Source organism: Solibacillus sp. FSL K6-4121, assembly GCF_038002585.1.
Lineage (GTDB): Bacteria > Bacillota > Bacilli > Bacillales_A > Planococcaceae > Solibacillus > Solibacillus faecavium.
In genome coordinates this window covers 170,918-286,260 of the sequence record NZ_JBBOCS010000001.1, presented here as the reverse complement: position 1 = coordinate 286,260, position 115,343 = coordinate 170,918, and the positions used below count along the sequence as shown (strand labels likewise).

The window sequence follows — 115,343 nt, the reverse complement described above, 5'->3', positions numbered from 1 at the left end:
GAGCAAAATTTAAGTATGCGCTTGCAGCCTCCATCCGCTGAATTTTGGTTTGGGACAGATGATTTGGGTCGTGACATTTTTTCGCGAATTTTACATGGTGCTCGAATCTCTTTAACAGTTGGTTTGTCCGCAGTATTAATTTCCGCAGTTGCTGGTAGCTTTTTGGGAATTATTGCGGGTTATTATGGTCGTTGGGTTGATACAATTATTTCACGGATATTTGATATTCTGCTCGCATTCCCAAGTATTTTATTAGCGATTGCGATTGTTTCAATTTTAGGTCCTTCATTGCAAAATGCTTTAATTGCAATTGCGGTCATTAATATACCGAACTTTGGTCGACTCATTCGTTCGCGGGTGCTTAGTATTAAGGAAGAGGAATATATTCATGCTGCAAAAGCAATTGGGATGAGGAATACGAGGATATTATGGAAACATATCTTACCGAATTCTATGACACCTGTAATTGTCCAAGGAACATTGGCGATTGCAACGGCTATTATTGAAGCTGCAGCACTTGGTTTTTTAGGGCTTGGAGCGGAAGCACCTCAGCCAGAGTGGGGTAAAATGCTGGCAGATGCGCGGATGTTTTTATTAAATGCACCGTGGGCTATGATATTCCCGGGACTTGCAATTATGTTGACGGTAATCGGATTTAACTTAATGGGCGATGGGCTACGTGATGCACTCGACCCAAAAATGAAAAATTAAAAAGAGGAGGTGTGCAAAAAGCACATCTTCTCTTTTTAAGTAGTTCGTCTAATAAAAGTCTGATTCTAAATTAAGATTTTTTTCCTCACTATGATAGCTACGGTAGGAAACGATTAATGTATCCAGATGCTCTAAGTTTTCCTCGTAATCTAAAATTCGGGATAAAATGTAAAGTAAATGGTAGCTTGAAAACTGTTCATCTTCAGATGCCTCTTCCTGGGCGAGAGCAATTTGTTTGATGAATTGCTCCATAAGCTCACTACCTTGTAAATATTCCTCATTCCGCGTCCATTTTGAATGTTCAGGTCTTAGTTTTCCTGTATATTTCAATAATAGTTGTTCGTGATAGGTTAGTAAAAAGTCCAACCGCTCCTGAATAATAATTTGAAATTTGTTCGGCAGCTTACCAAGTTCGTTTTCATGCTTATGCAATCGGACTAGTAATTCATAGCTTTTTTTCGAAGTTAATAGCATTTGACGATATATAACAAGCTTCCGTGCTTTTACATACTTTTGCTTGTTGGAATAACCGCGTTCTTCTTTAAAAAAGCCATACATTGTATCCAATTCATTTAGACGGGATTCCAATTTATTGACGGCCATCTTAGTAGATGTATGTTCACTTGCTTGGCGTACAGCTAGACGCGTCCAACGAATAATATCGTCTTGTATGGAGTTGATTTTTTTAAACAGCTTTACTTCATATTTCGGTGGCAAAAATACTAAATTTACAACAAAGGCAGCAAAAACACCGAGCATAATTGTTCCAAAGCGAATTAAGCCAAACATTAAAAAGTCATCACCAGGCACTTCCATAATGGCTATAACAGTAACAAGTGCAAGTGAAATAGATTTTTCAAGCTTCAGTTTCATCATAAGACCGAGTACGATAATTGCAGCAATGCCGACTGCAACGATATGATGTCCGAACAGTAAACCAAATATTACAGCAACAGTAGCTCCAATTAAATTCCCTTGCATTTGCTCTAAAATAGTAAGATAAGACCGGTAAATAGAAGGCTGAATAGCAAAAACAGCAGCAATGGCAGCAAATACAGGTGAGGGAACATTTAATATTTGAGCTAAAAATAGGGCAAAGACGATTGCAACGCCAGTTTTTAATACACGTGCACCAAGTTTCATGTACACTTCCTCCTTTCTTGCGGAGTTATGATATAGAAGCCACTATAAACTAAATTTATAGTGGCTTTCATGTTTGTCTCGTATTATAGAATATTGCACTAAAGGACACTTTCAAGTAATGTTTTGTGCGCCGGATACTTCAATAACTTGGAGGGCGCCTTTTCGCTTTAGTTCCTATAATTGAGAAAATGCGTAATCTACCGCTCTTAATGTTTCTTCTATATCAGCTACGGTATGTTCTGTCGTTAAGAACCATGCTTCATATTTTGAAGGTGCTAAGTTGATGCCTTGTGATAACATTAATTTAAAGAAGCGACCGAACTTTTCACCGTCCGTATTTTCCGCTTGCTCATAGTTTTCCACTTTTACATCAGTAAAGTAAATTGCGAACGCGCCTTTTAAACGGTTTAATGTTATCGTCACATTATGTTTTTTGGCAGCTGCTAAAATACCTTCCTCAAGAAGAGCACCTAAGCGATCCATTTCTTCATAAATACCCGGTTGCTGCAACACTTCAAGACATGCAATACCTGCTTGCATACTTGCAGGGTTTCCTGCCATAGTACCAGCCTGATATGCAGGGCCAAGTGGAGCGACTGTTTCCATAACTTCTTTACGACCACCGTATGCACCGATTGGCAGACCGCCGCCGATTACTTTCCCCATTGCGACTAAGTCCGGAGTTAAGCCAAGCATTGTATGTGCTGCACCGTAGTGGAAACGGAAAGCTGTAATGACTTCATCGTGAATTGTTAATGCACCATATTCTTTTGCCAATGCATGTACATGTTCCAAAAATCCTTTATGCGGTTCTACAATTCCGAAGTTACCGACGATTGGTTCGATTAAAATCCCTGCAACATCATTGCCCCATTTTTCCATTGCTAATGTGAATTCTTCCTCGTTGTTAAATGGTACGGTAATTACTTCTGTAGCGACAGCATGAGGAACTCCTGCAGAGTCAGGTGAACCTAATGTTGCTGGACCTGATCCCGCAGCAACAAGTACTTGGTCGAAGTGACCGTGATAGCACCCAGCAAATTTAATGATTTTTGTACGACCGGTGAAGGCACGAGCGACACGTACACATGTCATCACTGCTTCAGTACCGGAGTTGTTAAAACGGACTTTATCTAATGTAGGAATTGCTTCTTTTAACATTTTTGCAAACTTAATTTCATGCTCTGTCGGTGTACCGAATAATACACCTGTTTCTGCGGCATGGGTGATAGCTTTTGCGATATGCGGATGTCCGTGCCCCGTAACGATTGGACCATAGGCTGCTAAATAATCGATGTAACGATTACCGTCTACATCCCAAAAGTATGCTCCTTTACCGCGGACCATGACAACAGGTGCGCCGCCGCCTACTGCTTTATAAGAACGGGATGGACTATTTACCCCGCCAACGATATGTTCGAGCGCTTCTGCATGAAGTTGCTCAGATTTAGTATGATTCATAATTTATTCCTCCAAAATAGGTTACATGAAATGATTTCATATCTATTGTAGTATGTAATGAAAGGGAACGCCAAAGAAATTGAAGCAACGGGCATTGTTTTGTATCATAGAAGAAAAATTTGGAGGGAAAGTTATGACATTAGAAAATTTACAGGCACCAGCATTTACATTGCAAAACGAAGAAGGAAAAACAATTTCGCTGGAAGACTATAAAGGTAAAAACGTTATTCTCTATTTTTACCCGAAAGATTTAACACCTGGCTGTACAACACAGGCTTGCGACTTCCGCGATAAATATGAAGATTTTTCAGATTTGAATGCCGTAATTTTAGGGGTAAGTTTAGATGATGCCGCGAAACATACCAAATTTATCGAAAAGCACGGATTACCGTTTTCGTTATTAGTGGATGAGAATCATGAAGTGGCGGAGAAATATGGTGTTTGGACATTGAAGAAAAATTTTGGTAAGGAATATATGGGCATCGAGCGTACGACATTTTTAATTAATGAAGAGGGCATAGTTGAAAAAGAGTGGAGAAAAGTACGTGTAAAAAATCATATTGAAGATGTGTTAAACTATTTAAAAAATCGCACAAATTAATGAGTGCTCAAAGGGGAGTTATAATGGCAACGATTTATTTTACATTTGAACCACGTGAAGATTTAAAACAGCCGCTTTTGTCGGAATTTCCACAAGAAGATTTTTTATTTGATACAAAATTGGATGTTGAGAAACTTGCACAGGCAGAAATATTAGTAACGTACGGGGAAGATCTAAAAGAACAGCATTTGCAGTATGCAGATAAATTACAGTGGATCTTCGTTGCGTCAGCGGGAGTCGAAAAAATGCCCGCAGAAGCAATCGCAAAACGTAATATTATCGTTTCAAATGTACGTGGGATACATAAAAAGCCGATGACTGAATCGATCCTGGCGCATATTTTAGCTTTAAAACGTGTATTGCCATTTATTTATGAGCAGCAACAGAAGAAAGAATGGAATAAAAAGGCTCGACCTACTGAGTTAAACGGCAGCACAGCACTTATAATTGGACCAGGTGCAATTGGGGGAGAAATCGGACGTATATTACAGGCATTTGATGTTCATACAATTGGCTGCAACCGTTCAGGTACTGAAGCACCCTATATGAATGAAACATATAGGCTGGATGACTTGAAGATACATTTACCAAAGGCTGACATTGTAATTTCGATACTCCCATCTACGAAGGAAACAAAGCATCTGCTAACTCGTGAGCATTTTGAGGAAATGAAAAACTCTGCAATCTTCATGAACTTTGGACGAGGAGATGTAGTGGAAACAGAAACACTCATTAAAGTACTCCAAGACAAATTGATTGAGCATGCAGTTTTAGATGTATATGAAGTTGAACCTTTACCATCAGATAGTCCGTTATGGGATTTAGACAATGTAACTCTTTCTCCTCATTTTTCAAGTCATTCATCTCGTTATGTAGAGCGAAGTTTAGATATTTTTAAACCAAGTTTGCAAAAATGGTTGAATGGAGAGCGTGACTTAGAAAATAAGATGGATATTCTTAGAGGTTACTAACTGAGAAAATTTGCTAGTGAAGTTAAGCTTTGCTTGGATGGATTTTCAATTAGCAATTATATCTAATGACTTTTACCTCTATTAGAATAAGCAATTGTTGACAACTTGAGGATAAATTCGATACACTATTTATAACGATTATAAATTAATAATATGTATGAAAAGGGGTGTATGACGATGTCTGAAATGCATTTAAAGGATGCGCTGGACACGTTAAAGACTACTGGTGTACGAATTACTCCTCAGCGTCATGCGATTTTGGAATATCTAATTCAAAGTATGATTCACCCAACAGCGGATGATATATACAAAGCACTTTGCGGCAAGTTTCCTAATATGAGTGTCGCAACAGTATATAATAATTTACGAGTATTTCGTGAGGTTGGCTTAGTTAAAGAGCTTACTTACGGAGACGCAGCAAGTCGTTTCGATTTTGTAACGGGCGATCACTATCATATGATTTGTGAATGTTGCGGCAAAATTGTAGATTTTCATTATCCTGGATTAAATGAAGTGGAGCAATTCGCTTCTCAAGTTACAGGCTTTGAAGTTAATTCGCACCGTTTGGAAGTATACGGTACTTGCCCAGAGTGTGTTGCAGTCGGTGGAAAGAAAGTTCAATAAAAAGTTTAACCTAGTAACGATTGTTGCTAGGTTTTTTGTATGAAAAAACTGCATTAACTCCAAGCGAGTATCAATGCAGCTTATTTATACTTTATTTTTTGTTGTATTCTTGATTAAATTCTTTTCCTTCTAATGAAGGATCTAATGTAAGTGGCTCGTTGCAATACATGCAAATATCTACACGGCCTAATACTTTTGTCCATTTTCCGCATTCCGGACATACCACCTGTACTGCTTTAGTTGATAAAAGTCCAATCCATCCATAAACAGCAGTACTACCGATAATGCACAGAAGTCCAATAGACATGAAGATTAATACAAGAATTTGATTGTCTTTAAAAAAGATTGCACCATACATAATCACAAAACCGATGAAAATAAGGGATAATGCAAATGATCGTATTTTATTAATTTTACTATTATACTTTTTCATTACAATTGCCTCCTAATCTAAAATATACTATAACATAAATTGGATTTAGATTAGTAGATTTGAAAGATTTTGGTGATATCCTAATTATATGAATTTAAAGGTATTTCCAAACTTATTGTCGAAACAATTCTATTATTCTAGTTATAATTAATAACGGATTTCTATTAGAATAAATGTTCAATGAGATAACACTAGTGAATTTGACTTATAGCGATTACAATAACTTAGAAACAAATATAATAGTAGCAAAATTTTATAGGGGGATAACAATGGAACATATTTTAAGACCAATTTATCAGGAACGCGCAAGTCAGCCAGAGACGTTAGGGGTTATTTTAATTAATAAGCGTGAAGGCGCTGAGAATATGACCGATACATTTGATTCGGTACTTTTAATTATTGTAAAAGATAGTGACACGCCTATTTATTCAAAACACTATATGTATGGAGATGCGAAAATGGTGATGCATATTTTAACGGAAGAGCGTCTGCGTAAATGGATCTTTATTGGTTCGAATAAGCGTTTAGTCGATTGGCTATTCCACGGTAAAATTATGTTCGATCGAAATGAATTTTTATTTAAGCTGCGTTCAGAACTACAAGAGTTTCCTTTTGTCGGTCGTAAGTTGAAAACAGGAATTCAGTTTGCTAAGTTAATCCGCCGTTATCAAGAAGGAAAAGAATTATTTGAGGATGGTCACTATTTAGATGCTTATAATCATGTAGTTGCTTCGCTACATCATTTAGGGAGATTATCAATTATTGATAGTGGTCACTATCCGGAAGTCACTGTATGGGCTCAAGTAAAGCGAAATGACCCGGCGATTTATAAGTTATATGAAGAATTGATTATGAGTAATGAAAGTTTGGAAAAGCGTCTAGAGCTTTTATTTTTAGCTGGAGAGTTTTTAATTAATTCAAGAACGACTGATGGGGCGCAGCATATTTTAGAAACAATGCTTGCTCAACCCTATTGGACAATACAGGAATTACATGATCACGCTGAATTAAGTTACTACTCTGTAGATTTAGAAGTCTTTGTTGAATATTTAATCGAGAAAGAGTTAGTTCAAGTAGAACCAGTAGTTGCAAAAAACGAAGCGATATTCCACCGCAATTATTATGTAGACCGACATTTTATTGAAAGTGAGTACGGTTTATAGTATATTAATCAGGGCGTTAAATAACGCTCTGAAACTTTTTTTGAAAAAAGTATTGACGTATGTGTAACTAGTATTGTAATATATTAAATGTCGCTAAGACGTACTCGAAAAACTAAATAACTCTTGAAATGCTCAAACAACTTTTTAAAAAAGTTGTTGACAAAGAAAAGAAGAAATGTTAAATTAGAGAAGTCGCTAAAACGACATAGCAACAAAATGAACCTTGAAAACTGAACAAGCAACGTTAATGAAACAAGCTTCTTAAATGAAGCAAACAATAGATTTCAACTTTTAATTAAGTTGAATCGCTAGCAAAGCAAATGAGCTTTCAAACTACTTTTATGGAGAGTTTGATCCTGGCTCAGGACGAACGCTGGCGGCGTGCCTAATACATGCAAGTCGAGCGGATGATGAGAGAAGCTTGCTTCTCTCTGATTTAGCGGCGGACGGGTGAGTAACACGTGGGTAACCTACCTTATAGATTGGGATAACTCCGGGAAACCGGGGCTAATACCGAATAATACTTTTAAACACATGTTTGGAAGTTGAAAGACGGTTTCGGCTGTCACTATAAGATGGACCCGCGGCGCATTAGCTAGTTGGTGAGGTAACGGCTCACCAAGGCAACGATGCGTAGCCGACCTGAGAGGGTGATCGGCCACACTGGGACTGAGACACGGCCCAGACTCCTACGGGAGGCAGCAGTAGGGAATCTTCCACAATGGACGAAAGTCTGATGGAGCAACGCCGCGTGAGTGAAGAAGGATTTCGGTTCGTAAAACTCTGTTGCAAGGGAAGAACAAGTAGCGTAGTAACTGGCGCTACCTTGACGGTACCTTGTTAGAAAGCCACGGCTAACTACGTGCCAGCAGCCGCGGTAATACGTAGGTGGCAAGCGTTGTCCGGAATTATTGGGCGTAAAGCGCGCGCAGGTGGTTCCTTAAGTCTGATGTGAAAGCCCCCGGCTCAACCGGGGAGGGTCATTGGAAACTGGGGAACTTGAGTGCAGAAGAGGATAGTGGAATTCCAAGTGTAGCGGTGAAATGCGTAGAGATTTGGAGGAACACCAGTGGCGAAGGCGACTGTCTGGTCTGTAACTGACACTGAGGCGCGAAAGCGTGGGGAGCAAACAGGATTAGATACCCTGGTAGTCCACGCCGTAAACGATGAGTGCTAAGTGTTGGGGGGTTTCCGCCCCTCAGTGCTGCAGCTAACGCATTAAGCACTCCGCCTGGGGAGTACGGTCGCAAGACTGAAACTCAAAGGAATTGACGGGGGCCCGCACAAGCGGTGGAGCATGTGGTTTAATTCGAAGCAACGCGAAGAACCTTACCAGGTCTTGACATCCCGGTGACCACTATGGAGACATAGTTTCCCCTTCGGGGGCAACGGTGACAGGTGGTGCATGGTTGTCGTCAGCTCGTGTCGTGAGATGTTGGGTTAAGTCCCGCAACGAGCGCAACCCTTATTCTTAGTTGCCATCATTCAGTTGGGCACTCTAAGGAGACTGCCGGTGATAAACCGGAGGAAGGTGGGGATGACGTCAAATCATCATGCCCCTTATGACCTGGGCTACACACGTGCTACAATGGACGATACAAACGGTTGCCAACCCGCGAGGGGGAGCTAATCCGATAAAATCGTTCTCAGTTCGGATTGTAGGCTGCAACTCGCCTACATGAAGCCGGAATCGCTAGTAATCGCGGATCAGCATGCCGCGGTGAATACGTTCCCGGGCCTTGTACACACCGCCCGTCACACCACGAGAGTTTGTAACACCCGAAGTCGGTGAGGTAACCTTTATGGAGCCAGCCGCCGAAGGTGGGATAGATGATTGGGGTGAAGTCGTAACAAGGTAGCCGTATCGGAAGGTGCGGCTGGATCACCTCCTTTCTAAGGATTATTTCGGAATCATTCCCTCGGGGAATGAAACATTAACGTTTGCTGTTCAGTTTTGAAGGTTCATTCTTAATTGAATGAGATACTTCAAAACTTCGTTCTTTGAAAACTGGATAAAACGACATTGAAAGCAATAAAACAAATTTCTATTTTATAGAAATGTAACAAGTCAAGCAATTGACGTGTAAACTTAAATCTTGGATTTTATCCAAGTGTTAACTTTTGGTTAAGTTAATAAGGGCGCACGGTGGATGCCTTGGCACTAGGAGTCGATGAAGGACGGCACTAACACCGATATGCCTCGGGGAGCTGTAAGTAAGCTTTGATCCGGGGATTTCCGAATGGGGGAACCCACTATCTTTAATCGGATAGTATCTACACGTGAATACATAGCGTGATGAGGACAGACGCAGGGAACTGAAACATCTAAGTACCTGCAGGAACAGAAAGAAAATTCGATTCCCTGAGTAGCGGCGAGCGAAACGGGAAGAGCCCAAACCAAAGAGCTTGCTCTTTGGGGTTGTAGGACACTCTATACGGAGTTACAAAAGAATGAGTTAGACGAAGCGACTTGGAAAGGTCCGCGAAACAAGGTAAAAGCCCTGTAGTCAAAAGTTCATTCCCTCCAGAGTGTATCCTGAGTACGGCGGAACACGTGAAATTCCGTCGGAATCCGGGAGGACCATCTCCCAAGGCTAAATACTACCTAGTGACCGATAGTGAACCAGTACCGTGAGGGAAAGGTGAAAAGCACCCCGGAAGGGGAGTGAAATAGATCCTGAAACCGTGTGCCTACAAGTAGTTAGAGCCCGTTAATGGGTGATAGCGTGCCTTTTGTAGAATGAACCGGCGAGTTACGATTACGTGCGAGGTTAAGTTGAGAAGACGGAGCCGCAGCGAAAGCGAGTCTGAATAGGGCGAATTAGTACGTGGTCGTAGACCCGAAACCAGGTGATCTACCCATGTCCAGGGTGAAGGTGAGGTAACACTCACTGGAGGCCCGAACCCACGCACGTTGAAAAGTGCGGGGATGAGGTGTGGGTAGCGGAGAAATTCCAATCGAACCTGGAGATAGCTGGTTCTCTCCGAAATAGCTTTAGGGCTAGCCTCGTGATTGAGAATACCGGAGGTAGAGCACTGTTTGGACTAGGGGGGCATCTCGCTTTACCGAATTCAGACAAACTCCGAATGCCGGATATTTATACACGGGAGTCAGACTGCGAGTGATAAGATCCGTAGTCAAGAGGGAAACAGCCCAGACCACCAGCTAAGGTCCCCAAGTAATCGTTAAGTGGAAAAGGATGTGGCGTTGCTTAGACAACCAGGATGTTGGCTTAGAAGCAGCCATCATTTAAAGAGTGCGTAATAGCTCACTGGTCGAGTGACGCTGCGCCGAAAATGTATCGGGGCTAAACGATTCACCGAAGCTGTGGATGCATACTTTGAGTATGCGTGGTAGGAGAGCGTTCTAATAGCGTTGAAGTCAGACCGGAAGGACTGGTGGAGCGATTAGAAGTGAGAATGCCGGTATGAGTAGCGAAACATGGGTGAGAATCCCATGCACCGTATGACTAAGGTTTCCTGAGGAAGGCTCGTCCGCTCAGGGTTAGTCGGGACCTAAGCCGAGGCCGATAGGCGTAGGCGATGGACAACAGGTTGATATTCCTGTACCACCTCCTCACCGTTTGAGAAATGGGGGGACGCAGTAGGATAGGGTAAGCACGCCGTTGGTTGCGCGTGTTCAAGCAGTAAGGCGTGTATGTAGGCAAATCCGCATACTTTAACGTTGAGCTGTGATGACGAGCTCTTTAGAGCGAAGTTCCTGATTTCACACTGCCAAGAAAAGCCTCTATCGAGGTGAGAGGTGCCCGTACCGCAAACCGACACAGGTAGTCGAGGAGAGAATCCTAAGGTGTGCGAGAGAACTCTCGTTAAGGAACTCGGCAAAATGACCCCGTAACTTCGGGAGAAGGGGTGCTTCTTTGGGTGCATAGCCTAGAGAAGCCGCAGTGAATAGGCCCAGGCGACTGTTTAGCAAAAACACAGGTCTCTGCAAAACCGTAAGGTGACGTATAGGGGCTGACGCCTGCCCGGTGCTGGAAGGTTAAGAGGAGCGGTTAGCGCAAGCGAAGCTGTGAATTGAAGCCCCAGTAAACGGCGGCCGTAACTATAACGGTCCTAAGGTAGCGAAATTCCTTGTCGGGTAAGTTCCGACCCGCACGAAAGGCGTAACGATCTGGGCACTGTCTCAACGAGAGACTCGGTGAAATTATAGTACCTGTGAAGATGCAGGTTACCCGCGACAGGACGGAAAGACCCCGTGGAGCTTTACTGTAGCCTGATATTGAATTTTGGTACAACTTGTACAGGATAGGTAGGAGCCAGAGATCCCGGAGCGCCAGCTTCGGAGGAGGCGTCGGTGGGATACTACCCTGGTTGTATTGAACTTCTAACCCATGCCCCTTAGCGGGGTAGGAGACAGTGTCAGGCGGACAGTTTGACTGGGGCGGTCGCCTCCTAAAGAGTAACGGAGGCGCCCAAAGGTTCCCTCAGAATGGTTGGAAATCATTCGAAGAGTGTAAAGGCATAAGGGAGCTTGACTGCGAGACCTACAAGTCGAGCAGGGTCGAAAGACGGGCTTAGTGATCCGGTGGTTCCGCATGGAAGGGCCATCGCTCAACGGATAAAAGCTACCCCGGGGATAACAGGCTTATCTCCCCCAAGAGTCCACATCGACGGGGAGGTTTGGCACCTCGATGTCGGCTCATCGCATCCTGGGGCTGTAGTCGGTCCCAAGGGTTGGGCTGTTCGCCCATTAAAGCGGTACGCGAGCTGGGTTCAGAACGTCGTGAGACAGTTCGGTCCCTATCCGTCGTGGGCGTAGGAAATTTGAGAGGAGCTGTCCTTAGTACGAGAGGACCGGGATGGACACACCGCTGGTGTACCAGTTGTCTTGCCAAAGGCATCGCTGGGTAGCTATGTGTGGACGGGATAAGTGCTGAAAGCATCTAAGCATGAAGCCCCCCTCAAGATGAGATTTCCCATTACGCAAGTAAGTAAGACCCCTGAAAGACGATCAGGTAGATAGGTTCGAGGTGGAAGTGCGGTGACGCATGCAGCTGACGAATACTAATCGGTCGAGGACTTAACCACATTTTATTGCACAACTCAATGAAACGTTTATCCAGTTTTGAAAGAATGAATTTATTATAAAAAACACTTGCCAAATAAGGAAAGTGTGGTATAATAAATAAGGTCTTTCTGGAAAAATAGTCTAGTGATGATGGCAAAGAGGTCACACCCGTTCCCATACCGAACACGGAAGTTAAGCTCTTTAGCGCCGATGGTAGTTGGGGGCTTCCCCCTGTGAGAGTAGGACGTCGCTAGGCTGTATAGAAATATTCCGAAGTAGCTCAGTTGGTAGAGCATCCGGCTGTTAACCGGCAGGTCGCAGGTTCGAGTCCTGCCTTCGGAGCCATTAACTCTTGGAGAGTTGTCCGAGTGGCCGAAGGAGCACGATTGGAAATCGTGTATGCGGGTAACCCTGCATCAAGGGTTCAAATCCCTTACTCTCCGCCAGCCATTTATTAAAATGGCCCGTTGGTCAAGTGGTTAAGACACCGCCCTTTCACGGCGGTAACACGGGTTCGAATCCCGTACGGGTCACCATTCATTTCATCAATATCCAGCATGGAGGATTAGCTCAGCTGGGAGAGCACCTGCCTTACAAGCAGGGGGTCGGCGGTTCGAGCCCGTCATCCTCCACCATTCAAATTAAATCATATAGTATTGTCGCGGGGTGGAGCAGTGGTAGCTCGTCGGGCTCATAACCCGAAGGTCACAGGTTCAAGTCCTGTCCCCGCAACCAAATGGTCCCGTGGTGTAGCGGTTAACATGCCTGCCTGTCACGCAGGAGATCGCCGGTTCGATCCCGGTCGGGACCGCCATTTTTAAAATACTACATATAATATGGGTTTGTAGCTCAGTTGGTAGAGCATTAGATTGAAGCTCTAAGTGTCGGCGGTTCGATTCCGTCCAAACCCACCATATTTTTGCCGGTGTAGCTCAGTTGGTAGAGCAACTGACTTGTAATCAGTAGGTCGAGGGTTCGACTCCTTTCGCCGGCACCATTACCTGGAGGGGTAGCGAAGTGGCTAAACGCGGCGGACTGTAAATCCGCTCCTTAGGGTTCGGCGGTTCGAATCCGTCCCCCTCCACCATCCTTTTAATAGGGGCATAGTTTAAAGGTAGAACTACGGTCTCCAAAACCGTCAGTGTGGGTTCGATTCCTACTGCCCCTGCCAATTAATTCAAAAACTTAAAAATAACATAGTGGCGGTTGTGGCGAAGTGGTTAACGCACCTGATTGTGGTTCAGGCATTCGTGGGTTCGATTCCCATCAGTCGCCCCATTTTTATTTAGGTTTAAGAGTTAAAATTATAATATAGTGGCGGTTGTGGCGAAGTGGTTAACGCACCTGATTGTGGTTCAGGCATTCGTGGGTTCGATTCCCATCAGTCGCCCCATTATATTAAAAGCTTTGGGGTATAGCCAAGCGGTAAGGCAACGGATTTTGATTCCGTCATGCCCTGGTTCGAATCCAGGTTCCCCAGCCATTTTTTTTTTGCGGAAGTAGTTCAGTGGTAGAACACCACCTTGCCAAGGTGGGGGTCGCGAGTTCGAACCTCGTCTTCCGCTCCAATATGGCGGCATAGCCAAGTGGTAAGGCACAGGTCTGCAACACCTTTATCACCGGTTCAAATCCGGTTGCCGCCTCCATATTTAATTAATCGGTAATTCCGGTTTTTTTTTACCCTTTTTTATTTTGCCGATATGGCGGAATTGGCAGACGCGCCGGACTCAAAATCCGGTTCCTTCTGGAGTGCCGGTTCGACCCCGGCTATCGGTATCATTTTGTTCAAGTTAGAACAACTATTAAAACACCCTCAAATCCTTGAAACAGGATTTGAGGGTGTTTTCGTTCGTTATAGCTCTAAAATATTTAAGGGTTATATTAATTTATAATTTATTTAGAACTAACAATAAAAATTAGAAGAATTGGTTCTTGTGCTTACAATTATTCACTTTTACTGTATACTAGATGTAAAGTTAGCTTTACGTAAAATATACTTTACGTTAGGTAGGTAAAAATGAAAAATAATATTAAGGATTTACGTACACGGTACGGTTTATCACAGGATGGTTTAGCTGAAAATTTAAAAGTTTCTAGGCAAACCATTATTTCTTTGGAAAAGGGACGTTATAACCCTTCCATTACATTGGCATTTAAGTTAGCCCGTCAGTTTAATTGTCACATTGAGGATATATTTATTTATGAGGAGGACAATCAATAATGGTCACTGGAAACAGGTCATTCTATTTGTTTATCGGTATCTTTATGCTTTTAATAGGTATTTTGATTAATGGATCTCATATGTTTTCAGGCAAGTTTCCTGATGCATTAATGGTAGTTGCCCTTTCAATTATGGCGTTTAGTTTAGCTTATTTAGAACCTCACTTTGCAGCAAAGGATGAACGTGCTCAAAAGATTCGAGAACGTGCAACATACATTAGTTATTTTTGGGGAGTGATATTTGCCATTATATTAATGTTGATATTTAACCCATTGTCTCCTCTAAATGTTTCAGCCTTTCAAGTGTTATCACTATTCATTGCATTATATATTTCAGTCGTATTTTTAAATATGGTTTATTATGCAAAAAAGTACTAGTTTATAATGTCCTACCCTTTTTCCGGCTTGAAATTCATTCCTAACATATTAATAAATTATATGGGTACAATTAAAGGTAAATCGTATTTTTTAAAAGAAAATGTGAACTGTTTTATATAGCATATTAAAATTTTATGCTATAAAATTAACGTATTGATGTAAGGAACTTAAAATGAAATTTACTTTATTTGAATTATATAAGCATAGGGAGTAGGGAAATGAATGAATGCTGTAACAAATTTAAAATGGGTTGAAGCGACAGATTATGATGAAATGAGCAAAATTGCTGCTAGTATTTTTGTAGAGCAGTTAAAGGAAAATAGTAAAACTGTTTTTGGGATGGCAACTGGAAGTACACCTGAAGGGTTTTATAAAGAACTAGTATCAATATATAAGGAAGGGAATATTTCCTTTGCTCATGCTAAGTCCTTTAACTTGGACGAATATATTGGTATTAATCCATCAAATGAGGCAAGTTACCATTACTATATGGACCACAACTTATTTAATCATATTGATATGAAGCAGGAAAATATTTACTTACCAACAGGTAATGCAGCAAATATTGAAAAAGCAGCAATGGATTATGATGCAATGATTGAAGAAGCAGGGAATATTGATATTCAGCTTTTAGGTATTGGTGTTAATGGACATATTGGTTTTAATGAGCCAGGAACACCATTTGAATTAGGGACAAACGTTATAGAATTAGCTGAGTCTACACGTGAAGCGAATAAAATTTACTTTGACTCGATCAATGATGTACCGACACATGCAATTACTATGGGTATTAAAACAATTATGAAATCAAAAAAGATTGTCTTACTAATTGCAGGTGCAGCGAAGCAAGAAGCATTTGATCGTCTTCGTAGTGGTGAAGTGACAGAAGACTTCCCAGCAAGTGTATTAAACTATCATCCAGACGTAACTGTTATTTATACAGGAGTAAAATAATTAAAAGGAGTGCTGATGATGCACTCCTTTTAATTTACTTTTTTATAGATGAGATAAATACCCCGACAATTATGGCAACCCCGCCGATTAATTGTGCAAGTAGTAGCTGTTCATTTAAAAAGATTACTGCAAAGAAGCTAGCAAATAGAGGGATAAAGTTTAAGTAAATTCCTGCCTTGTTCGCACCTAATGCTACAACGCCTGTATTCCAACTTAAAAATGCCACAATCGATGCAATCACCCCCACATAAAAAATAGCTCCAATAGTAGTAGCGCTCCATACAATAGTTTGTGATGTAGTAAGTAGTTCAAATAAGGTAAATGGGAGCAGCATCAATGCACCTATAGCAATTGTTACTAAAAATGTAGAATAGCCAGGGAGCCTGCCAGCGTACTTCTTAATAAGCAATGAATAAACACTCCAACAACACACTGCAACTAGTACAATCAAATCTCCTTTATTAAATGAAAAGGCAAGTAAGCTTTGTAATGAGCCCCCGGAAATAACAAAAAGCACACCACCTAGAGAGATCATTGTACCTACTAATTGATACTTAGTTAAACGTTCTTTTAAGAAGAGAAAGCTTAATATGTATATAATTATCGGTGTGGAAGAATTCATTAAAGATGCATTGATGGATGTAGTATAATACAAACCGATATAAACGAGCGTATTGAATGCAGCGACCCCTGTCAAAGCTAACATAATGACGGCAATCCAATTTTGCTTCAGTGCAGCCCATTCCTTTTTTGTCCGTTTGTAAGCAATGGGAAAAAATACGGCAAAGGCAACAATCCAGCGTAAAAATGCCAGGGTTATAGGCGGGATTTCCCCTGCAACCGCACGACCAATTACAAAGTTACCACCCCATAATAAAGTAGCTAATATGAGAAGTAGCTGTGGTGGGTATTTCATTAAATAGCATCCCCTTAATATTGGAAAAATAATTTTATTTATTATAGGGACAACCTGTGGGAAATTGCAATGCGCTTTACATAAAACGCTATGATACAATAGCGACAGAAGCAAAAGGAGGTCATTTACATGAAAATACGACCAGCAAGATTACAGCATGGCGATACAGTAGGATTAGTAAATTTAAGCAGCCCGCTTAATATAGAATCGTTAGGGGACAAATTAGCAATATTGGACGAGCTTGGTTTGAAGTATAAGCTAGGAAATACGATCCAAGCGTATGACGGCTATTTAGCAGGTACAGACGAGGAACGATTAGAAGATTTTCATCAAATGATTCGTGATCCGGAAGTGAAAGCAGTCTTTTTAGTAAAGGGTGGCTACGGTATTTCTCGAATTATTGATAAAATTAGCTATCCGTTAATCGAGGACAACCCGAAAATCATTTGGGGCTTTTCGGACGTTACTGCATTACATACACAAGTGAATGAGTTTTCGAATGTCGTAACATTCCACGGTCCTATGTTAACTAGTCCAAAAGGGGAGCTTGATCCATTATCGAAAAAGATGTTTCAGCAATTATTCCAACCGATTGAAATCCAGTATACAGAAAGTATTTCACCACTTCGTACACTCGTATCCGGTGTTGTACGTGGTGAATTAACTGGTGGTAATCTGAATCGTATTGTTAGTACACTTGGAACAAAATTTGAAATTGATGTTCGGAATAAAATTGTTTTAATCGAGGATATCAGTGAATCGATTGAGCAAATTGATTTATCATTAAATCAATTACGTCTCTCTAGAAAGCTTGAGCTTGCTGCAGGCTTCGTAATAGGCGATTTTAATATGCTTAGCAGTAAATATAGCTATGATGATGTATTACATGTTATAGAAGGGTATTTAAAGCCTTTGAACAAACCAGCAGTAGCAGGATTTAAATTTGGTCATTGCGAACCGAATATTGCGATACCACTAGGAGTAGAAGCTATTCTAGATGCGGATGAAAAAACATTACGGATATTACCGGGTGTAGAATAATAGTAGGAAATAAATAACAAAGACACCTTTTCACGAAATAAGTGAGCAGGTGTCTTTTAATAACGAGCGACGGAAATACACAATTTAGTTTGTAGTTATCTTTTACAATAGTTGGTCATTAGTGAAAGGTAACGTTGTAACAGGTAAAAGTTGATTGGTTTCTCTAAGTTTTGCCTAAGCAAAAATCGCTCGTTATTACCTAGATTGGAGTCTCACCGCTCTAGGATTAGAAGTAGTTGCTATCATCAAATTCGATTTCGACTTGATAGTTTTTAGCATTAATTAAATTGGAAAGGCGATGTGCTTCCTTTTCCAGCTCGTTCGCGCGAGTGCGGTATGTCATCGGATCATACAGTGCTACACGGTACAGGATGGCTTCACCAGAATTGTGGTAGAATGCTTCCTTTTCTTCAGAACCTAAGCTTTTACATAAGGCAGCTTCTGCCCGTAACTGGCTAGCAAGTTCGATCGCTTCTACAATGGGCATTTCCTCGTCTTTAAATACAATTACATTATCAATATTTGCACGGTAAATGAGTGAATCCAACTTACGAGAGTCATACCGTAATTGTTTTAATTCAGCTTCAAGCATTTCAAGTGTGTAATCGGGCCTTTTTGGTTGTTCACCTTTTTCAATGATCACATGTGTTAGTTGATTTACAGCAAATGTACGTTCTTGAATTTTCTTCGTAATAACGCTCTTAAGTTTTACAGCCTCTGCTAGATTAATACTCACACTATCAGCTCCTTAAAAATGAATTTTTTTATTCTCAGTTGAAAGAACATGCGCCTCAAATTCGCCACCGCTTACTTGTGTAAACATTTTTCCGGCACTGTTTAATAGCTTTTGTGCTTCCTGTTCACTGATCGATGGACGTAAATAAAAGATTTGCAATGCATTAGTAGTTACTTCAGTTACAGCAGTTCGCTTTGAATCAACATAGGGGCTACCGAATGGACCGAACGTATCTTTTAAATAAATGATATTTTCCAATGTGTTGTAACGACCATTTATTCCTTCATAGCCTGTTGATGCATTGCCAACTTGTATATCAACATTTCCTTGAATACCATCCAAATCATAGATACCGACCGGAATCTCAAATTGCAATGAAAAGAAATTATTCAAATCTACCGCTGTATGAAACGGTGTTAAATATTGCTGTTTAGCGATACGTCGCATTAAGCTTTCGGCAGAGTGTCGATAACGATTTGGATCGGCACCATAAGATTTCCAAAGTTGGCGCCATTCTCTAATTCCAGTTCGCTCAGTCACAGGTTTTTCCTGTAATTCTAAATATAAATTTTCCTGATATAGTTGCGTGCGACCTTTAATCATTTGAGGAGATTCCTCTACGATAATTTTGCTATAATGGATAAGGCCAATTTTAAATTGTTCATTCACTGTAAAGAGTGAATCATTAATAGAGATATTCAATTAAAGCACCTACTTGAATTATAATATTGGATAATTATGTAATATAAAATAACTTGTATTCATTGTATCATTTGAAAGGAGCAAGGGAAATGAAAGTATCTCAACTTCAAGAAGAATTAATTCAATACGCAATTTCTATTGGGGTAGATAAAATTGGATTTACGACCGCTGCTCCGTTTCATGAATTAAAAAACCGTTTACGACGACAGCAACAATTAGGCTATCAGTCGGGATTTGAAGAATCGGATATTGAGCTTCGTACAGAGCCGTTAAAATTATTGGATGATGCAGAAAGTATTATTGCTATTGCAATAGCTTACCCTTCCCGAATGCAGGATGCTCCACAGGGGAAAAAGGGAGAACGTCGTGGAATCTTTTGTCGTGCTTCGTGGGGAGTCGATTATCATACAGCAGTGCGGGAACGTCTGCAGCTTATTGAAGCATGGCTACAAGAAAGAGTACCGAATGTAAAAGTGAAATCGATGGTCGATACAGGGGAGCTCGTTGATCGTGCTGTAGCAGAGCGTGCTGGAATCGGGTGGAGTGGGAAAAACTGTTCCATTATTACACCTGAATTTGGTTCTTACGTATATTTAGGTGAAATTATGACAAATATACCTTTTGCTCCTGATACACCGATAGAGGATGAATGTGGAGACTGTAATTTATGCATTGACGTCTGTCCAACGGGTGCAATTGTGGCACCGGGTCAGCTGAATTCACAGCGATGTATTGCCTTTTTAACACAAACAAAAGGGTTTTTGCCTGATGAATTTCGTAGTAAAATAGGGAATCGTTTGTACGGCTGTGATACATGCCAAACAGTATGTCCGAAGAATAAAGGAAAACTAAATTGGATTCATGAAGAATTCAAACCAGATCCTGAAATTGCAAAACCTTTACTTCAGCCTCTTTTATCAATCCCCAATAAAGAATTTAAATCTAAATTTGGTCATGTTTCGGGTTCATGGCGCGGTAAAAAGCCAATTCAGCGCAATGCCATATTAGCATTGGCTCACTTTAAAGAAGAATCGGCAATGCCTGATTTAGTTCAGGTGCTGCAAAAAGACGAACGCCCGGTATTAAGAGGGACGGCAGCATGGGCAATTGGAAAAATAGGAACAAATGAAGCCGAGGGAATTTTATTGGCTGCAAAAAAAATAGAGCAAGATGAAGAAGTGCTGGCTGAAATAGAAAAAGGACTAGCATTGTTAAATCAATAAGAGAGAAGGATTTTGAAGTGCCAAACCATATTGTGTTATATCAACCGGAAATACCGGCAAATACAGGAAATATTGCACGTACATGTGCTGGAACGAATACATCTTTGCATTTAATTCGACCACTGGGATTTTCGACAGACGATAAAATGTTAAAGCGTGCAGGATTGGATTATTGGGAGCATGTGAATGTTGTGTATCATGATTCTTTAGAAGAATTTATTGAGTACAGTAAGAATGGAGATTTATATTTAATTGAGACTTATAGTGATGAGCCTTTTACAACACATGATTTTAGTGATACGTCACGGGACATCTACTTTATGTTCGGAAGAGAAACGACCGGTTTACCGAAAGAGTTTGCAAAGGAACGCGCCGATATGTGCCTGCGCATTCCGCAAAGTGACCATATACGCTCACTGAATTTATCAAACACAGCGGCAATCGTTATTTATGAAGCTTTAAGACAACAAAACTATCCAGGGTTAAAATAAAAATGGCAAGAAGCAGATCAATTTGCTTCTTGCCTTTTATTATTTCATTTTAGCTTCTATCGCATTTGAAAGTTTTGCCGACAAATTATCATTTTCAAATAACGTAAGGCGAATGAAGCTTTCATCCATATCGAAAGCTTCTGATAAAAATCCACCAAGCCCGCGCGCACGTCGGTCAACCTGCAGTAGGATTTCGACTGAGTTTTGTGAATGCCCTAAAAAGACCAATTCCAGCTCATCTAGATACCGGCGATACGTTTGATTAGTAGGGGTAAATTCAAATTCCTGCACAATTGGTGTTTGGCGACGTAAATAAGATGGCGCTTGCTCATTGTCTACTTTACGTAATCGAAAGCCCATGTTTTGTATTGCTGATAATACACTATTTGCCAGAGGTGACGGCTGAATATCAATAAAGTCTTTATCTTTAGGATCTACCGCATTTTTAATATCTAACCCAGTTTGAATCCACACTCGGGAATTACCTATAGTAATCGGGACTACAGAAGGTAAAGCGAATGAGAAGGGAATTTCACGCTTTTCATTTGCCTGGATTATAAACGGTTCATTTAGTTTGAATTGGTGTAGCATTGCCTGATCATTAATTTTTTTGTCATCGATTTCGCGTATGAAATTTGTATAAAGTGATAAATAGATAGCATCAATTTGTTGCTCAGTGCTACCTCCAGTAATTTCCACTATACCTGTTACATTTTCATTTAATGTATAAGAAGATTTGTGCAATTTTGTATCCACTTTAGCAGAACCGATTCCTACACTCGCTAAAACTTTATTAAATAGTGACAATAAAACTCCTCCATTGTATGTTATTTAATAACTTATACGCTGGAGTGAAAAGAAAGTTTCAAAAATATTTTATTCTCCGTCTACTGTAAACACGATACGTAGACCATTAGGATCGATTGTAGAGAATAGTTGTTTACCGCCATATACTGGTGCTTCAGTAAAGGTCTCAACGACGAAATCATGGTCTATTAAACTTTGCTTAACTTTATCTGCATATTGCACGTCTTTTAATACGATCGTAAATGATTTTAGACCGACCATATTCTCTGTTGGTACATGGCCATTATTGCTGTTCCACGTATTCATACCGAAATGGTGATGATACTTTCCTGTAGATACGAACAGAGCCTGTGCACCATAACGCGTTACGACATTATAATCTAATACATTTGTATAAAATTGTTCTGATTTGTCTAGATTTACTACTGATAAGTGAACATGACCCATTACCGTATTAGCAGGTAAGCCATCCCATTTTCCATCCGCAGCTTCTAAAATAGGTTGGAAATTAAGTTGTTCTGTTACCATATTCACCTGATCCTTGTTATCCCATGTCCATGTAGTTTCGTCACGGTCTATGTAGATTTCAATCCCATTCCCGTCTGGATCATTTAAATAGAGTGCTTCCGATACGTCGTGATCTGCTGCTCCAAGGCGAACATTTAAATCAACAAAGTGTTGTACAATGTTTCCTAAGTCCTTGCGAGAGGGTAATAGTAATGCTAAGTGGTATAAACCTGCAAACCCTTGTTTAAGAGGCAGAGCATTTTGTACTTCGACTAGAGAAACTAAGCTCGTTTGGCCATCTGTTGTTAAATATGCTTCCGACTCTGTTTGCTGTAGGACTTTAAATCCGATTATCGTTGTGTAGTATTCAATCGAACGTTTTAAGTTTGAAACTTTTAATTGAACATGAGCTGGATATAAGTTTGGTTTTTTATGAAAATGAGTAGGCATTTAACATTCTCCCTAATTAGTTATTTTTTATAATCAACTTACTTTATGTAACTAATATATTTTATAAAAGAAAAAAAGTCAAATTAAAAAGACAATCGCATAAATTACGATTGCCTTTTAATGAAAAGCTAATAGGATTAGTTTTCTTTTGAGAATGGTTTGCTATCATAACCAGCAGTGAAAATTGCTGTTAAGAATGCGATGCAAACACCAAGAATTAAAATTAATTTCATGGAAGTATCCTCCTCATGTTTCTAATTATTCTTTTTTAAGTATAGCATAAATTACCTGTATGAAAACTTTAATTATGTCAGAAATAGTTCAAAATTGGAAAAATATAAAATAAAATATGGAGGGATTTATATGAAGAAAGATGAGATTGTAAATGGGAATATGGCCAATTCAATGGAAGAATTAAAAAACCTTGGTAAGCAGATGGAAAATATGCGTGACGGTGGGCAATTGGAGGAATCAGACCGTATTGCAGATCCGCAGCAATTTGATGATGAAGATGAAGAGAAATAAATGAATAAAAGGTGTGGCCAGGGAAATATTCGGCCACACCTTTTATGTTTGATTTTCTAACTTGTTTGAACTTCGTAGTCTTTTAATTCTTCTCTTAATTTAGCTTTTAAAAACTTACCAACAGATGTTTTTGGTATTTCCTTTAAGAATACAATATCGTCCGGGAGCCACCACTTTGCAAAATCCTGTTCAATAAATTGAAGAAGCTCTTCTTTTGTTGCAAGAGCATCTTCTTTTAAAACAACACAAGCTAACGGTCTTTCCTGCCATTTTGGGTGGGGAACAGCAATGACTGCTGCTTCAAAAACATCTGGATGAGACATGAGCGCATTTTCTAAATCAACAGAAGAAATCCACTCACCTCCTGATTTTATAAGGTCTTTTGTCCGGTCTGTAATTTTGATATAACCTTCCTTCGTTAATACTGCAATATCACCCGTATATAGCCAGCCATCACGGAATGCTTCATTTGTCCGGTCATCTTTAAAATATTCGGAAGCAATCCAAGGTCCGCGCACACGCAATTCACCCATAGTTTCTCCGTCCCAAGGCACCGGACCTTTTTCATTTACGACTTCTGTTTCAATTAAAGATACGGTTAGTCCTTGCGTTACGCGAATGTTTAACATTTCATCATCCGTATAACTGTTCATTTCGGTAGTAGGATGCGACATACTTACAAGCGGTGATGTTTCAGTCATACCGTAAGCGTTTACATAAGGGACTCCTAACTTTTCGTTATAGGCTTGAATTAATCCTTTCGGTGAAGCTGAACCCCCAGAGATAATTAAACGGATGGATGATAAATCGCGCGGTTGCTTTTCTAATTCTGCAAGAGCACCAAGCCAAATTGTCGGAACACCTGCTGTAATCGTAACTTTCTCTTGTTCTATTAAATCCAAGATTAAACTTGGAGTCATCATTGGACCTGGTAATACAATATTTGCGCCAAAATTAAGGGCAGCAAATGGGAAGCCCCATGCATTGACATGAAACATTGGTACAACCGGTAATGCAATATCACTTTCTTTTAGGGCAAAGGACTCCGCAAGACCGAGTGCTAAGCTATGCAAGACAATACTCCGATGTGTATAAACGACACCTTTAGGCATACCTGTAGTTGCGGATGTATAGCACATCCCTGCCTGCATATTTTCATCTAAATCTGCAGGGAATTCGAAATTTTCATCGGCTTCCTGAAGAAGTTGTTCATAACTGTAAACATTCGGAAAGCTGGATGGTGGAGCGACCGGATCATCACTCATGACGATAATATGCTTAACTGTTTTTAAATGGCCTAAAGCAGGCTCTACTAGTGGGAATAAGTCACCATCGATTAATAAAATTTCATCTTCTGCATGATTAATAATATAAATAATATGCTCGGGTGCTAGTCGGATGTTAATTGTGTGCAGAATGGCACCACTACATGGAATTGCAAAGTAGGCTTCTAAATGGCGATGATGATTCCATGCAAAAGTACCAACTTTTGTACCTCGCGTCATACCTAGCTGCGTTAATGCATCAGCTAATCGATGAGTTCGTTTTACATAATCTTTGAATGGAATGCGATGTGTCATAGTAGGGCTAGTACGAGAAATGATTTGTTTGTTTGGGAAATACCGTTGTGCGCGCTTTAAAAATCCTGTTAAAACTAATTGCGTGTCCATCATAGTTTTTCAGCTCCTAAACAAATTTATTAAAATTCTATTGAAAGAATTTTCTGTTAATTAAATCATACTAAATAACATCGAGACGATCTACCATTTTTTCCTTATTATTGAAACTGTTTCGTAACATTTACGTAAGTAGTGCTATAATAAAAACATTCTAATACCGAGGTGATGAATATGAATTTACAAACAACAAAAGAATTAACGAATGGAGTTAAAATGCCTATGCTTGGTTTAGGCGTTTATAAAATGACTGACCGGGATGAAACGCTTCAAGCAATTACTACGGCGCTGGACTTAGGTTATCGGGCAGTTGATACAGCAGCACTTTACTACAATGAAGAAGAAGTAGGAGAAGCAATCAAACATTCTTCAGTACCACGCGAGGATATTTTCGTGACATCAAAAGTTTGGAATAGTGACCAAGGTTATGACAACACGTTGCGTGCTTTTGAAACATCGCTAAAAAAGCTTGATATGGATTACATAGATCTTTATTTGACTCACTGGCCAGTCAAGGAGAAGTATGTGGAAACATACCGGGCAATTGAACGCCTATATGAAGAAAAGCTGATCCGTGTACCGGGTGTTTCCAATCACCATGAGCATCATTTAAAAGACATCCTGGCAAGCTGTAATATTGCCCCAATGGTCAACCAAATTGAAGTACATCCATATTTAAGCCAAGAGTCCTTAAGAAACTATTGTGCACAGGAGCAAATTGCGGTAACAGCCTGGTCACCGCTTGGACGGGGAAATGTATTAAATGACGATATAATTGTACGTATTGCACATGAATACAATGTCACACCAGCACAAATAATTTTACGCTGGCATCTACAAAATGATGTCATTATCATTCCAAAATCAGTTACACCTTCACGTATTAAAGAGAATAGTGAACTTTATCACTTTGAATTAACAAAAGAAACAATGCAGCAACTGAATGCGGTAAATCGCAATGAGCGCTTTGGACAAAATCCGGATAATTTCAAATTTGATTTTTAACATATAATTACTTAGGGGAGTGAGACAATGTTTAAAAATTTTTCGCCCGGTTTATTTTTTTCAATGGCAGCAGTAACAGTTGTTATTTTTGCACCATGGATAATGATATTTCATCCAATTTTTCATCTGGAGTATTTATCTTATAATAATCGGGTATCGACATTCATCCCTAATCCTGTAAACCTGAGACTCGTGCTTTTATCTTGTCTAGCATTAATCATAGCGTTCGGCATTATTGGCTACAGACAAGAAAGAAAAATGTATCTTTTTAGTATTTTGTTTTTTGGATTAAGTATTGGGATTGCTTATTTATCTACAACAAATTATTTACTGATCAGCCAGGAAGCAATAGAAAGACACCATTTTTTTGATAAACAGCAATATCGATGGGAACAATTAGATGAGATTGTTTTTGAATATGTTGTAGGGAGTAAAAAGGGCGACATTACATTTACAGCAAAATCGGGGGAACAATTTGTTATTAATCATAAGGAAATTCATTCAGCAGGTGTAAGCCAAATTTATCACTTAGCATATCAGAATGGAATAACTTATACCGAGCGTGAAAAGAGATTAAAGTAAAAATAAAAATACGTCCGTAGCAAGTAAGCTTACGGACGTATTTTTTCAATTATCTTTTACAATAATCTGCTCATTTAAAAATGGGTGCATAAATGAAAGTTGAATTGCGTGCAGGGCATAATCGCCAGAAGCAGTTTCACGTGCACCGTACATTGTATCCCCAACAATCGGGTGACCTAAGTGAGCCATGTGCACGCGGATTTGATGGGTACGTCCTGTTTCTAGAACGACATGGACAACACATGTCCCTTTAAAACGATTTACTACCTCATAATGTGTAACGGCAGATTGTCCATTCGGGGCTACAACTCTACGTGTATTGTGATGACGGTCTTTACCAATTGCGGCTTTAATCGTACCACTATCTGTACGTAAGTTTCCTTGAACTTCAGCAGCATACGTACGGACGATTGTTTTTTCTTCAATCATACGATCAAAAATAGACTTCGCTATCGGATGTTTGGCAACAAGTAATAAGCCGTTCGTTCCTTGATCCAAACGATGTACATGCTCAGCGTAATGTCCCCCATTATCGACAATATGGCGCATTACATGATTCATACAAGTATCACTGTCCATTGGCTCATTTGGATGAGTAGCCATCCCTTTAGGCTTTGATACGATTAAGCAATGCTCGTCTTCATAGCGTACAGTCACTTCACATTTATCTGTTGGGATATAATTAGACGCGGGGATATCGAAAGCAAAATGAATTGTCGTCCCTTTCTCTAAAGGCTCTTTCCATAGTACTGGTTCATCATTTAATGTTACTGCTTTTGCCATGCGTAATTCATGGACAATCTTTTTTCCTAAACGCCATTTCGTACGTAAGAGCTCTTCTACAGTTAAGCCGTTTTCATTGATTGTATATGTGAACATTGTAAATTCCTCCAAATGAAAAATCGTGCTCATGAAGAACACGATTTTATTAATACTTCTTATTTTAACACAACATCATTAAAGAATTGGCGCGTTGTTTCATTAGGAGCGTCACCTTCTAAACGGGCAACTTCTTCACCGTTTTCGAAGTAAATAAGTGTTGGTGTTGCTGTAATATTATAAGTATCCCATTCATTAGTATACTCAAGAATATTTAATTGATCCACTTGAATATCCATCTCGTCAGCAATAGGCATAAGCTTCGGTGTATAATTTTTACAATGCGAGCATTCAGGACTGAAGAAATAGCCGACAACCCCTTCACCTGATTCAATTTTCTTTGCTAATGCATCTGGTAAAATGATATTTTGATAATTCTCATCATCCAAAAGATCAATTGTAGATTGTTTTAGATTTTTCGTGCCGTAAGGGTTATCCTCTAATTTCTCACTATTTTTCATATTTGTCAGTATAATAATTCCAGCGAATAATAAAACTATTACTGCACCGACAATTGCTAATTTCTTCATCCTAATTTTCCTCCTTTAAAACTTTTAACATATAAAAACTAATAATTGCAATAATAGTAAAAGCCGTAAGTGCTAAAAATGGAATCGTGATAAAGCCAAGCCAGTTAATGTATTGACCTGTACATGGCACACGTCCACATGCAGGGGCTGTATCCTGCAAAAAATCCAGTTTTTGTAACCCATAATGGTATAATGATGTTAAAGCACCAATCGTTGAGAACACGGCTGTAGTCATGGCGATTCTAGCATTTTTTTGTATGTATGCTATTGTAGCAATAATAACAATGGGATACATGAGGATACGCTGATACCAACATAATGCACATGGTTCGTAACCCCGTATTTCTGAAAAATATAAAGATCCAAGGGTCGCTGTTAATGATACTACCCAAATGACGAGCAAGGCATTTTCGAGTTTTTTAGACATACTGTTACCTCTATATTCATAATTTAATCTCAATTGATTATAGTTTGAATTCGAGAAAAAGTAAATTACTACGTTTATGGAGTGCTATGAAAAGGAAAGTCTATATATGTATGGAGGGGGAGTTATTATGACAGATGCATTAGATATGTCCAAATTTGAAAAACCAATGATTATACGAAATATGACAGTAGAGGATATAGATGCGATATTAGAAATTCAGCGCATATCTTTTCCAGGTATGGAGCCGTGGGAGCGGGCACATTTATATAGTCATTTAACAATTTTCCCGGAAGGACAAATTGTTGCAGAGTTAGATGGAAAGGTGATCGGTTCATGCTCGAGCCTACGTATAAACTTTGATGAATACGATGATCGCCATACGTGGAATGATATTACAGATAACGGCTTTATCACAAACCATGATCCAAATGGCTATAATTTATATGGAATCGAAGTAATGGTGCATCCAGAATATCGCCGTATGAAGGTAGGGCAAAGGCTTTATGAGGCACGTAAGGACTTGGCTCGTACACTCAATTTAAAGTCTATTATTATTGGAGGACGTATTCCGAATTATCATGTACATTCGAATGAGATGAGTCCACGTGAATATGTAGACGCGGTAAGCCGCCATAAAATATATGACCCGGTGCTGACATTCCAAATGATGAATGGCTTTATTTTAATGCGTATAAATCCGAATTATTTAACAGATGATGTTGCATCAGGAAAGTACGCAACGTTATTGGAATGGCATAACGTAGATTATCGTCCGCTCTCGAAGCGTCACTTTAAAACAAGTTATCCAGTACGTATTTGTGTTGTCCAATATATGATGCGTGCAATTGATTCCTTTGAGGATTTTGCAAAACAGTGTGAGTACTTTGTTGATGTAGGCTCTGATGCGGGTTCAGACTTTGTCGTATTCCCGGAAATTTTCACAACACAATTAATGAGCTTTTTAAATGAAAAATCACCTTCGCAGGCAGTCCGTAAACTGACAAAGTATACACCTGAATACATTGAATTATTTACAAGCTTAGCGGTTCGCTACAATGTGAATATCATTGGCGGTTCTCATTTTGTTGAGGAAGAGGATGAGGAGATTTACAATATCGCTTATTTATTCAGACGTGACGGGACGATTGAAAAACAATATAAAATTCACATTACACCAAATGAACGTAAATGGTGGGGAATCAGTAATGGCGATAAGGTCCGTGTGTTTGATACCGACTGCGGCAAGATTGCAATTCAAATTTGCTATGATATTGAGTTTCCGGAACTTGCTCGAATTGCAACAGATATGGGCGCGAATATTATTTTCACACCGTTCTGTACAGAAGACCGCCAAGGCTATTTACGAGTGCGCTACTGTGCTCAGGCGCGTGCAGTTGAAAACCAAATTTATACAGTTATTTCTGGAACCGTGGGGAACTTGCCTGAAACGGAAAATATGGATATTCAATATGCACAATCAGGCATTTTTGCGCCGAGCGATTTTGAATTTGCCCGAGACGGCATTGTAGGCGAAACAAGCCCGAACTTAGAAATGGTTCTCATTGGAGACGTCGACTTGGAAATTTTACGTCGCCAGCGTCAAGATGGGACAGTAAAGCATTTAAAAGACAGACGTCATGACGTATATCGTGTTGAATATTTAAAGTAAATTTAATGGGAATTCTGCTATTGTAAAAGATAGCAGAATTTTTTTATGTGGACTGAACGAAACATATGTTACAAATGTCTAATAAGTAGGGAGGTGTCTTTCATGGATGAGCAGGAACTTATAAAAAGTGCGATTGCTGGTAACGAACGAGCAATTGTTGAAATGTTAGAGAGCTATGAAGACGGATTGTATAAAATAGCTTTTGCATATTTGAAAAATGAATATGATGCAGTCGATGCGATTCAGGAAATGACGTACCGTTGCCTAAAAAAAATACATACAGTCAAACAACCCGAATATTTGCAGACATGGCTTATTCGTATTTTGATTAATATTTGTCTTGATATGAAAAAGAAACAAGCTCGTTATGATTTGAAGGAAGATATAGAAATACCGAATGAAGAGGTCCATCCTTTAGAGCTTGCAGATGTTATAGCGGAGCTGCCGATTGAACAGCAAGAACTTATATATTTACGATTTTTTAAAGATTTAAAAATGAAAGACATCGCTCAAATTCAACAAGTATCAGAAGGAACAATTAAATCTCGTTTGCACCATACGCTTAGAAAACTTCGAGGGATTTTAATAGAAAGAGGTGAACGATAATGGATGATAAGCTAAAGGAATATTTAAATAAGCTTAACACCCCAAATGAAGCATTAGCAGCAGCGAGAGCCCAAGCAATCATGAAAAAAAGAGCGGACCAAAAAAGGCGAAATTATTGGACAGCTACCATTATCTCAGCTGCAGTCATCTGTCTTTTTATTTTGTCCATACGTTTTTCACCGACAATCGCATATGCCGTATCAAAGGTACCGGGATTAGAAACGATTGTCGAGCTCATTTCTCATAATAAGGGAATTGAGGATGTGTTGGAGCAAGGGTATAATGAGAAAGTTTATGCATCAGCTGAACAATATGGGGTCAAGGCAGTAATTGAAGAGGTTATAGCAGATGAAACAGGAATGTTCATTATGTATCGGTTAAGCAGTGAACAGGATTTGAGTAAATATAAAAAAATTAGTTTAAGCGTACTTCAAAACGGAGAACCCGTAAAAGCAGGTGTGGGATTTAGTACATTTATGGATGAGGAAACATATGAATTTGCGAATTCGATTGAAGTTGTTTCAAGCGAAGGCATGGATTATAGTGAACGGAATTTCGAAGTGCAATTCATGTTAAATGATGAAACGCTCCGTGTTCCTTTTGAATTGAAAAATAAAATTAAGCAAACGAAAGTTTATGCAGTTAATGAACAGTTGGAAATAGAAGGGCAGCGTTTTACTGTAAAAGAAGTCCAGATTTCACCACTGCGTGTAGGGATTCAAATAGCGGTTGATCCTATAAACGACAAACGTATATTAAGCTTTAATTCAATTGAACTGATGGACGAAAATAATGAGATTTGGAGTGAAGTTTCGAATGGCGTTACGGGTCATGGCACAACGGATGAAAATGTAATGACTCATTTTTTACAAAGCAATTATTTTAGAGAGCCTAAGTCACTGACATTAAAAATTTCTGAAGTGGAAGCTTTACCTAAAGGGCAGGATTATATGGAAGTTAATTTTGAGAAGCAAGAAGTAATTTTTGCTCCTGACTTTATTGATTTATCAAAGGTTGAAGTATATCCAAAAAAGTTAAGAGTACAATATAAGCCAGCAAACATGACACATTACCGTCAACTATTAGGTACTGCAATTGATGCGACAGGGAAAGAATTAGGTGAAATGAATTCATCCGTGTCGGGAATGGATGGAAATTATCACGAAGTCACTGTTAGCTATGATATTGAAAAATACGTTAGTCCAGTTAAAATTTATTTTAATAGTTATCCTTCTTATTTAGAAGGGGCAGCAGAAATTATCATTCCAATGCAAGAGTAACTTGTGAGTAAAGGGTGTCCCGTTAAGTTTTGGGACACTCTTTTCATTCAAAAGTATGAGGTGTGTAGCGGTGCGAACTGATTAAATGAAATGGTATGATAGAGAAAAGTGAATGATGCAAAGGAAGAGTCAGAATGCCAAAAGACCATTCGAATATTGCAATATTGAAAGAGATTGCAGAGTTATTAAATGAAGAGACCGAAATGATTCCAATGTTAAATGGGGCACTTTCAAAATTTTTAAGTGGAACAAAATTTGAAACGGGTTGGATTTTCTTTATTGATGAAAGAGGAAAATCGGAGCTTGTAGTGAAGCAAAACTTACCGGATGCGCTTAGCTACAATGATTGTCAGCATTTAAAGCGCGGTGGATGCTGGTGTGTTTCACGCTTCCGCAATGAGGAACTGGAAAAAGCTTCGAATATTATTGAGTGCCAACGAATTGAAAGCGCGATAGAAGCGAATGTTGGCGAGCATAGCGACATTACACATCATGCGACAGTACCATTGCAATCCGGTCAGGAACGTTTTGGATTACTAAATGTTGCATCGAGAAATACAGTACGCTTTAGCGATGAGGATCTGGACTTACTGGAATCAGTCGCATTTCAAATGGGCTCTGCGATAAAGCGCATATATTTAACAAATGAACAGCAGGAAATTGCCCTTGTGCAGGAGCGAAACCGCTTGGCTCGTGATTTACATGATTCTGTTAATCAGTTGCTCTTTTCGGTAACTTTAACTGCAAGAGCAGGGATTGAAATGAGCGAGCAGCCGGATATTAAGGAAACGTTTAAAGATATCCAACAGCTTACACAAGAAGCCCTGACGGAAATGCGTGCACTTATATGGCAATTGCGTCCAAAAGGATTGGAAAGTGGACTCATTGAAGCGATAAAAGTATATGCTGAAATGCTGAATTTGAAATTGGCGGTCAATGTTTCAGGTGTTATCCAATTTCCTTCAAGAATAGAAGAAACGCTATTTAGAATTGCGCAGGAGGCCTTAAATAACGTGCGTAAACATGCTGGCGTTACACAAGCAGAAATTTATATTAGCGTAACAGCTACGGATGTATTACTGGTTGTTAAAGATGAAGGGCAGGGCTTTAATATTGAGGCTCATCGCCATATACCTTCAATTGGATTGCAGTCAATCATTGACCGGGTTCATGCAGTAGGTGGGACCGCTGATTGGGTAAGTGAGATCGGAAAAGGGACAGAGTTATTAATTCGTTTACCATACTAGGGGGAGTTCGATGATACGAGTATTAATTGCAGATGATCATCATGTTGTACGCAGAGGACTATTATTCTTTTTAAAAACACAAAAAGATATTGAAGTTGTAGGGGAAGCCAAAAACGGGCTAGAAGCAATTGAGCTGGTAGAGAAATTTGCACCGCATATTGTACTTATGGATTTGGTCATGCCAGAGATGGACGGTATTCAGGCGACAAAAAAAATAAAAAGTAAGTGGCCAGATACGAAAGTACTTATGCTCACAAGTTTTTCGGATAAGGACCATGTGCTGCCGGCGATGGAAGCTGGTGCATCAGGCTATCAATTAAAGGATATTGAGCCAGATGATTTAGTAGAGTCGATTCGGCAAATTATGCGCGGCGAAAATACAATTCATCCGGAAGCTACATCACAGTTAGAAGAAGGGCTTCGAGAAGACGAAAATAAGCCTCATATTTTAAATCCGCTTACACCAAGGGAAAAGGATGTACTGGCTGAATTGACAAAAGGGAAAAGCAATAGAGAGATTGCATCATCACTTTATGTAACAGAAAAAACTGTGAAAACACATATTTCTAACATTTTTACAAAGCTTCAAGTTCAGGATCGTACCCAGGCAGCTCTTTACGCTGTGAAGCATAATTTAACGGAAACGAACGATGGATAAGTTCATAAATTAAAAAGAACGCAACCTTACTAAAAGGTGCGTTCTTTTTGAATTATACTTCTTCGTCTATTGTTTCAGAATTGGGAAGCTTAGTTACTTCTAAGTATAAGATGTGGTGGCCGTCCAATTCGGTAACTTTGAATTGGTAGCCTTGTTCATCGATTGTATCGCCTACTTGCATATCAAAACGCTGTGTCATAAACCAGCCGCCGATTGTATCGATATCTTCATCTTCAATTGTTGTCCCTAAAATATCATTCATATCTTGCAATAACATTTTAGCATCAAAGATGTAGTGGTTTTCTGAAATCTCCTGAATTTCAGGAATTTCATCTTCATCAAACTCATCTTGAATATCACCGATAATTTCTTCGATAATATCTTCAATTGTAACTAAACCGGATGTCCCACCGTATTCGTCCATTAAAATGGCAAGGTGAATACGTTCATTTTGAATTTTTAATAATAAATCACTAATTGGAATCGTTTCAATTACACGAATAACGGGTTGCATATATTCTTCGACAAGCTTATCACCATTTGTTGGATCTTTAATATAGGCTGTCAATAAATGCTTCATATTGACAAGACCAATGACGTGGTCTTTGTCACCGTCTGTAATTGGGTAACGCGTATATTGTTCAATACCCATTACTTCAAATACTTCGCGAATTGTTTGACCTTTTTCAATACTGATTATTTCAGTTCGAGGTACCATTATCTCTTTCGCAATACGATCAGAAAACTCAAAAATACTATTTACGTATTCATATTCAGAATGGTTAATTTCCCCACCCTTGAAGCTGTCTGATAAAATCATGCGAAGCTCTTCTTCAGAGTGCGCTTCTTCAGATTCAGAAATCATTTTTAAGCCAAAAAGTCCAGTTAATGCACGTGCTGATCCGTTTAGAGCACGAATAAAAGGGTACATAATATTATGGAATAAAATTAATACTCCAGATAGCTTTAATGTTACGGCTTCTGCTTTTTGAATAGCGAGAGTTTTTGGTGCTAATTCCCCTACGACAACATGTAAAAACGTTACGAGTGAGAAGGCAACAATAAATGAAAGAACAGATGTGATACTACCGCTTAAGCCGAAGAACTCGAATACTGGATGAAGAAGAATTTCAAAAGTCGGTTCTCCTAACCATCCTAGTCCTAATGCAGTAATCGTAATTCCTAACTGACAAGCAGATAAATACTCATCTAAGTTTGAAATTACCTTTTTTGCTCTAATTGCAGATTTGTTACCCTCTGCAACGAGCTGGTCAATTCTTGTTGTCCTTACTTTAACTATTGCAAACTCAGTTGCAACGAAAAATGCCGTAGCGGCAATTAAGATAGCAAATGCTATCAACCTAATGGTTAGTTCGATTCCTATGTCTACGTCCAACTATATTCCCTATTTGCGGCGCAAATGAGCGTGGCAAATAAAGAGTACACCTCCTAAAAAAAATTTAATAATATAATCATAAAATATTTACGTAAAAAAAACAATTTTTCAATTTGAAATTTGAGGAAATAATTTGTTTTTAATTAATGGGGAAATTATAGCGTTATTTATAATTTTAATAATATACAATCGAATTAATAGAAAATTGAAATTTTAGTAAATCTATGCTAATGTGAAGAGGTAGATAGTGATAATTTAGTAGACGGGAAATATAAAAAATAGCCAGCAAATACATATACCCGTAGCCAGCTACTAAATTATGATTAGCTCGAAACGCGCATAAAGGAGGGAGCATCCGAGTAGTAATAATCGGATGCTCCCTCTTTAATTTTTTATTCATATACATGAAAAAGCATTAATTCATGAATCACTTTTTCAATATTTTCCCTTTGGTCTTCTGAAGGACCTTCACCAATAAATTGAATACTACCATCTTTATAATACTCTGCTGCATAACGATTCTGCTCATAGAAGAAACTAATTGACCAGCCCGGTATTTGACTATTTTCAAATAGGGGTTTATAGCTAAAATGTTGAATCATGAAACTTCCCTCCCAATTTAATCGTACAGAAAGTAGTACATTGTTGCAATTTATCTTTTAAAAAATTAATAATAGAACATACACATGTTGAAGAAAGAGTGAGCAAAATGGGAGAATTTATTTCGTTATTATTCCTGCTTGGTGTTGTAGGCGCTGCTGTTGGTGCAGCGACAAACTATATGGCGATTAAGATGTTATTTAGACCATATAAGCCAATATACTTTAAAAAGTGGAAGTTGCCATTGACGCCGGGCTTGATTCCAAAGCGTCGAGAAGATTTGGCGATTCAGCTCGGAAAAACAGTTTCGGAGTACCTACTGACACCTGAAACGATTAAAAAGAAATTTTTATCTGAGGAAATACGCACAAATGTTTTAACCTTCGCACAGAATAAAGTAGCGCAAGAAGTATTTACAAACGAAAAAACAATTAATGATTGGATTCACTTAGCAGGTTTTACACAATTACCACAATCGGTTGAGGGAAAAGTCAATGACATTATCCATACTCAATTTATTTCCGTGAAAAATACATTATCTACGAAATCAATTAGAGAGTTATTACCTGATGATTTGGAGCCGGTATTGGATCGGAAAATTGATGAAGCGGTCATACAAATTTTGAAAAAGGGCGAAGATTATTTCTCGTCACCAGAAGGTACGATGACAATCAAAAATATGCTGGATGACTTTTTATCGACGAAAGGCTCTTTTGGTGGAATGATTCAGATGTTTTTAGGGGATTCTTCATCACTTGTGGATAAAGTGCAACGGGAACTCATAAAGTTTCTACAGGCGCCAGGGACCGCTTCACTTTTACACCGTATTTTCATAGCAGAATGGGAAAAAATTAAAAATCGTCCTGCAATGGACTTTATGAATGATGTGAATTTTGATACGATTGAAGCTAATGTCCAAAGCTATGCAAAAAATGCATTAGCATTGGAAACACGCCTGGATAAAACAATTAATGACTATTGGCCAAAAGGGAAAGCGTGGGCTACTAATGATTTACTACCGAAAATAATGGATAAAGCATTTTTAGCTGCTGAAGGAAAACTTGAAGACGTATTAAAACGTCTGAATTTAGCTGGAGTTGTCCGTGAGCAAGTAGATTCCTTCCCGATTGCCAAATTAGAAGAGCTCGTGCTAGGTATTATTAGTAAAGAGTTAAAATTAATTACGTGGCTAGGTGGTATTATAGGTGGTCTTGTCGGGATCATTCAAGCGTTAATCGTCTTTATGACGAACTAAAATTAGAAAGTAGGACTATTACATGATCAATATTTATGAAGATATTAATAAATTGGAAGCAACATTCCGCAAGACTGATGAGTTTCAAAATTTACAAAAGGCAGTAGAGACAGTACGTGAAGATGAAGAGGCAAAAGTATTGTTTACAAACTTCCGTGATGTTCAATTGAAGATGCAAGATAAACAAAATGCTGGTGAAGAGATTACTGAAGAAGAATATGTATTTTTACAGAAAACAGCACAACTAGCTCAACAAAATGTGAAAATTTTAGAAATGCTTGAAGCTGAAATGGCGTTAAGTGCAGTGATTCAAGAAATTAATCGTATTATTACACAGCCAATCCAATCTTTATATGATGGACTATAAAAAGGAAGAGGAGCACAGTTAAACTGTGTTCTCAGACTGTAGACAAACTCGAAGAAATTCGGGATTGCCTACAGTCTTTTTTATTAAAATAAAGTTAACTAATGAAAACCGTTGATTTCCATTGCGGGACCGATGCTTTCCCCGGGCACGGCTCCAGCTAACTAAATTGTGCCTACAACGGCAGGCACAATTCAGTGGATCTTCCGCGCGCGCTATTCCCGGTGGAGTCACGGTCCCTCCACTCCAATCAACTTATTCATCGCTTTAAATAAAGTGAGATACGATATCTACGATGACTAGTAATCAATCAAATCAATGAACATGAACAACTTATTCCTGCTAAGCATCTAGTAAAAATTTATAAAAAGACAAAAGGCCTTTTTTTGTTTTGCAATTAAAAAGTGAAAGTTTGTTTAATAAGAAGTGTCAAATAATATATGTAATAATTCATTTTTCTCTTATAGAGGTTTTTTTGTTACAATGAGATAGATTTTTATTATTTAAAATTAAGAAAGTAGAGAAATGTTATGAAAACAATTCATATAAATGAGCAGTTTAAAGAAGATTGGACGCGTGTTCTTAATCATATAGCAAATTTATTTTACGAAGACTCCGTTATTCAAATTGAGCAGGATGGTTCGGATATGTCGATTGAATTTAACAAAGCAATCGATGAAAATTTTACGATTTCCACTTATGCCAAACTTTTAGTGGATGGTCAAGAATATACGAGTGATTATTCCATTCAGTATACGACTGAAGGAACTGAGAAAGAGCAAAGTATCCGAATGAAACGTGCATTGTCACATGTCATGCTTGATGTACTTGAACAATATTCAGGTATGGTACAGCAATGGGGGATACTGACAGGAGTACGTCCAACAAAGCTTTATCATAAATATCGTAAAGCCGGTATGAATGATGAGCAGATTGCCGCGGTACTAAAAGAGGATTACCGAATTTCAGATCAAAAGATCGCATTGATGAAAGCGATTGTTGAGCGTCAACTTACGATTATTCCTGATTTGGATGAGCTTGGAAAGGAAATTTCAATTTATATTGGGGTACCGTTTTGTCCGACAATGTGTGCTTATTGTACATTCCCGGCCTATGCGATCCAATCAAATCGTAAGGCAGGACGCGTAGAGAAATTTATCGATGGCCTTCACATTGAACTACGTGAAATGGGTAAATGGCTGACAGAAAAAAATATGCGCATTACTTCGATTTACTGGGGTGGGGGCACACCGACTTCTATTGAGGCGCATGAAATGGATGCATTATATAAAACAATGTTTGATGCATTCCCGAATCCCGAGTCCATTCGTGAAATTACGGTAGAAGCAGGACGCCCGGATACAATTACACCGGAAAAAATCGAAGTGCTGAAAAAATGGGGCATTGACCGTATTTCCGTTAACCCACAAAGCTATACGCAAGAAACATTAAAAGCGATTGGCCGTCATCATACTGTTGAAGAAACAGTAGAGAAGTTTTGGCTGTCACGGAATTCCGGTATGAACAATATTAATATGGATTTGATTATCGGCTTACCGAACGAAGGCATTAAAGAATTTAAACATTCTTTGGAAGAATCGGCTAAAATGCAACCGGAAAGCTTAACTGTTCATACACTGAGCTTTAAACGTGCTTCCGAAATGACTCGAAATAAGGATAAGTATAAAGTTGCCGACCGTGAGACAGTTGGGGAAATGATGCAGATGGCAACAGAATGGACAGCTGAAAACGGCTATGTACCGTATTATTTATACCGCCAGAAAAATATTCTAGGTAACTTAGAAAATGTTGGCTATTGTAAACCGAAAGAAGAGTCGATCTACAATATAGTCATTATGGAAGAAGTGCAAACAATTTTAGGTATTGGCTGTGGGGCATCCTCTAAGTTTGTGCATCCTGAAACAGGCAAGATTACACAATTCCATAATCCGAAAGATCCTGCCGCATACATTTTGACATTTGAAGAATCAATTGCAAAGAAAATAGCTATTTTAGAGGAGCTATATTCTTGATTAGTTAGGTCCTATACAAATAGCACAGCCACTTTCTGAGGTATGTGCTATTTGTTGTTTTTACCGAGTGGAGAAACAGGAAACGATTGTCATCACACCAGATTGGGTATCATATGAAATAGATACACAGCAGTGTATTGAGGGGGGCAACGAGGTGAATCCCATTGCCAAATGCACGAAGCAGTATCCAAGTTAGCTTGTTAGTAATGGTGCGTGTGAAGAGACTTTTGTAATTTTAAACAGTCAAAGTATATAAAGCGAAGGGGGAGATTGTAGTGAATGAAAATAAATATACGCTGGATCGATTTGAAGGAGATTATGCAATTTTTTTAAAACGTCCTCAAGAAACGGACCAACTTTTAATCCACCGTGATGAAATGTCAGTAGAGGTGAAAGAAGGGGACATTGTAGAAATTCAAGATGATGGCTTTGCGTATACGATTAAATTATTACCGGAAGAAACAGCTGATCAAAAACAGCGTGTTAACAATTTATTAGAGCAATTAAGGAATAAGAATCAGTAAGCACAGTACGGTAACAGTTGTTTTAAAAAGTTAGAAAAATCAAAAAGTATCGGAAACTATACGCTTCTATATGGTAGAATATATGAGTACATATATTAATTTTAGGAGCATAACAATGGCAATTAAAACAATTATATTCGATTTAGATGATACTTTATTATTTGATCAAAAATCTGTAAAAACGGCATTTGAAAAAACGTGTGACTATGCAGCAACTATAAAAAATGTAGACTCCCGAGAATTGGAAGAGGCGGTCAAAATAGCGGCTCGTGGATTGTATGAAAGCTATCCTACATACGACTACACAGTCTTAATCGGAATAAACCCTTTTGAGGGGCTTTGGGGGACATTTGATGACCCTACACAACAATTTCAACAGATGAAGGAAATTGTGCCTGCATATCGTGCCCTAGCTTGGACAAACGGTTTAGCGACAGTTGGGATTGAAGATGCTGAGCTAGGCGCGGAACTTGGAGAGCGTTTTGTTGAAGAACGTAAAAAAGCCCCGTTTTTCTATGAAGATACTTTTGAGGTGTTAGATCAATTAAAAGGGAAATACGAGTTAATTTTACTTACAAATGGAGCACCAAGCCTACAAAATTTAAAGTTGGAGATTACACCTGAAATTGTCCCTTATTTTGACCATATCATTATTTCAGGAGACTTTGGTAAAGGTAAGCCAGATGCTTCTATATTCGAATTTGTTATGGATAAAGCAGGTTTAACAAAAGATGAAGCCATTATGGTGGGTGATAACTTAATGACGGACATTTTAGGTTCATCTCGTGTCGGTATGCGCAACGTTTGGATTAACCGTGAAAACAAACCTAAAAACCCCGATGTAGTGCCAACTTTTGAAGTTACATCATTAACTGAGTTTTTACAGTTATTAAAGTCGATATAAAATTGAAGAGCTTGTGACAAAACGAAAACTATCTATTTTTTCAAAAAAGAAATAGATAGTTTTCTGCTTCTGGCAAAATTGATTTCCGTTACGGGGACGCTTTCCGGGGGCACGGCCTGAGCCTGTAGTCTCAGGCGTCGTGCGGTTCCCCCCAGGAGTCGCCCCTTCACTCCAATCAATTCATAGAGTATCAAATTCTTAATAAGATTATTTTCCTTATAAAAAGAAAATTCTACTTATGTCTCAGCCTCTTTATTTCGTACATAAGAATGAATTTTCTGATTATTTATGTTATCATAATTAATAAGAAACTAATGAAAGAGGTTCTTCCTATGGGAAATGCTAATACATATCGCTGTGAAAACTGTAACCGAACAAATGAATCTATCCAAGTGAATAGAGTGATATTAGCTCATCATACGGCAAACCTTTGTTTAACTTGCGAACATGTACTTACTTTACCTAAAAATGAAGACCGCTTTTTCCAACTCATACGTAATAAAAAGAGACAGCACTCCAATATTGAGATGCAAAAGGCGCACCGGACTTTAACGGCTTTTATTGCAGTTGGTGTTTTGTTTTTAGTTGTAATTGCAGCATTGGCTGTAACACAAAACAATGGCTTCTCTACTCAAGCATTTCAGGAAATACAGTTAGATCCGATGAATCAGCAATTGACGTTCTTACATTTAAAGTCATTCAATTAAAATATACAGGAATCACAATAAAGAGCATCGCAAATTTTTCCATAGTTTGCGATGCTTTTTATTTAGTTTTTTAAACAACTCAAATCATTACTTTTTTAGTAATTCTGAAACTGTCACAAATGTATAGCCTTGGATTTGTAAATCTATAAGTATTGTTTCTAATGCATCTGCAGTTGCTTGGTGAATATCATGCATTAATATAATGCTACCGTTGTTTACCTGTTCCTCTATAGCAAGCGCCGTTTTTTCCGGATCGCGGTGTTTCCAATCTAGTGTATCAATTGTCCACATTACGCTTGGCACTTTTAACTGCTTTATAACGGTTTCATCATAGCTCCCATAAGGCGGACGGAAAACCGTTGCATTTTTACCTATAACAGATTTAATTAACTCATCAGTTGATTGAATTTGATGATTCACTTCTTTTTGAGACAATGTTGTCAACTTTTCATGATTGTATGTATGATTGCCAATTTCATGGCCTGCTTCATATACTTCCTTTAAAACTTCAGGGTACTTCACCACTTCTTGGCCAATAACAAAAAATGTAGCTTTTGCATTATATTTATCAAGTGTTTGTAATATTTGCCTCGTCACTTTCGGGTGGGGACCATCATCAAAGGTTAAGGCGATTTTTTTTCCCTTCACAGGTTGTGCCGATTTAGGTTTGGATGGCTTCGGAGGTACAGCTTTTTGTACAGGAGTTGTTAAGCCACTCATAGGCACATAGCCAGATAGACTCTCAGATGTGACAAACGCCCAGCCCTTTAAGTTTGTTAACATTGTGACATTACTGTTTTTACGTAAAGTCCCTATATCATCACTCGATGAGCTAGCAATAGATCGGACTACTAAATCTTTAGAGGCTTTTACCTTCATCTTTTTTCCGGTAGGCTTTATGAGAGCATGCTTATTTACATACCCTGCCAGACCCCCGTATTTTATGAATACAAAATCGGTAGAATTAGATCCGTACAGTTCAACAATACTATTTAAATAAAGTTTTCCGATAGAGCCGCTGTGTTGTTTATTCGTTACTCGGACAAGAGGCTCATTTTGGGATTTAACGAGCATGTACTGGGGAGAAACCGATTTTAAATACTCACTCTTTATAAAGCCGATTACCGTTTTATACTGAATTTTAGTCCAACCTTCAGTTTCAGATAATACGATAATAGGGGTTGCCTTTGATAGAGAAATAATTTTTTCCTGCCGATTTTCTTTTAATACTTCGGTTTCTATCGTTGTTAGTTTAATTGTGGCTGAAGGAGCAGCGGAAGTACTTTCGACATTTACTGTAAAAAAGCCAATTAAACAAAAAATCATAAAATAAAAATTGAATACTTTTTTCAACTTAATTCCCCTTTAGTAATATAAAAATGCGAGAGTAAAGTGAAAGTAGAAAGGAGGAATAGTGTAGATTAATTCACTTTCTCTAAAACCTTTAAATTAATTTATACTGACTTAAAACAAAGAGATACCATTACATTTAAACATATGTACTGTAAATGAAATTATGAAAACAAAAAAGGGGTTATCCCTGAAAGTTAGTTAGTACGAAGAAAGGCTTTGTTAAAGGTAATGTTTACCTTAACAAAGCCCCGTAGTTAAGTTTAAAGAGAAATAGCTTTTACTTCATCAATGTTTTCCAGTTGTGCTACGAACAGTAAATCTTCTGTAGTCACTTCATTATCCACAACTAGCATCATAACAGCAGATCCGCCAATTTGGTCGCGTCCTACTTGCATTGTGGCAATGTTGATATTCTTTTCAGCTAATTTAGTAGCGACACGTCCGATAGAACCTGGTTTATCCTGGTTTTTAATATAAAGAAGATTTCCGTTTGGAATAACGTCTACTACAAATCCTTCAACTTTTACAATGCGGGCACCTAGACCATTTAATAAAGTCCCTGCTACTGTATGTGTTTCAGTTTCTGTAACGATTTCAACTGTAATTAAGTTTGTAAAACCTTTTGCTGTTGTTGTTTTATGTTCATTTATTTGAATACCGATACGTTCAGCTAAATAACGTGCATTAACATCATTTACGTGAGAGCCGTGGTTTGTAGAAAGTAGTCCTTTAATGGAATTTGCCGTTAATGGGCGAACATCAAAGTTTGCGACTTCACCAGCGTATGAAATATTTAACTGTTGAATGCTTTCTTCAGTAACTTGAATTAAAAACTTTCCAAGCTTTTCTGCTAATGCGAAGAATGGCTCAACTTCTGCAAGCTTTTCTTTTGGAATAGACGGCATATTTACAGGGTTTGTTACTGTACCTGTTTTAAAGAACTTAATAATGTCGTTAGATACGTCAACTGCAACTGACTCTTGCGCTTCTACTGTAGATGCGCCTAGGTGAGGTGTAGCAATGACTTGTGGCAATGTTAATAGCTTATGATCTGTTGCCGGTTCCTGAACAAATACGTCCAGTGCAGCACCAGCTACTTTACCTTCGACAATAGCATCGTATAAATCATCTTCGTTAATAATACCGCCGCGCGCACAGTTGATAATGCGAACACCGTCTTTCATAATTGCAAAACGTTCCTTGTTAATGATATTACGTGTTTCTGGTAATAACGGCGTATGAACTGTTACAAAGTCAGCTGCCGCACATACTTCGTCCACAGTACCCTTTGTAATACCTAATTCTTTAGCACGGTCTTCCGTTAAGAATGGATCATATGCGATAACATTCATGCGTTGGCCTTTAGCGCGATAGGCTACTTCTGCCCCGATACGTCCCATACCGATAACACCAAGTGTCTTATTCTTAAGCTCTACACCTACATAAGATTTACGATCCCATTTTCCATTTTTTAATGTGTTGAACGCTTGTGGAATAAAACGTGCAAGTGACGTCATCATGGCGATTGTATGTTCAGCCGCAGAGTTTGTATTACCATCTGGAGCATTTACAACGATAATTCCATGTTCAGTTGCTGCATTTAAATCAATGTTGTCAACACCTACACCAGCACGACCAATAAGCTTTAAGTTTTTCGCTTTTTCAATTACTTCGCGTGTAACAGTAGTTTGAGAACGAACAAGCAATACGTCAACATCTACAATTTTTTTCATTAAATCTTCAGGTGCTAAACCTGTATCAACAATAATATTCAAATTTAGTTCTGTTTCTTGACGTAATGGGAAAATACCGTCATCACTAAGCGGATCTGCAATAAATACATTAATTGTTTTTGTGCCTTGTTCGATTAATTCTGTTGTCATAATAAAATCTCTCCTCTAATTTCTTTATTAATTTACTGAAATGATTCAACAAAAAAAGCCTTCCGTCCCTTACGTGTAACGTAAGGGGCGAAAGGCATTCATTAAACAAATCGCGGTACCACCCTTATTCGTTGCCATAATATTTAAAAAAATATATGTACAACCTTATCCATATGCGTAACGTGCATGGGACGGAATAACCTACTGATAAATTTCAGCTATTCTATTCAAGAGTGGAGCGAATTCGAAGCATACACTGATTTACACCAACCATCAGCTCTCTTTGGTAATACATTCGAAAAGCATGTCTCTATCGTTATATTTTGCTGTGTTTAAGTTGATAACATCATAAACCCGATTGTTCACCTTTGTCAACGGAGTTTTTAGAATAATTTGAGTAATTTTCTTTATGTTTAATAAATAACACCTTTAAAGCGAACTATTTAGATTAATTATCAATAAAATGTTCGGGTTTATAATTTCCCTATGTAAGCGCTAACGATGTTGATATAATAAGATTTAATTGAATTTACAGAAAATTTATAGCATTTAAAAATTATCATTAAAATTTATTTTTTATTTTGTGACATAATTTTGTCACGTTTAAAATTAAGCGTATTTTTTAATTGGAAAATAAATAGAAGGTGAAATGTAAAATAACTCGAAATGGTAATACATATGTACATATAAAGGGGGAGTAAAATATGCATTATGATGTAATCGTTATTGGAGCAGGGTTGGCTGGATTGACGGCAGCTTGTCAGCTAATTGACGCGAAGAAAAAGGTACTGCTTGTGGATCAGGAGCCGGCTAATTCAATTGGTGGGCAAGCATTTTGGTCATTTGGTGGATTATTCTTAGTTGATTCCCCTGAGCAAAGAAGGTTAGGGATTAAAGACAATAAAGAGCTTGCATGGCAGGATTGGCGTGGTTCGGCAGGCTTTGACCGTTTAGAGGACGAGGATCATTGGGCGTATGAATGGGCAAAAGCATATATCGATTTTGCTGCTGGAGAGAAATACAACTGGTTAAAATCCCAAGGCATCAATTTTTTCCCGGTCGTTGGTTGGGCAGAACGAGGCGGCTCTTTAGCAGGGGGGCATGGCAATTCTGTTCCGCGCTTTCACATCGTATGGGGGACAGGTCCTGCATTGGTAGAACCGTTTGCAAATAAAGTGTTGAATGCTTCTGAAAAAGGGGATATTACCTATTTGCCGCGGCATCAAGTCACAGAGCTGATTACTGAAGATGGGACTATTACAGGTATTCGGGGAAATGTTTTGGAAAATAGCATTATTCGAAGAGGTGAAGAAAGTTCTAGAGTAATAGTAGATTCATTTGAGTATATGGCAGATGCAGTAGTAGTGGCAAGTGGCGGAATTGGAGCAAATATCGAGTTAGTGAAACAAAATTGGCCATCAAGACTCGGGTCACCACCAAACAGCATGGTGTCGGGAGTACCTGCCTATGTAGACGGAAAAATGTTGGAAATTACTGAACAAGCTGGTGGTCGCATCGTCAATCGAGATCGTATGTGGCATTATACGGAAGGTTTAAAAAACTGGGATCCTATTTGGAATAATCATGGTATTCGCATATTACCTGGCCCTTCATCAATGTGGTTTGATGCATTAGGAAACCGTTTTACTGCTCCGAACTTTCCAGGATTTGATACATTAAGTACCCTTGAAGCGATACAGAAGACTGGATATGATTATTCGTGGTTTATTTTAACTGAAAAAATAATCGAAAAAGAATTCGCTTTATCGGGTTCAGAGCAAAATCTGGATTTAACAAAAAAGAGTATTAAAGATGTGTTGAAACGTGTTTTACCAGGACCGCCAAAAGCAATTCAGGATTTTAAGGATCATGGAGAAGATTTTGTAATTGCCGATAGTTTAAAAGATTTAGTGGCAGGTATGAATAAACTTGTAGGGAATGATTTACTCGATTTCCTGCATATTAAAGACCAGATTTTGGCACGAGATCGGGAAATTGAAAATCCCTTTACAAAAGATGCACAAATTACAGCATTACATGGTGCAAGAAATTATATAGGGGATAAATTAATTCGTGCTGCAAAACCTCATAAAATCTTGGATCCATCAGCAGGGCCATTAATTGCGGTACGCTTAAATATTTTGACACGAAAAACATTAGGAGGATTACAAACAAAATTAAACGGGCAAGTACTTAATGAGGAAGGAAATCCTATACCAGGACTTTTCGCTGCTGGTGAAGTGAGTGGATTTGGTGGTGGAGGCGTCCATGGCTATCGCTCATTAGAAGGGACATTTTTAGGGGGATGCTTGTTTACAGGCTTGCAAGTAGGAAAATATTTAGCTGTTTCCCATAAGTATTCGAGTATGACCTAAATGTAATAAGATCAGGCGCTAAAACATACAGTGTGATGGAGCTTGAGCCAAACGCATAAACTTTTATTAATATTGGTTTTGGAAAATTAAAGGGATATCACTAAGTTATGTCGAAATGAATGATTATTCATTTATAAGGGGTGTATGGAAATGAACTTTGAAACGATTAAATTGGAAATAGCAGAACGAAAAGCAACTTTAACATTAAATCGTCCGAATGCGATGAATGCAATGGATTTTACAATGATGCGGGAATTGGCCGACTGCTTCGAAGCATTACATAATGAAAAGGACGTCCAAATTCTGATAATTAAAGGAGAAGGGAAAGTCTTTTCAGCAGGAGGCGATGTGAAGAGGATGGTTGCCTCGAATGATTTTTCTGATTTTGGTACGATAATGGATGATATTGCACGTTTAGTCAGAGCATATTACACGCTTCCGATGATTACAATTGCACAAATTCATGGTGCTTCTGCTGGGCTAGGCTTTAGTTTGGCATTAGGAAGTGACATTATTGTTGCAGAACAATCAAGTAAACTGGCGATGAACTTTATCGGTATTGGTTTAATACCGGATGGTGCCGGCCACTTCTTTATGAAGGAACGTCTTGGTACAGTAAAAGCTAAGCAAATGATTTGGGAAGGGAAAGTAATGAATGGGGATGAGGCACTAGCGTTAGGTCTGATTGATTATAGTTGTCCAGATGGGACGGCATTAGAAACAGTTGATCAGCTCGTTGGGAAAGTACTGGCATCTCCAATTCTAGCAATGATTGAAACAAAATGTATTTTGCATGCTTCTAATCTTGACCAATTGGATGAAATTCTGAAGGGCGAATCAGAGGGACAAGTGAAGATGCGACAAACTACAGATCATTTAGAAGGCATTAAGGCATTTGTAGAAAAGCGTATGCCACAGTTTATAGGAAAATAATTAGCAATGAAAAATCCACCACTTTGTTGAACAGCAAAATGGTGGTTTTTTTAAGCATAAATTTCTAAAGAAAAATTAAAATGCCCTAAATTATAGGGCACCTCCGATTTATGTACGGTAGTTTACACGTGGAATAAAATTAATTTGCCAGATGAGTTTACTAATCGGTGAGTTTTTTCAGCAATACCTTTTTCTTCGATTTGCTTCTGGCCATCGATTTTTGCAGCGTCATCGTTTGCAAAAGTCCATACTTCATCGAATAAAGTTTCCCCTGTTTTCTCAAATGCAGTAAAACGATAATTCTCCATTTAAACCACCCTTTATAAGCAAGATAATATAATTATACTAGAAATTTTCGGATAATTCACGAAATAAAGCTTGTTTTGTAGAAAAAAGACGAAAGTAATGTCATTTAGATGAACAGGAATATAGTCTTTTAATCGATAAGTATTGCATATACATGTTACAATAAATTGTAATAGAGTTATAAAGGGGAGATTGCTTGTGAATGGAATTACAAAACTCCAACCGGGTGACCAAGTAGATCAATATTTACTTATTAAAGAAGCAAAAAAAGGTGTAACGACAGTTGGTAAACCATTCATGTCACTCATTTTACAAGACCGAAGTGGAGATATTGAAGCAAAGCTTTGGGATACAAATGAAGAACATGAAAATTTATATCGGGCTCAGGTAATTGTTAAAGTCGGTGGAGAAATTCACGATTATCGTGGAAAGAACCAGTTACGAGTAAAACAAATTCGCCCGACACGTGAAGAAGAGGGTGTTCAGATCAGCGACTTACTGCCGACATCCGCTATTCCGAAAGAGCAATTATTTGAAGAATTAAATCAATATTTCTTCCAAATTCAAAATCCCAATATTTCACGTCTCACACGCTATATCGTGAAAAAGTTCCAAGATCAATTAATCATATTCCCAGCAGCTACAAAGAACCATCATGATTATGCATCGGGTTTAATTGATCATGTCGTTTCAATGTTGAAATTAAGTGAAGCGATCTGTGATTTATATCCAACATTGAATCGGGACTTGCTATATGCGGGTGTGATTTTACATGATGTTGGTAAAGTGATTGAATTAAGTGGTCCTGTCGGTACAATGTATACGGTGGAAGGGAACTTGCTTGGCCATATCTCGATCATGGTCAATGAAATCGGTCAAGCTGCACATGAGCTAAAAATAGAAGGTGAAGAAGTGATGTTACTACAGCACTTAGTGTTGAGCCATCACGGAAAAGAAGAATGGGGCAGCCCTAAAAAACCAATGATTCAGGAAGCGGAAATTTTGCATTATATTGATAATATTGATGCGAAAATGAATATGCTTACACGTGCCTTGGATAAAACAAAACCAGGTGAATTTACAGAGCGCTTATTCCCATTGGACAATCGTTCATTTTACAAACCAACGATATAAGAAAAAGCATGAGCCAAACCTTGGCTCATGCTTCTTTTAATTGCGGTTGTTTTTTTATAAGAATAACGAATAGGCTTGCGAGGAAACAAAATCCTCCTGCCAGCAAAAAGGCCATTTTGTATGAGCCAAATGCGCTGTAGAATACTCCACCGTAGTAGGCAGCTACTGCAGCCCCTACTTGGTGAAATGCCACCATCCAGCCGTACATCATAGCGCTTTTTTCTATACCGAAACGTTGGCGTGTTAAACCAATTGTCGGTGGGACAGTTGCAATCCAATCAAGCCCATAAAAAATGGCGAAAATCATTAGCCATGCATAGGAACCTGTGTCAAGTGCAAAGGGAAGTGCAAGTAATGAAAGCCCTCTTAAAGAATAATACCAAAATAAAAGCCAGCGATTATCAAAACGATCCGATAACCAGCCTGATAATGTAGTACCGATTAAATCAAATATGCCCATAAAGGACAACATTGCGGCTGCTGTAACGACAGGGATACCAAAGCTAATGCAATATGAAATGAAATGAGTTCCTATTAACCCGCTTGTCGATAAACCACAAATAAAAAAACTACCAGCCAATAGCCAAAATTCCTTTGCCTTCAATCCTTCAATAAGTGAAGCTATTGCCATAGCAAAAGGGTTTCCTGTCGAGCGTACCGGCTCTACTAGACCATCATGACCATAAGGAGCGATTTGTCTTTCAATCGGATAGCTGTACATAAATATGGAGATGACGATGATCATCAAGAGACTTAATACAAAAATTAAAGCAATTGCTGCTTGCCACGAATAGCGGTCAACTAATGCAGCAAGTACCGGCAATAATATCAGCTGTCCTGTAGCAGTTGCAGCAGTTAAAATCCCTACAGCAAGCCCTCTACGTTTAACGAACCACCGATTTGCAACTTGTGTACTTAATACTGTTAAGAATAAACTGGAGCCGATGCCCATCATAATGCCCCATATAAGTATAAGTTGCCATTCTTTTTGCATGATGAAGGTACTGGCTAATGCGAGGGAAAGCAATGTCATTGATCCAAGCATCATACGCTTTAAGCCGTACTTTTCAACGAATGCAGCCATAAAAGGTCCTGAAAATCCGTATAAAAATAAAGATACAGCAAAAGCCATCGAAATAGAGGGGCGACTCCAGCCAAACTCCTGCTCAAAAGGATTAATGAATACCCCAGCGGATGAGCGGATAATACCAGCGACAATAATAGATATAAACGTGACAGCTAATATAATCCAACTATAATGCCATTTTTTCAACATTCTACCCCCCTATAGACAAAAATGCCCCCATGATATTAGGGAGCATTTTCACTTTAGTAAATTTTATTGGTTGTCTTGCTGGAATTTAACCATGAATTCTGAAAGAGCCAAGCAAGTTTCTACCGGTACAGCATTGTATGCAGAAGCGCGGCAGCCACCTACAGAACGGTGACCATTTAAACCAACGAATCCGGCTTCTTTTGCTTCAGCTAAAAATTTCTTTTCTAGCTCTTCGTCAGCAACGCGGAAAGTAATATTCATAAGTGAACGGGATTCTTTTGTTGCATGCCCAAAGTAGAAGCCATTTGAGTTGTCGATTGCATCATAAATATATTTTGCTTTTTCCTCGTTACGTTGCTCTATAACTTCTATACCACCTTGTTCTTCCATCCATTTTAAAACTTCACCTAACATGTAAATTCCGAAAGTAGGGGGTGTATTGTATAAAGAATTATTTTTAGAATGCGTCGTGTATTTTAACATTGTAGGAATGTTAGAATTTGCACTTTCTAATAGGTCCTTACGAATGATTACTACTGTTACACCAGATGGACCAAGGTTTTTTTGTGCCCCTGCATAAATCATTGCAAAGTTTGAAACATCTACTTTTTTCGATAAAATATCAGAAGACATATCTGCAATTAATGGAATATTACCTGTGTTAGGGAATGTTTTCCACTGAGTACCGAAAATTGTATTGTTTGATGTTAAGTGAACATATGCAGATTCTTGATCAATTTGGATGTCTGAAAGAGCAGGGATATTTTTATAGTTATTCTCTTTTGAACTTGCCGCTAAAACTGGTGTACCAAATAATGCCACTTCTTTAAAAGCTTTTTCTGACCAAGCACCAGTTTGAATATAGCTTGCTTTTTTACCTTCTTTTAAGAAGTTCATTGGAATCATGGAAAACTGTAGGCTTGCTCCACCTTGTAGAAATAATACTTCATAGTTTTCAGGTATTTCATATAGCTTACGCAGACGTGCAATTGCTTCATTATGTACTTCTTCAAATGCTGCACTTCGGTGACTTAATTCCATTACTGACATGCCAGTACCTTTAAAATCAACCAGTTCTGCTTGTGCTTTTTGTAAAACTTCAAGTGGTAATGCTGATGGACCTGCATTAAAGTTATATGCGCGTTTTGTTGTTATCGTCAATGGAAACACTCCTTATGTTAGTTAATTCATATAAGTAGATAATATACTCTTTTTATATTAATGTGTGAAAATTCATTAAATTATTTTTCCAAAAGGCATAAATGAGAATAACTAACTACATATATAAGCATTTTTGTACAATGTGAAATACTAATGTTCGGGTTTAGAAGAATTAGCTCTAAGAAATAGTAGTAAAAGGTTCATTGTTTTGAATACAGTAACTGTAATAAGTTGGTATAATTTATGATGAATTTAATAGGGAAGAGGTGTTCCAATGTATGAAACATTTCAGGTCATCGCAGCAGTAGCAGAAAAGAAAACAAAAATCTTACATAAAAGTGTATTTAATTATTTAATGCTTGCCTTTTTTGGAGGCTTATTTATAGGTTTTGGTATGCTTACTTTCATCGTGATAGGGGGCTTATTATCTCCTTCTGAAATGCCTATGCTAAGGATTATCCAAGCAGCTGTTTTTGGGGTCGCTCTATGTATGGTAACGATAGGTGGAGTTGACTTATTTACAGGTAATAATTTGATCTTAACAATTGGAGCACTTGAAAGAAAAAACACTTGGTTTGATTTGATAAAAATTTGGACTGTTAGTTATAGCGGAAATTTTATCGGTGCATACTTTTGTGCATGGCTACTTTTTATGACGGGATATGTTGTCGGTGATTTAGCAGTATATGTAGAAAAAGTGACGATAATAAAAATGACTGCATCGACGACAGAGTTGCTGTTTCGTGGCATTATTTGCAATGTCCTAGTTTGTTTAGGCGTGTGGTGCTCCTATCGAGTTAAAAGTGAGGTTGCCAAAGTGTTGCTTATCTTTTGTTGTGTTTTTCCCTTCATACTAGGAGGGTTTGAACATTCAATTGCGAATATGATGCTCTTTTCGTTAGCTTTGATGATGCCGCATAGTGAGATGATTACATTTCAAGGTGCGTTACATAATATAATCCCTGTCACGATCGGTAATATAATTGGAGGCGCTGTTGTTCTAGGGGTTGGTTTTTGGTTATGTAAAGGGAGTCAAAACATAATGGAGGAATAGTAGAGCATTGATAACCTTGTTTAAAGGTTTGATTTATGCCAGTATAGAGAAGATGAATGACTGGAGGTTATATGAAATGGAACAATTACCAAAGTGTCCTGAATGTGGCTCGGAGTATACGTATGAAGATGGACAAAATTACGTGTGCCCTGAATGTGCGCATGAGTGGTCCCAATCGGTGGAAGTAGAAGAAGGGTTAGTTGTCCGAGATGCTAACGGGAACCTTTTAACAGATGGTGATACCGTTACAGTTATTAAAGATTTAAAAGTAAAAGGGAGCTCATCGACGCTAAAAATCGGTACTCGAGTTAAAAACATTCGTCTTGTGGAAGGCGATCATAATATTGACTGTAAAATTGATGGCTTTGGTGCGATGAAACTAAAATCTGAATTCGTAAAGAAAAACTAAAAAATGCGAGACCCGTCTGGAAATGGGTCTCGCATTTTTCATGTAGAAATTATTCAGCAGTAAAGCTAGAAAATGCGTCTTTTAGATCTTCATCTTTTACATCTATTTTAGCGCCTTTAATTAACTCCGCCATTTTTGCGTTCCAATCACCTTTTGTTGCAACGATTGACTCACGGATTTCTTCTTTTTTCTCTTCAAGTGTACCGTAATCTTTTACAGCACGTTTTTCTTGTACTTGAATGATGTGGAAACCGTGTTGAGTTTGAACTGGTTTACTAATTTCATCAACTTTTAATGCATAAGCAGCATCATTGAATTCAGGCACCATTGTACCAACAGTGAACCAACCTAAATCTCCGCCTTGTTGACCAGAACCTGGATCAGTTGAGAATTCTTTAGCTAATTCCGCAAAATCTTCACCAGCATTTAGCTTTTCGATAATTTCATTTGCAGTTGCTTCATCTTCAACTAAAATATGGCGAGCATTTAATTCTTGAGAAGCTTGGTCATAATATTTTTGGATTTCTTCGTCTGTTACTTCAACATCTTCTGTAGCTTTTTGTTGTAACAAAGTGAAGCGGATATTTGTTTTTAGCATTTCTTCCGTTAAATTGCTCTGTGCTAATGCAGCATCATAGCCTTCGCCATACTGCTCTTTTACAGTAGCTAATTCTTCTTCAATTTCTTCATCTGTTACTTTATATTTATCGTTTAAAATTCTTTCAACTACTACTTGTTGTAATAATTGGTCTCCTGCAATGTCTTTCATTGAATTATAAAATTCCTCTTGAGTAATGTCGCCTACATTTGTGGATACGACTACTTCATCTCCAGGATTACTACACGCAGCTAAACCAATTGAAGCTGCAACTGTTAATGCGAAAAGAGTTTTTTTCATGTTAATACGCCCCTAACTTAACTTTTATGCAATTGTAACTATAACATAAACGAAATAAAAACAAAAATGGTTCCATGGAAAAAAGAGCCTAAGTTTTATGAACGTTAGTGCATACGATAATTAGGAAAGCAAGGGAAGGAGGTGGCAAGTATGGGCGGTGGAGGTTATAACGGCGGCGGCTATGGCTCTGGATTTGCGCTTTTAGTTGTTTTATTTATCTTGTTAATTATCGTAGGCGCAGCATTCATCTACTAAAAAAAAGGTGGTAAAAATCGTATTTTACGATTTTTACCATTTTTCAATTGAATGTGGAACGACTTAGACAGCCAGCAGCACTTCAACATACAAACTGACGAGTAAAATTGTAATTAAAACATTTATCGTACGGAAAATTTTTGGTTGTTTTTCTTCTGGAATTTCACGGCGACTGCATAAGGCAGCAGTCATTCGATTTATTTGGAATAAGTATATTACTGAAAATAAGATGACAACAAGTAGTAACAAATTTATTCCTCCCCTCTAAAGCATCAATAAAAACTATAAATCAAGTGGTACTAAAATTTCATAGCCTCTAGGCGTCTCTTCAATTATAGCATTGTTTGGTGCAGACATTAAATTTTTCACATATAAAAAATCCATAAGACAAATACTACAATGTAAAGCAAGCAGTCCGCTAAAGTAATGTGCGTATTGGGGAATTGAAAAACCCCCAAATATTAAGCTTGCATTTATTATGATAAAAGGCGTGACAAGTGCAAAAAGATAAGATCTTTTTGGGATGCCATTTTCTAAGCGCATCTGAATAACTGGAATAAAATAGTATTTAATCTTCAAACGAAGTATAAGTGACTTTTTATATTGAAATAAAGCAAGATAATGCAAAAATTTGTGTAAAGGATAAAGAAACGGAATTACTAAAAAAACTAACCATAAATAATGATCAATATGCTTACCATTAAAATTAAAACTAAATGCAATGTAAGAAAAGCAAAAAACCAGTACAAAAATGGTAATACCCAATAAAAGTAAGCGTGTTGTACCGTATTCACGTTCAATATTAATCGTTTTCCAACAATGCATGTTACCCCCCCTAAAACAAAATGGATAACGATTTACTTTATTTTCCCATTAAATATTAAGATTTAAACATTAAACTAACTATAATGAAAGAAAAAAGAAATGTCACCAATTTAAATTGACGGCATTTCTTTCTAATTGATTTATTTAAGTAGTCGGTATACTCGGTTTTCCTGAATCGTCCAATGTCTCTTTGAAATTGTAGAAAGAGCGTTCGAAAATTTCAATGAAGTCATCGCCGTAAATATTGCGAATAACAGCCATTACATCTAAAAACTCAGGGAATCTCCCGTATAATTCTTTTAATGGCAATGCACCCAATAAAATAGAATGCTCTGTATCGTGATAGTGGTCATACATACGTAAAATCAGTTCAGAGCCCTTTTCAGTCAACTCGACATATGTATTACGTTTATCTTCATCACGTTTTGAGAAAGTGAGTAATCCACGCTCTTCCAATTTTTTTGAAAAGTTGAAAGCAGTAGATACATGCATGACGCCGAATTTAGCTACATCCGAAATTGAAGCGCCTTTCAAATGATATGAAATCCATAAAATGTGATGTTCATTAATGTTTAAATCGAAAGGTTTAATCCATGTTTGCCAATCTTTTTCAATAGCTTTCCAAAGAGCTTTTGATAGCTGTGCGACTCTTTGGCTGAACAGCATAGCCTCTCTTTGTGAGTATAAATCTTCTGTCAAAGCAATCACCTTCTTCTTTCATTATCATTTTAAAAATATTATAGCAATAAAAGAAAAGACTTTAAAGTTAGAAAAATGGAATAATTGAACATTGCTTGAAATATACTACAAAAAGATAATTTTAGGATTTAATTAACTATTTCTGTAAAAGATAGCAGGGCTAAATAACTATGGGTGAATAGCTGTTCATTGTACATTATTTTTGTTTGAAGGGATATTTTTCTCGATTTCACTTATAGAATTCTGTAAATTTTCAATTTCTTGTTTTAATAATGCTGTTTCTGGTTCGATTTCTGTTTTGAAAGTTGTGAAATTATCTTTTAATTCATTTATTATACTAGGCATATTATTCTGGGCTTCTGCCTTTAATGTTGTAATGGATTGTTTTACATTATTCAGTTCGCCTTGTACTTCCTGAAGCTTAGATTTAACATTTTGTGTATTAGCAATAAGATTCTTTCTTAATTCAGTACCTGATTGTGGTGTAGAAAATAAGATAACTGCAGCACCGCTGACAATTCCTGTTGTGACCCCTAATAGAAATGATTTAACTTTCATAATGATTCCCTCACTTTTCCTAATATTTCTTTATCCAAATCTTTTTCCAAAACCATCTACCAATAAACATTTAAATCAGGAATTAGGATGGAGAGGAAAAATAGTTCATACAAAAACCAGCATTTAGTATGGAGAAGATGCTGGTATCGTTAGATGAAACTATAACTGTGCTTTAATCTGCTCTGAAAGGTTTGTTAGTACATCCGCTTGGAAATCCTGTTGACGACTGTTCCATTCAACTACTAAGCCATCTGTCTCGTCATAGCGCGGTACGAGATGAAGATGATAATGGAATACGGTCTGGCCTGCAGCAGCACCATTATTGTTGATCGTGTTCATACCTACTGGATTAAAGGCAGCCTTAATCGCATTCGCCACTTTTGGAGCAGCTGCATATAAATTGCGTGCAACTTCCTCTGGCATTTCAAATAAATCTTTGCAATGCGTTTTAGGAATTAGTAATGTATGACCCTTTGTTAATGGGGCAATATCCATAAAGGCAAATACATGATCGTCTTCATAAACTTTCAAACTTGGTATGTCACCAGCAATAATTTTACAAAATAAGCAATCGTTCATCGGATTTTTTCTCTCCTTTTTCTATTATTTTTCTTTATTTTATCATAGATTATTTTGAAAACTACTTTATGTAAAGGATTTGTATGAAACGTATAAAGAATTGGCTGATTCATTCAGTGTTCAACTTCATGAGCATTTGATAAACTGAATTTAGAAAAGAGGAGTGACGACTGTGACAATTTTACAATTAGAAAATGTAACAGGTGGTTATACGAAAAAACCTGTAATTAAAGACTTATCATTTGAAATTAAAAAAGGTGAGCTTGTTGGATTAATCGGATTAAATGGTGCCGGGAAAAGTACGACAATTAAACATATAATCGGTACACTCTTACCACGTTCTGGGGAAATACGCTTGAATGGCGTGACACTAAAGGAGAATTTGGATAAATATCGTTCTAGTTTTTCTTATATTCCGGAAACGCCTGTCCTTTACGAGGAACTAACATTGAAAGAACACTTACAATTAACAGCAATGGCTTATGGAATAGATGAAAAGACATTAAATGACCGTTCTGAAAGCCTATTGAAGGAATTCCGCATGGAAAAGCGTTTAAATTGGTTTCCATCGCATTTCTCAAAAGGGATGCGTCAAAAGGTTATGATTATGTGTGCATTTTTAGTTAATCCAAGCCTTTATATTATCGATGAGCCCTTTGTCGGTTTGGACCCACTAGGGATTCAATCATTACTAGATCAAATGGATGAAAAGAAGCGTGCAGGAGCATCGATTTTAATGTCGACACATATTTTGTCTACTGCCGAAAAGCATTGTGACCGCATCATCCTCCTGCACGAAGGACGAGTACGGGCACAGGGGACGATGGATGACTTACGGAAAGCTTTCAACATGCCGACTGCAACATTGGATGACTTGTACATTGCGATGACAAAGGAGCAGGACAATGAACAACATGCATAATGTATGGGCTAAGCGCTTTGAGCATTACATAGGCGAAGTAATGAAATATATGCGCTTCGTCTTTACGGGGCATATAGCCATTGTCCTCGTTTTTATTGCTGGCGCAGGAGGCTATCAATACAGTGAATGGCTAAAAGTAGTATCAACAGATTTCCCGGCTGAGTGGATTATTGCCATAATGATTGGGGCACTGATTGCATTGAGCCGACCAGTAACATTAATAAAAGAGCCGGATCAAGTATATTTATTGCCACTAGAAAGTCAGATGCCCGGCTACTTTAAAAAAGCGATGAACTGGACATTTTGGTCGCAAGTTTTGATTCCGGTTGTATTATGTATTATAGCGATTCCATTATTAAAGGCAGTAACTGAACTTTCTGCTGCAGAAATTTGGATGAATGTATTATTTATAGCAATCTTGAAGTGGTTTAATGTGCGAGGTGAATTCCATTATAGATATGTGAACCGTGGTCACTCAATTGGGTTGGACCGGGTTGTCCGGATGGTCGTATCAATTTTGGCAATTCAAATGATGCTAACAAACGGTTTTATCGGTATCGTATTCCTGATTATGCTCGTATTTTATAACATCACGCTTCAGAAAAAAATGCAGAATAATCCAGTACCATATGAACATTTTATTAAACTGGAACAAAATCGCATGATGCGTTTCTATCGTTTTGCGAATTACTTCACAGATGTCCCGCATTTAAAGGGATCGGTTAAACGCCGTGCTTGGTTGGATTTTGCTTATAAGGCGATTAGTTTTAAAAAGGAAAATACACAGGCTTTCTTAATTTACCGTACATTTATTCGAACAGATGACCATTTCTATCTATGGGTACGTCTAACGGTTATTTCGGCGATTATTGCTATGTTTATAACAATTCCGTTTGTAACATGGATTGTAGTCGGGGCATTGGCATTTGCAACGACTTTACAACTTAAATATGCATTAATGTCGGCAGGGGATTTCCGAATGGACATGCTTTATCCGATTCCACGAGATACGAGAAAGCAGGCAGTCGCAAAGTTACTCCGTCAATTAAGTATTGTACAAGCAATTATTGTGACAGCATGTGCGATAATGCAGCCTCAATTTTACATTCTTCCGTTTGTGATTATTGGAGTAAGTGAATTAACGATGAGAATGTCTAAATAGATTTAATAGCACAACAAAGAGCATCACTCCGAGTGATGCTCTCAGGTTGTCTACAAAAGGTTACTAGAGTTCTTCTAGATGCGTTAACAGGAACAAGTTGTTCAAACGTTCTTACCCTATTTCTTGTTCATTAATTTGACTGCTAGTCATATTAGATCTTACCTCACTTAATGTAAAGGAATTAATAAGTTGATTGGAGTGGAGGGACCGTGACTCCACCGGGAACCGAACGTGCGGAAGATCCACTAACTTGGGCCTGCCGTCGTAGGCACAAGTTAGTTAGCTGGAGCCGTGCCCGGGGAAAGCATCGGTCCCGAAACGGAAATCAACGATGTCTAGATTCAATTAATTTTAAAATAAAAAACTGTAAACAAACACTATTTAAGAGTTTGTCTACAGTCTGAGAGCATCATTCCGAGTGATGCTCTTTTGTTTGCGCTATCATCCTATAAAAACAATCCCCCAATTAATAGACCAGCTAAAATGACAAAGGCAGGGTGAATTTTAAATTTCTCCAAAGCGAAATAACTTGCAGCAAGTAATAGAATTGTTGGAATAAGGTTATTTAATTCATAAGAAGTTTTTGCAAAATCAAATGTTAGAGAAAGCATTAATATTGCGATAGCCGGCAATACATAGCTGGACAAACGCTTTACTCGTAATGAATGACGATGCTTATATAATAAGTTTAACAATAACAGCATAAGTGCGAGGGAGGGCGCTACTGTTGCAAATAGTGCAACCATACTTCCTAAAACGCCGGCCACTTCAAAACCGATATAACCAGCCATTTTGGTTGCAATAGGTCCAGGTAAAGAGTTGGCAAGGGCGAATAACTCGCTGAATTCTGTTTTCGTCATCCAGCCATATTTTTGTACAACTTCATGCTCGATTAATGGAATTGCAGCCGGACCGCCACCGTAAGCAAGAATATTCGGAAAGAAAAATGCTAAAAATAAATGAAAGTAGGTCATGAGATATTACCTCCTTTCACAGGAAGAGCAAGTGCGATTATTAATAATGTAGCAATAACAAAACCGGGATGAATATTTAATACAATAATAGCAATGAAACTTACAATAAAAATAATCGAAGCCAATTTAATACCAAGGGATGCTTTTGACTTTTTTATAAAATCCCATGTTAAAACACCCATCATCACGGCAACAATGGGAATAACCCCATTTGTCATACCGTTAACGAAATTAGATTCGCTAAATTGCTTTAGTGAACCAAGTAATAATACCAAAAGGATGACAGTTGGAAGAACCGTTGCAAGTAATGCGGTTATGAGTCCTAGCCATCCACCTACCCGAAAACCAATATAACCAGCCATCTTTGTAGCAATCGGACCAGGTAAGGTATTTCCAATTGATATCACATCAGAAAATTCCTCATCTGTCATCCACTCATAAGTTTTAACAACCTCTTTATGTACTAGCGGGATTGTCGTGGGGCCACCACCAAAGCCAAGTATTCCCGATCTAAAAAATGCAATAAAAATATGTAACTGCTTATTCAATGTGTTTCCTCCTTTAAATAAGAAAGGAGTTACCTTCATAGGAGAGATAACTCCAAAAAACATTATTCTTTTGATGGGGCACTGTATGTCGTAATATATGCTGATGCGTTAAACATTGACTGCAAAGCCTGAGTAGTTCCCTCGAATACTGGAGAAAAAGAGGTTTTATACTCATTGCTGTTTTTCCATACTTCATAGGTAGCAGGTCCACCCCATTGGATAATAAATAAATATGTGTCTGCTTTGATCGGACGGAGTAGGCGATATGCAATGATACCGTCGTTTGTATTTAATGAAGAAATGGCGTCGAGAGCTTTTTTCTCGAAAACAGGACGTTCATCTGACATAATGGGCATATTGTAAAAAGTAAAATAGCCCTTCTGCTCAAACTGTCCTTTCTCTGCAATGACTTCGAAATTACGAGGTACAGCAAAGATAGACTTTTTATCGGTTTCATGTAATACAACAGAGTTACCATTTCCGTGTAATAAGATGAGCGGGTGCTTAGCATTTTTTTCGACTAACTTTTCCATATAGTCGGGTGTACCTGAAGTTACATAAAAATTCATGGATATGACCACCTTTTCTTTATTTAGGGGTTTGATTACGTAAACGTAATTGGTTCTATTATTTCCATTTATAAAGATGTTCAAGCTATTTGTCAAAAAGTTCTATAGCAGAAAGGACAATTTTATGACATTTAAAGAAGAAATCTATACAATTATTCTTGAAAAGCTTATAGTCGATAATGGATATCAATGACGTTTTTTAAAAGTACAGAATAAAAATGAATTTATTTTAAGGGGTAGAAATCAAACATGATGAAATTTAATGATACATTATTACGTGCTGCTCGCGGTGAACAAGTAGAACATACGCCAGTTTGGTTTATGCGCCAGGCAGGTCGTTCACAGCCAGAATATCGTGAAATTAAACAAAAATATTCATTAGAAGAGATTACAATGCAACCTGAACTATGTGCATATGTTACACGTTTACCCGTTGAACAATACAACGTAGATGCTGCCATTCTTTATAAAGATATTGTAACCCCTTTACCTGGTATGGGAGTAGATGTAAAAATTAAGGCGGGTATTGGACCGGTCATTTCTAACCCGATTCGTTCTGTAGCCGATGTAGAAAATTTGCGCGAGTTTAATGCAAAAGAGCATACACCATATGTTTTAGAAACGATTAAAATGTTAACGAAAGATCAGTTAAATGTTCCGTTAATCGGCTTTGGCGGTGCTCCGTTTACACTGGCGAGTTATATGATTGAAGGTGGTCCAAGCCGTAATTATGCAAAAACAAAATCCTTTATGGTTTCACAGCCAAAAGCTTGGATTGCGCTAATGGATAAATTAGCTGACATGATTATCGCGGATATTACAGCACAGGTAGAAGCTGGTGCAAAAGCAATCCAAATTTTCGATTCATGGGTAGGCGCATTAAATGTGGAAGACTACCGAATTTTTATTAAGCCAACAATGACACGCATCTTTGCTGAATTACGTGCTTTAAATGTACCTTTAATTCAGTTTGGTGTTGGGGCAACACATTTAGTAAACGAATGGCATGACCTGCCAATCGATGTCGTAGGGTTAGACTGGCGTTTACCAATCCGTGAAGCAGAAGCACGTGGTGTAACGAAGGCCGTTCAAGGGAACTTAGATCCTACATTATTATTGGCAGACTGGAACGTAATTGAAGCACGTGCAAAAGATATTGTTGACCAAGGATTAGCACATACAGGTGGTCATATTTTCAACTTAGGCCATGGTGTCTTCCCAGAAGTAGATCCAGCCGTATTAAAACGATTAACCGCATTTGTACACGACTACAGCCGCGAACAAATTGCAAAGCGATAATAATCATTAAATAATTAATTCTAATTTGATTCATTGCTATTTGAGAAGGAGAAGGTGAGTGTCCTACTGATGTTTTCACCGTTTGCACAGTGAAAACATTAACTCCTTTCTTGTCAGCAATAAAATGAAAGCGAAAATTATTCGAAAAAGAAGACGTGTTTAAAAACATTCAGAGGTGATCTTACATGAAAGAAGTACGTGGATTATTAGTAATGGCGTATGGTACGCCATATAAAGAAGAAGATATTGAACGTTATTATACACACATTCGTCATGGCCGTAAGCCGAGCCAAGAACATATTGACGATTTAACAGAGCGTTACCGTGCAATTGGCGGGATTTCACCTCTTGCGAAAATGACGGAGGCACAAGCACACGCATTATGTACACGTTTGAATGAGGTTCAGGATAAAATAGAATATAAAGTATTTATCGGTTTAAAGCATATTGAGCCATTTGTAGAGGATGCCGTAGAAGCAATGGTAAAAGAAGGTATTACTGAAGCTGTTTCCATCGTTTTAGCGCCACACTTCTCTACTTTCTCCATTAAATCTTACAACGGACGTGCTAAAGAAGCTGCCGAAAAATTAGGCGGTACATTAAATATTACTTCTGTTGAAGCATGGTATGACGAGCCGAAATTTATAGAATTTTGGAAGCAAGCGGTAAATGGTGAGTTGGCGAAGATGTCTGAAGAGGAACGTGCGAATGCTTGTTTAATTGTTTCTAACCACTCATTACCGGAAAAAATTAAATTAGCTGGTGATCCATACGAAGAGCAATTAGTTGAAACTGCCCGTTTAATTGAGGAAGCTTCTGATATTGTGAATGTTGAAGTAGGCTGGCAATCAGCTGGACAAACGCCGGAGCCATGGTTAGGGCCGGATGTGCAGGATTTAACAAAGGAATTATTTGAGCAAAAAGGTTATAAAGCATTCATCTATACGCCAGTAGGCTTTGTTACAGAGCATTTGGAAGTTCTTTATGATAATGATATTGAATGTAAAGTTGTATGCGATGAAATTGGCGCAAGCTATTATCGACCAACAATGCCAAATACGCACCCTTTATTTATAGACGCAATGGTAGATGCGATAAATAAGAAAATAGCGAATTAATATAGAGAGTGATGATGAAGGTGACTTTAAAAAAGAGGAAGGTTGTTATCGTTGGCGGTGGAATCACTGGTTTAACGACGGCATACTATTTACAACAAAAAACGAAGGCGCACAATTTACCAATAGATATTGTGTTAATCGAAGCGTCCCTGCGTTTAGGTGGTAAAATCCATACAGAGCGTAAAGATGGATATATCATTGAACGTGGACCTGAATCGTTTTTTGATACAGGTAGCAGTGTCCGTAAGTTGGCACGTGATTTAAATATCGAACATGAAATAGTTCAAAATAATAACGGTCGAACATTCATCGCTGTTGGTAGCAAGCTACATCAAATTCCGAGTAATATTTTACTCGGAGGGTCACCTAAAATATTCACGTTTATGACATCGAATGTCCTTTCTTTAATGGGGAAATTTCGAGCTGCAGGGGATTTATTTTTACCTAAATTACCTCATGAAGCCGACGAGGCGATCAGTGAGTTTTTCAGTAGACGCTTCGGGAAAGAGCTCGTAGAAAATTTGGTGGAACCGGTATTGGCGGGAACATTTGCCGGCGATGTCGATCATGTTAGTATGCAATCGATGTTCCCACAATTTTATCAGCTTGAAAATGATTATCGTAGTTTATTGGTTGGCATGAAAAAGACAGGTAAAGGAATTTACGCGCTTGTAGATACACCGGGTGAAATTCATTATGAGTCATTTGTAAATGGATTGGAGTCGTTAATTGAGACATTGGAAAACTCGTTGACCGACGTGACCATTCTTAAAGGACTGAAAGTAAATTGCATTGAAAATAATAGCGATTTTTCACAATCGATTGCATTAAATGATGGTACTACTATAGATGCCGATAAAGTTGTGATGACAACACCATTTAATGTGACTAAAAAAATCTTCCCGGATTCTGATATTATGCAGCAAGTGCCGGAGATGAACTATGCAACCATTGCAACTGTAACGATGGCTTTTAAACCTGGAACAACCAAAAAGTATGAAGGTGCGCTTAACTTCTTCGTTTCGCGTAACAGTCATTTTGCGATAACAAGCTGTACGTGGAGTCATCAGAAGTGGGATAATATTACCCCGGATGGTCATGAGCTAATACGTGTGTATATTGGTCGTGTCGGTGATGAGTCTATCGTAGAGCTATCAGATAATGAAATTGAGAAAATCGTTTTGCAGGATTTGAATCGGGCAGTTGGACTCGATGCACAACCGCTGTTTACGACAGTTGCCCGCTGGAAAGAAGCTATGCCCCAATATACAATCGGTCATCAACTGCGCATGTCTTCAATGAAGGAGCAGTTTTACAAGGAATTCCCGAATGTCTATTTGGCAGGAAGTTCGTATGAGGGCATTAGTATCCCTGATTGTATCCTACAAGGGAGAGAAACCGCGGAGCTACTGCTTGGGCAATTGTTAGAACAAAAGTTGGCAATTTAATCACTCAATATGTAAATTGAACGAAAACGCTGTATTAAAAGTATAATTACTTTTAATGCAGCTTTTTTGGTGTGAATTTCCTTTATTCGTTCACAAAATTATCCTATAGGCTTCATGCAAATTTCACATATTTTTAGTACGCTTATTGATGAGGTGCAATGACAATGAAAAAAAGTATAATAAATTTTTTTAGTTGCATAGTTCTTTTACTTTTAGCTAGTTGTGATAGCGAAAGAATGGATGAAATTAATCCACATCAGCCTTTTGTTGCATCCCTTAATATTTTGCAGCCGTCCTTAACGTTTTACGAACAGTCAGGTGAATTACTCGCGACATGGGTTTTCGAGAAAGGATATACAGGAGCAGTATTAATTGGATTTGACCACGTAGTGTTATATGGTTATCAATTGCAGCATGCAGATATTTTACAGCTTTCATCTGGGGAAAAGGTAAAGTCCATTGATGTAGGATTAGGCATTACAAACGGTTATTATGATGAAGATACGAGCCAACTATTTTTAACAAATGGCAAAACAAATGAACTAATAAGCTATACCGAAAAAGGGGAGCTTAAGAAAAAAGTTAGGCTACGCAATTATCCAATGTCAATGGCAGCGTCGAAAGATTATTTATATGTGATAAATTATAAAGATACCGTGTTATCTGTCGTACATAAAGAAAATTTAGAGGTAATCAATGAATGGCCTGTTTCAACTTCTTCCCAAGGGTTGTATGTATCATATGAGCACCAGGAATTATGGGTTGGGGGACATGGTATAGGTAATAAACCAAACAAATTCGTCCGGGTTTATAATTTAAGTACAGGTCAGTTAAATAGAGAGTTCACACTGCCTCTAATGCCGATTGCCTTTTCGAAGGCTGATGAAGATATCATCGTTTCGAGTCATGGTTCCAATACAATATACCGTGTTGCAGCGGATGGTGATATATTATGGCAACAGGAGATTGGGGCCAATCCATTTGCAGTTGCCCAAATTCAGGATAAGTTGGTTGTTGCGGGTTATGATGATCATACGCTTTACTTTATAGATGATGGCGAAGTTCAAAAGCAGGTTAAAACAAGAGAAGGACCTTTTCAATTGCTCGTAAGGGGGGATAGTCATTGACAACTATTTTAATAGTAGATGATGAAGAAAATATGCGCCAATTAATCGATGTTATTTTAACGAAATCTGGATTTGAAACGGTACAGGCATCAAATGGCGCTGAAGCATATTTTATATTGTCCCAGCAGCAGGTAGATTTAGTTTTGCTTGATGTAATGATGCCAGGGGAAGATGGATTTGCTGTTTGTGAAGCAATGCAGGCTATGGCGAAAGTGCCTATTATTTTTTTGACAGCCCGTGATGCAAATGAAGATAAGGTAAAGGGCCTAATGATCGGGGGCGATGATTATATTGTCAAACCTTTCACTGCCGATGAACTAGTCGCACGTATATTTGCGGTGTTAAGAAGGGTCGGAACATTAAGTGAACAGTCTTCAATTCAATACTTGCACAGGGGTATTTTAAAAATGGATGAAATTTCCCGTAAAGTATACATCGAGCAGGAAGCTGTATTATTAACTTTAAAGGAATTTGAGCTTTTGCATTTATTTATGCTAAAACCAGGGATCGTCTATACGCGCGAGCAACTTTTGGAACGGATTTGGGATATTGATTATGCGGGTGGAGCTCGTACAGTGGATACTCATATTAAAACATTGAGGCTAAAACTGAGCAAAAAATCGAAAGAAGCGAGTGAATACATCCAAACAGTATGGGGTGTGGGCTACCGCTTTGAGCATATGACATGAAAAAAATATCTTCAAAGCTCTGGCTATTAATGGTGTTCTTTTTAAGTGCAACCATCATTTTTATGTACATATTTACTAACTTTTTATATGAACAGCTTTACGTGGAAGATACGAAAAGTACAATGATTGAAACAGGCGAGAAGCTTCAGACGAAATATAGCGGAGGAAAAGTATCGGATCAGTTAATTGACGATATTGAAAAGTTCGCTGCAATGTCCAATTTTGAGATATTTGCTTTACGGAACCCGAGGGAATTAAGTGCATGTGTACCGTTTGATATTGACTATGATGCATTAATTGGTCCTGATGAGCGGAAACAATTACTTTTAGGGAATGCTGTAACAAAAATTGGCTATGAAGAGCGGTTTGATCGGCAAATTATATCAGTCATCCTCCCGTTTACTGATCAAAATCGGCTGGAAGGCATTCTTTACATATATTTTCCGTTAGCTAAAATTTCGGAGTTGGCAAAAGAAGAAGTAATTTTACTCATTACAGGTGCCATTATGTTTTTACTTGTAGCTGGCTTTTTCGTCTACCAAGGAATGCGTAAAATTTTACAGCCGTTAGAAACATTGCAGCATGCCGTAAAACAAATGACAGCTGGGGATTACAATGTACGGGTCAATGTTTCAGTAAATGATGAAATTGGGCATTTATCTTCCGCCTTCAACCAAATGGCAGATGCAATTCAGCAAGATGACGAAGCACAAAAATCCTTTTTAGCAACAGTTTCACATGAGCTGCGTACACCAATCAGCTATGTAAAAGGGTATAGTGAAGCTATACAAAAAGGAATAATTGATGAAGCTAAGCGGGATGAAGCAATCCGATTAATTGAGAAAGAAGCAACAAGAATGGAGCGCCTGACGAATGAGCTTATGCAACTGGCACGTAAAGAAGATAGCCAGGCAGAATCGTATTTTGATATGCTAGTCTTTGCGGAAACTATCCGTGATGCCATTCGTTTAGTACAACAAAAAGCAAGTGAAAGAAATATTCAAATCGATCAACAATTAAATGAAGAGATAATTGTCATTGGTGATGAAGAAAAACTAAAGCAAGTTTTTATTAACATCCTGGAAAACGCGATACACTATTCAACTGATCATTCTAGCATTCGTGTAGAATCTTCTATAGTAGATTCATATGCAGTTTTAACAATTACCGATTATGGGATAGGTATTCCACCCGAAGATCTGCCTCATGTAACGGAGCGATTTTACCGTGTGAACAAAGCGCGGAGCCGATCAGACGGCGGAAGTGGTCTCGGTTTATCGATAGTGGAGCAAATTGTTAAACATCATAAAGGAAAATTGGAAATTAAAAGTATAGTAGATGAAGGAACAGTTGTAAGTGTCATGTTCCCATTAATGGAGGAAGAATGATGAAAAAATGGTTATATAGCTTAGTTGCAGTACCTTTCGTATTATTCGGTTGTGGAGATGACGAAGTGGAAACACTAGAAACCGCTGAAGTACCTGCATTTGTCGAGGTACAAATTCAAACTGAAGAGCAATTAAATGTAGGGGAAGTTCAGCTTGCTGCACGTGTCACGCAGGATGAAGAAGTCGTGAATGATGCACAGGAAGTAAAGTTTGAAGTGTGGGAGTCCGGATTTCGAGATGAGGGTGACATGTTGGACGGGCAACTAACGGAGGATGGTATATACGTTGCGGAATATACATTCGATCATGATGGCGTATATTATATGTTTGCCCATACAACGGCTCGCGGAATGCATGTCATGCCAAAGCAAAAGCTCATTGTCGGGAAACCCGATATGAGTAAAGTTGTTGAAGATACAAGTTCGGATTCAATGGAACATGGGTCTAACGATGAAGAAGATGAAGAAAAAGAAAAAGAAAAAGAAAAAGATGAACACGGACATTAATTGATTGGCAAATTGAATTAAAAGGCGTATAATGATGACCAGATGACCGAAAATGTTTTCTGGTCATTTTTGATTCCTATGAATTACAAGGGAGGAACGCTAAGTGGATCGTCGAAAGGAAATTGTCCAAGCTGCAACGAAATCATTTACGCTTTTTGGTTATAAGGCGACTACCATTGAGCAAGTTGCAAAATTAGCAAACGTAGGGAAAGGTACGATCTACACATTTTTTCAAAATAAAGATGAACTTTTTCAGGAAGTTGTATTGAATTTAATTTATGAAATGAAGGAAACAACAGATCAAACGATAAATGTTAATGCAAGTTTTAAAGAAAATGCGCACATATCACTGATGAAGATTCTTGAATTTCGGGAGCGACACTTACTGTTTGCAAAGTTGATTGAAGAAGAAAAGTCACTTCGAACACCAGCAGTCCATGAAATGCTGTTAATTATTGAAAAGGAAATTGTGTCCTATGTCTCGAGGAGAATTCAAAATGGTATTGAAAAAGGTGAGATTCGAAACTGTAACCCAGAGCATGTTGCCTATTTAATGCTGAAATCATATATGGCCTTAGTTGTAGACTGGCAACAAACACATATTGAACCGATTAAAGAAAATGAAATTTTAGCACTGTTTAACGCTACGATTTTTTCAGGTTTAGAGAAAAAGTAAATTTCACACTATAAATAGAGTGGGATTTATTTTATACAAAAAAATGACCGGTTGACTGATTTAGTCATAACGTTTTAAAAGGAGAGTAAAAATGTTAAAAAGAGAGTGGCAATCGATTTGGAAGGATAAAAAATTAACTTTATCGATTATTGTTATGTTTTTTATGCCCCTGCTTTATGCCGGAATGCTGCTTTATGCATTTTGGGATCCGTACAATCGTCTAGATGAATTGCCTGTAGCAATCGTCAATGAAGATAAAGGTGCACAGCTAGAAGGGGAGCCGTTGCAATTAGGGGATGAACTGGTAAGTGAACTGCTCGATAATAAAGAGTTGAATTTTATAGAAATTGATGCTGAAAAAGCCAATGAAGGTTTGTTGAATGAAGACTATTATTTACTAATTCGAGTACCGGAAAACTTTTCAGAGCATGCAACAACCCTTCTAGAAGAGAATCCGAAAAAGCTGGAGCTTGAATACTATGCCAATGAAGGATCGAACTTTTTAAGTGCCCAAATTGGCGGCAATGCAATAGAAAAAATCCGAACTAAAGTGAATGAACAAGTAGCGAAGACATATGCTACAGAACTTTATGACGCCATTGCAAAACTGGGTGAAGGCTATATCGATGCATCTGATGCAGCAACAAAGATTCAGGAAGGTTTGGATGAGGTTGCGTCAGGCTCGGTAGAATTGAAAGAGTATTTATACCAACTTGCTTCTAGTACAGTAACGTTATCCAATGGTACAAATACACTGAATAAAGGAATTCAGGATGCTTCAAGCGGAGCGAAGCAATTAGCAGGTGGTATTCAAGATTTAAATAATGGCGCAACACAACTTCAAGAAGGTATGAACAGTGCTGCAACTGGTGCTGAGAATGTAGCAAAAGGTGTTACAGATTATACAAATGGAGTTGCTGAATTATCACAAGGGCAAGAGAAAGTGGCGCAAGGACAAGAGCAATTCCAGCAAGGCGTTTCATCCATCGCTGCAAATAGTACAAAAATTAATGAAGGTGCAGCAAGCCTACAAGCCGGTTCAAATGAAGTAGCTCAAGGGTTGGCAGCATTGCAACAACAGCTCCAAGCGATTACGGCTACATTACCGGAAGAGCAAGCTGCACAACTAAATGCGTCTGTAGAAGCACTTGTAGTGGGTAGCAAATCTGTATCAGATGGGGCGAGTACACTAGCAAGCAGTACGAACCAGTTCCAGCAAGGTGTTGCATCGTTACAGCAAAATGGCGTGGAGCTATTATCTGGTCAACAGCAAGTGGTACAAGGTTTACAGCAATTACAGCAAAACTCAGCGCAACTTGTCGAAGGGGCTAAAAGCTTGCAGGCAGGTAATGAAACTTTAGCTGCGAAAATGGGGGAATTAACAACTGGTTCGGAAAAATTGGTAGCAGGTGTTTCCACATTAAATAGTGGTCTGGATCAAATTAGTAATGGCTCGAAAGATTTGACAGCGGGAACAAATGAACTTGCTTCCAAGTCCGGTGAATTGGCTGAAGGATCCCAAGCATTAGTTGATGGTTCAGCCAAATTAAAAGATGGTAGCGGAGAACTTGCATCAAGCTTAAAAGATGCAGGGAAAGAAGCTGAAATGAATACAACAGATGAGCAAATCGATATGACGGTCAGCCCTGTAGAATTAAAAGAAACCGTTTATAATGAGGTTGATAATTACGGTGTCGGTTTTGCACCTTACTTTATTTCATTAGGATTATTTGTAGGATCTTTATTATTAACAAATGTTTATCCATACGTACAGCCAGCTGGTCATCCAACAGGTTTATGGAGCTGGTTCTCAAGTAAATCATCTGTTATTGTCATCGTTGGTTTCTTCCAAATGGTGATGACCTATGTATTAATGAAGTTTGGGTTAGGGATACAGGTGGAGCATGAGTGGTGGCTCATTGCGACTATTGTAATTACGAGTTTCGCATTTTTAGCTTTAGTGCAAATGTTTACAGTTGTGCTTGGTGATGTAGGACGATTCTTTGCTTTAATTTTCCTAGTCATTCAATTAGCAGGTAGTGCAGGTACATTCCCTGTGGAGCTATTGCCGATACCACTGCAAAACATCCATAGTTATTTACCGATGTCTTACTCAGTCCATGCATTCAGAGCAGCCATTTCGACAAATGATGGAGCTGTACTAACACACAGCTTAACTATTCTGGGGATAATTGGTGTGGTAAGTGTTGCGATTTCGTTTGCATTTTTTGCATTACTATATAAACGTCGTTATTCTAAAGTTCAAGAAGCATAATATCAACATGCTAAAGTGCCGTTCAGGCTTGAGGGGGCGGCACTTTAGCGTAATAAAAAAGACGATCCGCATTGACACGGATCGTCTTTTTTATTGTAAACATTGAGCAAAGTCTACAATAAAATCGTAAGCTATTATAGGTTCATCTTTTATCTAAGATGAAGGTTTGAAATAATGCGAATTAAACAGTGTAAAAATTAAAGAGAGTTACATTTATCACAATTGTTGCTGTAGCACTCGCTTTGTTCTTCGATTTTATCACCGCATTGAACGCAAATTTTATCAGGTAAATTCTTGAAAAATTCCACTACATTTTCTAACATTGTGCATGCCTCCTTTAAAGTTCTGTTATATTACTTCTGTTTATATTATGTATTGTATTATAACAGTTTGAATTCGTCAACACAAATAGCCTATTTTAAGTTAAAATAAATATGGACATATTGTGAAGGAGAGAAGCCCCATGTATTTTATCGATAACAAAGGGATTACAGATCCACGCATTAACTTGGCGATTGAAGAGTATGTATTAAAGAATATGGATATTGAAAAAGACGATTATTTACTTTTTTATATTAATCAGCCTTCAATCATTATCGGGAAAAACCAAAACACAATCGAAGAAATAAATACGGACTATGTAGAAGAAAACGGAATCATTGTCGTACGTCGCCTTTCTGGTGGTGGCGCGGTTTATCATGATTTAAACAACTTAAACTTCAGCTTTTTAACGAAGGATGATGGGAACAGTTTCAGCAACTACAAAAAGTTTACTCAACCAGTTGTGGATGCACTAGCAAAATTAGGAGTTAATTCAGAGCTGTCAGGCCGTAACGATATTTTAGCTGAAGGCAAGAAAGTATCGGGCAATGCACAATATTCGACTCGCGGCCGGATGTTTAGTCATGGTACGTTAATGTTTGATCTGGATATAGATGCTGTTGTCAATTCACTTAAAGTTAAACAAGACAAAATTGAATCTAAAGGGATTAAATCTGTGCGCTCGCGTGTGGCAAATATCGTTGATTTCCTGCCTGAAAAGATTACAGTTGAAGAATTCCGTATGGAAATTTTAAAATCAATTTTCGGTGGCGAGGAAAATATTAAATATTATGAGCTAACTGAAGATGATTGGGAAAAAATCCACGAAATTTCTAAAAGCCGTTATCAGTTATGGGAATGGAATTATGGCAAATCGCCACGCTTCAATATTCAAAAAACAAAGCGTTTTCCATCAGGCAGTTTAGATATTCGTTTAGATGTAAACAAAGGGGTTATTGAAGAAGCGACTATCTTTGGAGATTTCTTCGGTATAGGTGATGTGGAGGAAGTCGCACAATTACTGATCGGCACTAAATACGAACGTAATGCAATAGCGGAAAAGCTGAAAAATATAGAGATTCCTACTTACTTTGGTGGGGTTTCTGAAGAGGACTTCCTTCAATTAATATATTAGCATTCAGTGTATCGCATCATGAAAGTAATAGAGATTGTTTAAAGAGGGGCTCCAGATTTCGAGAGCTCCCTTTTTTTGATACAATAAGAGAGAAATTAGAAAGTTTTTTCAGCCATCTTTTTGCGCGGAGAGAAGTCGCGAATATGCCACTACTGTGGAAACGATGGACTAATAAAAAGATTAGGTATTATTATTGGATAACCTATTGAAAAGGAGGTCATTCAGATGGAAAAGCATCGAATTTTCATCGTCGAGGATGATCCAAAAATAGCTTCACTATTAGCAGATACATTAAGGAAATATCAATATGATGTGGAAACGATTGCTGACTTTGATTTATTAGTCGAGCAATGCCTGGCATTTTCACCACACTTGATTTTATTGGATATAAATTTACCTTCTTATGATGGATATTATTGGTGCCGAAAGTTAAGACAATTTACGAAGTGTCCAATACTATTCATTTCAGCCCGCTCCGGAGAAATGGATCAAATATTTGCGTTGGAAAATGGCGGGGATGATTTTATTACGAAGCCGTTCAACTATGAAATCGTACTTGCTAAAATTCGCAGCCATTTACGTCGTACATATGGAGAATATTCCGTAAGACAGGAGGAGCGAACAGTTGTACAAGGTCAGCTCACTTTATATTTGGAACGGATGGAACTTCAGTTAAGAGATTTGGTCATTCCTTTGCAAAAGAAGGAATGTATTATTTTGGGGTTATTAATGGGACAAGCACCAAAAGTGGTGTCTCGCGATCATTTGCTAGAGGAATTATGGGATGATCAAGCATTCGTCGATGAAAATACATTGAATGTAAATATGACACGTGTCCGGAAAAAGCTAGCAGACTATGGCATCAAATCAGTGATTGAAACCGTACGCGGGGCAGGCTACCGCTTTTTATTGAGTGCGGAGGAAATGTAATGGCGATCAAAATGTTTATTAAGGAGCATCTTTCCTATATTATTTTTCAAATTGTGCTGACATTATTTTTACTATCTTTATTTTGGCTGGATGGCTTTCGTAATATCAACACCGCCATTTATGCCATTGCTATTAGCACTCTTCTTATTTTTTCTTTTCTAGTTGTGAGGTATATGTTAAGACGCCGATATTTAGCAAAGATTTCGGTGCTTCCAAATACTATGGAAGATGCGCTTCAAAAAAACGCGAAAACTACCGAATATGCAGTAACAGAACAGTATTTACATGAGCTTTACCGGCTGTATCAGCATGAAGTACAGGTATTGTATGCGACCCAATCGCGGCAGTATCAATTTATGAACCAATGGGTACATCAGATGAAAACACCCGTATCAGTTTTAGAGTTGTTGTTACAGCAGGATGAGGAGCTTGATAAAAAAAGTGTCCAAGAGGAAGTGGAGCGTTTAAAGCGAGGCCTTGAAATGGTGCTAATGCATGCGCGATTGGAAAATTTTGCGGACGATATGCAAATTATGAAAGTACCGCTTAAATCCGTTATTATGGATACCATTAACGAGAATAAGCGTTTATTTATTACGAACCGTGTTTTTCCGGAAGTGAATATCGATGAGGATATAGTTGTAATGAGTGATGAAAAGTGGCTGCACTTTTTAATTGAACAATTTATTACTAACGCGGTGAAATATACATTTGAACCAAATAAGAAAATTTATATTACTGTCGTGCAGAACGAAAATCAGGTGCAATTATGCATACGTGATGAAGGAATTGGTATACCGAAAGCTGATTTATCCCGAATTACGAAAGCCTTTTATACAGGAGAAAATGGCCGGAAAACGGGTGAATCTACCGGTATGGGACTTTATATTGCAAAGGAAATATGCGATAAGCTCGGGCATCAACTCGTGATTACTTCTGAAACAGGTCAAGGTACACAGGTAGAAGTGATCTTTCAATCATAGGGGGCGTACGATGATACACATTGGAGACTGGAAATTAGCGGTAGATGTAGAAAAAACAAAAATGGTATTTGAATTTAACAGCTACCGTTGTATGAGTGAGGAATGCCACAATTTTGTAGAAGCGTGTGAAAAATATTTAGAACATAAAGTACTTGATTTTGCTAAGAAGCTTGGCATAGATCTTTCAAAGCCAAGCCAACTAGAAAGTCATCAAGTAAACGATAATACAACCATTATGTATTCGGGGAAATACCATATTATCGGCGAAATTGTGGAAGGTGAAGTCGATGGATGGGATATCATACTTGGAGAGCACTGTTTTTCGCTAACTGATGAAATGGATCAAGTTCCAATAATGATGGATGGTCCTATTATCGAAATTAGCTTTGAAGTTGTCCTGCCTTGGGTGCTAGAAAGTAATATACTCATTTAAAAGGAGTTACTATGCCAATTTTACAAATACAGGAAGCGACGAAAGTGTATGAGGGAAAAGTGACGAAGCGTGCACTAAACCAACTTAGTTTTGAGGTGGAAAAGGGTGAGTTTATAGCAATTATGGGTCCGTCGGGCAGTGGTAAAACAACACTGTTAAATATGGTTTCCATGATTGATACACTTACTTCCGGAGAGATTATTTTCAATGGAATGAAACCGCAAAAACTTAATAGTGAGGAGCTCGCATTTTTCCGTCGACGTCAGCTCGGATTTATATTTCAAGACTTCAATTTGCTTCCGACTTTAACGGTAGAAGAAAACATTATATTGCCGTTAACGCTTGATGAACAGCCAATAGCTGTTATGGAAGAGCGCCTTCATCATTTAAGTGAACTGCTCGAATTGACTTCTATTTTAGAAAAGCGTCCAAATGAAATTTCCGGTGGACAAGCACAACGTACTGCGATTGCTCGGGCATTAATTCATAGACCGATGCTTGTTTTAGCGGATGAGCCGACAGGGAATTTAGACTCGAATGCGTCACGAGAAGTTTTGGAGCTGTTGGGAAAAATGAATCAAGAAAATAACACTACTATTTTAATGGTGACACATGATCCGATCGCAGCAAGCTATTGCGACCGTGTAATTTTTATTAAAGATGGTGAGTTTTTCAATGAAATCTATAAAGATGACCGACGCCAAACATTTTTCCAACGAATTTTAAATGTATTAAGTTTATTAGGGGGACATGTCGGTGACTTTTCTTCAATTCGCCTACCGTAACGTTTTCCGGAATTTTCGAAACTACGCTGCCTTTTTTATGGCTAGTTTTTTTAGTGTTTTTGTTTTTTTTATCTATTCAATGTTGATGTTTCATCCTGAAATAGAAAGAGGGTTTTTAGGAGAAGTATCCATTGCAGGAATGGTTATTGCTGAAATTATACTGGTTCTCTTTTCGTGGTTTTTTATTTTTTATTCGATGCGGGCCTTTTTAGAGGCGCGTTCGAAGGAATTTGCGATATTGCTTCAGCTTGGCATGGACCGCAACCAACTCGGAAAACTGATTATCATTGAAACGATGACAATTGGTCTATTCTCCTGCATTTCAGGAATTGTTTTTGGTTATGCATTTTCTAAGTTTTTCTTTATGATTGTGCGTGAAATTTTAAACTTAACTGCACTGCCGCTCTATTTATCATGGGAGCCTTTTGTGCTTACGTTATTTGTTTACTTGAGTGCTTTTATAGTGATTTCAACAATCAGCATTATGTTTACTCCTGACATTAAAATTCGGAATTTGATTCGGGGTCCAAAATTTGTTGATGTTGTTACGAACTATTCAAAACGTAATGCGATTTTAGGAATTGTACTTATTTTATGTGGCTACAGTTTAGCGCTTATTACAACAAAGTCGTCCATTTTTACGTATACGCTGCTTATCCCGATCTTTGTAACTTTCGGGACGTATTATTTCTTTACAGATACAACGCTTTTTATTATAGATCGTTTGAAGAATCGTAAGCTGTTTTATTGGAAGCGAGCACGTATGTTGGCGATAGCCGAGCAAGTGCATATTTTACGTGTTAATTCTCGGATGTTCTTCATCGTTACCCTTGTTTCCACCCTTGCTTTTTTAACAGTGGGTGTATTATCTGCAATGTCGTCTTATACTTCTCAATACGATAAGCTCAACCCGATTGGTCTTATTTATAAAGGAGTAACCGATAACCCATATGAAACTGAGCATATTCTCTCCATTATTGATGAGCTGGAAGAGAGCGGAATTAGTTATCATATGACGCGTTTTACTGTAGTACGTCAAACATCTACCTATACTTCGAATCCGGTAGAGGTGTTTCGGGAAACCGATATTAACCATTTACTGTTTTCCTATAAATATCCGCTTGTTAGTTTAACGAGTGGGGAAGCGATGTTCATCCCGTACTCGGAAGATTCGATTGAAACATTAGAAGAAACGGTTGTAGAAACGGTTTTAAAGGAAAACGATATTCATCTGACGATTGATAGTGTGTATCCGAAAGTGTTTTTCCCATCTGCGATTATTAGCAGTAATGCGATTATAATTAGCGACGAAGACTTTACGCGTCTCGTAAATGATTTTGAGATGACACCTTATGTCGAGCCAGGTTATCACTTATTTACTTTTGATATTCCTAACTGGACTGAAACTGACCAAATTGGTCTAGGAATTCAGCAAATGGTTGCTAGAGATTATATTTTAAATAGTGACTACACACTGCCATTTTATTTTGAAAATGCTGGTTTAAATTATTCTTATATATTAGCTACGTATTCTTTGTTAACGCTCGTTGGTATATTAGTAGTAGCTGTATTTTTATTGGCATCAGGTAGCTTTGTTTATTTCAAAATTTACGCAAACTTGGACCGGGAGAAAAAGCAGTTTGATATGCTCAAAAAAATTGGTTTAAGTGATAAGGAACTAAAGCGGCTTATTACAAGAAATTTAGTCATTCAATTTTTCCTGCCATGGGGCTTAGCCTTTATTCATAGTGCTTTCGCGTTCTTTGTCGTCCAAACTGTTTTAAATGATGTCATGAATTTATCGATCGTAAAGGAAGTTGTATTCTCATTTACGTTGTTTGGAATTATACAAGTTGTCTATTTTTATTTAATAAGATGGCGGTATTTATCTCACGTCCGAGGATGATGTGGATAGAAAAAATATGATTTTAGTACAATATTTCGGTATAAACGAGAGTTTGGTATTGTTTTATTAATATACTTATCTTATAATGCTAATAAAGTGAATATTGTTTCATTTTACGCATAAAGGGGATGGGTGTATTGAATTTAGTTGAAAAGGTAAGACAACAGGCTTTCGAACAACCAGAAAAAACAGCGTACTACTTTTTAGGCAAAGGCACGTCATACGGGGAATTGGAGCAAACCGTTGCGCGATTTGCTGCTGCCTTGGAAGATTTAGGTGTACAAAAGGGCGATCATGTCGCATTTTTACTTGGGAATACACCGCATTTCATCATCAGTCTTTACGCTTCTATGCGTATTGGTGCTGTGGCAATTCCGATTAATCCAATTTATACAGCAGATGAAATTTCCTATATTATTAAAAATGGTGACGTTAAGGTTGTTATCGCACTTGATTTACTTTTACCGCTTGTGGAAGCAGGGGTGCATAGATTACCACAAGTTGAACAGTATATTATTTGCGAAACGACACCGGAAATCGGTGAGAAATATGCGGCACTTTCGGATGCTGCTAAAGAAAAAACAAAGCTGTTTTCACAAGTACTGGCTACAACGGCTCGTACAACTGATCCGGTAGATTTAGCTCCGGACGATACAGCTATTATTTTATATACTTCCGGTACAACAGGTCATCCAAAAGGCGCAATGCTGACACATAATAACCTGTTTTCTAATGCACGTGATATTGGAGATTATTTGCAAATGACGACGGATGACCGTGTTATTGCAACATTACCAGTATTCCATGTATTTGCATTAACGGTTGTGGTGAACTCTCCATTAACGCGGGGAGCGACAATTTTATTGGCACCACGCTTTAGTCCAGGAGAAATTTTTGAACTAGCTTCGACATATAAGGCAACTGTATTTGCAGGAGTGCCGACAATGTTTAATTTCCTGTATCAGTATGAACAAGGTGATGTTTCGGCATTTTCAAGTGTTCGTTTAACAATTTCAGGGGGAGCATCATTACCAGTATCATTACTACATAACTTTGAGCAAAAGTTTAATGTACGAATCTCTGAAGGCTACGGTTTATCAGAAGCTTCACCGGTAACATGCTTTAATCCTATTGATCGCGAACGTAAACCGGGTTCAATCGGGCAGTCGATTGTGAATGTTGAAAATAAAATTGTTGATGAAAACGGCGAGGAAGTAGGAGTCGGTGAAGTCGGCGAATTGATCGTTCGTGGACCAAACGTAATGAAGGGCTACTACAAAATGCCGGAAGAAACGGCTGTTGCGATTCGTGATGGCTGGTTATATACAGGAGATTTAGCGAGCAGAGACGAGGAAGGGTACTTCTATATCGTTGATCGCAAAAAGGACTTAATAATTGTAGGCGGTTACAATGTGTATCCTCGTGAAGTAGAGGAAGTATTGTTCTCGCATGAAGGAATAGTAGAGGCAGCAGTTGTAGGCTTCCCTGACCGTGATTTTGGTGAGGCGGTACATGCATATGTTGTATTAAAAGATCCTTCTCTTACAGTTGAGGACATTCGAGCTTACTGTGCTAAGCATATCGTGAAATACAAAGTGCCGTCTGTTATTGAAATTTTGGACGAGCTTCCTAAGAATACAACAGGTAAAATTCTGCGACGCTCTTTAAAAGAAATCGCAAAAGCATAGCATACAAACACCTACTGCACTTGTGGTAGGTGTTTTGCTATTTGAAAAATACAAGGATTGCATTATGAGTGTAGAGACGGTGCCTACTACTGTAAGCACCGCCTATAAGCGTAACGCTATAAAGGCAGACACAATAGGTTTAGCGGGAGTCTCAAGCCGCAATAATAGCAGCAGTTTAGGTGGACGTTTACGGTGTGCCTTTACTGCTGCTATGTGGTTCCCACCAAAGATACAATGGCACTTAATAAAACCAATTCCTGAGGTTATTAGTCTTAAATATGAAAGTTATACTAATAATATTTTGAACTTTCAAATAAAAAATGTTAAAGTATTATTACGGAAATCGAAATAAATTTTAAGAGGTGTTATAATGGCAAACTATGTAACGAAAGAAAGTCTTTTTGAAATACAATCCATTACGAATCCAATACTTGCACCAAACGAGAAAGAAGCATTATTTATACGCACTCAATTGAATGAGAAGGAAAATAACTATAATGCTCATCTGTTTCATATTGATTTGGAAACAGGGGAATCAGCGCAGTGGACTTACGGCAATGAAAGAGTTTCAAGTCCACAATGGTCACCGGACGGCAAGCAAGTGGCGTTTTTGGTTAAGCGCAATGAAAAACAGCAGCTGTATATTTTAAATAGCCGTGGAGGAGAAGCCCAGGAAGTAACAACACTTCCGAATGGCGTCAATTCATACTTATGGAGTCCATGCGGTGAGAAGCTTTGGATTACGAGTACTGTAAAAAAAGGCTTGGGCATTACAGAGCAGGAAGAAAAAGAAGAGAAGAAAGTTCCAAAAGCATATGTAGTCGACAAAATGAAATACAAAGCAGATAGTGTTGGGTTATTACCTCAGGAACGTTATTCACAAATTGCGAAGGTCGATTTAGCAACAAAAGAAGTGAGTGCTTTTACAGAAGGTGATTATTCTCATAGTTTACAAGGGATTTCACATGATGGAAAAACATTGGTCATTGCAGTAAATCGTGCTGAAAATACGGATGATGTATTCCGTACACCACTATTTTTAGTTGATGTTGAGACGAAAGAAGAAGCAGTATTAATTGATGAAGATGGCTATTATGGTGGCGCGGAGTTTTCATTTGATGATCGTTATATAGCATTTGGCGGCTCAGACCATACATATAAAAACGCGACACATGGCCATGTTTATATTTATGATACAGAAACAAAAACAACGCAAAAGCTGACTGAGATGCTGGACGTACCAGTAGGGGATTACGCTGTTGCTGATATCCAGCAAGGTGTTGATGCTCCAACGGTCATTTGGACAGAAAATAATGATTTATATTTCCAAGTGTCTACTGAGGGAGATATCCGATTATATTATGCTACATTAGAGGGCGCAATTTATCCTGCATCACCTGAAAATGAACATGTATATGGATATGCCGTTTTCAAAAATGGTAACCGTGCCTTGATGACGGTTTCGAATCCGACATTCCCTGGTGAATTATTTGATTTTGATATTACAACGGGTGAGCGCAAACAGCTGACAACATTTAATGCAGAGTTTTTAGAATCAACAACACTTTCAACGCCGGAAGCTATCTCGTATACAGCGAAAGATGGTATCACTGTACACGGATGGATGATGAAGCCTGCTCAATATACTGAAGGCGAGAAATATCCTTTCATTGTGGAAGTACATGGTGGACCTCATACATTGTATGCGAATACATTTTTCCATGAAATGCAGTTATTAGCGGCAAAAGGGTACGGCGTATTATATGTGAATCCTCGTGGCAGTCATGGTTATAGCCAGGAATTTGTAGATGGTGTACGCGGTAAATATGGTGAAGGTGACTACGAGGATATTATGGCTGGTGTTGACTATGTATTGCACCATTATGCATGGATTGACGAGTCACGTTTAGGTATTACTGGTGGTAGCTACGGTGGATTTATGACGAACTGGGTTGTAGGACATACGAATCGCTTTAAAGCAGCTGTTACACAGCGTTCGATTTCAAACTGGATTAGCTTCTACGGGGTATCGGATATCGGCTATTACTTCTCTGAATGGCAAATGCTGGCGGATATGAATGATGTTGAAAAGCTATGGCATCATTCGCCGTTAAAGTATGCGGCAAATGTTGAGACACCGTTACTTATTTTACACAGTGAACGCGATTTCCGCTGTCCAATTGAGCAAGCAGAACAGTTGTATATTACATTAAAGCGTATGGGTAAAGAGGTTGGATTCGTCCGCTTCCCGGAATGTGATCATAACTTATCACGAACAGGGATTCCAAATTTACGACTAGAACGATTGGAGCAAATCACAGGTTGGTTTGAGAAATATTTATAAAAAGTAAGGGACTGGGACATAACCAAAAAAGCCATTTTTCTCCTTGAGAAAAATGGCTTTTTTTCTATGTGTAAAATTGATTTCCATTCCGGGACGCTTTCCGCGGGCACGGCCTGAGCCTGTAGTCTCAGGCGTCGTGCTGTTCCCGCAGGAGTCGCCCTCCATTCCAATCAATTTATAAAATATCCGTTTCTTACTATGTTTTTTAACCTTTTACAATCAAATTTCCACTTCTGTCCCAGTCTCTTTTTCAAGATTGTTATTTCCCTTTAAACTGTGGGGGTCTTTTTTCTGCAAAGGCGTTTAGTGCTTCAATGCGGTCCTCTGTAGGAATTGTCAGTTCATATGCTTTGCGTTCAATTTGCAAACCATTTTGAATGTCGGTTTTCATTCCTTGCTTCACGGAATTTAGCTTGCTGTAGAGCAATCGGTGCATTTTTTAAAATTAATGCCGCAAAATCAGCAGTTACTTCACGTAGATTTTCAAAAGGTGCTATTTTTGTGACCACGCCATATTGAAGCGCCTCTGCTGCAGTCATCCGTTTAGCAGTTAAAATAAGTTCGAGCGCTTTTGCTTCGCCGATTAAACGTGGCAGTCGCTGTGTACCGCCTGCACCTGGAATAATCCCTAAGCTTGTTTCCGTTAAGCCGAGTGAAATCTGGTCAGCAGCGATGCGGAAGTCACAAGCAAGTGCTAACTCAAGTCCTCCACCAAAAGCATATCCGTTTAAAACGCAAATTGTTGGCTGCGGTAATTGTTCAATCAGTGTAAACACTTCACCAAAGCGATTTAAATTTCGCTTTACAAGTGTGTCAGGCAATGTTTTACGTTCTTTTAAATCAGCACCAACAGAAAATGCTTTATCACCTGCTCCTGTAATCACGACAAGGCGAATATCAGGATGAATTTGAATAGATTCGATGACACTTCGTAATTGTTCAAGCATTTCAAAGTTAAAGGCATTTAACATATCCGGACGATTAAGGGTTACATATGCGATAAAATCTTTTTGGTCGTATTTTACAGTGTTCACATTTACTACCTCCTGATATTTTGTTACTCTAGTTTTATAGTACATTGTAAATGGTTTTAATTACAACAAATTACATTATAGTGAAAATATACTAGAATTAGGGAGGATTAAATTGGAAGTTTTCATCGGTAGACAACCAATATTTAATAAATACGAAGAAATCATTGCATATGAGTTGTTGTACCGAAATAATTACGTGAACAAGTTTCCGGATATTGATTCGGATACAGCGACAATCGAATTATTAATTAATTCATTTCTTTCCATAGGTATTAATGAAGTAGCAAATGGCAAACCGTCTTTTATTAATTTCACTGAAAATTTAATTATGCAAGATTCGGTAGACTTTTTAGAGCCTGAACAAGTAGTGATCGAAATACTGGAAAACATTTCAATTACTCCTGAACTAATTCAACAGCTAAAACACTTAAAAAGTGCAGGTTACAAGCTTGCTCTTGATGATTTTGTAATTGATGAGAAAGTTCTTGTATATGATGAACTTTTCCCACAGATTGATTATGTTAAAATTGACTTTTTGCATACAGCAGAACATGAGCGGATTGGGACAGAGAAGATTATTAAATCCAATTTCCCACACATTCAGCTTTTAGCAGAGAAGGTAGAAACGCGCGAGCAATTCGAAATTGCAAAACAATCGGGGTATTCTTTATTTCAAGGATACTTTTTTGAACAGCCCCAAATATTAACTGCAACCGATATACCAGCAAATATCTTTCAATATTTTCAAATTATATCTTTATTGCGTAATGATGAAGCGAATTTTGATTTATTGGCAGAAAATATCGAACGTGAGATTTCACTTTCATATCGGTTATTGAAGTTAATTAACGGATCCTCTAGGCGAACGAAAAAGAAGGTGCGTTCGATAAAGCAGGCAATATTAATGTTGGGACTGTTGGAACTGCGTCAATGGGTATACTTGCTAGCGATGCGTGAGTCGAATGTAAACCCTAATAACGATGTGTTTAAAGAGTTAATGTATGCATCGTTATTTAGAGCAAAAGCATGTGAAATAAGTGCTCGTTTAAATTATAAAAAAAATTACTCAGAGTACTTTTTAGTTGGGCTCTTTTCATTAATCGATTCTTTATTAAAACGTCCTATAAACGTTATTGTTACACAATTACCGTTGTCAGAAGATATTATAGAAACAATTTCTGGATCACAGACAGTTATGACGCCTTACCTTCAATTTAGCACAGCTTTAAGTAAGCTAGATTGGGAAAATATAATGCCGTTAGCCAATCGCTTAAATATTCCGAGCGATGAGATTTTACCAATGTATGAGGAAATAAAAGGATGGGTAAATGATACGCTTAATATGAAATAATCGGTACAGCTCTACGTCCTCTTTACTTTAATGAAGTTCTCATTTTATGTTGGATTTGCTATAATTCAAAGGAATTTGCAAAAGAAGCGAGGATTAATATGACGTATAGTTCACAACATTCAGTGAAAGATAGTATAAAAGAGTATTTATTTGTCATTATAGGAGCGGCAGTCATTGCCTTTGGTTTTAATGTATTTTTATTTCCAAACCAAGTTGCTTCTGGCGGGGTTAGTGGGATAAGTACTATTTTGCATGGTATGTTCGGCTGGAATGCCGGCATAGTACAATATGCATTTAATATTCCTTTATTTATCGCAGGAGTACTTGTACTTGGGAAGAAATTCGGCATTAAATCATTTATCGGTACGATTGCGTTACCTTTTTTCGTTATTTTAACGGCAGACTGGGATGCATGGACGTTAAATCCGTTATTAGGGTCGATTTTTGGTGGGATTGTTGTCGGCTTAGGTATTGGACTTGTATTTAAAGGAAATGCTTCAACAGGTGGTACAGATTTACTTGCACAAATTATAACAAAATTTACAGGCCTGACTTTAGGGACGAGCGTATTGTTCATTGATGGCGTTATCGCTGTTAGTGCGGCAATTGTTTTTGATTTGGAAAAAGGACTTTATGCTTTAATCGGTCTTTATGTCACAACAAAAACGATTGATATTGTGCAGCTTGGTTTTAGCCAATCGAAAATGGTTTATATCATTACTCGAAAGGAAACAGAAGTGCGCGATGCGATTTATAAAGAAGTTAATCGTGGGATTACGAGGCTTCCAGCATATGGTGGCTATACGGGTGAGGAACGGCCAGTATTGATGGTTGTCGTCTATCAAACAGAGTTCACAAAGCTGAAACAAGTGTTGAAAGCCATTGATCCAGAAGCGTTTGTTATCGTTTCAGATGCTTATGAAGTGCTAGGAGAAGGTTTCAAAAAAGTATAAGTTTGTTATAATTAGCAGTGGATTAGTAAAACGTTTTTGGAGGGGTTTAGAGTGAAAAAAGGTTTACTTACATTAGTATTTGGATCAGCGCTATTTTTAGCAGCATGTGGTGGGGATGATTCGGCAACAAACGGCGAAACTGCAGAAGTTGATGGAGAAAAAATCGTTAAACAATCCTGTGCAACATGTCATGGTGGTCAATTACAGGGTGGCAGTGCTCCGGCATTGGATAAATTAGGAGCAAAATATTCTGAAGAAGAAATTTTAGATATTATTTTAAACGGTAAAGACCGTATGCCTCCTGGGATTGTAAAAGGTGAAAAGGCTGAAGCGGCTGCAGAGTATTTAGCAACTTTAAAATAACAAACGAAACGATGGGCAAATGAGCTTCATCGTTTTTTTATTGGGCTATTTTTAGCGGTTCCGTGAAGAAAAGTAAGTTCGTTTTATATTGGAAATTTATAAGTCATGTTAAAATACTATATAGATGTCTGGAGATAGGAGCGTACCAAATTCATGATTCAAGTAATTGCGAAAGATGTTATGGAAAAATTCAATTTAAAGCTGATTAGTGGTGAAGAAGGAATTGGACGTTATATAACGACTAGTGATATTTCAAGGCCAGGTTTGGAAATGGCGGGGTACTTTACCCATTATCCGGCTGATCGTGTCCAGCTATTAGGGAAAACAGAGCTATCATTTTTTGAAATGCTGCCTGAAGAAGATAAAATCAGCCGAATGAAGCGCCTCTGTTCCGATGAAACACCAGCTATTATTATTTCGCGTGATTTACAGGTGCCGAAAGAGCTTATCGATGCATCCAACGAAAATCATGTACCTGTATTTGTAACAAATCAAACTACAACGTGGTTTTCAAGCCGGTTAACCAACTTTTTAGAAAGTAAGCTTGCCCCGACAACGGCAGTGCATGGTGTTCTTGTCGATGTATATGGGATTGGTGTATTAATAATGGGGAAAAGCGGTGTCGGTAAAAGTGAAACAGCACTTGAGCTAGTAAAAAAAGGGCATCGTTTAGTAGCGGATGATAGCGTTGAAATCCGCCAAGAAGGGGAAAATATGCTTGTCGGGAGCCCCCCGCCATTATTGGAGCATTTGCTTGAAATACGCGGAATCGGTATCATTGATATTATGACACTATTTGGCGCAAGTGCTATTCGTCCATATAAGCGGATTACGTTAATTATCGAGCTGGAAACGTGGGATCCTGAAAAGTTTTATGATCGTCTAGGTCTTGATGAAGAGAAGATGAAAATTATTGATACAGACGTAACGAAACTTACTGTTCCTGTTCAGCCTGGTCGAAATGTATCGGTAATTATTGAAGTGGCTGCTATGAATTATCGTCTGAAAAAAATGGGTGTTAATGCAGCAGAGGAATTTTCACGTCGTTTAGATGATATGCTTGTCGTAAATGATGAAATGGATGATTATTAATGGAGTAGGTAGTAGAAGGGAGAATTTTATGGGTACAAATTTATTAGCGATTAATCCGGTCGCATTTCACCTTGGATCATTTCCGGTGAACTGGTATGGCATTATAATTGGATTAGGTATTGTTATTGCTTACTTTTTAGCACAAAAGGAGTCGGTACGCCGTGGATTCGACCAAGAATTTATAGCTGATTTACTCATTTGGGCAATACCGATTTCGATTTTATCAGCACGTGCGTATTATGTTGTGATGAAGTGGGACTATTATAGTCAAAATCCAGGACGCATTATTGAAATTTGGAATGGTGGTATTGCGATCCACGGTGCCTTAATTGGGGCATTTATTACGGCTTATATATTCACTAGAAAGCGTAAAGTGAGCTTTTTGAAATTAGCCGATATTGCTGCACCGAGTATTTTAGTCGGGCAAATTATTGGTCGCTGGGGAAATTTCGTCAACCAGGAAGCTTACGGTGGACCAGTGTCGCGTGAATTTTTGGAAGGTTTATTTATTCCGAACTGGATTATCGAACAAATGTATATTAGAGAAGAAGGTACATATGTCCACCCGACATTTTTATATGAATCATTATGGAATGTTGTCGGATTAGTAATTTTACTGTTTGCTCGTAAATTGAATTGGCGACGCGGGGAAATGTTTTTCTTCTATTTAATATGGTATTCAGTAGGCCGATTCTTTATCGAAGGATTGCGTACGGATAGTTTATATATAGGGGACGAGTTACTGCGTTCTGCACAGGTTGTATCTATTATTGGAATAGCTGTTGGTATTATCGGTATTATTTACCGCCGAGTGTATGTTAAACCAGCTGTGCATTATTTAGATGAGGAAAAAAACCCAGCAAAACCAGCAGCAAATAAAAGTAAAAAGAAAAATAACAATAAAAAGAAATAATAGTACTGAGGCTGGGACATAAATCTTTGTATAAGGGAAATACTCTTATGAAGAAATTGATATTATATGAATTGATTGGAGTGAAGGGGCGACTCCTGGGGGAAAAGCACGACGCCTGAGACTACAGGCTCAGGCCGTGCCCCCGGAAAGCGTCCCCGGAACGGAAATCAATTCTGGCAGAAGTAGAAAAATATCTATTTTTTCTTTGGGAAAATAGATATTTTTCGTTTTGTCCCAGGCTCTTTTTAAAAGAAAGAGGCCATGGTTATGAAAACAAAAGCGTTGTTATTTGATTTTGATGGTACGTTACTGAATACAAATGATTTGATTATCCAAACGTTTATGTATATTTTTGACGAAAGATTTCCCGGGCAATATTCGACAGTAGATTGCCTGAAATTCATCGGTCCGTCATTAAAACAGACTTTTGACGAATTAACACCTGGTGAAACAGAAATAATGATTGCGAAATATAGAGAGTGGAGTGCGGCAAACCATGATTCGTTAGTTACCGGCTATGAAGCGGTAGTTGAAACTTTGGAAGAGCTGCATGCATTAGGAATTAAAATGGCCATTGTTTCTACAAAAAGCAGAGAAGGGTTAGCTCGCGGAATGAAAATTTTACAAGCAGAGCACTTATTTGATGCGATTGTCGGATTAGATGATGTCGAACATGTAAAACCACATCCTGAGCCGGTTCTTTTAGCATTACAAAAGCTTGGCGTTGATCGAAGTGAAGCAATTATGATTGGTGATAACTCGCATGATATTGAAGGCGGGAAGAATGCCGGTGTTCGAACAGCTGGTGTTGCCTGGTCTGCAAAGGGTGTCGACTACTTAATGTCTTATGAACCGACATATATGCTGCACCATATGCGTGATTTACTTGAAATTGTGAAAGGGGAGTCTTCATGAGGAGAACCGAACGCTATCGTGTACAAAATGCTAATTCATTGTGGAATGTATATGAAACGGTTTCGTTTTGGAAAGTAATGAAGTGCTTTATCGTAATCCAAATTGGACGTATTACACCTGTTATGGCTTGGAAAAATTGGCTGTACCGAACGTTTTTGAAAATGAAAATCGGCAAACAAGCCTCACTGGCGCTAATGGTTATGCCGGATTCGATGTTTCCGGAGCGTATTTCGGTAGGAGATAATTCCATCATCGGCTTTAATACGACAATTTTAGCTCACGAATATTTAATCGAGGAATATCGATTAGGTGATGTAGAAATCGGCAGAAATGTTATGGTTGGTGCAAACTCAACGATATTACCGGGAGTAAAAATTGGAGACGGGGCTATTGTTTCTGCTGCAACACTCGTTCATAAAGATGTCCCAGCTGGCGCAATGGCAGGAGGCAATCCGATGCGTATTATCTTCACTGCTGAGCAGATGGCAGAACGAAAAAAGAACGATCAGCCTGTATGGCAAAATTAAATTTGGAGACACTTTGCTACGGCGGGGTGTCTTTTTTAGTCTCGTCACATTTGCGGCAAATGAAAACTACTTGCAAACCCTTTGCCTAAGATATTTAACCATATATGATATATAATGAATTGATATATCAGAAAATTAAATTATTGAATATTCAACAATTCCATTGACTATGGAAACTAGTAGCAGTAAAATACTTTCATACACTAGTAATTCATTACTCTAGCGAAGTGAAGTGAAATTACGAAACAGGAAATAATATTTTATTTAAAAAAGTTTAGGATGTGTCAAAATGTCATCGATAAAAATGTTTGAAAAACCTCTTGGGATGCGCGATACATTTCCCGATATATATGAAAAACTTGAATTAATTCGATCGACTGGTCGAGAACTGTTGCATACTCGTGGTTATGAGTTTATTAAAACGCCCTCTGTAGAATATTACGATACAGTGGGGAAAGCATCGGCAATTTCTGATGCTCGTCTATTTAAACTTGTTGATAGTCAGGGGAATACACTTGTATTACGCCCGGATATGACAACACCCATTGCACGTGTAGCGACTTCAAAATTATTAAAGGAAAAAATACCACAGCGCTTAGCCTATTTTGCGAATGTATTCAGAGCACAGCAACGTGAAGGTGGGCGCCCAGCGGAATTTGACCAAATGGGTATTGAATTAATCGGCGACAATTCAGTGTTTGCTGATGCGGAAGTCATTATGACCGCAATTGATTTAGTAAAGAGCTTTAATATTACTGATTTCAAAGTTACGATCGGACATGCCGGCGTATTAAGTCGCATATTAAAGGATTATACAGAGAGTGATGAACAGGCTCTTCATTTAAATGATTTACTCGTACAACGGAATTTTGTAGGGTTTGAAGAAGCTGTATTGGCATTTGATTTACCCAAAACAAAATCTGATGCATTGTTGGCCTATATTGAAGAAGCCATTAGAGTCCCTTCTATAGAAGCTATTGAAAAATATGTCCGAAAAAATGATGCGCTTGAATATATGCGCAGCTTAGCAAAAATTTTGGATGCTGCTGGGTATGATGAATACATAGCATTCGATTTCACATTGTCGAGCCATATGAGCTATTACACAGGGATGTTATTTGAAGTATTTGCTTCAGGCAGTGGTTTCCCGTTAGGAAATGGTGGTCGTTATGATGGATTGCTTCAGCAATTCGGTTCGCAAGTTGGCGCGACTGGTTTTGGATTACGTGTAGATCGCGTTTTTGAAGCGATGCCAAAGATCGATATTGTAACAGACAATGTGCTTGTATTATTTGAGTCAGAGCGTTTTTCTGAAGCTTTACAGACGGTGAAGCTTTTACGTGAACAAGGTAAGCAAGTGACGTTCCAATCATATGAGGGAATCGAAAATATTGAAGCTTTGAAGGCACATTATAAAATAGTTAATGAATTTAAAAGCAGGGAGGCATAAGCAATGACAGAGCTAACAATCGCGATGCCAAAAGGCAGAATTTTTGAAGAGGCATATGAAATGCTGCTCGAGGCTGGTTTCAACCTTCCTGAAGAAGTAGAAATGTCCCGTAAACTAATGATTGAAATTCCAGAGGAAAAGATTAGCTTTATTTTAGCGAAGCCTATGGATGTGCCGGTATATGTAGAGCATGGTGTAGCAGATATTGGAATTGCGGGGAAAGATGTACTGCTTGAGCAACGTCGTACTGTTCATGAGCTGCTCGATTTAAAGATTAGTGAATGCTATATTGCTTCAGCAGGTTTACCGAATACGACGATGAGTGAAATCGCACCACGTATTGCGACGAAATATCCGAATATTGCGTTGAAATATTATAAAGGTATCGGTGAGCAAGTTGAAATTATTGAGCTGAATGGTTCGATTGAGCTTGCACCGATGATTGGCTTAGCGGATCGCATTGTCGATATCGTATCAACAGGACGTACATTAAAGGAAAATGGTCTCGTGGAATATGAGCATATTGCCGAAGTCTCATCACGTTTGATTGCCAATCCTGTAAGCTATCGTATGAAAAGCGACCGTATTCAGGATTTAGTTACGCGCTTAAAAAAATGTGTGAAATAAGAGAGGCTAAATAGATGAAAATAACAATTTTAAACGACGATATTTCTTTAAAACGCCAACTCGAGCAAGGCAACGAGCAGCAGCTGCAAACCGTTCGTGAAGTAATTCAGCAAGTACGAACAGAAGGGGATGCGGCAATTAAATATTATAGTGAAAAATGGGACGGTTTTGCACCTGAAAATTTACGTGTCTCGGAGCAGGAAATTGTTGAGGCTGTAAAAAATTTCGATCAGCAATTATATATCGATTTACAGGAGGCAGCAGATAATATTCGCCTTTACCATAATGAACAAAAGCGTAGTGGCTTTCACTTGCCGTTAGCGGATGGTTCGTATTTAGGGCAGCGGATTACACCCCTAGATGCAGTAGGGCTTTATGTACCGGGTGGCTCAGCGGCTTATCCTTCTTCTGTTTTAATGAATGTTATTCCGGCGCAAGTTGCAGGGGTAAAGCGTATTGTCATCACATCACCAGCAGGAAATGATGGGAAGCTGCCGGATGCTGTATTAGTGGCAGCCCATATTTTAGGTGTGACGGAAATTTATAAAGTAGGCGGTGCACAGGCGATTGCGGCACTAGCATATGGAACAGAAACAATAGCACCAGTAGATAAAATTACGGGTCCGGGAAATATATTTGTGGCATTAGCAAAACGTGAAGTATTTGGCGAAGTAGCAATTGATATGATTGCAGGGCCATCTGAAATTTGCGTTTTGGCGGATGAAACTGCCTATGCTGATGAAATTGCGGCAGATCTTTTATCACAGGCAGAGCATGATGCACTGGCTTGCGCGGTACTCATTACGACGAGTGATGATTTGGCAGATGCGGTATCAGACCAGGTAGAAATCCAATTATCCAAATTGCCGCGTGAAGCAATTGCCAGAAAATCAATCGAAAACTTTGGTCATATTTATGTTGCTGAATCGATGAAAGAAGCGGTGCGAGCGGTGAATTCATTAGCACCGGAACACTTGGAAGTTGTAACGGAAAATGCCGAAAAGGTTTCGGAAATGATTACACATGCGGGTGCTATTTTTATCGGGCGTTATAGCTCTGAGCCAGTGGGCGATTATTTTGCCGGTACGAATCACGTATTACCTACAAATTCAACAGCACGGTTTGCAAGTGGGTTAAATGTGGATGATTTTATTAAACGAACGAGCGTTGTTTATTACAGCGAAAAAACTTGGAAACAAAATTCGCCGAAAATTGCACGTCTTGCACGACTTGAAGGGTTGGAAGGACATGCAAGAGCAGTAGAATCACGGGGCTGGGATAAAGGAGAAGAAGAATGACACGTTTTGCGAAAATCGAACGAAATACAAATGAAACAAAAATTGCAGTAGAGCTTAATATAGATGGATCTGGGCAAGCTGAAATAAAAACAGGTGTCGGTTTTATGGACCATATGCTGGATTTGTTTATAAAGCACGGGTTATTTGACGGGAAAATTATTGCAAATGGCGACACTTGGATAGATGACCACCATACGACAGAGGATATTGGTATCGTATTAGGTCAAGTATTCCGTGAAGCATTGGGCGATAAAAAAGGGATCAAACGTTACGGAACTGCATTTGTACCGATGGATGATGCATTGGCACAGGTTGTGGTGGATTGTTCGAACCGTCCGCACTTGGAATACCGTATTACACCTGAACTTAATGCCAAGGTAGGGTCATTTGATACAGAACTTGTGCATGAGTTTTTATGGAAGTTTGCGTTAGAGGCGCGCATTAATTTACATGTCCTCGTTCCTTATGGACATAATACACACCATATTATTGAAGCAGTTTTTAAAGCATTAGCACGTGCCTTAGATCAAGCGGTTCAAATTGACCCGCGTGTGAAAGGCGTGCCATCAACAAAGGGGCTGTTAACGTGAAAATTGGTGTAATTGATTATGGAATGGGTAATTTATTCAGTGTTGAGCAGGCGTTGAAGCGACTTAATGTTGAAGTCATTGTGTCAAATGACAAAGCGGAACTGGAAACAGCAGATGCTTATGTTTTGCCAGGTGTTGGTGCCTTTCCAGATGCAATGAAGCGTTTAAAGGAAAAGGGTTTAATTGATTTCATTCGCAATACGAAAAAGCCGTTACTCGGAATTTGCTTAGGAATGCAGTTATTGTTCGAAGAAAGTGATGAAGTAGCTGTAACGGAAGGGCTAGGTATTTTTAAAGGGCGTATTCAACGTTTTGAAGGAGTTTCCCGCATTCCGCATATGGGATGGAATGACTTAACATTGCAGCATACGCCAAGCTGGCTGGATAGAGATAACCTGCCTGCAGCACGCCATGTATATTTTGTCCATTCATTTTATGCGAGTGGATTGGATGAGAAGGAACGGGTTGCTTCGGCAGACTATGAACATATACAAGTGCCTGGGATTGTGGCAAAGAACAATTTTACAGGTATGCAGTTCCATCCGGAGAAGTCAGGACCGTTTGGTATGCACTTGTTGACGGCTTGGGCAGAAGGAGTGAAAGAAGGCGTATGTTAACGAAGCGCATTATTCCATGTTTAGATGTAAAAGAAGGACGCGTAGTAAAAGGGATACAATTTGTTGAACTGAAAGATGCAGGCGATCCGGTAGAATTAGCAAAATTTTATGATGAGCAAGGTGCGGATGAGCTCGTATTTTTAGATATTTCGGCTTCACATGAAGGACGTGAAACGATGGTCGATGTTGTCCGTCAAACAGCATCAGCGTTAGCCATTCCTTTTACTGTAGGTGGCGGCATTCGTACTATTGAAGATATGAAACGGATTTTACGTGCCGGTGCAGATAAAGTGTCGGTTAATACATCTGCTTTAGAGCGTCCAGAGCTTATAAAAGAAGGCGCGGATTACTTTGGTGCACAGTGCATCGTTTGTGCGATTGATGCGAGATATTCCGAAGAAGACGGTACATGGATGGTGTATACACACGGTGGCCGTAACAAAACTTCATGGAAAGCTATCGATTGGGCAAAAGAAGCGGTAAAACTAGGTGCAGGGGAAATTCTACTTACATCGATGAACCAAGACGGTGAGAAATCTGGTTTTGATTTAGCGTTAACGAAGGCCGTTCGTGATGCGGTTACAGTACCGGTTATTGCAAGTGGCGGTGCGGGTAATGCTGAACATTTCCGTGAAGTCCTGCAGGATGTTGATACAGATGCCGCACTTGCTGCGAGCATTTTCCACTATAAAGAAACGAGCGTAGCAGAAGTGAAAAGCTACTTAAAAGAAAAAGGGGTACGTGTACGATGAATGTTAAATTTAATGAACAAGGGCTAATTACAGCAGTAGTACAGGATGCCCGATCAAAAGAAGTATTAACGGTTGCTTATATGAATGAGGAATCCCTACAAAAAACAATTGAAACGAATGAAACTTGGTTTTACTCTCGTTCTCGCCAGGAGCTATGGCATAAAGGGGCTACAAGTGGTAATACACAAAAGGTTGTTTCAATTAAAACAGATTGTGATCAAGATGCATTAGTAGTTGAAGTTGTTCCTGCGGGCCCAGCTTGCCATAATGGTACAACATCTTGCTTTACAGAAAGCTTGGTAGAAAACGAACGACCTGGTACTGTAGCAATTTTACCGCAGCTTGTGGAAGTAATTAAACAGCGTGAAATCGATATGCCTGAAGGGGCGTACACGACGTATTTATTCGATAAAGGTATCGATAAAATCTGTAAAAAAGTTGGCGAAGAGGCAACAGAGGTAGTAATCGGGGCGAAAAACCGTGACAAGGAAGAAGTGAAATGGGAATCCGCTGACCTTCTTTATCACTTGCTTGTGTTACTTCAAGAACAAAAAGTGGATGTATATGAAGTGCTTGATGTCCTACAAAAAAGACATGAAGGTAAGAAGCAATAATCACAAGAGAATTTCCGTTGTTTGCAAACATGATTTAAGTACATATTTGCTACATATGCTATAATGGAAAGAATTGATTAAGGGACGACACTTGTGCGTTCCTTATTTCTTTGTTTATTTCTCAGTAGTTGTCAAAAGGCTGCTGAACGAAATAAAAACTTCGGATGGTTGTCTACTTCCTATTAGAGGATGTACTGATGCCGAGGCGTATTTTACTACAATTGAGCATACGATACACTTCGTATTGAATTATATAAAGGTATTGAACGGAAATGACTCGGAGGAATTTTATTGGAAAATAAACGTTTAAAAGCAAATGCATCAAATGTCGTGTCGTTTGTTCCGAATGGTGATTATTATTATAGCGTAGCATTAAAAGCAATTGAGCGGGATGAAATGGATAAAGCCTATAAGTTTATTAAGCGAGCAGCAGATTTAAGTCCGGATGACGCGCACGTGTTATTGCAATATGGCATTTTAGAAATGGAATTGCAAAACTTTGAGCATGCCTATGAATTGATCCATACCGCTTATAGTTTAGAGCCGGATGAATCCGAAATTATATTTATGATGGCAGAAGTTTCAGGCTGTATCGGACATATTGCTGATGCACAAAAGTACGCAGCCCGCTATTTGGAAATGGAACCTAATGGTGCTTACCTAGAGGATGCTTCTGAAATATTGGAATTTGTCGACTATGTAGGCGAAGAGATGGATGATATGGACGAATTTGAAGGGGCAAAGCATGTAGCGCAGGAAAAAGCTCGTCGTCACATGGAACAAGGGGATTTCCAAGCTGCAATTGAAATGTTGGAGCAAATTATTGAGGAATACCCGGATTTGTGGAATGCGTACAATAACTTGGCGTTAGCCTATTTTTATGTTGGCGATGCTGAACAGGCGCGCGCACTTTTATATAAAGTGTTGCGTGAAAACACGGGGAATCTCCATGCAATGTGTAACTTAGCGGTGTTTGCCTATTATGAGAGAAACACAGAAGAGCTTGAGAATCTCCTTTCAATATTAAAGAAAATCCAACCTTTTGAATGGGATAATCGCTATAAGCTAGGTGCAACATTGGCATTGATCGGTCAATATGATGAAGCGTATAAATGGCTGCGTTCAATGAGTAAAAAGGGATATGAAGGGGATCCAGGCTTTTATTTTTGGCTTGCCCAATCAGCCTACTTTACAGGACATGAAGCAGTAGCCAATGAATCATGGAAATTGCTGATTCAGTTGGACCCTTCAAAAGAAGGTATGGAGCCATGGAAAAGTAATGAAGGAACGATTTTCGGTAACTCGGCTGAAAATCATCGGGAATTCATTATTCGCCAATTATCGGATGAGCATGAATCAAGCCGGTTATTCGGACTTTTTCTATTAAAGCGTTCTGCGTATAAGCAGGAGATTGTAGCACATCCTACTATTTTAAATGTTGCTAGTTTTTCGGACTTGGAAAAACTATGTCTGGCCTATGCCCTTGAATATGATTTCGATAAAAAAAGTAATGAGGAAAAGCACTTTTTACGTTTTATGGAAGTGGCGGAACTTATAACAGAAAAAAATGAATCGATTTCACTTGAAGTAGCACAAATATTAAGCACGTGGTTTGCACTAGGCGAAATCGCTTTCCAGCAAGGGTATGCGTTTAAAAATAGTGCTGCATTGGCTGCTGCGGTTGAATATTCATATAACATCGCACTTGAAAAAAAGATAACGAAAAAGGCGATTGCAGGCAAATACGGTATTACAACTGCGACATTAACGAAGTATAGTGATGAATTGTACGAATTCATACCGGCTGACTTTGAATAGGGCAGTATATTTGTATTTATCCAAGCAATCTTATACGATAAAAATATCGTAATGGTATACGCAAGAGGAGGATCAACATGTCTGAAGAAAAAATTTATGATGTAGTAATTATCGGAGCAGGTCCGGCAGGTATGACGGCTGCGGTTTATGCATCACGCGCAAACTTAGCAACATTAATGATTGAACGTGGTATTCCTGGTGGTCAAATGGCTAGTACTGAAGAAGTGGAAAACTACCCAGGTTTCGATACAATTTTAGGACCAGAGCTATCTACAAAAATGTTCGAGCACGCGAAAAAGTTCGGTGCAGAATATGCTTACGGTGATGTTTCCGAAGTAATCGATGGTGAAGAATATAAAATTATCGTTTCAGGGAAAAAACAATACAAAACACGTACAATAATTATTACAACAGGTGCAGAATATAAAAAATTAGGCATTCCAGGTGAAACAGAGCTTGGAGGTCGTGGTGTAAGTTATTGTGCTGTATGTGATGGTGCATTCTTTAAACAAAAGAACCTAATTGTAATCGGTGGGGGCGACTCAGCTGTTGAAGAAGGTATTTATTTAACACGCTTCGCAGACAAAGTAACAATTGTTCACCGCCGTGATAAATTACGTGCTCAAAAGATTATACAAGATCGTGCATTTGCCAATGAAAAAATTGATTTCATCTGGAATACACAAGTGAAGGAAATTCATGAAGTGGACGGCAAAGTAGGGAAAGTAACATTAGTTTCAACGGTTGATGGCACTGAAAAGGAAATGCAGGCAGATGGCGTATTCGTATATGTGGGCACGCTTCCATTGACAGCTCCTTTTGCTTCACTGAATATTTTAAATGAAGCAGGCTACATTTTAACAAATGAAAAAATGGAAACAGCTATTCCGGGTATTTATGCAGCGGGTGATGTCCGTGAGAAAATGCTGCGCCAAATTGTAACAGCTACTGGCGATGGCAGTATTGCTGCACAATCAGCCCAACATTACATCGAAGAAATAAAAGAAAAAATAAATCAATAAATCCTTAACATAAATGTAATCATATCGTTACAAAATAAGGGTATACTAAAAGTAGAATTTGTTTTAACCCCCTTATATTTTTATCCTTAGGTTGTTTCAAGCGCGATCTGCGCTGAAACAACCTCTTTTTGTGCGGAATTATAGATACTCAGCCCTCAATCCTTTATTTACTAATGGGACAAATGGTACGAGTACTTTTACGTAATGCCTGGGACAAGGTATAATAGAAATATAAGCATTAGGAAAAGAAATTTAGCGTACAATAGCGTGAGAGGCTATCTGTACTTTATGTGGATTATCTTGAAAGTCATAAATTGATATCCACAAATGAAAGAATTGAGGTGATTACGTATGCAGCGTATTACAAATTTACTTGCAATAAAAGATGGCAAAGTGCTGTTGCTCCAAAAACCGAGAAGAGGTTGGTTTGTTGCGCCCGGCGGCAAGATGGAGCTGGGAGAATCCATCTATGAATCAGCTGTTCGCGAATTTCAGGAAGAAACGAATTTAAAGCCTGAAAATGTTCATTTAAAAGGCATTTATACAATGGTTATAAAAAATGGAGATACAGTCGTAGATGAATGGATGCTCTATACATTTATTGCAACAGATGTAGAAGGAACACCGTTTGTGGAAACACGTGAAGGCATTTTGGACTGGTATCCAATAGAGCAATTAAACGACCTTCCGATGGCAGCAGGTGACCGCACAAATTTATTATTTGCAACAGCAAGCCAAGGAATGCAATATGGTACATTTGAATATACAGAGGATTTTGAGCTATTAAGTGAAACCATTCAACACTCGATAGAACAAAACTAGAGGAGATGAAACAAGTGGGTAGTTCGAGCTTTACACATGAGTTAGTTATTATTACAGGAATGTCAGGGGCGGGCAAAACGGTCGCAGTTCAAAGCTTTGAAGATTTAGGCTATTACTGTGTTGATAATTTACCACCGGAACTTTTGACTACTTTTTTAGCACTAATGAAAGATTCCGAAAAGAAAATTTCACGTATCGCGGTCGTAATGGATTTACGTGGGAGAGAATTTTTTGGGTCGTTAATTGAATCGCTCGATGCGTTAATGAATGAAGAGGACATTTTACTCCGGATTTTATTTTTAGAGTCCGACGATGCCACTTTAGTTCGACGTTATAAAGAATCTCGTCGTTCACACCCACTTGCAACACAAGGCTTACCATTGGAAGGAATTCAACAGGAACGGGAATTACTTTCTGAGGTAAAAGGCCGTGCAAAAACAATTGTAAACACATCTAAGTTGAAACCCCGGGAATTACGCGAACGCATTGCACAGGAATTTTCAAATATGAGCAGCCCGACTTTTTCACTTAATATTATGTCATTTGGCTTTAAGCATGGCTTACCGATCGATGCCGATTTAGTGTTTGATGTACGTTTCTTGAAAAATCCTTATTATGTTGAGGAATTGCGTCATAAAACCGGTCTTCAGACAGAGGTTTCTTCCTATGTGCTTGCAACAGAAGAAACACAGCAGCTCATTGCCAAGTTAACGGACTTGTTTACGTTTATGATTCCACATTATCGCAGTGAAGGAAAGTCGCAGTTAGTAATCGCATTTGGCTGTACAGGTGGACAACATCGCTCGGTAACACTCGCTGAATACTTTGGCAAACTGTTAGCAAAAAATGATCAAGTCATCATTTCACATAGAGATATCAATCATAGAAAGGATTGATTAAATGAAGAAAAAGAGAACACGTATCGTCGTAATCGGTGGGGGCACGGGGCTTTCTACGATATTACGAGGTTTAAAACAGCATCCTTTTGATATTACAGCCATCGTTACGGTAGCAGATGACGGTGGCTCTTCTGGGCGTTTACGAGATGACTATGATATTCCGCCTCCAGGGGATGTGCGGAATGTGATTGCAGCATTGTCGGATGTAGAGCCTTTAGTTGAGCAAATGTTTCAATATCGCTTTTCGCAATCCAATGACCTTGACGGACATTCTTTAGGCAATTTAATGCTAACAGCTTTAACGGAAATTACAGGTGATTTTAACCATGCCATTGCAGAAATGAGTAAAGTTCTGAATGTGCACGGAAAAGTCATTCCTGCTGCAAATAAAAAAGTGACATTACATGCTGAATTAATGGATGGTTCAGACATTATCGGGGAATCGAAAATCCCGTCTGGCCATGCACCAATTAAGCGTGTGTATTTAGAGCCGAGCAATTTAAAACCGTTGCCAGCTGCTGTTCACGCAATTGAACGCGCGGATTTTATTTTGATTGGACCAGGCAGTCTTTATACGAGCATCATTCCGAACTTATTAGTTAAAGGAATTGGCCAGGCGGTAATTCGTGCAAAGGGTGAGAAAATCTATATTGCTAATTTAATGACCCAGCAAGGTGAGACAGGTCAATATACAGCCTCACAGCATATTGAGGCCATTCATGCGCATGTAGGGGAACCGTTCATTCAATCGATACTGATTAATGAAAAAGAGCTTCCGTCGTCAGTTTATGAAAACTATCGTGAAGAAAATGCCGAGCCCGTAAAATTTGATATAGATAGAATAAAAGAGATGGGCATTAATATTATTCAAAAGGAAATTGCACTTATCCAAAATGGGACAGTACGTCATGATGCGAGTAATTTAGCGGATTGGCTGTGTGAATATACAATACTAAAACAACAAACAATGAAGTAATATTACTTGTAATCACTACATAGTTTGCTAGGAAAGGGGGAGCACATAATGTCATTTGCATCTGAAACAAAAAAGGAACTGACACAGGTTGAAGCGGATGACAGTTGTTTGAAGGCTGAAGTGTCCGCCCTTATACGAATGAATGGTTCGTTAAGCTTTGCGAATCGTCAAATAAGCTTAGATGTTCAAACAGAGAATGCAGCTATAGCACGTCGACTATATATCATTGTAAAAAGGCTCTATCCATATAATGTAGAGCTTCTTGTGCGAAAAAAAATGCGCCTGAAAAAGAATAATGTGTACATATGCCGTGTTCGGGAAGGTGCCCGTGAAATATTGGATGATTTAGAAATTGTATCGAATTCTTTTGAATTTAATCATACGATTTCAAAATCGATCATTCCGCGAAACAGTGAGCGCCGTGCCTATTTACGTGGGGCATTTTTAGCAGGCGGATCAGTTAATAACCCGGAGACTTCCTCTTATCATTTGGAAATCTATTCTTTATATAAGGAGCACGGGGAAGCGTTGGCACAGCTAATGAATCGCTATGATCTCAATGCAAAAACAATCGAACGAAAAAAAGGCTATGTTACTTATTTAAAAGAAGCAGAAAAAATTTCGGATTTTATGAATTTAGTCGGTGCTGTACAGGCAATGCTAAAGTTTGAAGATGTACGAATCATAAGAGATATGCGTAACAGTGTAAATCGTATCGTCAACTGTGAAACGGCTAACTTAAATAAAACAATTGGCGCGGCACTGCGGCAAGTTGAAAATATCCGCTATATCGATAATGCAGTGGGACTTGATCAATTGCCCGAAAAATTACGGGAAATTGCCCGTCTTCGAGTCGAATATCAGGATGTCACATTAAAAGAGCTTGGAGAGATGGTCTCAACAGGCGTTGTAAGTAAATCAGGCGTTAATCATCGTTTACGTAAAATCGATGATATAGCGGAGGCCCTCAGACGTGGTGAAAAAATTTAGTGGCATTGGCTACGTAGAATTTTGGAATGAAACTTACGATTTAAGTACATTTATGCTAATGTATAGGTAATAATGGTAACGATTTCATGTGTACCGGAATCTATTATTGTTCTTTTCGAATAATTCCGATAAGATAGATAAAAGTAGCGATGAACGGTTGTGAAAGGGAGTATATCAAGATGATCGAAAAACAAGTAGAAGTAAAGCTGAAATCTGGCTTACAGGCAAGACAAGCTGCATTATTCGTACAAGAAGCAAATCGTTTTAAAGCAGACGTTTTTTTACAAAAGGATACGAAAAAAGTTAATGCAAAGTCGATCATGGGGATTATGAGCTTAGCTGTGGCTAAAGGTACAGTTGTCACATTATGTGCTGATGGTCACGATGAAGAAAAAGCCATTAATGCTCTCCAGCTTTTAATCGAAAAAGCAAACTAACTTGAAAAGCACAACCAATTCACAGGATGAACGGGTTGTGCTTTATTTTTTTTGTGGGCGAGTGGCGATTAATTGAAGGAGATTGACGAATAAATTTTTCTTTGTGGCGATTATCGTTATTGAATTGACGAATAAATTTAGGTTTTTGGCTATTAAAATAGAGCGAGTGGCGAATAAAACGTTGCATTAAAAAAAGCACACAGGATTAACTCCTGCATGCTTCATCGTACATTATTTATTTAATTGGTTACGCTCATAGATTTTGTCGATAAGACCATAATCTAATGCTTGCTTTGCAGTCATGAAGTTATCACGATCTGTGTCGCGCGCTAATGTTTCGTATTCTTGGCCAGTGTTCTCAGCCATGATGCGGTTTAATTTTTCGCGTAAATGTAAAATACGTTTTGCTGCGATTTCGATTTCAGTTGCTTGACCTTGTGCACCGCCAAGTGGTTGGTGAATCATTACTTCTGCATTCGGTAATGCAATTCGTTTACCTTTTGCGCCAGCAGAAAGTAAGAAGGCACCCATTGATGCTGCCATACCGATACAAATTGTTGAAACATCCGGCTTGATGAAGTTCATCGTATCGTAAATAGCCATACCCGATGTGATAGAACCACCTGGTGAGTTGATGTATAGGTAGATATCTTTATCTGGATCTTCTGCTTCTAAAAATAGTAGCTGTGCAACGATTGAGTTTGCTACGTTGTCATCGATTCCGCTACCTAATAAGATGATGCGGTCTTTTAATAAACGTGAATAAATGTCATATGCACGTTCCCCGCGATTTGTTTGTTCAATAACTGTAGGAATTAAGTTCATTGAATAATCCTCCCTTTGTTAAAGCTTTTATTCGCATTCTTATGCTGAAAAATGGAAATCATTTCAGCTGTAAACCTATCATACACGTATTAGTCAGTTATGGTCAAATATAAACTCTGACTTTTGCTATTGAAAATCTGGCGTACCATCTGTATAATGGGAAAAGTTGAACATATACTTATTTTACTTATTAATATGTCCTCGTGGTGTAATGGATAACACTTCAGATTCCGGTTCTGAGGCTGGGGGTTCGATTCCCTCCGAGGGCGTCTTTTTTTATTTGCGAATAATTAAGTATTAGCGTTCTTTAATAGGATGATAAGCATTTTAATTCCATTATTTAACATTCGTTTTAGGCACTATACTATAAATTTCCGAATTCTGTATAATTTAAACGCACTTTTAAAAAATATTTAAATTCTTTAAATGAAATTTATAATTTAGACTTGAAAAAAGAGAAGATAATTAGTAAATTATTAAAGGTTATGTTTAAGCGATACTATATTATCATGTCCAATAGGACGCCATTTTACTGTTTTCATATACTTTTCTATATCAATTGTAGAAAAATAGCATAATCGTTATTGCTCTACAATGGAGGATGGATTTTTTAGTAGGATAGAAGGAATCACTGTACCGGTTCCTTTTATCCTTCGTTCATTCTTAAACCAAGACTACTTACGGGAATCCCGTGAAGTAGTCTTTTTTTATACCCTAGTTTGGGTTTATCACCTTGAATTGGGGATGACAAAAGGTGATGGGAGAGGGAGATTGAATTGCATCATGAAATAAATAGCGGAAGGAATTTCCTTTATTTAGAAAATGATATAAAAAATTGCGAAAATAACGGGAGAGATTTCCGTTATTGGCCTAAAAAACATGGAATTTCGGAATTTTATTTAAAATAACGGTAAAACGTTCCCTTATTTATTCAAAAAATGTACTTCATCATTCAAATAACGGTAAAGTCTTCTCTTATTTCAGGAGGTCGCTGGCAATCACATGTTATGGTAATGAATCCAAATTTTTAAAAAAGAGAGAATAAAAATACAGAACTCATCGTATAAAGAAGATTTAAAAACAATAATTGTATAATAATTTAATGAATAAATATTAAAAGATATGAAGATTTCTTATCATTTTTGTTATAAAAATTCATCATACTGCAATAATAATCAATTTTTTAAAAATTAAATGTTGTATATTAATTGGGGAATTAATATAATTGAACAAGATATTAATTAAAAAATTAAAAACTCCAGGAGGATATTTATAATGAACGCTAGAAAATTACTTAAATGGGCAGCCCCTTTAGCAGCAGCTTCAATGATTTTAACAGCATGTGGAGCAGATGAGAAAACATCTACAGGGGATAAAGAATATACAAAAATCGTAGCAGGTACAGAAGCGACATATGCTCCTTTTGAGTATTTAGATGATAAAGGAAATGTAGTAGGTTTAGATGCTGATATTTTAGCCGCAATTGGTGAAGAGATGGGTGTCGAAACAGAAGTTAAAAATGTTGGCTGGGACTCAATGATGAGCCAAGTGACAAATGGTGAGATCGATATGGGTGCAGCAGCAATTACGATTACAGATGAGCGTAAGCAATCATATGATTTCACAGATCCGTACTATGAGGCGACATTATTAATCGTGACAAAAGAAGATTCTTCAATTGAATCATTAGAGGATATTAAAGACAAAAAAATCTCTGTACAGATTAATACAACAGGTCACAAAGCAGCACAGGACTTACAAGGCGTTTCAAGTTCAAAAATTTTAGCTTATGAAAACTTTTCAATTGCACTAACAGAAGTATTAACAGGTGCTTCAGATGCGGCGATCGGTGATAATGCGGTTATTTTAGAATACTTGGAGAAAAATCCGGATTCTGGTTTAAAAGCGATTGAAGACGATTCATTTGAAAAAGATTACTTTGGTTTCATGGTGAAAAAAGGTAATACAGAGCTATTAAATATTTTAAATGAAGGTCTGGACAAAATTAAGGCTAACGGAAAATTAGCTGAAATTACGGGTACAGAAATCGAATAAGCTATTTTTAATTTATTGGAGGGTTTCAGATGGAGTTTTTTGATTTTTTCCGTTGGGAAATTATCTGGAACTACCGTGAACTATATGCAAAAGGACTTTGGGCAACCATTGTTCTAACCGCATGTGGTTATATTGGTGGTATCATTTTCGGTCTACTATTAGGGTTAGGCCAAGTTTCGAAAAAGAAATTAATTTACTGGCCGGCTAAAATTTATGTAGACGTATTCCGTGGTACACCATTGCTAGTGCAATTATTATTAATTCACTTAGCTGTTATTCCAACTATTTTTGGTTCATCACAAGGTTGGTGGGTATCGGGTATCGTAGGATTAATTTTAAATAGCGCGGCATACAATGCGGAAATTTTCCGTGCAGGGATTCAATCAATCGATAAAGGGCAAATGGAAGCAGCAAGGTCATTAGGTTTAACGCATAGTCAGGCGATGCGCAAAGTCATTTTACCTCAAGCATTCCGTCGTATGATTCCACCACTGGGGAATGAGTTTATTGCCTTATTAAAAGATTCATCGCTTGTAACGGTTATTGCCGGTGCAGAAATATTATACGTGAGTAAAGTCGTTGCCGGAACGTATCAGCGTTTCTGGGAGCCATATTTATTTGCAGCGTTCTTATATCTTGTATTAACGTACGCCGTAACGAAGCTCATCGCATTTATCGAAAAGCGGGTCGATATCAATTACAACCCACGTAAGAAAAAGGAGCGCGCGTAAATGATTAAAGTAGAAAACTTACACAAGCATTTTGGCAAGCTCGAAGTGTTAAAGGGTATTGATTATGAAGTTCATGAAAAGGAAGTTGTGTGTGTGATCGGTCCATCCGGATCTGGTAAATCGACTTTCCTCCGTTGCATGAATTTACTGGAAGAAGTAACAGATGGCGCGATTTATATTAATGGTGTCAAAATTAATGATCCGAAAACAAACATCAACGATATCCGAACAGAAGTAGGGATGGTATTCCAGCAGTTTAACTTATTCCCGCACATGTCGGTTATTGATAATATTACGATGGCTCCGATGCAAATTCGCAACTTAAATAAACAAGATGCCGAGAAATTGGCAATGGAGCTACTTGATAAAGTTGGGTTGCGTGAAAAAGCGGATAATTACCCGCAGCAATTATCAGGTGGGCAACAACAGCGTGTTGCCATTGCACGTGCTTTAGCAATGAAGCCAAAAGTGATGCTATTTGACGAGCCAACATCAGCGCTCGACCCTGAAATGGTTAAAGAGGTTTTAGAAGTAATGAAAAACCTTGCCAAAGAAGGGATGACGATGGTAGTTGTCACACATGAAATGGGCTTTGCGCGTGAAGTTGGTGACCGCGTACTGTTTATGGATGGTGGCTATATTGTAGAACAGGGCCATCCGGAAGAAGTATTCGGCAATCCTCAAAATGAACGTACGAAGGCGTTTTTAGGGAAAGTATTATAGAGATAGAAAAAAGCTATCTTTTACTATATTAAAATATAGTTGAAGATAGTTTTTTTAATATAAAATATCGGAAAATTCGAAATAAATGTTGTATTACTATATTCAATAAATGTATAATTATAACATAAAATGTATAGGGGGATTTACAATGTCGAATAAGAAATGGTTAACAATGATGCTGCTTGTGGCATTATCATTAGTTTTAACTGCATGTGGTACTGGGGATAAAGAAACTTCCGGTGCAGATGCGGAAGGTAAATTTTCCAAACTATTAGTCGGCACGGAAGCTACTTTTGCTCCGTTTGAATCGATGAATGACAAAGGGGAAATTGTCGGAATTGACGTTGATATTATGAACGCAATCGGTGAAGAGATGGGTTCGGAAATCGAATTTAGAAATGTAGGTTGGGAGCCGGTATTCCAACAGTTAAAGAATGGTGAGTTGGATTTAGGGGCATCAGGCATTACGATTACAGATGAGCGTAAACAAACATTTGATTTTACAGATCCTTATTACGAAGCGACATTAATGATTGTCGTAAAAGAAGATTCACCAATTACGACATTGGATGAATTAAAGGATGAGAAAATCTCTGTACAAATTAATACAACAGGTCATGAAGCGGCGAAAAAACTGCAAGGTATGACTAGCTCGAAAATTTTAGCTTATGAAAACCAACCAATTGCCTTCCAGGAAGTAATCAATGGGGCAACAGCGGCTGCAATCGGTGATAATGCTGTAGTAATTGAGTACTTAAAAAACAATCCTGACTCAGGCTTAAAAGCAATTGAATCAGATCAGTTTGAAAAGGAATATTACGGCTTTATGGTGAAAAAGGGGAATACAGAGTTACTTAATCTTTTAAATGAAGGTCTTGCGAAGATTAAAGAGAATGGTAAGCTTGAAGAAATTACAGGCCAAAAAATCGACTAAAAAACATGGCTGCCTTGCATACATATGCAAGGCAGTTTTTTGATTGATGGTTACAAGTTGAATGGCTTGAACAGATGTAGAAACTTTAGTAGATAGGAAAGAAACTTATTGGTAGTGGATACTTTATGAAATTGATTGGAATGGAGGGGCGACTCCTACGGGAATAGCGTGACGCCTGAGACTACAGGCTCAGGCCACGCCCGTGGAAAGCGTCCCCGGAATGGAAATCAATTTTTTGCTGCCCACTCTTTTTTAACACTATAAAAGATTATTTTTAACATGGATGGCTTTAGAGAATAGTCTTGCGTCTCTGCCCATTTTAGTGGGAGCATATTTGTATTGACTTAAACATTGTTGAAATATCGCATCGCAGTAGCGTTTATCATATCCGTAGTAATAGCATGCATCATGGTGCAGACAGCAGTTATCTACTGCATTTGTTGGTGCACCGGGACCGGAACAGCCTGGTCCGCAGTATCGGTAACCAGGGTAACAAAAACCAAATGCAGGGCGTCTCATTACTTTTATCTCCCTTCTTTTTAATAGTTACCATATAGTATGATTTCCTAAATAAGAAGGGGAGGGCTAATCTATTTATTACTAGGTGAAAACAATGCATAAGGCCCTGCTTGATATTAGTTTAAAAGCAGATTGGAGAGAGGCGTTAGTTTAGCCTCTTCTCGTTAGTTCATACTAGCGGACTTCACGGGTAAAACTGCACTTTCTGCGATTTTTAAAACGGCATTTACAAGAACGTCCGCACCTTTTGAGCATTCTTCATAAGAAGTATACTCATCTTCACGGTGGCTATAGCCGTTTTTACTCGGTACGAAAATCATTGTGGATGGAATATATCCGGCAATAAATTGTGCATCATGACCGGCGCCACTATACATTTGTTGGCTTGAATATCCTAATTCATTTACGCTTGCTGCTACGGCGTGTATTACTTCCGGTGCGAAATGAACCGTATCGCGGCTCCATAGCTTCGTATAACTAAGTTGGCAGTTTTCTATTTCCTTTGGCAGATCGAAAATGATTTGTTCTACTTGCCCGATCACTGAAGGGTCTTGATGGCGGGATTCTAACGAGAATGTTACTTTATTTGGAATGACCGTATGAATATTCGGGTAGGCATTGATGCGCCCGATTGTATAAACAAGATCATCAGGTAGCTGTTTTAGTTTATTTTGAAGGATTGAAATAATTTGCATTGCGGCAAACATACTATCTTTCCGCATTGAAATAGGGGTTGTACCGGCATGATTCGATTCGCCAGTTAATGTGATGTCATAACAGATCATACCAAGAACACCTTCGACGACGCCGATTTCCTTTTCATAATGTTCCAGTACGGGGCCTTGCTCGATATGAAGCTCTAAATAGGCGTGTGCATCCGTTAACCGGTTTGCGATATCACCTTCATAGCCGCTTTCTTTTAAGGCCTGTTCAAATGTAATGCCTTCTACATCAGTGGATGCTAGCATCTTTTCTTTTTCGAATTTTCCTGAAAGAACACCGGAAGCCATTAATGAAGGCTCAAAGCGTGCGCCTTCCTCGTTTGTGAAGTTGACGATTGTTAGAGGGTGATTCATTTCAAGGCCTGCATCAATGATCGTTTGGACGGCTTCTAAAGCTGTTAAAACGCCTAAAACGCCATCAAAGCGTCCACCTTTAATAACGGAATCCAAATGAGAACCCATCACAATCGGTAAATGGTCAGGTTTGCCAGGAAGTGTGGCATACATTGTCCCCATATCATCTGTTATGACAGTCATTCCAAGCTGTTCGCAAGTTTCCTTCAATTGGTTGCGAGCAAGGATATCCTCTTTTGAAAGGCTTAAACGTGTGACACCATTATTTTCAGTAGCTCCAAATTTACTGTATAAATCAATACTATTTTTAAGTCGTTCACGATTCGTTTTTAACATTAGGAGTCCCCCTTTAATCCATTAATATATATACATTAGCATTTTCATATAACAAATTAATATATACCTAATGTAAAATGATACAATAATTGTATGGACGATTTGTTAATTAGAGGAGGCTGCCTATGATAACTGTAAAAGAAGTTTTAAATCGAAAATACTTTGAATCTGCCAAAGTTGTTGCAGGTCAATCAGGGTTAAATCATGCGATAAAATGGATACATATATTGGAAGTTATCGATGTGAAGCAGTTAATAACAGGTAATGAGCTCATTTTGACAACAGGCGTTATTTTAAAGGATAACGAGCAAGGTTTTTTAAACTTTGTCCAGCAGCTTAGCGATTTGGAAGTTGCGGGACTGTGTATCGAACTTGGTATGTATATTCAGGTCGTACCGGAAAGTGTTGTTAATTTAGCGAATAGTCTGGATTTTCCGCTCATTGTGTTTCAGGAAATCGTGCCATTTATCGGGATTACGCAGGATTTGCATACAGCGATTATCCATCAGCAATACGATATACTGAGGCAGCTGGAGGATTATTCCCAAAAAATAAACAACTACGTTTTAAAGGTGAATGACAAAGCGAAGATTCTCCAGTACATGCAAAAATATTTAAACGTGAATACTTATTTTGAAGTGAATAAAGGGACAAGTCTCGCAATCCCAGATAAAAAGATTGAAAATTATAAAGATTTCATCAATAGCCTGAACAGTAAAAATAAGGCGAGCCTTGAAATGACGTTATTTGATCAAGTGTACGGTACCGTTCATATTTATTCCGAGAAAAGGGAAATTACTGAATTGGATTTGCTTATTTTGGATCGGACAGTCGTTACATTGTCTCAGTTTGTTTTAAGGGATTTATATATTGAGGAAAAGCTTGAAAGTGAAAACCGTAAATTTTTTGAAAAGTGGCTGGAAGGTAAAAACAGTGATGATGAAATGCGTTATTTTATTGAAGAATCGGACCAAAAGCTAAAGCAAAACGGCTGGATGGTTATGATTCATCAAATGAGAAGAAAAAATATTATAAAGGATTTGACGAATTATAAAATCAATCTTCGGCAGGCTTTGCAAAAGGAAGGCTTTTATACATTTATCGTAGAGCAGTCCCAGTATTTGATTTTTATATTGAATGATTTGGGGCCGGAAGATACGTATAAAGAACGTATGAAGCGAGCGATGAATGAGCTGATCAATCAGTACAGACTAGATACGCTCATTGCGGTAGGGAAATATGTTTCTCATTACAATGAATTGAAGGAAAGCTATCAAACTGCGCAGGAGACGCTTCAAATACGGATGACGAATATGGAGCTTTCCTATTTCTATGATGAGCTACTGCTTTATCATATGGTAAAGGTTCTGCAAAATAACAATAGTCTCATGCAGGCGGCTAAGGAAAAGATTGAGAAGCTCAGTCAGTATGACAGTAAGCACAACACGAATTTAATTCAAACATTGGATATATATTTTCAGTGTAACGGATTGAAAAAGGAAACGGCCGAAAAATTATTTATTGTGCGTCAAACGCTTTATCACCGTCTTGAAAAGGTGGAACAAATTATTGGCAATGATTTTATGAATTACGAAAATCGTTTATGTATAGAACTCATGTTATTGATGACAAAGCATAATTATTATGAGGGGATGAAAGTCACCTAAGTATTTGCGTGTCGCACAATTAGACGGGGTGCAGCTCTATAAGAACGTGATTTCCACCAACGAATGAAGAACTGACTAATTACCTTAATGTGAAGTGAATGCAAAAAATCATTTTACACAATGTATAATGCCCTAATAAGTTCGATAAGCGAAAATAGAGGTAAGTTCTGAAATTTAGGAGGGAAATGCATGAGCCAATACGTAGAGTATAACTGGAAGGCAAATGACGAAAAGCATGTGTGGCATTCGATGAAGCCTTATAACCCGGATGCAACGTTTATTGTAGATAGAGCAGAAGGAGCTTGGCTGACGGACATCGATGGCAATAAATATTTGGATGCGATGGCAGGGCTATGGTGTACGAATATTGGTTATGGGCGCAAGGAAATTGCAGAAGTAGCCTATGAGCAAATGCTTAAAAATTCCTATACGCCACTCACATATGGGCATACTCCGTCCATCTTACTTAGCCAAAAAATTAGCGAGCTGCTTGGCGATGAATATGTCGTTTTCTACTCCAACAGTGGCTCGGAAGCAAATGAAGTCGCATTTAAAGTCGTGCGTCAATACCATCAGCAAAAAGGTGAAACGAATCGCTACAAAATTGTTTCCCGCTATCGTGCATACCACGGGAATACGATGGGTGCTTTAGCCGCAACAGGCCAGGCACAGCGTAAATATAAATATGAGCCACTTGCTCCAGGTTTTTTGCATGTAGCACCACCTGATCAATATCGTAACCCGGAAGAAATGCAGGGTGAAGATCCAACGACATTACCGAGTGTGAAAAACTTGGATCAGGTAATGACGTGGGAAATGTCGGAAACGGTTGCCGCTGTCATTATGGAGCCTATTATTACAGGTGGTGGGGTGATCGTACCGAATGAGGCCTATTTGCAAGGTGTTCAGGAAGTATGCAAAAAGCACGGCGCGTTACTCATTATTGATGAGGTTATTTGCGGCTTTGGGCGAACTGGGAAAGCATTTGGATTCCAAAACTACGGAATTAAGCCGGATATCGTTACGATGGCAAAGGGGCTGACAAGTGCCTATATGCCATTATCGGCAACTGCGATTCGTCGTGAAATTTATGAACAGTTTATAGCTGAAGGAGATTACGAGTTTTTACGTCACGTTAATACTTTCGGAGGTTCACCAGTCGCTTGTGCGGTTGCGTTGAAAAACATTGAAATTATGGAGCGCGAAAATTTATTTGAGCAATCCACGCTGCTTGGGGAATCGCTCAAGGGAACTTTAGAGGGAAATTTAATTGATCATCCTTATGTTGGGGATATTCGAGGAAAAGGTTTATTGATCGGGATTGAGCTTGTGGAAGATAAAGAAACGAAAGCGCCGCTGGATATTAACAAGGTCAATGCGGTGATTGGCTATTGTAAGCAAAAGGGTGTCATTATCGGTAAAAATGGTGTGACAGTAGCGGACTTCAACAATGTATTAACACTTTCACCACCGCTTTCCATTACGTTAGAGGAAAAGGACTTTATTGCAACGACATTGATAGAGGCATTAAACAGCATTAAATAGAGGAGGACATTCATAATGACAGAAGCAGTTTCGGTAAAAAGATTAACGCATTTTATTAATGGAGAATTAGTCGAGGGGAAAAGCAGAAGCTATTCAAAGGTCTATAATCCGTCTACCGGCGAAGTGATTGCTGAAGTACCGATCGCAACAGCCGAAGAAACACGTGAAGCGATTGCAGCGGCAAAAGCGGCATTTCCTGCGTGGAGAGATTTATCCGTTGCGAAGCGAGCTGAAGTATTAATGCGCTTCCGATATTTAATTACAGAAAATATGGATCAGCTATTAGATACGATTTGTACGGAAAGTGGAAAAACGTTGGAGGATGCGCGCGGTGAAGTAACGAGAGCATTGGAGTCGGTTGATCTAGCAATCGGGGCACCTCACCTTGTGAAGGGGGAGTATTCGGTCAATGTCGGCGGTCAAATTAATGCCTACTCGGCGAAGTATCCTTTAGGTGTCGTAGCTGCTATCTCACCGTTTAACTTCCCGATCATGGTACCGCTGGCGCAAACGTCAATGGCGATTGCTGTAGGGAATGCCGTTATTTTAAAAGCTTCTGAAAAGGTGCCGATGACTTCACTATTTGTAAGTGAGCTATGGAAAAAGGCAGGCTTGCCGGATGGTATTTGGACAGTAGTAAACGGTAGCAAGGACGCGGTAAATGAGCTTCTGGAAAACCCAACTGTACAGGCAATTTCATTTGTAGGGTCAACGCCGGTAGCAAAATATATTTACGAAACCGGTGCTAAATACGGTAAGCGTGTCACGGCACTTGGTGGCGGGAAAAATAATATGGTTGTCATGCCGGACGCGGATTTAGAGCAGGTGGCGAACGCGTTTATCGGTGCTGCATACGGCGCGGCTTCTCAGCGTTGTATGGCGATTTCTACGATCGTGCCGGTTGGTGAAGAAACAGCTGATAGATTAGTAGCGATTTTAAAAGATAAGATCAGTAAATTAAAAGTTGGCAGCTACACAGAAGAAGGTACGGATTTTGGACCGGTTATTTCGAAGGAGTCTAAAGAAAGTATTTTAAAGGCAATCGATTTAGCTGAGCAGCAAGGTGCAACGGTTGTGAATGATGGCCGTGAAGTGGATATTGTGAAAAATTCGGAAGGCTTCTTCGTAGGTCCGACGCTATTGGACAATGTGACAAAGGAGATGGATATTTGCGATCAGGAAGTGTTCGGACCTGCTCGAAATGTGGTGCGCGTAGGTTCGCTTTCGGAGGCAATTGATTTCATTAACGATCAGGAGCTAGCAAATGGTGTAACGATCTTTACGAATGATGGTGCTGCGGCGCGTAAATTTACAACGGAAATTGATGTAGGTATGGTTGGTGTCAATGTGCCGATTCCAATCCCGGTAGGCTATCATAACTTTGCCGGCTTTAAAGGCTCTCGTTTCGGTGAGGGGCATATGTTTGGCCCAGATCAGGCGCGATTCTTTACAAAGACGAAAACGGTATCCGAGCGCTGGCCGGGGACAACGGAAACGACTGCTTCGACATTTGCGTTTCCGAGCAATAACTAAAATAATATGCAAAAACGGCCTGATTCCGGAAAGTGGAGCAGGCTGTTTTTTTATGTAATTGGAATTTTATTAGCACAACTGTGGTGGATATTAGAAAATGCGGGTGGATATTAGAAGGTTGAGAGATGATTTTAGAACAGTTTGCACCTTTTTAAGCACATGCCGAGGTTTTATTAGAAGATCAAAAATATATTAGAAAAACTGAAAATATATTAGAAGATTTCAAAGTTTATTAGAACATTTTTTGCTGAAAATATCGAATTAGCACTTATTATGTCATAAAATGTAACATGAAAAGTGGTTTTTTCCCTTAACTTTTTACGTTATGTCCAAAAAGACTATTGGAAAAATTACCTTTTGTATATTAATTTTTAGCCGAGCATCGAGTAAAGTTAAGTGTATGAAGGGAAGAAGCATCTTTTAAAAATATTTTTATTTTTTAGAATAATTAGATATTATGTTATAAAAAATAACATATAATAATATATATTTAATTATATGCTTCTCAAAAGTTAAATATACCAAAAATCAAAATCGTATTATTTAGTTCTAACTGTGACTTAAATTTATTGAAAATTCAGATTTAAATGTAGTTTCATCGGTTCTTTCTAGAACTTAGCTAAATTACTAGAAAAATAGGAGGGTTTACTATGAAAAAGATCATTACTGGGGGAACAATTGTTACGGCTACAGACACGTATAAAGGTGATGTGCTGATTGAGGATGGCGTGATTAAGCAGATTGCGGCAAGAATCGAAGACGTGGATGCAGAAATTATTGATGCTACAGGAAAGCTATTATTTCCGGGTGGTATTGACCCTCATACACATTTGGACATGCCGTTTAACAATACGGTAACAGATGATGATTGGCAATCAGGTACCATTGCAGCAGCATTTGGTGGAACGACGACAATTATTGATTTTTGTATTAGTGCAGGCTCTCCGACATTGATGGATGCGATTGATACTTGGCATGGCAAAG

Annotated in this window: 111 protein-coding genes, 17 tRNA genes, 3 rRNA genes, 1 pseudogene and 1 other annotated feature (2 of these 133 running past the window's edge); of the genes and pseudogenes, 99 read left to right on the top strand and 33 right to left on the bottom strand. The window is 38.4% G+C overall.

The genetic code is table 11. The features are described 5' to 3' along the window. Window positions 1-711: the 3' portion of a nickel transporter permease gene (gene nikC / locus MHH95_RS01585; RefSeq protein ID WP_340726180.1), read on the top strand. Its footprint begins 183 nt before the window's first position; the window shows 711 of its 894 coding nt (coding positions 184-894); its start codon lies off the left edge, out of view; the stop codon is at window positions 709-711. 48 nt (window positions 712-759) lie between these two features. Here nikC and MHH95_RS01580 read toward each other — a convergent pair whose 3' ends face one another. Further along, the gene (locus tag MHH95_RS01580; RefSeq protein WP_340726179.1) at window positions 760-1,854 is read right to left on the bottom strand and encodes an aromatic acid exporter family protein; all 1,095 of its coding nucleotides are present in this window, start codon (window positions 1,852-1,854) and stop codon (window positions 760-762) included. Between the two features lie 174 nt (window positions 1,855-2,028). Then, a complete protein-coding gene (locus tag MHH95_RS01575; protein WP_340726178.1) occupies window positions 2,029-3,315 on the bottom strand; it encodes a glutamate-1-semialdehyde 2,1-aminomutase in 1,287 nt (428 codons plus the stop codon). Window positions 3,316-3,448: 133 nt separating this feature from the next. On the opposite strand from MHH95_RS01575, the gene bcp reads away from it, so the two are divergent. The 3 genes from bcp to perR all read left to right on the top strand — a co-directional run bounded on the left by bcp (window position 3,449) and on the right by perR (window position 5,511). Further along, entirely contained in the window at window positions 3,449-3,916 is a 468-nt protein-coding gene (bcp, locus tag MHH95_RS01570) for a thioredoxin-dependent thiol peroxidase (protein WP_340726177.1), read from the top strand. A gap of 23 nt (window positions 3,917-3,939) precedes the next feature. Continuing rightward, the gene (locus MHH95_RS01565; protein WP_340726176.1) at window positions 3,940-4,887 is read left to right on the top strand and encodes a D-2-hydroxyacid dehydrogenase; all 948 of its coding nucleotides are present in this window, start codon (window positions 3,940-3,942) and stop codon (window positions 4,885-4,887) included. A 177-nt stretch (window positions 4,888-5,064) separates the two neighbouring features. Next, window positions 5,065-5,511, top strand: coding sequence for a peroxide-responsive transcriptional repressor PerR (gene perR, locus MHH95_RS01560; protein ID WP_191701028.1), 447 nt, complete (start codon window positions 5,065-5,067; stop codon window positions 5,509-5,511). 91 nt (window positions 5,512-5,602) lie between these two features. Here the strand turns inward: perR and MHH95_RS01555 are convergent, their stop codons facing one another. After that, window positions 5,603-5,944 carry a YgzB family protein gene (locus MHH95_RS01555; protein ID WP_191701029.1) on the bottom strand — a complete coding sequence of 114 codons (342 nt, stop codon included), beginning with the start codon at window positions 5,942-5,944 and terminating at the stop codon, window positions 5,603-5,605. Between the two features lie 269 nt (window positions 5,945-6,213). On the opposite strand from MHH95_RS01555, the gene MHH95_RS01550 reads away from it, so the two are divergent. From MHH95_RS01550 to nagB, 23 genes are all read left to right on the top strand, one after another. Continuing rightward, entirely contained in the window at window positions 6,214-7,107 is an 894-nt protein-coding gene (locus MHH95_RS01550; RefSeq protein ID WP_340726175.1) for a nucleotidyltransferase-like protein, read from the top strand. 338 nt (window positions 7,108-7,445) lie between these two features. Beyond that, window positions 7,446-9,000 (top strand): 16S ribosomal RNA (locus tag MHH95_RS01545). Between the two features lie 230 nt (window positions 9,001-9,230). Further along, window positions 9,231-12,159 (top strand): 23S ribosomal RNA (locus tag MHH95_RS01540). A 120-nt stretch (window positions 12,160-12,279) separates the two neighbouring features. Further along, window positions 12,280-12,395 (top strand): 5S ribosomal RNA (gene rrf, locus MHH95_RS01535). Together the 16S, 23S and 5S rRNA genes with 16 tRNA genes alongside form the textbook arrangement of a ribosomal RNA operon. A gap of 13 nt (window positions 12,396-12,408) precedes the next feature. Beyond that, a tRNA-Asn gene (locus MHH95_RS01530) sits at window positions 12,409-12,484 on the top strand. A 9-nt stretch (window positions 12,485-12,493) separates the two neighbouring features. Next, window positions 12,494-12,585: transfer RNA gene (locus MHH95_RS01525), tRNA-Ser, on the top strand. 15 nt (window positions 12,586-12,600) lie between these two features. Further along, a tRNA-Glu gene (locus MHH95_RS01520) sits at window positions 12,601-12,675 on the top strand. Window positions 12,676-12,698: 23 nt separating this feature from the next. Beyond that, window positions 12,699-12,774: transfer RNA gene (locus MHH95_RS01515), tRNA-Val, on the top strand. 25 nt (window positions 12,775-12,799) lie between these two features. Then, window positions 12,800-12,874: transfer RNA gene (locus MHH95_RS01510), tRNA-Met, on the top strand. Window positions 12,875-12,877: 3 nt separating this feature from the next. Then, window positions 12,878-12,953, top strand: a tRNA-Asp gene (locus MHH95_RS01505). 24 nt (window positions 12,954-12,977) lie between these two features. Further along, window positions 12,978-13,053: transfer RNA gene (locus MHH95_RS01500), tRNA-Phe, on the top strand. A 7-nt stretch (window positions 13,054-13,060) separates the two neighbouring features. Continuing rightward, window positions 13,061-13,136: transfer RNA gene (locus MHH95_RS01495), tRNA-Thr, on the top strand. Between the two features lie 6 nt (window positions 13,137-13,142). After that, window positions 13,143-13,226, top strand: a tRNA-Tyr gene (locus MHH95_RS01490). A 10-nt stretch (window positions 13,227-13,236) separates the two neighbouring features. Then, window positions 13,237-13,310 (top strand) — tRNA-Trp (locus MHH95_RS01485). Between the two features lie 31 nt (window positions 13,311-13,341). Continuing rightward, window positions 13,342-13,417 (top strand) — tRNA-His (locus MHH95_RS01480). Between the two features lie 39 nt (window positions 13,418-13,456). Further along, window positions 13,457-13,532 (top strand) — tRNA-His (locus MHH95_RS01475). A 15-nt stretch (window positions 13,533-13,547) separates the two neighbouring features. Continuing rightward, window positions 13,548-13,622: transfer RNA gene (locus MHH95_RS01470), tRNA-Gln, on the top strand. 10 nt (window positions 13,623-13,632) lie between these two features. Then, window positions 13,633-13,707: transfer RNA gene (locus MHH95_RS01465), tRNA-Gly, on the top strand. 4 nt (window positions 13,708-13,711) lie between these two features. After that, window positions 13,712-13,785, top strand: a tRNA-Cys gene (locus MHH95_RS01460). Window positions 13,786-13,833: 48 nt separating this feature from the next. After that, window positions 13,834-13,915 (top strand) — tRNA-Leu (locus MHH95_RS01455). 241 nt (window positions 13,916-14,156) lie between these two features. Continuing rightward, window positions 14,157-14,360 carry a helix-turn-helix transcriptional regulator gene (locus MHH95_RS01450; protein ID WP_191699444.1) on the top strand — a complete coding sequence of 68 codons (204 nt, stop codon included), beginning with the start codon at window positions 14,157-14,159 and terminating at the stop codon, window positions 14,358-14,360. Then, window positions 14,360-14,737, top strand: a complete 378-nt coding sequence (locus MHH95_RS01445; RefSeq protein WP_340726174.1) for a hypothetical protein — start codon at window positions 14,360-14,362, stop codon at window positions 14,735-14,737. Before MHH95_RS01450 ends, MHH95_RS01445 begins: the two co-directional genes overlap by 1 nt. Window positions 14,738-14,959: 222 nt before the next feature. Further along, window positions 14,960-15,691, top strand: a complete 732-nt coding sequence (gene nagB / locus MHH95_RS01440; protein WP_340726173.1) for a glucosamine-6-phosphate deaminase — start codon at window positions 14,960-14,962, stop codon at window positions 15,689-15,691. A gap of 34 nt (window positions 15,692-15,725) precedes the next feature. On the opposite strand, the gene MHH95_RS01435 is transcribed toward nagB, so the two are convergent. Then, window positions 15,726-16,607 (bottom strand): DMT family transporter, encoded by an 882-nt coding sequence (locus MHH95_RS01435; RefSeq protein WP_340726172.1) that lies wholly within the window; start codon window positions 16,605-16,607, stop codon window positions 15,726-15,728. Window positions 16,608-16,736: 129 nt separating this feature from the next. On the opposite strand from MHH95_RS01435, the gene MHH95_RS01430 reads away from it, so the two are divergent. Beyond that, window positions 16,737-17,648, top strand: coding sequence for a S66 peptidase family protein (locus MHH95_RS01430; RefSeq protein WP_340726171.1), 912 nt, complete (start codon window positions 16,737-16,739; stop codon window positions 17,646-17,648). Between the two features lie 226 nt (window positions 17,649-17,874). Here the strand turns inward: MHH95_RS01430 and MHH95_RS01425 are convergent, their stop codons facing one another. Together MHH95_RS01425 and MHH95_RS01420 are read right to left on the bottom strand one after the other, a co-directional pair. Next, complete coding sequence (locus MHH95_RS01425) at window positions 17,875-18,384, bottom strand: DIP1984 family protein (RefSeq protein ID WP_340726170.1); 510 nt, start codon at window positions 18,382-18,384, stop codon at window positions 17,875-17,877. Window positions 18,385-18,396: 12 nt separating this feature from the next. Then, window positions 18,397-19,086 carry a B3/B4 domain-containing protein gene (locus tag MHH95_RS01420; RefSeq protein ID WP_340726169.1) on the bottom strand — a complete coding sequence of 230 codons (690 nt, stop codon included), beginning with the start codon at window positions 19,084-19,086 and terminating at the stop codon, window positions 18,397-18,399. Window positions 19,087-19,175: 89 nt separating this feature from the next. Here MHH95_RS01420 and queG point away from each other — a divergent pair, with 89 nt between their 5' ends. Then, window positions 19,176-20,309 carry a tRNA epoxyqueuosine(34) reductase QueG gene (gene queG / locus MHH95_RS01415; RefSeq protein WP_340726168.1) on the top strand — a complete coding sequence of 378 codons (1,134 nt, stop codon included), beginning with the start codon at window positions 19,176-19,178 and terminating at the stop codon, window positions 20,307-20,309. Between the two features lie 17 nt (window positions 20,310-20,326). Further along, complete coding sequence (trmL, locus tag MHH95_RS01410) at window positions 20,327-20,800, top strand: tRNA (uridine(34)/cytosine(34)/5-carboxymethylaminomethyluridine(34)-2'-O)-methyltransferase TrmL (RefSeq protein ID WP_191699452.1); 474 nt, start codon at window positions 20,327-20,329, stop codon at window positions 20,798-20,800. A 39-nt stretch (window positions 20,801-20,839) separates the two neighbouring features. On the opposite strand, the gene MHH95_RS01405 is transcribed toward trmL, so the two are convergent. Both MHH95_RS01405 and MHH95_RS01400 read right to left on the bottom strand, forming a co-directional pair. Continuing rightward, window positions 20,840-21,607: a sporulation protein gene (locus MHH95_RS01405; RefSeq protein ID WP_340726167.1), complete on the bottom strand. Its 768-nt coding sequence runs from the start codon at window positions 21,605-21,607 to the stop codon at window positions 20,840-20,842. Window positions 21,608-21,676: 69 nt separating this feature from the next. Continuing rightward, window positions 21,677-22,564, bottom strand: coding sequence for a VOC family protein (locus MHH95_RS01400; protein ID WP_340726166.1), 888 nt, complete (start codon window positions 22,562-22,564; stop codon window positions 21,677-21,679). Window positions 22,565-22,927: 363 nt separating this feature from the next. Here MHH95_RS01400 and MHH95_RS01395 point away from each other — a divergent pair, with 363 nt between their 5' ends. After that, on the top strand, window positions 22,928-23,089 hold the full coding sequence (locus MHH95_RS01395; protein ID WP_191699455.1) for a hypothetical protein: 162 nt from the start codon (window positions 22,928-22,930) through the stop codon (window positions 23,087-23,089). A 56-nt stretch (window positions 23,090-23,145) separates the two neighbouring features. Here MHH95_RS01395 and MHH95_RS01390 read toward each other — a convergent pair whose 3' ends face one another. After that, entirely contained in the window at window positions 23,146-24,762 is a 1,617-nt protein-coding gene (locus MHH95_RS01390; protein ID WP_340726165.1) for a long-chain fatty acid--CoA ligase, read from the bottom strand. A 177-nt stretch (window positions 24,763-24,939) separates the two neighbouring features. On the opposite strand from MHH95_RS01390, the gene MHH95_RS01385 reads away from it, so the two are divergent. Both MHH95_RS01385 and MHH95_RS01380 read left to right on the top strand, forming a co-directional pair. After that, window positions 24,940-25,770, top strand: coding sequence for an aldo/keto reductase (locus tag MHH95_RS01385; RefSeq protein ID WP_340726164.1), 831 nt, complete (start codon window positions 24,940-24,942; stop codon window positions 25,768-25,770). Window positions 25,771-25,797: 27 nt separating this feature from the next. Further along, window positions 25,798-26,352: an acyl dehydratase gene (locus MHH95_RS01380; RefSeq protein WP_340726163.1), complete on the top strand. Its 555-nt coding sequence runs from the start codon at window positions 25,798-25,800 to the stop codon at window positions 26,350-26,352. Between the two features lie 45 nt (window positions 26,353-26,397). Here the strand turns inward: MHH95_RS01380 and MHH95_RS01375 are convergent, their stop codons facing one another. Genes MHH95_RS01375 through MHH95_RS01365 form a run of 3 tightly spaced genes read right to left on the bottom strand, consistent with a single transcriptional unit; the run spans window position 26,398 to window position 28,188 of the window. Then, on the bottom strand, window positions 26,398-27,231 hold the full coding sequence (locus MHH95_RS01375; RefSeq protein WP_340726162.1) for an RluA family pseudouridine synthase: 834 nt from the start codon (window positions 27,229-27,231) through the stop codon (window positions 26,398-26,400). 59 nt (window positions 27,232-27,290) lie between these two features. Then, the gene (locus MHH95_RS01370) at window positions 27,291-27,761 is read right to left on the bottom strand and encodes a thioredoxin family protein (protein ID WP_191699461.1); all 471 of its coding nucleotides are present in this window, start codon (window positions 27,759-27,761) and stop codon (window positions 27,291-27,293) included. Between the two features lies 1 nt (window position 27,762). Next, window positions 27,763-28,188 carry a disulfide formation protein C gene (locus tag MHH95_RS01365; protein ID WP_340726161.1) on the bottom strand — a complete coding sequence of 142 codons (426 nt, stop codon included), beginning with the start codon at window positions 28,186-28,188 and terminating at the stop codon, window positions 27,763-27,765. Window positions 28,189-28,315: 127 nt separating this feature from the next. Here MHH95_RS01365 and MHH95_RS01360 point away from each other — a divergent pair, with 127 nt between their 5' ends. The 5 genes from MHH95_RS01360 (at window position 28,316) to MHH95_RS01340 (ending at window position 33,648) form a co-directional block, all read left to right on the top strand. Then, window positions 28,316-29,857 (top strand): carbon-nitrogen hydrolase family protein, encoded by a 1,542-nt coding sequence (locus MHH95_RS01360; RefSeq protein ID WP_191699463.1) that lies wholly within the window; start codon window positions 28,316-28,318, stop codon window positions 29,855-29,857. A 102-nt stretch (window positions 29,858-29,959) separates the two neighbouring features. Continuing rightward, window positions 29,960-30,463: a sigma-70 family RNA polymerase sigma factor gene (locus tag MHH95_RS01355; RefSeq protein WP_340726160.1), complete on the top strand. Its 504-nt coding sequence runs from the start codon at window positions 29,960-29,962 to the stop codon at window positions 30,461-30,463. Further along, window positions 30,463-31,743, top strand: a complete 1,281-nt coding sequence (locus MHH95_RS01350) for a DUF4179 domain-containing protein (protein ID WP_340726159.1) — start codon at window positions 30,463-30,465, stop codon at window positions 31,741-31,743. Before MHH95_RS01355 ends, MHH95_RS01350 begins: the two co-directional genes overlap by 1 nt. 134 nt (window positions 31,744-31,877) lie before the next feature. After that, the gene (locus MHH95_RS01345; RefSeq protein WP_340726158.1) at window positions 31,878-32,990 is read left to right on the top strand and encodes a GAF domain-containing sensor histidine kinase; all 1,113 of its coding nucleotides are present in this window, start codon (window positions 31,878-31,880) and stop codon (window positions 32,988-32,990) included. A 10-nt stretch (window positions 32,991-33,000) separates the two neighbouring features. Next, window positions 33,001-33,648, top strand: a complete 648-nt coding sequence (locus MHH95_RS01340) for a response regulator (protein WP_191699467.1) — start codon at window positions 33,001-33,003, stop codon at window positions 33,646-33,648. A gap of 52 nt (window positions 33,649-33,700) precedes the next feature. Here the strand turns inward: MHH95_RS01340 and MHH95_RS01335 are convergent, their stop codons facing one another. Beyond that, on the bottom strand, window positions 33,701-35,008 hold the full coding sequence (locus MHH95_RS01335) for a hemolysin family protein (RefSeq protein ID WP_340727284.1): 1,308 nt from the start codon (window positions 35,006-35,008) through the stop codon (window positions 33,701-33,703). 428 nt (window positions 35,009-35,436) lie between these two features. Continuing rightward, complete coding sequence (locus MHH95_RS01330) at window positions 35,437-35,646, bottom strand: YheE family protein (protein ID WP_340726157.1); 210 nt, start codon at window positions 35,644-35,646, stop codon at window positions 35,437-35,439. A gap of 107 nt (window positions 35,647-35,753) precedes the next feature. On the opposite strand from MHH95_RS01330, the gene MHH95_RS01325 reads away from it, so the two are divergent. The 6 genes from MHH95_RS01325 (at window position 35,754) to MHH95_RS01300 (ending at window position 41,431) form a co-directional block, all read left to right on the top strand. Beyond that, entirely contained in the window at window positions 35,754-36,899 is a 1,146-nt protein-coding gene (locus tag MHH95_RS01325; protein WP_340726156.1) for a DUF445 family protein, read from the top strand. Window positions 36,900-36,921: 22 nt separating this feature from the next. Further along, the gene (locus MHH95_RS01320) at window positions 36,922-37,266 is read left to right on the top strand and encodes a YlbF family regulator (RefSeq protein WP_191699470.1); all 345 of its coding nucleotides are present in this window, start codon (window positions 36,922-36,924) and stop codon (window positions 37,264-37,266) included. Window positions 37,267-37,793: 527 nt separating this feature from the next. Beyond that, the gene (locus MHH95_RS01315) at window positions 37,794-39,296 is read left to right on the top strand and encodes a coproporphyrinogen III oxidase (RefSeq protein ID WP_340726155.1); all 1,503 of its coding nucleotides are present in this window, start codon (window positions 37,794-37,796) and stop codon (window positions 39,294-39,296) included. Window positions 39,297-39,571: 275 nt separating this feature from the next. Then, entirely contained in the window at window positions 39,572-39,820 is a 249-nt protein-coding gene (locus tag MHH95_RS01310) for a DUF3006 domain-containing protein (RefSeq protein WP_340726154.1), read from the top strand. Between the two features lie 115 nt (window positions 39,821-39,935). Further along, window positions 39,936-40,724 carry an HAD family hydrolase gene (locus tag MHH95_RS01305; protein WP_340726153.1) on the top strand — a complete coding sequence of 263 codons (789 nt, stop codon included), beginning with the start codon at window positions 39,936-39,938 and terminating at the stop codon, window positions 40,722-40,724. A gap of 332 nt (window positions 40,725-41,056) precedes the next feature. After that, complete coding sequence (locus MHH95_RS01300; RefSeq protein WP_340726152.1) at window positions 41,057-41,431, top strand: DNA polymerase III subunit delta; 375 nt, start codon at window positions 41,057-41,059, stop codon at window positions 41,429-41,431. Between the two features lie 87 nt (window positions 41,432-41,518). On the opposite strand, the gene MHH95_RS01295 is transcribed toward MHH95_RS01300, so the two are convergent. Continuing rightward, window positions 41,519-42,784, bottom strand: a complete 1,266-nt coding sequence (locus tag MHH95_RS01295; protein WP_340726151.1) for a polysaccharide deacetylase family protein — start codon at window positions 42,782-42,784, stop codon at window positions 41,519-41,521. Between the two features lie 260 nt (window positions 42,785-43,044). Continuing rightward, window positions 43,045-44,667: a phosphoglycerate dehydrogenase gene (gene serA, locus MHH95_RS01290; protein ID WP_340726150.1), complete on the bottom strand. Its 1,623-nt coding sequence runs from the start codon at window positions 44,665-44,667 to the stop codon at window positions 43,045-43,047. 80 nt (window positions 44,668-44,747) lie between these two features. Further along, window positions 44,748-44,993: a binding site (T-box leader), on the bottom strand. Between the two features lie 378 nt (window positions 44,994-45,371). Here serA and MHH95_RS01285 point away from each other — a divergent pair. Together MHH95_RS01285 and MHH95_RS01280 are read left to right on the top strand one after the other, a co-directional pair. After that, window positions 45,372-47,042 carry an FAD-binding dehydrogenase gene (locus MHH95_RS01285; protein ID WP_340726149.1) on the top strand — a complete coding sequence of 557 codons (1,671 nt, stop codon included), beginning with the start codon at window positions 45,372-45,374 and terminating at the stop codon, window positions 47,040-47,042. Window positions 47,043-47,192: 150 nt separating this feature from the next. Then, on the top strand, window positions 47,193-47,975 hold the full coding sequence (locus MHH95_RS01280) for an enoyl-CoA hydratase (RefSeq protein ID WP_340726148.1): 783 nt from the start codon (window positions 47,193-47,195) through the stop codon (window positions 47,973-47,975). A 122-nt stretch (window positions 47,976-48,097) separates the two neighbouring features. On the opposite strand, the gene MHH95_RS01275 is transcribed toward MHH95_RS01280, so the two are convergent. Then, the gene (locus MHH95_RS01275; RefSeq protein ID WP_191699479.1) at window positions 48,098-48,283 is read right to left on the bottom strand and encodes a YhzD family protein; all 186 of its coding nucleotides are present in this window, start codon (window positions 48,281-48,283) and stop codon (window positions 48,098-48,100) included. Window positions 48,284-48,479: 196 nt separating this feature from the next. Here MHH95_RS01275 and yhaM point away from each other — a divergent pair, with 196 nt between their 5' ends. After that, window positions 48,480-49,415 carry a 3'-5' exoribonuclease YhaM gene (gene yhaM, locus MHH95_RS01270; protein ID WP_340726147.1) on the top strand — a complete coding sequence of 312 codons (936 nt, stop codon included), beginning with the start codon at window positions 48,480-48,482 and terminating at the stop codon, window positions 49,413-49,415. A 25-nt stretch (window positions 49,416-49,440) separates the two neighbouring features. Here the strand turns inward: yhaM and MHH95_RS01265 are convergent, their stop codons facing one another. Beyond that, the gene (locus MHH95_RS01265; protein ID WP_340726146.1) at window positions 49,441-50,688 is read right to left on the bottom strand and encodes an MFS transporter; all 1,248 of its coding nucleotides are present in this window, start codon (window positions 50,686-50,688) and stop codon (window positions 49,441-49,443) included. A 66-nt stretch (window positions 50,689-50,754) separates the two neighbouring features. After that, complete coding sequence (gene serC, locus MHH95_RS01260) at window positions 50,755-51,852, bottom strand: 3-phosphoserine/phosphohydroxythreonine transaminase (protein WP_340726145.1); 1,098 nt, start codon at window positions 51,850-51,852, stop codon at window positions 50,755-50,757. 274 nt (window positions 51,853-52,126) lie between these two features. On the opposite strand from serC, the gene MHH95_RS01255 reads away from it, so the two are divergent. Further along, the gene (locus MHH95_RS01255) at window positions 52,127-52,906 is read left to right on the top strand and encodes a formate/nitrite transporter family protein (RefSeq protein WP_340726144.1); all 780 of its coding nucleotides are present in this window, start codon (window positions 52,127-52,129) and stop codon (window positions 52,904-52,906) included. Window positions 52,907-52,982: 76 nt separating this feature from the next. Then, window positions 52,983-53,315, top strand: a complete 333-nt coding sequence (locus tag MHH95_RS01250) for a zinc ribbon domain-containing protein YjdM (RefSeq protein ID WP_191699484.1) — start codon at window positions 52,983-52,985, stop codon at window positions 53,313-53,315. 49 nt (window positions 53,316-53,364) lie between these two features. Here MHH95_RS01250 and MHH95_RS01245 read toward each other — a convergent pair whose 3' ends face one another. Then, the gene (locus tag MHH95_RS01245; RefSeq protein WP_340726143.1) at window positions 53,365-54,213 is read right to left on the bottom strand and encodes a peptidylprolyl isomerase; all 849 of its coding nucleotides are present in this window, start codon (window positions 54,211-54,213) and stop codon (window positions 53,365-53,367) included. A gap of 150 nt (window positions 54,214-54,363) precedes the next feature. Here MHH95_RS01245 and MHH95_RS01240 point away from each other — a divergent pair, with 150 nt between their 5' ends. Next, the gene (locus tag MHH95_RS01240) at window positions 54,364-54,468 is read left to right on the top strand and encodes a YjcZ family sporulation protein (RefSeq protein WP_081483416.1); all 105 of its coding nucleotides are present in this window, start codon (window positions 54,364-54,366) and stop codon (window positions 54,466-54,468) included. A gap of 63 nt (window positions 54,469-54,531) precedes the next feature. Here the strand turns inward: MHH95_RS01240 and MHH95_RS01235 are convergent, their stop codons facing one another. The 5 genes from MHH95_RS01235 to MHH95_RS01215 all read right to left on the bottom strand — a co-directional run bounded on the left by MHH95_RS01235 (window position 54,532) and on the right by MHH95_RS01215 (window position 57,129). Beyond that, the gene (locus MHH95_RS01235) at window positions 54,532-54,717 is read right to left on the bottom strand and encodes a hypothetical protein (protein WP_191699486.1); all 186 of its coding nucleotides are present in this window, start codon (window positions 54,715-54,717) and stop codon (window positions 54,532-54,534) included. Window positions 54,718-54,750: 33 nt separating this feature from the next. Next, window positions 54,751-55,293 (bottom strand): DUF3267 domain-containing protein, encoded by a 543-nt coding sequence (locus MHH95_RS01230; RefSeq protein WP_340726142.1) that lies wholly within the window; start codon window positions 55,291-55,293, stop codon window positions 54,751-54,753. A 144-nt stretch (window positions 55,294-55,437) separates the two neighbouring features. Further along, window positions 55,438-55,998 (bottom strand): HTH-type transcriptional regulator Hpr, encoded by a 561-nt coding sequence (locus tag MHH95_RS01225; protein WP_191699875.1) that lies wholly within the window; start codon window positions 55,996-55,998, stop codon window positions 55,438-55,440. 180 nt (window positions 55,999-56,178) lie between these two features. Then, a complete protein-coding gene (locus MHH95_RS01220) occupies window positions 56,179-56,550 on the bottom strand; it encodes a YtxH domain-containing protein (protein WP_340726141.1) in 372 nt (123 codons plus the stop codon). A 159-nt stretch (window positions 56,551-56,709) separates the two neighbouring features. Next, window positions 56,710-57,129, bottom strand: coding sequence for an HIT family protein (locus MHH95_RS01215; protein ID WP_445682985.1), 420 nt, complete (start codon window positions 57,127-57,129; stop codon window positions 56,710-56,712). Between the two features lie 172 nt (window positions 57,130-57,301). Here MHH95_RS01215 and MHH95_RS01210 point away from each other — a divergent pair, with 172 nt between their 5' ends. Together MHH95_RS01210 and MHH95_RS01205 are read left to right on the top strand one after the other, a co-directional pair. Continuing rightward, entirely contained in the window at window positions 57,302-58,051 is a 750-nt protein-coding gene (locus MHH95_RS01210; protein ID WP_340726140.1) for an ABC transporter ATP-binding protein, read from the top strand. After that, window positions 58,035-59,213, top strand: coding sequence for an ABC transporter permease (locus tag MHH95_RS01205; protein ID WP_340726139.1), 1,179 nt, complete (start codon window positions 58,035-58,037; stop codon window positions 59,211-59,213). Before MHH95_RS01210 ends, MHH95_RS01205 begins: the two co-directional genes overlap by 17 nt. Window positions 59,214-59,659: 446 nt before the next feature. Here MHH95_RS01205 and MHH95_RS01200 read toward each other — a convergent pair whose 3' ends face one another. The 3 genes from MHH95_RS01200 to MHH95_RS01190 form a co-directional block, all read right to left on the bottom strand. Then, window positions 59,660-60,187 carry a chromate transporter gene (locus MHH95_RS01200; protein ID WP_340726138.1) on the bottom strand — a complete coding sequence of 176 codons (528 nt, stop codon included), beginning with the start codon at window positions 60,185-60,187 and terminating at the stop codon, window positions 59,660-59,662. Next, window positions 60,184-60,735, bottom strand: a complete 552-nt coding sequence (locus MHH95_RS01195) for a chromate transporter (RefSeq protein ID WP_340726137.1) — start codon at window positions 60,733-60,735, stop codon at window positions 60,184-60,186. Before MHH95_RS01195 ends, MHH95_RS01200 begins: the two co-directional genes overlap by 4 nt. Window positions 60,736-60,797: 62 nt before the next feature. Continuing rightward, window positions 60,798-61,304, bottom strand: coding sequence for a Target of RNAIII-activating protein (locus MHH95_RS01190; protein WP_340726136.1), 507 nt, complete (start codon window positions 61,302-61,304; stop codon window positions 60,798-60,800). A gap of 249 nt (window positions 61,305-61,553) precedes the next feature. On the opposite strand from MHH95_RS01190, the gene hemE reads away from it, so the two are divergent. The 9 genes from hemE (at window position 61,554) to MHH95_RS01145 (ending at window position 71,830) form a co-directional block, all read left to right on the top strand. Next, a complete protein-coding gene (gene hemE / locus MHH95_RS01185) occupies window positions 61,554-62,603 on the top strand; it encodes a uroporphyrinogen decarboxylase (RefSeq protein ID WP_340726135.1) in 1,050 nt (349 codons plus the stop codon). Window positions 62,604-62,788: 185 nt separating this feature from the next. Next, on the top strand, window positions 62,789-63,721 hold the full coding sequence (hemH, locus tag MHH95_RS01180; RefSeq protein WP_340726134.1) for a ferrochelatase: 933 nt from the start codon (window positions 62,789-62,791) through the stop codon (window positions 63,719-63,721). Window positions 63,722-63,735: 14 nt separating this feature from the next. Next, on the top strand, window positions 63,736-65,169 hold the full coding sequence (gene hemG / locus MHH95_RS01175) for a protoporphyrinogen oxidase (RefSeq protein WP_340726133.1): 1,434 nt from the start codon (window positions 63,736-63,738) through the stop codon (window positions 65,167-65,169). A gap of 164 nt (window positions 65,170-65,333) precedes the next feature. Then, entirely contained in the window at window positions 65,334-66,296 is a 963-nt protein-coding gene (locus tag MHH95_RS01170; protein WP_340726132.1) for a YncE family protein, read from the top strand. Continuing rightward, window positions 66,293-66,985, top strand: a complete 693-nt coding sequence (locus tag MHH95_RS01165) for a response regulator transcription factor (RefSeq protein WP_340726131.1) — start codon at window positions 66,293-66,295, stop codon at window positions 66,983-66,985. Before MHH95_RS01170 ends, MHH95_RS01165 begins: the two co-directional genes overlap by 4 nt. Further along, entirely contained in the window at window positions 66,982-68,373 is a 1,392-nt protein-coding gene (locus tag MHH95_RS01160) for a sensor histidine kinase (protein WP_340726130.1), read from the top strand. Before MHH95_RS01165 ends, MHH95_RS01160 begins: the two co-directional genes overlap by 4 nt. Next, window positions 68,373-68,879, top strand: a complete 507-nt coding sequence (locus tag MHH95_RS01155; protein WP_340726129.1) for a FixH family protein — start codon at window positions 68,373-68,375, stop codon at window positions 68,877-68,879. Before MHH95_RS01160 ends, MHH95_RS01155 begins: the two co-directional genes overlap by 1 nt. Before the next feature lie 103 nt (window positions 68,880-68,982). After that, a complete protein-coding gene (locus tag MHH95_RS01150; RefSeq protein ID WP_340726128.1) occupies window positions 68,983-69,555 on the top strand; it encodes a TetR/AcrR family transcriptional regulator in 573 nt (190 codons plus the stop codon). 91 nt (window positions 69,556-69,646) lie between these two features. Beyond that, window positions 69,647-71,830: a YhgE/Pip domain-containing protein gene (locus tag MHH95_RS01145; RefSeq protein ID WP_340726127.1), complete on the top strand. Its 2,184-nt coding sequence runs from the start codon at window positions 69,647-69,649 to the stop codon at window positions 71,828-71,830. A 197-nt stretch (window positions 71,831-72,027) separates the two neighbouring features. Here MHH95_RS01145 and yhfH read toward each other — a convergent pair whose 3' ends face one another. After that, a complete protein-coding gene (yhfH, locus tag MHH95_RS01140; protein ID WP_008406441.1) occupies window positions 72,028-72,153 on the bottom strand; it encodes a protein YhfH in 126 nt (41 codons plus the stop codon). Between the two features lie 140 nt (window positions 72,154-72,293). Here yhfH and MHH95_RS01135 point away from each other — a divergent pair, with 140 nt between their 5' ends. From MHH95_RS01135 to MHH95_RS01100, 8 genes are all read left to right on the top strand, one after another. Continuing rightward, window positions 72,294-73,286 (top strand): lipoate--protein ligase, encoded by a 993-nt coding sequence (locus MHH95_RS01135; protein ID WP_340726126.1) that lies wholly within the window; start codon window positions 72,294-72,296, stop codon window positions 73,284-73,286. Between the two features lie 225 nt (window positions 73,287-73,511). Next, window positions 73,512-74,216, top strand: a complete 705-nt coding sequence (locus MHH95_RS01130; RefSeq protein WP_340726125.1) for a response regulator transcription factor — start codon at window positions 73,512-73,514, stop codon at window positions 74,214-74,216. Continuing rightward, window positions 74,216-75,199: a sensor histidine kinase gene (locus tag MHH95_RS01125; RefSeq protein WP_340726124.1), complete on the top strand. Its 984-nt coding sequence runs from the start codon at window positions 74,216-74,218 to the stop codon at window positions 75,197-75,199. Before MHH95_RS01130 ends, MHH95_RS01125 begins: the two co-directional genes overlap by 1 nt. Window positions 75,200-75,209: 10 nt before the next feature. Then, on the top strand, window positions 75,210-75,632 hold the full coding sequence (locus tag MHH95_RS01120) for a hypothetical protein (protein ID WP_340726123.1): 423 nt from the start codon (window positions 75,210-75,212) through the stop codon (window positions 75,630-75,632). 11 nt (window positions 75,633-75,643) lie between these two features. Further along, on the top strand, window positions 75,644-76,417 hold the full coding sequence (locus MHH95_RS01115) for an ABC transporter ATP-binding protein (RefSeq protein ID WP_340726122.1): 774 nt from the start codon (window positions 75,644-75,646) through the stop codon (window positions 76,415-76,417). Then, entirely contained in the window at window positions 76,389-78,323 is a 1,935-nt protein-coding gene (locus MHH95_RS01110; protein WP_340726121.1) for an ABC transporter permease, read from the top strand. The genes MHH95_RS01115 and MHH95_RS01110 overlap by 29 nt, the downstream gene beginning before the upstream one ends. A gap of 137 nt (window positions 78,324-78,460) precedes the next feature. Beyond that, window positions 78,461-80,011, top strand: a complete 1,551-nt coding sequence (locus MHH95_RS01105; RefSeq protein ID WP_340726120.1) for a fatty acid--CoA ligase family protein — start codon at window positions 78,461-78,463, stop codon at window positions 80,009-80,011. A gap of 370 nt (window positions 80,012-80,381) precedes the next feature. Next, the gene (locus MHH95_RS01100; RefSeq protein WP_340726119.1) at window positions 80,382-82,355 is read left to right on the top strand and encodes a S9 family peptidase; all 1,974 of its coding nucleotides are present in this window, start codon (window positions 80,382-80,384) and stop codon (window positions 82,353-82,355) included. A gap of 259 nt (window positions 82,356-82,614) precedes the next feature. Here the strand turns inward: MHH95_RS01100 and MHH95_RS01095 are convergent. Beyond that, window positions 82,615-83,389, bottom strand: a pseudogene (locus tag MHH95_RS01095) (enoyl-CoA hydratase-related protein). Between the two features lie 112 nt (window positions 83,390-83,501). Between MHH95_RS01095 and MHH95_RS01090 the strand changes: the two are divergent. From MHH95_RS01090 to MHH95_RS00990, 21 genes are all read left to right on the top strand, one after another. Continuing rightward, complete coding sequence (locus MHH95_RS01090; protein ID WP_340726118.1) at window positions 83,502-84,740, top strand: EAL and HDOD domain-containing protein; 1,239 nt, start codon at window positions 83,502-83,504, stop codon at window positions 84,738-84,740. 98 nt (window positions 84,741-84,838) lie between these two features. After that, complete coding sequence (locus MHH95_RS01085) at window positions 84,839-85,693, top strand: YitT family protein (RefSeq protein ID WP_340726117.1); 855 nt, start codon at window positions 84,839-84,841, stop codon at window positions 85,691-85,693. Window positions 85,694-85,744: 51 nt separating this feature from the next. Then, a complete protein-coding gene (cccB, locus tag MHH95_RS01080; RefSeq protein ID WP_340726116.1) occupies window positions 85,745-86,056 on the top strand; it encodes a cytochrome c551 in 312 nt (103 codons plus the stop codon). Window positions 86,057-86,209: 153 nt separating this feature from the next. After that, window positions 86,210-87,148: an HPr(Ser) kinase/phosphatase gene (gene hprK / locus MHH95_RS01075; protein ID WP_191699516.1), complete on the top strand. Its 939-nt coding sequence runs from the start codon at window positions 86,210-86,212 to the stop codon at window positions 87,146-87,148. A gap of 28 nt (window positions 87,149-87,176) precedes the next feature. Next, a complete protein-coding gene (gene lgt, locus MHH95_RS01070; RefSeq protein WP_340726115.1) occupies window positions 87,177-88,061 on the top strand; it encodes a prolipoprotein diacylglyceryl transferase in 885 nt (294 codons plus the stop codon). A 267-nt stretch (window positions 88,062-88,328) separates the two neighbouring features. Beyond that, window positions 88,329-88,976 carry a pyrophosphatase PpaX gene (ppaX, locus tag MHH95_RS01065; protein ID WP_340726114.1) on the top strand — a complete coding sequence of 216 codons (648 nt, stop codon included), beginning with the start codon at window positions 88,329-88,331 and terminating at the stop codon, window positions 88,974-88,976. Further along, window positions 88,973-89,503: an acyltransferase gene (locus MHH95_RS01060; protein WP_340726113.1), complete on the top strand. Its 531-nt coding sequence runs from the start codon at window positions 88,973-88,975 to the stop codon at window positions 89,501-89,503. The genes ppaX and MHH95_RS01060 overlap by 4 nt, the downstream gene beginning before the upstream one ends. 289 nt (window positions 89,504-89,792) lie before the next feature. Beyond that, window positions 89,793-90,953, top strand: coding sequence for an ATP phosphoribosyltransferase regulatory subunit (locus tag MHH95_RS01055; RefSeq protein WP_340726112.1), 1,161 nt, complete (start codon window positions 89,793-89,795; stop codon window positions 90,951-90,953). Window positions 90,954-90,956: 3 nt separating this feature from the next. Further along, entirely contained in the window at window positions 90,957-91,580 is a 624-nt protein-coding gene (gene hisG, locus MHH95_RS01050) for an ATP phosphoribosyltransferase (RefSeq protein WP_191699521.1), read from the top strand. A 14-nt stretch (window positions 91,581-91,594) separates the two neighbouring features. Then, window positions 91,595-92,878 carry a histidinol dehydrogenase gene (hisD, locus tag MHH95_RS01045; RefSeq protein WP_340726111.1) on the top strand — a complete coding sequence of 428 codons (1,284 nt, stop codon included), beginning with the start codon at window positions 91,595-91,597 and terminating at the stop codon, window positions 92,876-92,878. Then, complete coding sequence (gene hisB / locus MHH95_RS01040; protein WP_340726110.1) at window positions 92,875-93,468, top strand: imidazoleglycerol-phosphate dehydratase HisB; 594 nt, start codon at window positions 92,875-92,877, stop codon at window positions 93,466-93,468. Before hisD ends, hisB begins: the two co-directional genes overlap by 4 nt. After that, on the top strand, window positions 93,465-94,085 hold the full coding sequence (hisH, locus tag MHH95_RS01035; RefSeq protein WP_340726109.1) for an imidazole glycerol phosphate synthase subunit HisH: 621 nt from the start codon (window positions 93,465-93,467) through the stop codon (window positions 94,083-94,085). Before hisB ends, hisH begins: the two co-directional genes overlap by 4 nt. After that, a complete protein-coding gene (hisF, locus tag MHH95_RS01030; RefSeq protein WP_340726108.1) occupies window positions 94,079-94,837 on the top strand; it encodes an imidazole glycerol phosphate synthase subunit HisF in 759 nt (252 codons plus the stop codon). The genes hisH and hisF overlap by 7 nt, the downstream gene beginning before the upstream one ends. After that, window positions 94,834-95,451, top strand: a complete 618-nt coding sequence (hisIE, locus tag MHH95_RS01025; protein ID WP_340726107.1) for a bifunctional phosphoribosyl-AMP cyclohydrolase/phosphoribosyl-ATP diphosphatase HisIE — start codon at window positions 94,834-94,836, stop codon at window positions 95,449-95,451. Before hisF ends, hisIE begins: the two co-directional genes overlap by 4 nt. Before the next feature lie 291 nt (window positions 95,452-95,742). Then, window positions 95,743-97,269, top strand: coding sequence for a tetratricopeptide repeat protein (locus tag MHH95_RS01020; protein WP_340726106.1), 1,527 nt, complete (start codon window positions 95,743-95,745; stop codon window positions 97,267-97,269). Between the two features lie 77 nt (window positions 97,270-97,346). Next, the gene (gene trxB, locus MHH95_RS01015; RefSeq protein WP_340726105.1) at window positions 97,347-98,291 is read left to right on the top strand and encodes a thioredoxin-disulfide reductase; all 945 of its coding nucleotides are present in this window, start codon (window positions 97,347-97,349) and stop codon (window positions 98,289-98,291) included. A 351-nt stretch (window positions 98,292-98,642) separates the two neighbouring features. Beyond that, window positions 98,643-99,113 carry an NUDIX hydrolase gene (locus MHH95_RS01010; protein ID WP_340726104.1) on the top strand — a complete coding sequence of 157 codons (471 nt, stop codon included), beginning with the start codon at window positions 98,643-98,645 and terminating at the stop codon, window positions 99,111-99,113. 5 nt (window positions 99,114-99,118) lie between these two features. Then, on the top strand, window positions 99,119-100,009 hold the full coding sequence (gene rapZ / locus MHH95_RS01005; protein ID WP_191699533.1) for an RNase adapter RapZ: 891 nt from the start codon (window positions 99,119-99,121) through the stop codon (window positions 100,007-100,009). 4 nt (window positions 100,010-100,013) lie between these two features. Continuing rightward, a complete protein-coding gene (locus MHH95_RS01000; protein ID WP_340726103.1) occupies window positions 100,014-100,988 on the top strand; it encodes a gluconeogenesis factor YvcK family protein in 975 nt (324 codons plus the stop codon). A gap of 48 nt (window positions 100,989-101,036) precedes the next feature. Continuing rightward, window positions 101,037-101,978 carry a DNA-binding protein WhiA gene (gene whiA / locus MHH95_RS00995; RefSeq protein ID WP_191699535.1) on the top strand — a complete coding sequence of 314 codons (942 nt, stop codon included), beginning with the start codon at window positions 101,037-101,039 and terminating at the stop codon, window positions 101,976-101,978. A 179-nt stretch (window positions 101,979-102,157) separates the two neighbouring features. Beyond that, complete coding sequence (locus MHH95_RS00990; RefSeq protein ID WP_191699537.1) at window positions 102,158-102,415, top strand: HPr family phosphocarrier protein; 258 nt, start codon at window positions 102,158-102,160, stop codon at window positions 102,413-102,415. A gap of 231 nt (window positions 102,416-102,646) precedes the next feature. Here MHH95_RS00990 and clpP read toward each other — a convergent pair whose 3' ends face one another. After that, window positions 102,647-103,240, bottom strand: a complete 594-nt coding sequence (clpP, locus tag MHH95_RS00985) for an ATP-dependent Clp endopeptidase proteolytic subunit ClpP (RefSeq protein ID WP_191699538.1) — start codon at window positions 103,238-103,240, stop codon at window positions 102,647-102,649. 197 nt (window positions 103,241-103,437) lie between these two features. Here clpP and MHH95_RS00980 point away from each other — a divergent pair. The 5 genes from MHH95_RS00980 (at window position 103,438) to MHH95_RS00960 (ending at window position 107,683) form a co-directional block, all read left to right on the top strand. Then, window positions 103,438-103,509 (top strand) — tRNA-Arg (locus MHH95_RS00980). Between the two features lie 1,006 nt (window positions 103,510-104,515). Next, entirely contained in the window at window positions 104,516-105,295 is a 780-nt protein-coding gene (locus tag MHH95_RS00975) for a basic amino acid ABC transporter substrate-binding protein (protein WP_340726102.1), read from the top strand. Between the two features lie 29 nt (window positions 105,296-105,324). After that, window positions 105,325-106,026 carry an amino acid ABC transporter permease gene (locus MHH95_RS00970; RefSeq protein ID WP_340726101.1) on the top strand — a complete coding sequence of 234 codons (702 nt, stop codon included), beginning with the start codon at window positions 105,325-105,327 and terminating at the stop codon, window positions 106,024-106,026. Then, window positions 106,027-106,749 (top strand): amino acid ABC transporter ATP-binding protein, encoded by a 723-nt coding sequence (locus tag MHH95_RS00965; protein ID WP_191699541.1) that lies wholly within the window; start codon window positions 106,027-106,029, stop codon window positions 106,747-106,749. 148 nt (window positions 106,750-106,897) lie between these two features. After that, window positions 106,898-107,683: a basic amino acid ABC transporter substrate-binding protein gene (locus tag MHH95_RS00960; RefSeq protein WP_340726100.1), complete on the top strand. Its 786-nt coding sequence runs from the start codon at window positions 106,898-106,900 to the stop codon at window positions 107,681-107,683. A gap of 258 nt (window positions 107,684-107,941) precedes the next feature. Here the strand turns inward: MHH95_RS00960 and MHH95_RS00955 are convergent, their stop codons facing one another. Both MHH95_RS00955 and MHH95_RS00950 read right to left on the bottom strand, forming a co-directional pair. Then, window positions 107,942-108,202: a Parvovirus coat protein VP1-like protein gene (locus MHH95_RS00955; RefSeq protein WP_340726099.1), complete on the bottom strand. Its 261-nt coding sequence runs from the start codon at window positions 108,200-108,202 to the stop codon at window positions 107,942-107,944. A gap of 164 nt (window positions 108,203-108,366) precedes the next feature. After that, entirely contained in the window at window positions 108,367-109,614 is a 1,248-nt protein-coding gene (locus MHH95_RS00950; protein ID WP_340726098.1) for a Zn-dependent hydrolase, read from the bottom strand. A gap of 125 nt (window positions 109,615-109,739) precedes the next feature. Between MHH95_RS00950 and MHH95_RS00945 the strand changes: the two genes are divergently transcribed. The 4 genes from MHH95_RS00945 to hydA form a co-directional block, all read left to right on the top strand. Continuing rightward, a complete protein-coding gene (locus MHH95_RS00945; RefSeq protein ID WP_340726097.1) occupies window positions 109,740-111,281 on the top strand; it encodes a PucR family transcriptional regulator in 1,542 nt (513 codons plus the stop codon). A gap of 189 nt (window positions 111,282-111,470) precedes the next feature. Beyond that, window positions 111,471-112,826 carry an aspartate aminotransferase family protein gene (locus MHH95_RS00940; protein WP_340726096.1) on the top strand — a complete coding sequence of 452 codons (1,356 nt, stop codon included), beginning with the start codon at window positions 111,471-111,473 and terminating at the stop codon, window positions 112,824-112,826. Between the two features lie 15 nt (window positions 112,827-112,841). Next, on the top strand, window positions 112,842-114,359 hold the full coding sequence (locus tag MHH95_RS00935; protein WP_340726095.1) for a CoA-acylating methylmalonate-semialdehyde dehydrogenase: 1,518 nt from the start codon (window positions 112,842-112,844) through the stop codon (window positions 114,357-114,359). A 650-nt stretch (window positions 114,360-115,009) separates the two neighbouring features. Continuing rightward, window positions 115,010-115,343, top strand: the 5' portion of a protein-coding gene (hydA, locus tag MHH95_RS00930; RefSeq protein ID WP_340726094.1) for a dihydropyrimidinase. The gene runs 1,064 nt beyond the window's last position; 334 of the gene's 1,398 nt are visible here — the first part of the coding sequence; its start codon is at window positions 115,010-115,012; its stop codon lies off the right edge, out of view.

Excerpts from the sequence above, each read along its gene's own strand:
- ppaX (WP_340726114.1), top strand. The coding sequence starts at position 88,329 with ATGAAAACAAAAGCGTTGTTATTTGATTTTGATGGTACGTTACTGAAT.
- MHH95_RS01135 (WP_340726126.1), top strand. The coding sequence starts at position 72,294 with ATGTATTTTATCGATAACAAAGGGATTACAGATCCACGCATTAACTTG.
- MHH95_RS01155 (WP_340726129.1), top strand. The coding sequence starts at position 68,373 with ATGAAAAAATGGTTATATAGCTTAGTTGCAGTACCTTTCGTATTATTC.
- MHH95_RS01400 (WP_340726166.1), bottom strand. The coding sequence starts at position 22,564 with ATGCCTACTCATTTTCATAAAAAACCAAACTTATATCCAGCTCATGTT.
- MHH95_RS01220 (WP_340726141.1), bottom strand. The coding sequence starts at position 56,550 with ATGAAAGTTAAATCATTTCTATTAGGGGTCACAACAGGAATTGTCAGC.
- MHH95_RS01315 (WP_340726155.1), top strand. The coding sequence starts at position 37,794 with ATGAAAACAATTCATATAAATGAGCAGTTTAAAGAAGATTGGACGCGT.
- MHH95_RS01145 (WP_340726127.1), top strand. The coding sequence starts at position 69,647 with ATGTTAAAAAGAGAGTGGCAATCGATTTGGAAGGATAAAAAATTAACT.
- MHH95_RS01555 (WP_191701029.1), bottom strand. The coding sequence starts at position 5,944 with ATGAAAAAGTATAATAGTAAAATTAATAAAATACGATCATTTGCATTA.
- MHH95_RS00950 (WP_340726098.1), bottom strand. The coding sequence starts at position 109,614 with ATGTTAAAAACGAATCGTGAACGACTTAAAAATAGTATTGATTTATAC.
- MHH95_RS01125 (WP_340726124.1), top strand. The coding sequence starts at position 74,216 with ATGGCGATCAAAATGTTTATTAAGGAGCATCTTTCCTATATTATTTTT.
- MHH95_RS01285 (WP_340726149.1), top strand. The coding sequence starts at position 45,372 with ATGCATTATGATGTAATCGTTATTGGAGCAGGGTTGGCTGGATTGACG.
- MHH95_RS01170 (WP_340726132.1), top strand. The coding sequence starts at position 65,334 with ATGAAAAAAAGTATAATAAATTTTTTTAGTTGCATAGTTCTTTTACTT.
- MHH95_RS01575 (WP_340726178.1), bottom strand. The coding sequence starts at position 3,315 with ATGAATCATACTAAATCTGAGCAACTTCATGCAGAAGCGCTCGAACAT.
- lgt (WP_340726115.1), top strand. The coding sequence starts at position 87,177 with ATGGGTACAAATTTATTAGCGATTAATCCGGTCGCATTTCACCTTGGA.
- MHH95_RS01565 (WP_340726176.1), top strand. The coding sequence starts at position 3,940 with ATGGCAACGATTTATTTTACATTTGAACCACGTGAAGATTTAAAACAG.
- MHH95_RS01445 (WP_340726174.1), top strand. The coding sequence starts at position 14,360 with ATGGTCACTGGAAACAGGTCATTCTATTTGTTTATCGGTATCTTTATG.
- MHH95_RS01275 (WP_191699479.1), bottom strand. The coding sequence starts at position 48,283 with ATGGAGAATTATCGTTTTACTGCATTTGAGAAAACAGGGGAAACTTTA.
- rapZ (WP_191699533.1), top strand. The coding sequence starts at position 99,119 with ATGAAACAAGTGGGTAGTTCGAGCTTTACACATGAGTTAGTTATTATT.
- MHH95_RS01255 (WP_340726144.1), top strand. The coding sequence starts at position 52,127 with ATGTATGAAACATTTCAGGTCATCGCAGCAGTAGCAGAAAAGAAAACA.
- MHH95_RS00955 (WP_340726099.1), bottom strand. The coding sequence starts at position 108,202 with ATGAGACGCCCTGCATTTGGTTTTTGTTACCCTGGTTACCGATACTGC.
- perR (WP_191701028.1), top strand. The coding sequence starts at position 5,065 with ATGTCTGAAATGCATTTAAAGGATGCGCTGGACACGTTAAAGACTACT.
- MHH95_RS01580 (WP_340726179.1), bottom strand. The coding sequence starts at position 1,854 with ATGAAACTTGGTGCACGTGTATTAAAAACTGGCGTTGCAATCGTCTTT.
- MHH95_RS01345 (WP_340726158.1), top strand. The coding sequence starts at position 31,878 with ATGCCAAAAGACCATTCGAATATTGCAATATTGAAAGAGATTGCAGAG.
- MHH95_RS01060 (WP_340726113.1), top strand. The coding sequence starts at position 88,973 with ATGAGGAGAACCGAACGCTATCGTGTACAAAATGCTAATTCATTGTGG.
- hisF (WP_340726108.1), top strand. The coding sequence starts at position 94,079 with ATGTTAACGAAGCGCATTATTCCATGTTTAGATGTAAAAGAAGGACGC.
- bcp (WP_340726177.1), top strand. The coding sequence starts at position 3,449 with ATGACATTAGAAAATTTACAGGCACCAGCATTTACATTGCAAAACGAA.
- MHH95_RS01010 (WP_340726104.1), top strand. The coding sequence starts at position 98,643 with ATGCAGCGTATTACAAATTTACTTGCAATAAAAGATGGCAAAGTGCTG.
- MHH95_RS00940 (WP_340726096.1), top strand. The coding sequence starts at position 111,471 with ATGAGCCAATACGTAGAGTATAACTGGAAGGCAAATGACGAAAAGCAT.
- MHH95_RS01360 (WP_191699463.1), top strand. The coding sequence starts at position 28,316 with ATGACAGATGCATTAGATATGTCCAAATTTGAAAAACCAATGATTATA.
- MHH95_RS01240 (WP_081483416.1), top strand. The coding sequence starts at position 54,364 with ATGGGCGGTGGAGGTTATAACGGCGGCGGCTATGGCTCTGGATTTGCG.
- serA (WP_340726150.1), bottom strand. The coding sequence starts at position 44,667 with ATGACAACAGAATTAATCGAACAAGGCACAAAAACAATTAATGTATTT.
- hemG (WP_340726133.1), top strand. The coding sequence starts at position 63,736 with ATGAAGGTGACTTTAAAAAAGAGGAAGGTTGTTATCGTTGGCGGTGGA.
- yhfH (WP_008406441.1), bottom strand. The coding sequence starts at position 72,153 with ATGTTAGAAAATGTAGTGGAATTTTTCAAGAATTTACCTGATAAAATT.
- MHH95_RS01330 (WP_340726157.1), bottom strand. The coding sequence starts at position 35,646 with ATGATTCAACATTTTAGCTATAAACCCCTATTTGAAAATAGTCAAATA.
- MHH95_RS01115 (WP_340726122.1), top strand. The coding sequence starts at position 75,644 with ATGCCAATTTTACAAATACAGGAAGCGACGAAAGTGTATGAGGGAAAA.
- queG (WP_340726168.1), top strand. The coding sequence starts at position 19,176 with ATGAAAGTATCTCAACTTCAAGAAGAATTAATTCAATACGCAATTTCT.
- MHH95_RS00945 (WP_340726097.1), top strand. The coding sequence starts at position 109,740 with ATGATAACTGTAAAAGAAGTTTTAAATCGAAAATACTTTGAATCTGCC.
- MHH95_RS00975 (WP_340726102.1), top strand. The coding sequence starts at position 104,516 with ATGAACGCTAGAAAATTACTTAAATGGGCAGCCCCTTTAGCAGCAGCT.
- hemH (WP_340726134.1), top strand. The coding sequence starts at position 62,789 with ATGAAAGAAGTACGTGGATTATTAGTAATGGCGTATGGTACGCCATAT.
- MHH95_RS01385 (WP_340726164.1), top strand. The coding sequence starts at position 24,940 with ATGAATTTACAAACAACAAAAGAATTAACGAATGGAGTTAAAATGCCT.
- MHH95_RS01435 (WP_340726172.1), bottom strand. The coding sequence starts at position 16,607 with ATGAAATACCCACCACAGCTACTTCTCATATTAGCTACTTTATTATGG.
- whiA (WP_191699535.1), top strand. The coding sequence starts at position 101,037 with ATGTCATTTGCATCTGAAACAAAAAAGGAACTGACACAGGTTGAAGCG.
- MHH95_RS01370 (WP_191699461.1), bottom strand. The coding sequence starts at position 27,761 with ATGAAGAAATTAGCAATTGTCGGTGCAGTAATAGTTTTATTATTCGCT.
- MHH95_RS01365 (WP_340726161.1), bottom strand. The coding sequence starts at position 28,188 with ATGTCTAAAAAACTCGAAAATGCCTTGCTCGTCATTTGGGTAGTATCA.
- MHH95_RS00960 (WP_340726100.1), top strand. The coding sequence starts at position 106,898 with ATGTCGAATAAGAAATGGTTAACAATGATGCTGCTTGTGGCATTATCA.
- clpP (WP_191699538.1), bottom strand. The coding sequence starts at position 103,240 with ATGAACTTAATTCCTACAGTTATTGAACAAACAAATCGCGGGGAACGT.
- MHH95_RS01305 (WP_340726153.1), top strand. The coding sequence starts at position 39,936 with ATGGCAATTAAAACAATTATATTCGATTTAGATGATACTTTATTATTT.
- MHH95_RS01300 (WP_340726152.1), top strand. The coding sequence starts at position 41,057 with ATGGGAAATGCTAATACATATCGCTGTGAAAACTGTAACCGAACAAAT.
- MHH95_RS01325 (WP_340726156.1), top strand. The coding sequence starts at position 35,754 with ATGGGAGAATTTATTTCGTTATTATTCCTGCTTGGTGTTGTAGGCGCT.
- MHH95_RS01000 (WP_340726103.1), top strand. The coding sequence starts at position 100,014 with ATGAAGAAAAAGAGAACACGTATCGTCGTAATCGGTGGGGGCACGGGG.
- MHH95_RS01190 (WP_340726136.1), bottom strand. The coding sequence starts at position 61,304 with ATGAATTTTTATGTAACTTCAGGTACACCCGACTATATGGAAAAGTTA.
- hemE (WP_340726135.1), top strand. The coding sequence starts at position 61,554 with ATGATGAAATTTAATGATACATTATTACGTGCTGCTCGCGGTGAACAA.
- MHH95_RS01200 (WP_340726138.1), bottom strand. The coding sequence starts at position 60,187 with ATGACCTACTTTCATTTATTTTTAGCATTTTTCTTTCCGAATATTCTT.
- MHH95_RS00965 (WP_191699541.1), top strand. The coding sequence starts at position 106,027 with ATGATTAAAGTAGAAAACTTACACAAGCATTTTGGCAAGCTCGAAGTG.
- MHH95_RS01340 (WP_191699467.1), top strand. The coding sequence starts at position 33,001 with ATGATACGAGTATTAATTGCAGATGATCATCATGTTGTACGCAGAGGA.
- MHH95_RS01375 (WP_340726162.1), bottom strand. The coding sequence starts at position 27,231 with ATGTTCACATATACAATCAATGAAAACGGCTTAACTGTAGAAGAGCTC.
- hisG (WP_191699521.1), top strand. The coding sequence starts at position 90,957 with ATGACAGAGCTAACAATCGCGATGCCAAAAGGCAGAATTTTTGAAGAG.
- MHH95_RS01230 (WP_340726142.1), bottom strand. The coding sequence starts at position 55,293 with ATGCATTGTTGGAAAACGATTAATATTGAACGTGAATACGGTACAACA.
- MHH95_RS01160 (WP_340726130.1), top strand. The coding sequence starts at position 66,982 with ATGAAAAAAATATCTTCAAAGCTCTGGCTATTAATGGTGTTCTTTTTA.
- MHH95_RS01120 (WP_340726123.1), top strand. The coding sequence starts at position 75,210 with ATGATACACATTGGAGACTGGAAATTAGCGGTAGATGTAGAAAAAACA.
- MHH95_RS01100 (WP_340726119.1), top strand. The coding sequence starts at position 80,382 with ATGGCAAACTATGTAACGAAAGAAAGTCTTTTTGAAATACAATCCATT.
- MHH95_RS01205 (WP_340726139.1), top strand. The coding sequence starts at position 58,035 with ATGAACAACATGCATAATGTATGGGCTAAGCGCTTTGAGCATTACATA.
- nagB (WP_340726173.1), top strand. The coding sequence starts at position 14,960 with ATGAATGCTGTAACAAATTTAAAATGGGTTGAAGCGACAGATTATGAT.
- hisB (WP_340726110.1), top strand. The coding sequence starts at position 92,875 with ATGACACGTTTTGCGAAAATCGAACGAAATACAAATGAAACAAAAATT.
- MHH95_RS01550 (WP_340726175.1), top strand. The coding sequence starts at position 6,214 with ATGGAACATATTTTAAGACCAATTTATCAGGAACGCGCAAGTCAGCCA.
- MHH95_RS01350 (WP_340726159.1), top strand. The coding sequence starts at position 30,463 with ATGGATGATAAGCTAAAGGAATATTTAAATAAGCTTAACACCCCAAAT.
- MHH95_RS01085 (WP_340726117.1), top strand. The coding sequence starts at position 84,839 with ATGACGTATAGTTCACAACATTCAGTGAAAGATAGTATAAAAGAGTAT.
- MHH95_RS01055 (WP_340726112.1), top strand. The coding sequence starts at position 89,793 with ATGTCATCGATAAAAATGTTTGAAAAACCTCTTGGGATGCGCGATACA.
- MHH95_RS01280 (WP_340726148.1), top strand. The coding sequence starts at position 47,193 with ATGAACTTTGAAACGATTAAATTGGAAATAGCAGAACGAAAAGCAACT.
- MHH95_RS01245 (WP_340726143.1), bottom strand. The coding sequence starts at position 54,213 with ATGAAAAAAACTCTTTTCGCATTAACAGTTGCAGCTTCAATTGGTTTA.
- MHH95_RS01355 (WP_340726160.1), top strand. The coding sequence starts at position 29,960 with ATGGATGAGCAGGAACTTATAAAAAGTGCGATTGCTGGTAACGAACGA.
- hisIE (WP_340726107.1), top strand. The coding sequence starts at position 94,834 with ATGAATGTTAAATTTAATGAACAAGGGCTAATTACAGCAGTAGTACAG.
- hisD (WP_340726111.1), top strand. The coding sequence starts at position 91,595 with ATGAAAATAACAATTTTAAACGACGATATTTCTTTAAAACGCCAACTC.
- MHH95_RS00935 (WP_340726095.1), top strand. The coding sequence starts at position 112,842 with ATGACAGAAGCAGTTTCGGTAAAAAGATTAACGCATTTTATTAATGGA.
- MHH95_RS01320 (WP_191699470.1), top strand. The coding sequence starts at position 36,922 with ATGATCAATATTTATGAAGATATTAATAAATTGGAAGCAACATTCCGC.
- MHH95_RS01130 (WP_340726125.1), top strand. The coding sequence starts at position 73,512 with ATGGAAAAGCATCGAATTTTCATCGTCGAGGATGATCCAAAAATAGCT.
- trxB (WP_340726105.1), top strand. The coding sequence starts at position 97,347 with ATGTCTGAAGAAAAAATTTATGATGTAGTAATTATCGGAGCAGGTCCG.
- MHH95_RS01380 (WP_340726163.1), top strand. The coding sequence starts at position 25,798 with ATGTTTAAAAATTTTTCGCCCGGTTTATTTTTTTCAATGGCAGCAGTA.
- MHH95_RS01430 (WP_340726171.1), top strand. The coding sequence starts at position 16,737 with ATGAAAATACGACCAGCAAGATTACAGCATGGCGATACAGTAGGATTA.
- MHH95_RS00990 (WP_191699537.1), top strand. The coding sequence starts at position 102,158 with ATGATCGAAAAACAAGTAGAAGTAAAGCTGAAATCTGGCTTACAGGCA.
- MHH95_RS01390 (WP_340726165.1), bottom strand. The coding sequence starts at position 24,762 with ATGATGGACACGCAATTAGTTTTAACAGGATTTTTAAAGCGCGCACAA.
- MHH95_RS00970 (WP_340726101.1), top strand. The coding sequence starts at position 105,325 with ATGGAGTTTTTTGATTTTTTCCGTTGGGAAATTATCTGGAACTACCGT.
- hprK (WP_191699516.1), top strand. The coding sequence starts at position 86,210 with ATGATTCAAGTAATTGCGAAAGATGTTATGGAAAAATTCAATTTAAAG.
- MHH95_RS01450 (WP_191699444.1), top strand. The coding sequence starts at position 14,157 with ATGAAAAATAATATTAAGGATTTACGTACACGGTACGGTTTATCACAG.
- MHH95_RS01395 (WP_191699455.1), top strand. The coding sequence starts at position 22,928 with ATGAAGAAAGATGAGATTGTAAATGGGAATATGGCCAATTCAATGGAA.
- MHH95_RS01215 (WP_445682985.1), bottom strand. The coding sequence starts at position 57,129 with ATGAACGATTGCTTATTTTGTAAAATTATTGCTGGTGACATACCAAGT.
- MHH95_RS01250 (WP_191699484.1), top strand. The coding sequence starts at position 52,983 with ATGGAACAATTACCAAAGTGTCCTGAATGTGGCTCGGAGTATACGTAT.